At 64.5% G+C, this 110,998-nt stretch carries 118 protein-coding genes and 1 tRNA gene (1 of these 119 cut by a window edge); 69 read left to right on the top strand and 50 right to left on the bottom strand.

The features are described 5' to 3' along the window. Together rimM and trmD are read left to right on the top strand one after the other, a co-directional pair. Positions 1-241, top strand: partial view of a ribosome maturation factor RimM gene (rimM, locus tag CK228_RS19855; protein ID WP_095774791.1) — the end only. 359 nt of this gene lie to the left of the window's left edge; only the last 241 of its 600 coding nucleotides appear in the window; its start codon lies off the left edge, out of view; the stop codon is at positions 239-241. Next, positions 238-936 (top strand): tRNA (guanosine(37)-N1)-methyltransferase TrmD, encoded by a 699-nt coding sequence (gene trmD, locus CK228_RS19850; protein ID WP_095788925.1) that lies wholly within the window; start codon positions 238-240, stop codon positions 934-936. Before rimM ends, trmD begins: the two co-directional genes overlap by 4 nt. On the opposite strand, the gene CK228_RS19845 is transcribed toward trmD, so the two are convergent. Next, positions 918-1,670: a sulfite exporter TauE/SafE family protein gene (locus CK228_RS19845; protein ID WP_095788924.1), complete on the bottom strand. Its 753-nt coding sequence runs from the start codon at positions 1,668-1,670 to the stop codon at positions 918-920. The two genes, trmD and CK228_RS19845, sit on opposite strands and share 19 nt — an antisense overlap. 326 nt (positions 1,671-1,996) lie before the next feature. On the opposite strand from CK228_RS19845, the gene rplS reads away from it, so the two are divergent. From rplS to CK228_RS19825, 3 genes are all read left to right on the top strand, one after another. Beyond that, entirely contained in the window at positions 1,997-2,542 is a 546-nt protein-coding gene (rplS, locus tag CK228_RS19835; protein WP_095788923.1) for a 50S ribosomal protein L19, read from the top strand. 200 nt (positions 2,543-2,742) lie between these two features. Then, positions 2,743-3,156: an organic hydroperoxide resistance protein gene (locus CK228_RS19830; protein WP_095788922.1), complete on the top strand. Its 414-nt coding sequence runs from the start codon at positions 2,743-2,745 to the stop codon at positions 3,154-3,156. Beyond that, positions 3,153-3,689, top strand: a complete 537-nt coding sequence (locus CK228_RS19825; protein WP_095788921.1) for a MarR family transcriptional regulator — start codon at positions 3,153-3,155, stop codon at positions 3,687-3,689. The genes CK228_RS19830 and CK228_RS19825 overlap by 4 nt, the downstream gene beginning before the upstream one ends. Before the next feature lie 24 nt (positions 3,690-3,713). Here CK228_RS19825 and CK228_RS19820 read toward each other — a convergent pair whose 3' ends face one another. Then, positions 3,714-4,538, bottom strand: coding sequence for an isocitrate lyase/phosphoenolpyruvate mutase family protein (locus tag CK228_RS19820; RefSeq protein WP_210202898.1), 825 nt, complete (start codon positions 4,536-4,538; stop codon positions 3,714-3,716). Between the two features lie 290 nt (positions 4,539-4,828). Between CK228_RS19820 and CK228_RS19815 the strand changes: the two genes are divergently transcribed. The 6 genes from CK228_RS19815 to CK228_RS19780 all read left to right on the top strand — a co-directional run bounded on the left by CK228_RS19815 (position 4,829) and on the right by CK228_RS19780 (position 11,998). Continuing rightward, positions 4,829-5,626, top strand: coding sequence for a basic amino acid ABC transporter substrate-binding protein (locus CK228_RS19815; protein ID WP_095788919.1), 798 nt, complete (start codon positions 4,829-4,831; stop codon positions 5,624-5,626). Positions 5,627-5,895: 269 nt separating this feature from the next. Beyond that, on the top strand, positions 5,896-6,705 hold the full coding sequence (locus CK228_RS19805) for an amino acid ABC transporter permease (RefSeq protein ID WP_095788918.1): 810 nt from the start codon (positions 5,896-5,898) through the stop codon (positions 6,703-6,705). A gap of 50 nt (positions 6,706-6,755) precedes the next feature. Further along, the gene (locus CK228_RS19800) at positions 6,756-7,391 is read left to right on the top strand and encodes a class I SAM-dependent methyltransferase (protein ID WP_095788917.1); all 636 of its coding nucleotides are present in this window, start codon (positions 6,756-6,758) and stop codon (positions 7,389-7,391) included. Positions 7,392-7,942: 551 nt separating this feature from the next. Continuing rightward, a complete protein-coding gene (gene leuC / locus CK228_RS19790) occupies positions 7,943-9,352 on the top strand; it encodes a 3-isopropylmalate dehydratase large subunit (RefSeq protein ID WP_095774781.1) in 1,410 nt (469 codons plus the stop codon). Positions 9,353-9,515: 163 nt separating this feature from the next. Beyond that, positions 9,516-10,712, top strand: coding sequence for a GGDEF domain-containing protein (locus tag CK228_RS19785; RefSeq protein ID WP_095788916.1), 1,197 nt, complete (start codon positions 9,516-9,518; stop codon positions 10,710-10,712). Between the two features lie 74 nt (positions 10,713-10,786). Further along, positions 10,787-11,998: a GGDEF domain-containing protein gene (locus CK228_RS19780; protein WP_095788915.1), complete on the top strand. Its 1,212-nt coding sequence runs from the start codon at positions 10,787-10,789 to the stop codon at positions 11,996-11,998. 61 nt (positions 11,999-12,059) lie between these two features. On the opposite strand, the gene CK228_RS19775 is transcribed toward CK228_RS19780, so the two are convergent. Beyond that, positions 12,060-12,422, bottom strand: coding sequence for a hypothetical protein (locus CK228_RS19775; protein ID WP_095774778.1), 363 nt, complete (start codon positions 12,420-12,422; stop codon positions 12,060-12,062). A 349-nt stretch (positions 12,423-12,771) separates the two neighbouring features. Here CK228_RS19775 and CK228_RS19770 point away from each other — a divergent pair, with 349 nt between their 5' ends. The 8 genes from CK228_RS19770 to CK228_RS19735 all read left to right on the top strand — a co-directional run bounded on the left by CK228_RS19770 (position 12,772) and on the right by CK228_RS19735 (position 20,362). Then, entirely contained in the window at positions 12,772-13,212 is a 441-nt protein-coding gene (locus CK228_RS19770; RefSeq protein WP_095788914.1) for a hypothetical protein, read from the top strand. A gap of 345 nt (positions 13,213-13,557) precedes the next feature. Continuing rightward, on the top strand, positions 13,558-13,977 hold the full coding sequence (gene sdhC, locus CK228_RS19765) for a succinate dehydrogenase, cytochrome b556 subunit (protein ID WP_095774776.1): 420 nt from the start codon (positions 13,558-13,560) through the stop codon (positions 13,975-13,977). A 2-nt stretch (positions 13,978-13,979) separates the two neighbouring features. Continuing rightward, a complete protein-coding gene (gene sdhD / locus CK228_RS19760) occupies positions 13,980-14,378 on the top strand; it encodes a succinate dehydrogenase, hydrophobic membrane anchor protein (protein WP_095774775.1) in 399 nt (132 codons plus the stop codon). A 1-nt stretch (position 14,379) separates the two neighbouring features. After that, complete coding sequence (gene sdhA / locus CK228_RS19755) at positions 14,380-16,215, top strand: succinate dehydrogenase flavoprotein subunit (protein ID WP_095774774.1); 1,836 nt, start codon at positions 14,380-14,382, stop codon at positions 16,213-16,215. 2 nt (positions 16,216-16,217) lie between these two features. Beyond that, positions 16,218-16,655, top strand: coding sequence for a DUF3052 family protein (locus CK228_RS19750; RefSeq protein ID WP_095788913.1), 438 nt, complete (start codon positions 16,218-16,220; stop codon positions 16,653-16,655). After that, entirely contained in the window at positions 16,655-17,434 is a 780-nt protein-coding gene (locus CK228_RS19745) for a succinate dehydrogenase iron-sulfur subunit (protein ID WP_010912301.1), read from the top strand. Before CK228_RS19750 ends, CK228_RS19745 begins: the two co-directional genes overlap by 1 nt. A gap of 497 nt (positions 17,435-17,931) precedes the next feature. Next, the gene (locus CK228_RS19740; RefSeq protein WP_245438072.1) at positions 17,932-19,572 is read left to right on the top strand and encodes an LTA synthase family protein; all 1,641 of its coding nucleotides are present in this window, start codon (positions 17,932-17,934) and stop codon (positions 19,570-19,572) included. Between the two features lie 160 nt (positions 19,573-19,732). After that, positions 19,733-20,362 (top strand): YceH family protein, encoded by a 630-nt coding sequence (locus tag CK228_RS19735; protein ID WP_095789041.1) that lies wholly within the window; start codon positions 19,733-19,735, stop codon positions 20,360-20,362. A gap of 113 nt (positions 20,363-20,475) precedes the next feature. On the opposite strand, the gene CK228_RS19730 is transcribed toward CK228_RS19735, so the two are convergent. Further along, positions 20,476-20,901: an OsmC family protein gene (locus CK228_RS19730; RefSeq protein WP_010912297.1), complete on the bottom strand. Its 426-nt coding sequence runs from the start codon at positions 20,899-20,901 to the stop codon at positions 20,476-20,478. A gap of 256 nt (positions 20,902-21,157) precedes the next feature. Between CK228_RS19730 and CK228_RS19725 the strand changes: the two genes are divergently transcribed. The 4 genes from CK228_RS19725 (at position 21,158) to CK228_RS19710 (ending at position 22,960) form a co-directional block, all read left to right on the top strand. Beyond that, positions 21,158-21,367 (top strand): hypothetical protein, encoded by a 210-nt coding sequence (locus CK228_RS19725; protein WP_095788911.1) that lies wholly within the window; start codon positions 21,158-21,160, stop codon positions 21,365-21,367. An 11-nt stretch (positions 21,368-21,378) separates the two neighbouring features. Then, positions 21,379-21,735, top strand: coding sequence for a YciI family protein (locus CK228_RS19720; protein ID WP_095789040.1), 357 nt, complete (start codon positions 21,379-21,381; stop codon positions 21,733-21,735). Positions 21,736-21,859: 124 nt separating this feature from the next. Continuing rightward, a complete protein-coding gene (locus tag CK228_RS19715) occupies positions 21,860-22,387 on the top strand; it encodes a hypothetical protein (RefSeq protein ID WP_095774769.1) in 528 nt (175 codons plus the stop codon). A gap of 174 nt (positions 22,388-22,561) precedes the next feature. Then, positions 22,562-22,960 (top strand): GFA family protein, encoded by a 399-nt coding sequence (locus tag CK228_RS19710; RefSeq protein WP_095788910.1) that lies wholly within the window; start codon positions 22,562-22,564, stop codon positions 22,958-22,960. Here the strand turns inward: CK228_RS19710 and CK228_RS19705 are convergent. Beyond that, complete coding sequence (locus CK228_RS19705; RefSeq protein WP_095789039.1) at positions 22,957-24,216, bottom strand: ubiquinone biosynthesis hydroxylase; 1,260 nt, start codon at positions 24,214-24,216, stop codon at positions 22,957-22,959. The two genes, CK228_RS19710 and CK228_RS19705, sit on opposite strands and share 4 nt — an antisense overlap. A gap of 99 nt (positions 24,217-24,315) precedes the next feature. Between CK228_RS19705 and tesB the strand changes: the two genes are divergently transcribed. The 4 genes from tesB to CK228_RS19685 all read left to right on the top strand — a co-directional run bounded on the left by tesB (position 24,316) and on the right by CK228_RS19685 (position 27,828). Further along, the gene (gene tesB, locus CK228_RS19700; RefSeq protein ID WP_095774767.1) at positions 24,316-25,176 is read left to right on the top strand and encodes an acyl-CoA thioesterase II; all 861 of its coding nucleotides are present in this window, start codon (positions 24,316-24,318) and stop codon (positions 25,174-25,176) included. Between the two features lie 322 nt (positions 25,177-25,498). Then, a complete protein-coding gene (locus CK228_RS19695) occupies positions 25,499-25,837 on the top strand; it encodes a P-II family nitrogen regulator (protein WP_013528889.1) in 339 nt (112 codons plus the stop codon). A 31-nt stretch (positions 25,838-25,868) separates the two neighbouring features. Continuing rightward, positions 25,869-27,230 (top strand): ammonium transporter, encoded by a 1,362-nt coding sequence (locus CK228_RS19690; protein WP_095774766.1) that lies wholly within the window; start codon positions 25,869-25,871, stop codon positions 27,228-27,230. A 322-nt stretch (positions 27,231-27,552) separates the two neighbouring features. Then, the gene (locus tag CK228_RS19685) at positions 27,553-27,828 is read left to right on the top strand and encodes a hypothetical protein (protein WP_095774765.1); all 276 of its coding nucleotides are present in this window, start codon (positions 27,553-27,555) and stop codon (positions 27,826-27,828) included. A gap of 138 nt (positions 27,829-27,966) precedes the next feature. On the opposite strand, the gene CK228_RS19680 is transcribed toward CK228_RS19685, so the two are convergent. After that, the gene (locus CK228_RS19680; protein ID WP_095774764.1) at positions 27,967-28,338 is read right to left on the bottom strand and encodes a hypothetical protein; all 372 of its coding nucleotides are present in this window, start codon (positions 28,336-28,338) and stop codon (positions 27,967-27,969) included. A gap of 197 nt (positions 28,339-28,535) precedes the next feature. Between CK228_RS19680 and CK228_RS19675 the strand changes: the two genes are divergently transcribed. The 3 genes from CK228_RS19675 (at position 28,536) to CK228_RS19665 (ending at position 33,038) form a co-directional block, all read left to right on the top strand. Next, positions 28,536-31,193: a DNA translocase FtsK gene (locus CK228_RS19675; RefSeq protein WP_095774763.1), complete on the top strand. Its 2,658-nt coding sequence runs from the start codon at positions 28,536-28,538 to the stop codon at positions 31,191-31,193. A gap of 135 nt (positions 31,194-31,328) precedes the next feature. Beyond that, on the top strand, positions 31,329-32,009 hold the full coding sequence (locus tag CK228_RS19670; protein ID WP_095774762.1) for an outer membrane lipoprotein carrier protein LolA: 681 nt from the start codon (positions 31,329-31,331) through the stop codon (positions 32,007-32,009). 222 nt (positions 32,010-32,231) lie between these two features. Beyond that, positions 32,232-33,038 carry an exodeoxyribonuclease III gene (locus tag CK228_RS19665; protein ID WP_095774761.1) on the top strand — a complete coding sequence of 269 codons (807 nt, stop codon included), beginning with the start codon at positions 32,232-32,234 and terminating at the stop codon, positions 33,036-33,038. 53 nt (positions 33,039-33,091) lie between these two features. Here the strand turns inward: CK228_RS19665 and CK228_RS19660 are convergent, their stop codons facing one another. Together CK228_RS19660 and CK228_RS19655 are read right to left on the bottom strand one after the other, a co-directional pair. After that, on the bottom strand, positions 33,092-33,550 hold the full coding sequence (locus CK228_RS19660; RefSeq protein WP_095774760.1) for a cyclic nucleotide-binding domain-containing protein: 459 nt from the start codon (positions 33,548-33,550) through the stop codon (positions 33,092-33,094). A gap of 122 nt (positions 33,551-33,672) precedes the next feature. After that, positions 33,673-34,356, bottom strand: coding sequence for a response regulator transcription factor (locus CK228_RS19655; protein ID WP_010912284.1), 684 nt, complete (start codon positions 34,354-34,356; stop codon positions 33,673-33,675). 144 nt (positions 34,357-34,500) lie between these two features. On the opposite strand from CK228_RS19655, the gene CK228_RS19650 reads away from it, so the two are divergent. Further along, positions 34,501-35,037 (top strand): L,D-transpeptidase, encoded by a 537-nt coding sequence (locus CK228_RS19650; protein WP_179295986.1) that lies wholly within the window; start codon positions 34,501-34,503, stop codon positions 35,035-35,037. 63 nt (positions 35,038-35,100) lie between these two features. On the opposite strand, the gene CK228_RS19645 is transcribed toward CK228_RS19650, so the two are convergent. Next, the gene (locus CK228_RS19645) at positions 35,101-35,343 is read right to left on the bottom strand and encodes a hypothetical protein (RefSeq protein ID WP_095774758.1); all 243 of its coding nucleotides are present in this window, start codon (positions 35,341-35,343) and stop codon (positions 35,101-35,103) included. Between the two features lie 130 nt (positions 35,344-35,473). On the opposite strand from CK228_RS19645, the gene gcvA reads away from it, so the two are divergent. After that, positions 35,474-36,406: a transcriptional regulator GcvA gene (gene gcvA / locus CK228_RS19640; protein WP_095774757.1), complete on the top strand. Its 933-nt coding sequence runs from the start codon at positions 35,474-35,476 to the stop codon at positions 36,404-36,406. A gap of 24 nt (positions 36,407-36,430) precedes the next feature. Here gcvA and CK228_RS19635 read toward each other — a convergent pair whose 3' ends face one another. The 7 genes from CK228_RS19635 to tsaD all read right to left on the bottom strand — a co-directional run bounded on the left by CK228_RS19635 (position 36,431) and on the right by tsaD (position 41,243). Further along, the gene (locus CK228_RS19635; RefSeq protein ID WP_095774756.1) at positions 36,431-37,174 is read right to left on the bottom strand and encodes a glycosyltransferase family 25 protein; all 744 of its coding nucleotides are present in this window, start codon (positions 37,172-37,174) and stop codon (positions 36,431-36,433) included. A 15-nt stretch (positions 37,175-37,189) separates the two neighbouring features. After that, entirely contained in the window at positions 37,190-37,606 is a 417-nt protein-coding gene (locus CK228_RS19630) for a DUF1761 domain-containing protein (protein ID WP_095774755.1), read from the bottom strand. Positions 37,607-37,675: 69 nt separating this feature from the next. Beyond that, positions 37,676-38,374 (bottom strand): methyltransferase, encoded by a 699-nt coding sequence (locus CK228_RS19625; RefSeq protein ID WP_179295978.1) that lies wholly within the window; start codon positions 38,372-38,374, stop codon positions 37,676-37,678. Continuing rightward, positions 38,329-38,754, bottom strand: coding sequence for an EVE domain-containing protein (locus tag CK228_RS19620; RefSeq protein WP_019861976.1), 426 nt, complete (start codon positions 38,752-38,754; stop codon positions 38,329-38,331). Before CK228_RS19620 ends, CK228_RS19625 begins: the two co-directional genes overlap by 46 nt. A 38-nt stretch (positions 38,755-38,792) precedes the next feature. Next, positions 38,793-39,089, bottom strand: coding sequence for a YciI-like protein (locus CK228_RS19615; RefSeq protein ID WP_095788908.1), 297 nt, complete (start codon positions 39,087-39,089; stop codon positions 38,793-38,795). A 40-nt stretch (positions 39,090-39,129) separates the two neighbouring features. Further along, the gene (locus CK228_RS19610) at positions 39,130-40,161 is read right to left on the bottom strand and encodes an NAD(P)H-dependent glycerol-3-phosphate dehydrogenase (RefSeq protein ID WP_095788907.1); all 1,032 of its coding nucleotides are present in this window, start codon (positions 40,159-40,161) and stop codon (positions 39,130-39,132) included. Beyond that, positions 40,158-41,243: a tRNA (adenosine(37)-N6)-threonylcarbamoyltransferase complex transferase subunit TsaD gene (gene tsaD, locus CK228_RS19605; protein WP_179295985.1), complete on the bottom strand. Its 1,086-nt coding sequence runs from the start codon at positions 41,241-41,243 to the stop codon at positions 40,158-40,160. Before tsaD ends, CK228_RS19610 begins: the two co-directional genes overlap by 4 nt. A gap of 102 nt (positions 41,244-41,345) precedes the next feature. Here tsaD and hemC point away from each other — a divergent pair, with 102 nt between their 5' ends. The 6 genes from hemC (at position 41,346) to CK228_RS19575 (ending at position 47,447) form a co-directional block, all read left to right on the top strand. Then, positions 41,346-42,272 carry a hydroxymethylbilane synthase gene (hemC, locus tag CK228_RS19600; protein ID WP_095788905.1) on the top strand — a complete coding sequence of 309 codons (927 nt, stop codon included), beginning with the start codon at positions 41,346-41,348 and terminating at the stop codon, positions 42,270-42,272. 2 nt (positions 42,273-42,274) lie between these two features. After that, positions 42,275-42,991 (top strand): uroporphyrinogen-III synthase, encoded by a 717-nt coding sequence (locus tag CK228_RS19595; protein ID WP_095788904.1) that lies wholly within the window; start codon positions 42,275-42,277, stop codon positions 42,989-42,991. A gap of 110 nt (positions 42,992-43,101) precedes the next feature. After that, positions 43,102-44,568, top strand: a complete 1,467-nt coding sequence (locus tag CK228_RS19590) for a COG4223 family protein (RefSeq protein WP_095788903.1) — start codon at positions 43,102-43,104, stop codon at positions 44,566-44,568. Positions 44,569-44,578: 10 nt separating this feature from the next. Continuing rightward, positions 44,579-46,180, top strand: coding sequence for a heme biosynthesis protein HemY (locus CK228_RS19585; RefSeq protein ID WP_095774747.1), 1,602 nt, complete (start codon positions 44,579-44,581; stop codon positions 46,178-46,180). Positions 46,181-46,232: 52 nt separating this feature from the next. Then, positions 46,233-46,712, top strand: coding sequence for a TerB family tellurite resistance protein (locus CK228_RS19580; protein WP_095774746.1), 480 nt, complete (start codon positions 46,233-46,235; stop codon positions 46,710-46,712). Between the two features lie 18 nt (positions 46,713-46,730). Next, positions 46,731-47,447, top strand: a complete 717-nt coding sequence (locus CK228_RS19575) for a glutamine amidotransferase (protein ID WP_095774745.1) — start codon at positions 46,731-46,733, stop codon at positions 47,445-47,447. A gap of 36 nt (positions 47,448-47,483) precedes the next feature. Here CK228_RS19575 and CK228_RS19570 read toward each other — a convergent pair whose 3' ends face one another. The 8 genes from CK228_RS19570 to CK228_RS19535 form a co-directional block, all read right to left on the bottom strand. Further along, on the bottom strand, positions 47,484-47,792 hold the full coding sequence (locus CK228_RS19570) for an NIPSNAP family protein (RefSeq protein WP_095774744.1): 309 nt from the start codon (positions 47,790-47,792) through the stop codon (positions 47,484-47,486). Between the two features lie 48 nt (positions 47,793-47,840). Next, positions 47,841-49,079: an MFS transporter gene (locus CK228_RS19565; RefSeq protein WP_095788902.1), complete on the bottom strand. Its 1,239-nt coding sequence runs from the start codon at positions 49,077-49,079 to the stop codon at positions 47,841-47,843. A 260-nt stretch (positions 49,080-49,339) separates the two neighbouring features. Then, positions 49,340-50,440, bottom strand: coding sequence for an aminotransferase class I/II-fold pyridoxal phosphate-dependent enzyme (locus CK228_RS19560; protein ID WP_095788901.1), 1,101 nt, complete (start codon positions 50,438-50,440; stop codon positions 49,340-49,342). A 122-nt stretch (positions 50,441-50,562) separates the two neighbouring features. Beyond that, positions 50,563-51,018, bottom strand: a complete 456-nt coding sequence (locus tag CK228_RS19555; protein WP_095774741.1) for a MucR family transcriptional regulator — start codon at positions 51,016-51,018, stop codon at positions 50,563-50,565. Positions 51,019-51,230: 212 nt separating this feature from the next. Then, a complete protein-coding gene (locus tag CK228_RS19550; protein WP_095788900.1) occupies positions 51,231-51,935 on the bottom strand; it encodes an ROK family protein in 705 nt (234 codons plus the stop codon). 14 nt (positions 51,936-51,949) lie between these two features. Further along, positions 51,950-53,326 (bottom strand): glucose-6-phosphate dehydrogenase, encoded by a 1,377-nt coding sequence (zwf, locus tag CK228_RS19545; protein WP_095774739.1) that lies wholly within the window; start codon positions 53,324-53,326, stop codon positions 51,950-51,952. A gap of 22 nt (positions 53,327-53,348) precedes the next feature. Next, complete coding sequence (gene gnd, locus CK228_RS19540) at positions 53,349-54,365, bottom strand: phosphogluconate dehydrogenase (NAD(+)-dependent, decarboxylating) (protein WP_095788899.1); 1,017 nt, start codon at positions 54,363-54,365, stop codon at positions 53,349-53,351. Positions 54,366-54,413: 48 nt separating this feature from the next. Continuing rightward, positions 54,414-56,831: a glucan 1,4-alpha-glucosidase gene (locus CK228_RS19535; protein WP_095788898.1), complete on the bottom strand. Its 2,418-nt coding sequence runs from the start codon at positions 56,829-56,831 to the stop codon at positions 54,414-54,416. 209 nt (positions 56,832-57,040) lie between these two features. On the opposite strand from CK228_RS19535, the gene CK228_RS19530 reads away from it, so the two are divergent. From CK228_RS19530 to CK228_RS19510, 5 genes are all read left to right on the top strand, one after another. After that, entirely contained in the window at positions 57,041-58,054 is a 1,014-nt protein-coding gene (locus CK228_RS19530) for an ABC transporter substrate-binding protein (protein WP_095774873.1), read from the top strand. 49 nt (positions 58,055-58,103) lie between these two features. Continuing rightward, complete coding sequence (locus tag CK228_RS19525; protein ID WP_095788897.1) at positions 58,104-59,573, top strand: sugar ABC transporter ATP-binding protein; 1,470 nt, start codon at positions 58,104-58,106, stop codon at positions 59,571-59,573. Between the two features lies 1 nt (position 59,574). Then, on the top strand, positions 59,575-60,555 hold the full coding sequence (locus CK228_RS19520; protein WP_179295977.1) for an ABC transporter permease: 981 nt from the start codon (positions 59,575-59,577) through the stop codon (positions 60,553-60,555). A 3-nt stretch (positions 60,556-60,558) separates the two neighbouring features. Continuing rightward, positions 60,559-61,506: an ABC transporter permease gene (locus CK228_RS19515; protein ID WP_095788895.1), complete on the top strand. Its 948-nt coding sequence runs from the start codon at positions 60,559-60,561 to the stop codon at positions 61,504-61,506. Between the two features lie 154 nt (positions 61,507-61,660). After that, the gene (locus tag CK228_RS19510) at positions 61,661-63,727 is read left to right on the top strand and encodes a 3-hydroxyacyl-CoA dehydrogenase NAD-binding domain-containing protein (protein WP_095788894.1); all 2,067 of its coding nucleotides are present in this window, start codon (positions 61,661-61,663) and stop codon (positions 63,725-63,727) included. A gap of 37 nt (positions 63,728-63,764) precedes the next feature. Here the strand turns inward: CK228_RS19510 and CK228_RS19505 are convergent, their stop codons facing one another. The 9 genes from CK228_RS19505 to CK228_RS19465 form a co-directional block, all read right to left on the bottom strand. Next, positions 63,765-65,273 (bottom strand): aldehyde dehydrogenase family protein, encoded by a 1,509-nt coding sequence (locus CK228_RS19505; RefSeq protein ID WP_095789038.1) that lies wholly within the window; start codon positions 65,271-65,273, stop codon positions 63,765-63,767. Positions 65,274-65,434: 161 nt separating this feature from the next. Beyond that, positions 65,435-65,779, bottom strand: a complete 345-nt coding sequence (locus CK228_RS19500) for a cupin domain-containing protein (RefSeq protein WP_095788893.1) — start codon at positions 65,777-65,779, stop codon at positions 65,435-65,437. Positions 65,780-65,801: 22 nt separating this feature from the next. Next, on the bottom strand, positions 65,802-66,143 hold the full coding sequence (locus tag CK228_RS19495; RefSeq protein ID WP_095774731.1) for a cupin domain-containing protein: 342 nt from the start codon (positions 66,141-66,143) through the stop codon (positions 65,802-65,804). Between the two features lie 23 nt (positions 66,144-66,166). After that, complete coding sequence (locus CK228_RS19490; protein WP_095788892.1) at positions 66,167-66,517, bottom strand: cupin domain-containing protein; 351 nt, start codon at positions 66,515-66,517, stop codon at positions 66,167-66,169. After that, positions 66,514-67,788 (bottom strand): glycosyltransferase, encoded by a 1,275-nt coding sequence (locus CK228_RS19485; protein ID WP_095774729.1) that lies wholly within the window; start codon positions 67,786-67,788, stop codon positions 66,514-66,516. The genes CK228_RS19490 and CK228_RS19485 overlap by 4 nt, the downstream gene beginning before the upstream one ends. Positions 67,789-67,798: 10 nt before the next feature. After that, positions 67,799-68,872 (bottom strand): ABC transporter ATP-binding protein, encoded by a 1,074-nt coding sequence (locus CK228_RS19480; RefSeq protein ID WP_095788891.1) that lies wholly within the window; start codon positions 68,870-68,872, stop codon positions 67,799-67,801. Continuing rightward, positions 68,869-69,663 carry an ABC transporter permease gene (locus tag CK228_RS19475; RefSeq protein ID WP_095788890.1) on the bottom strand — a complete coding sequence of 265 codons (795 nt, stop codon included), beginning with the start codon at positions 69,661-69,663 and terminating at the stop codon, positions 68,869-68,871. Before CK228_RS19475 ends, CK228_RS19480 begins: the two co-directional genes overlap by 4 nt. Further along, the gene (locus CK228_RS19470; protein WP_095788889.1) at positions 69,656-70,498 is read right to left on the bottom strand and encodes an ABC transporter permease; all 843 of its coding nucleotides are present in this window, start codon (positions 70,496-70,498) and stop codon (positions 69,656-69,658) included. Before CK228_RS19470 ends, CK228_RS19475 begins: the two co-directional genes overlap by 8 nt. A 64-nt stretch (positions 70,499-70,562) precedes the next feature. Next, complete coding sequence (locus tag CK228_RS19465) at positions 70,563-71,627, bottom strand: spermidine/putrescine ABC transporter substrate-binding protein (protein WP_095788888.1); 1,065 nt, start codon at positions 71,625-71,627, stop codon at positions 70,563-70,565. 235 nt (positions 71,628-71,862) lie between these two features. Between CK228_RS19465 and CK228_RS19460 the strand changes: the two genes are divergently transcribed. From CK228_RS19460 to CK228_RS19445, 4 genes are read left to right on the top strand one after another with little or no spacing between them, the layout of a single operon-like run. Beyond that, on the top strand, positions 71,863-72,801 hold the full coding sequence (locus CK228_RS19460) for a GntR family transcriptional regulator (RefSeq protein WP_095774724.1): 939 nt from the start codon (positions 71,863-71,865) through the stop codon (positions 72,799-72,801). Positions 72,802-72,811: 10 nt separating this feature from the next. Next, the gene (locus CK228_RS19455) at positions 72,812-74,095 is read left to right on the top strand and encodes a glycosyltransferase (RefSeq protein ID WP_095788887.1); all 1,284 of its coding nucleotides are present in this window, start codon (positions 72,812-72,814) and stop codon (positions 74,093-74,095) included. A gap of 5 nt (positions 74,096-74,100) precedes the next feature. Further along, positions 74,101-75,471 carry a glutamine synthetase family protein gene (locus CK228_RS19450; protein WP_095788886.1) on the top strand — a complete coding sequence of 457 codons (1,371 nt, stop codon included), beginning with the start codon at positions 74,101-74,103 and terminating at the stop codon, positions 75,469-75,471. Positions 75,472-75,473: 2 nt separating this feature from the next. After that, positions 75,474-76,772, top strand: a complete 1,299-nt coding sequence (locus tag CK228_RS19445; protein WP_179295976.1) for an FAD-binding oxidoreductase — start codon at positions 75,474-75,476, stop codon at positions 76,770-76,772. A gap of 41 nt (positions 76,773-76,813) precedes the next feature. Here the strand turns inward: CK228_RS19445 and CK228_RS19440 are convergent, their stop codons facing one another. Then, on the bottom strand, positions 76,814-77,584 hold the full coding sequence (locus CK228_RS19440) for an IclR family transcriptional regulator (RefSeq protein ID WP_095788885.1): 771 nt from the start codon (positions 77,582-77,584) through the stop codon (positions 76,814-76,816). A 117-nt stretch (positions 77,585-77,701) separates the two neighbouring features. On the opposite strand from CK228_RS19440, the gene CK228_RS19435 reads away from it, so the two are divergent. The 7 genes from CK228_RS19435 to CK228_RS19405 all read left to right on the top strand — a co-directional run bounded on the left by CK228_RS19435 (position 77,702) and on the right by CK228_RS19405 (position 85,504). Then, complete coding sequence (locus CK228_RS19435) at positions 77,702-78,559, top strand: CoA transferase subunit A (protein ID WP_095774720.1); 858 nt, start codon at positions 77,702-77,704, stop codon at positions 78,557-78,559. After that, positions 78,556-79,353 carry a CoA-transferase subunit beta gene (locus CK228_RS19430; protein WP_095788884.1) on the top strand — a complete coding sequence of 266 codons (798 nt, stop codon included), beginning with the start codon at positions 78,556-78,558 and terminating at the stop codon, positions 79,351-79,353. Before CK228_RS19435 ends, CK228_RS19430 begins: the two co-directional genes overlap by 4 nt. Before the next feature lies 1 nt (position 79,354). Then, positions 79,355-80,560: a 3-oxoadipyl-CoA thiolase gene (gene pcaF, locus CK228_RS19425; protein ID WP_095789036.1), complete on the top strand. Its 1,206-nt coding sequence runs from the start codon at positions 79,355-79,357 to the stop codon at positions 80,558-80,560. A 154-nt stretch (positions 80,561-80,714) separates the two neighbouring features. Further along, positions 80,715-81,746 (top strand): BMP family protein, encoded by a 1,032-nt coding sequence (locus tag CK228_RS19420; protein ID WP_095774718.1) that lies wholly within the window; start codon positions 80,715-80,717, stop codon positions 81,744-81,746. Between the two features lie 271 nt (positions 81,747-82,017). Then, the gene (locus CK228_RS19415) at positions 82,018-83,508 is read left to right on the top strand and encodes an ABC transporter ATP-binding protein (RefSeq protein ID WP_095788883.1); all 1,491 of its coding nucleotides are present in this window, start codon (positions 82,018-82,020) and stop codon (positions 83,506-83,508) included. Beyond that, positions 83,508-84,563, top strand: coding sequence for an ABC transporter permease (locus tag CK228_RS19410; protein ID WP_095788882.1), 1,056 nt, complete (start codon positions 83,508-83,510; stop codon positions 84,561-84,563). Before CK228_RS19415 ends, CK228_RS19410 begins: the two co-directional genes overlap by 1 nt. Further along, positions 84,560-85,504: an ABC transporter permease gene (locus CK228_RS19405; protein WP_095788881.1), complete on the top strand. Its 945-nt coding sequence runs from the start codon at positions 84,560-84,562 to the stop codon at positions 85,502-85,504. Before CK228_RS19410 ends, CK228_RS19405 begins: the two co-directional genes overlap by 4 nt. Positions 85,505-85,526: 22 nt before the next feature. Here the strand turns inward: CK228_RS19405 and CK228_RS19400 are convergent, their stop codons facing one another. Then, entirely contained in the window at positions 85,527-86,294 is a 768-nt protein-coding gene (locus tag CK228_RS19400) for an SDR family oxidoreductase (protein WP_095774714.1), read from the bottom strand. Positions 86,295-86,585: 291 nt separating this feature from the next. On the opposite strand from CK228_RS19400, the gene CK228_RS19395 reads away from it, so the two are divergent. Both CK228_RS19395 and CK228_RS19390 read left to right on the top strand, forming a co-directional pair. After that, complete coding sequence (locus tag CK228_RS19395) at positions 86,586-86,741, top strand: hypothetical protein (RefSeq protein WP_010912229.1); 156 nt, start codon at positions 86,586-86,588, stop codon at positions 86,739-86,741. 137 nt (positions 86,742-86,878) lie between these two features. Beyond that, positions 86,879-87,820, top strand: coding sequence for an LLM class flavin-dependent oxidoreductase (locus CK228_RS19390; RefSeq protein ID WP_095789035.1), 942 nt, complete (start codon positions 86,879-86,881; stop codon positions 87,818-87,820). 6 nt (positions 87,821-87,826) lie between these two features. Here the strand turns inward: CK228_RS19390 and CK228_RS19385 are convergent, their stop codons facing one another. Continuing rightward, on the bottom strand, positions 87,827-88,510 hold the full coding sequence (locus tag CK228_RS19385; RefSeq protein ID WP_095788880.1) for an isochorismatase family cysteine hydrolase: 684 nt from the start codon (positions 88,508-88,510) through the stop codon (positions 87,827-87,829). Between the two features lie 14 nt (positions 88,511-88,524). On the opposite strand from CK228_RS19385, the gene CK228_RS35345 reads away from it, so the two are divergent. From CK228_RS35345 to CK228_RS19370, 4 genes are all read left to right on the top strand, one after another. Continuing rightward, positions 88,525-88,692, top strand: a complete 168-nt coding sequence (locus CK228_RS35345; protein ID WP_179295975.1) for a hypothetical protein — start codon at positions 88,525-88,527, stop codon at positions 88,690-88,692. Between the two features lie 90 nt (positions 88,693-88,782). Next, a complete protein-coding gene (exbB, locus tag CK228_RS19380; protein ID WP_095788879.1) occupies positions 88,783-89,751 on the top strand; it encodes a tonB-system energizer ExbB in 969 nt (322 codons plus the stop codon). 7 nt (positions 89,752-89,758) lie between these two features. After that, the gene (gene exbD, locus CK228_RS19375; RefSeq protein WP_095788878.1) at positions 89,759-90,226 is read left to right on the top strand and encodes a TonB system transport protein ExbD; all 468 of its coding nucleotides are present in this window, start codon (positions 89,759-89,761) and stop codon (positions 90,224-90,226) included. Then, positions 90,223-91,173, top strand: coding sequence for an energy transducer TonB (locus CK228_RS19370; protein WP_095788877.1), 951 nt, complete (start codon positions 90,223-90,225; stop codon positions 91,171-91,173). The genes exbD and CK228_RS19370 overlap by 4 nt, the downstream gene beginning before the upstream one ends. 52 nt (positions 91,174-91,225) lie before the next feature. Here CK228_RS19370 and CK228_RS19365 read toward each other — a convergent pair whose 3' ends face one another. The 5 genes from CK228_RS19365 to CK228_RS19340 all read right to left on the bottom strand — a co-directional run bounded on the left by CK228_RS19365 (position 91,226) and on the right by CK228_RS19340 (position 94,575). Then, complete coding sequence (locus tag CK228_RS19365) at positions 91,226-91,546, bottom strand: hypothetical protein (protein ID WP_095774710.1); 321 nt, start codon at positions 91,544-91,546, stop codon at positions 91,226-91,228. A 104-nt stretch (positions 91,547-91,650) separates the two neighbouring features. Beyond that, positions 91,651-91,896 carry a hypothetical protein gene (locus CK228_RS19360; protein ID WP_095774709.1) on the bottom strand — a complete coding sequence of 82 codons (246 nt, stop codon included), beginning with the start codon at positions 91,894-91,896 and terminating at the stop codon, positions 91,651-91,653. A gap of 66 nt (positions 91,897-91,962) precedes the next feature. Further along, positions 91,963-93,021 carry a SagB/ThcOx family dehydrogenase gene (locus CK228_RS19355; protein ID WP_245438070.1) on the bottom strand — a complete coding sequence of 353 codons (1,059 nt, stop codon included), beginning with the start codon at positions 93,019-93,021 and terminating at the stop codon, positions 91,963-91,965. A 413-nt stretch (positions 93,022-93,434) separates the two neighbouring features. Beyond that, positions 93,435-94,184 carry a helix-turn-helix transcriptional regulator gene (locus tag CK228_RS19345; protein WP_095774707.1) on the bottom strand — a complete coding sequence of 250 codons (750 nt, stop codon included), beginning with the start codon at positions 94,182-94,184 and terminating at the stop codon, positions 93,435-93,437. Positions 94,185-94,499: 315 nt separating this feature from the next. Next, positions 94,500-94,575: transfer RNA gene (locus CK228_RS19340), tRNA-Ala, on the bottom strand. A gap of 145 nt (positions 94,576-94,720) precedes the next feature. Between CK228_RS19340 and CK228_RS19335 the strand changes: the two genes are divergently transcribed. Together CK228_RS19335 and CK228_RS19330 are read left to right on the top strand one after the other, a co-directional pair. Next, the gene (locus tag CK228_RS19335) at positions 94,721-95,011 is read left to right on the top strand and encodes a YggT family protein (protein ID WP_027047523.1); all 291 of its coding nucleotides are present in this window, start codon (positions 94,721-94,723) and stop codon (positions 95,009-95,011) included. A 13-nt stretch (positions 95,012-95,024) separates the two neighbouring features. Continuing rightward, positions 95,025-95,345: a DUF167 family protein gene (locus CK228_RS19330; RefSeq protein ID WP_095788875.1), complete on the top strand. Its 321-nt coding sequence runs from the start codon at positions 95,025-95,027 to the stop codon at positions 95,343-95,345. A 3-nt stretch (positions 95,346-95,348) separates the two neighbouring features. Here the strand turns inward: CK228_RS19330 and CK228_RS19325 are convergent, their stop codons facing one another. Genes CK228_RS19325 through CK228_RS19315 form a run of 3 tightly spaced genes read right to left on the bottom strand, consistent with a single transcriptional unit; the run spans position 95,349 to position 98,113 of the window. Then, positions 95,349-96,230 (bottom strand): MurR/RpiR family transcriptional regulator, encoded by an 882-nt coding sequence (locus CK228_RS19325; RefSeq protein ID WP_095788874.1) that lies wholly within the window; start codon positions 96,228-96,230, stop codon positions 95,349-95,351. Positions 96,231-96,272: 42 nt separating this feature from the next. Continuing rightward, positions 96,273-97,340: a sn-glycerol-3-phosphate ABC transporter ATP-binding protein UgpC gene (gene ugpC, locus CK228_RS19320; protein ID WP_095774704.1), complete on the bottom strand. Its 1,068-nt coding sequence runs from the start codon at positions 97,338-97,340 to the stop codon at positions 96,273-96,275. Positions 97,341-97,342: 2 nt separating this feature from the next. Further along, complete coding sequence (locus tag CK228_RS19315) at positions 97,343-98,113, bottom strand: SDR family oxidoreductase (protein ID WP_095788873.1); 771 nt, start codon at positions 98,111-98,113, stop codon at positions 97,343-97,345. Between the two features lie 181 nt (positions 98,114-98,294). Between CK228_RS19315 and CK228_RS19310 the strand changes: the two genes are divergently transcribed. The 4 genes from CK228_RS19310 (at position 98,295) to CK228_RS19295 (ending at position 103,201) form a co-directional block, all read left to right on the top strand. Then, positions 98,295-99,527, top strand: a complete 1,233-nt coding sequence (locus tag CK228_RS19310) for a sugar ABC transporter substrate-binding protein (RefSeq protein ID WP_095788872.1) — start codon at positions 98,295-98,297, stop codon at positions 99,525-99,527. 484 nt (positions 99,528-100,011) lie between these two features. Continuing rightward, positions 100,012-100,881: a sugar ABC transporter permease gene (locus CK228_RS19305; protein ID WP_010912213.1), complete on the top strand. Its 870-nt coding sequence runs from the start codon at positions 100,012-100,014 to the stop codon at positions 100,879-100,881. After that, positions 100,878-101,702, top strand: coding sequence for a carbohydrate ABC transporter permease (locus CK228_RS19300; RefSeq protein WP_095788871.1), 825 nt, complete (start codon positions 100,878-100,880; stop codon positions 101,700-101,702). Before CK228_RS19305 ends, CK228_RS19300 begins: the two co-directional genes overlap by 4 nt. A gap of 23 nt (positions 101,703-101,725) precedes the next feature. Then, the gene (locus CK228_RS19295; protein WP_095788870.1) at positions 101,726-103,201 is read left to right on the top strand and encodes a M81 family metallopeptidase; all 1,476 of its coding nucleotides are present in this window, start codon (positions 101,726-101,728) and stop codon (positions 103,199-103,201) included. 159 nt (positions 103,202-103,360) lie between these two features. On the opposite strand, the gene CK228_RS19290 is transcribed toward CK228_RS19295, so the two are convergent. From CK228_RS19290 to CK228_RS19265, 6 genes are all read right to left on the bottom strand, one after another. Further along, positions 103,361-105,415 (bottom strand): M3 family metallopeptidase, encoded by a 2,055-nt coding sequence (locus tag CK228_RS19290; RefSeq protein WP_095788869.1) that lies wholly within the window; start codon positions 105,413-105,415, stop codon positions 103,361-103,363. 92 nt (positions 105,416-105,507) lie between these two features. Further along, a complete protein-coding gene (locus CK228_RS19285) occupies positions 105,508-105,942 on the bottom strand; it encodes a nuclear transport factor 2 family protein (RefSeq protein WP_095788868.1) in 435 nt (144 codons plus the stop codon). Then, entirely contained in the window at positions 105,939-106,583 is a 645-nt protein-coding gene (locus CK228_RS19280; protein WP_095774697.1) for a carbonic anhydrase, read from the bottom strand. The genes CK228_RS19285 and CK228_RS19280 overlap by 4 nt, the downstream gene beginning before the upstream one ends. Before the next feature lie 147 nt (positions 106,584-106,730). Then, positions 106,731-107,501, bottom strand: coding sequence for a DUF429 domain-containing protein (locus CK228_RS19275; protein WP_095788867.1), 771 nt, complete (start codon positions 107,499-107,501; stop codon positions 106,731-106,733). Then, positions 107,498-108,382 carry a pyridoxal kinase PdxY gene (gene pdxY / locus CK228_RS19270; RefSeq protein WP_095788866.1) on the bottom strand — a complete coding sequence of 295 codons (885 nt, stop codon included), beginning with the start codon at positions 108,380-108,382 and terminating at the stop codon, positions 107,498-107,500. Before pdxY ends, CK228_RS19275 begins: the two co-directional genes overlap by 4 nt. Positions 108,383-108,395: 13 nt before the next feature. Then, entirely contained in the window at positions 108,396-108,647 is a 252-nt protein-coding gene (locus tag CK228_RS19265; protein WP_095774867.1) for a hypothetical protein, read from the bottom strand. A 163-nt stretch (positions 108,648-108,810) separates the two neighbouring features. On the opposite strand from CK228_RS19265, the gene CK228_RS19260 reads away from it, so the two are divergent. From CK228_RS19260 to CK228_RS19245, 3 genes are all read left to right on the top strand, one after another. After that, the gene (locus tag CK228_RS19260; RefSeq protein WP_095774694.1) at positions 108,811-109,449 is read left to right on the top strand and encodes a LemA family protein; all 639 of its coding nucleotides are present in this window, start codon (positions 108,811-108,813) and stop codon (positions 109,447-109,449) included. Positions 109,450-109,701: 252 nt separating this feature from the next. Continuing rightward, the gene (locus tag CK228_RS19250) at positions 109,702-110,469 is read left to right on the top strand and encodes a YgcG family protein (RefSeq protein ID WP_095774866.1); all 768 of its coding nucleotides are present in this window, start codon (positions 109,702-109,704) and stop codon (positions 110,467-110,469) included. A gap of 4 nt (positions 110,470-110,473) precedes the next feature. Continuing rightward, the coding region (locus CK228_RS19245; protein ID WP_143750607.1) for a YgcG family protein at positions 110,474-110,998 on the top strand (525 nt) is incomplete at its 3' end.

Below are 110,998 nucleotides of genomic sequence, written 5' to 3'. Positions count from 1 at the left end.
CGCGGTGCATAATTTCGGCGGCGGCGACATTCTCGACGTGACGCTTGCCGGCCGCAAGGGCGTGCTGATCCCGTTCACCCAGGCCGCCGTGCCTGATGTGTCGATCGCCGAGGGCTTTGTCCGCGTCGACCCTGTGGCGGCCGGGCTGGTCGAGGACGAGGATGGCGAGGCGCCGCGCGAGGAAGACTTCGACCCGAAGGGCAGGCCGCGCGGACCGCGCGACGCCGGGGGCAACCGGTGACATTCCAGGCCTCGGTGCTGACGCTCTATCCCGAGATGTTTCCGGGCGCGCTCGGCCTGTCGCTGGCGGGCCGCGCGCTCGAAGCTGGGACCTGGTCGCTGGAGGCGATCCAGATCCGCGATTTCGCCACCGACAAGCACCGCACCGTCGACGACACGCCGGCCGGCGGCGGCGCCGGCATGGTGATGCGCGCCGATGTCCTGGCCAAAGCCATCGACCATGCCTCACCGCCGGGCGATGCGCGTCCGCGCCTTTTGATGAGTCCGCGTGGAAAACCGCTGACCCAGGCACGAGTACGCGAGCTTGCCGCCGGGCCGGGGGCCCTCATCCTGTGCGGCCGCTTCGAGGGCGTCGACCAGCGGCTGATCGAGGCTCGGGGATTGGAGGAAGTTTCGATCGGCGATTTCATCCTCTCCGGCGGCGAGCCGGCGGCGCTCGTGCTGCTCGACGCGGTGGTGCGGCTGCTACCCGGCGTGATGGGCAATGCGGTGTCGGGCGAGGAAGAAAGTTTTGAAAACGGCCTGCTCGAGCATCCGCACTACACGCGGCCGCAGGAGTTCGAGGGGGGGGAGATTCCGCAAGTGCTGATCTCCGGCAATCACAAGAAGATCGCCGCCTGGCGGCGGGCGGAGTCGGAGAAGCTGACGAGAGAGCGACGGCCGGACCTTCTCGGCGCTCACCCCTTGCCGAAATAATAAAACGCTAGAAACAGGCCGACGGCGACCACGAAGCTGCGTACGACGCTCTGCGGCACGCGCTTGGCGATCCACACGCCGGCATAGCCGCCGAGCGCGCCGCCCGGAATCATGACGATCGCCTGCGGCCAGGCGACGACGCCACCCGAGACGAAGACGATGATCGCCACCGCGGCGACGACCACGGCCAGCATGTTCTTCAGCGCGTTCAGCCTGTGGTAGTCGCCGGCCTGCGTCAGGCCAAGCGTCGCCAGCATCATCACGCCCATGCCGGCGCCGAAGAAGCCGCCATAGATGGCGGTGACGAACTGTGCCAGCAAACCGGCGAGCGAGCCGACCGCCGCCCCATGACCGGGCTTTGGCGCCGGCTTCAGCCACGGCCCGGCGGCAAACAGGGCGGTCGCGCCCAAAAGCAGCCACGGCACCAGGGCCCGGAAGGACGGGTTGGACAGTGCCAGAAGGATAAAGGCGCCGGCCAGCGCACCGGCCGCCGAGATCAGGCACAGCAGCAGGGCACCGCGCCAGAAATGCCTGATATCGGTCCAGTAGGCGAGCGTCGAGGTGATATAGCCTGGGAATTGCGTGACCGAGGAGGTGGCGTTGGCGACGATCGGCGGCACGCCGACCAGTGTCATGGCGCCGAAGGTGACGAAGGTGCCGCCGCCGGCAACCGCATTGGCGGCGCCGGACAGGAAGCCCGCCAGGAACAGCAGGATGGCGTCGAAGACAGACATGGAATGCCACCGCGGAAAACTCTGTTATGTCAGGCTTAGAAAGGCCCGAGGGCCGGCGCAACCCGGCACGAAGCGATTACGATGGTGCCATGCCGGCAAAAAAGACTCGTGCGCGGGCGTGACAAAGCGCTGAAATAGCTGTATGTGCGCGCCGAACCGGAAGAAAAATCTGCCGGACCCGTCAACAATGACGGTGTAGTCGCCCCTGTCCGATGTCTTGCAGACGAATGTCTCGGAGGCAAAGGACATAGCCGAGCGGTCAATGGAACTGCAAGGCGAGTGTCGGACGCTCTGACTGTCGGAAGAACAAGAAGTGGATTATTGAGATGGATCTCATCCGTCAGCTCGAGGCCGAGCAGGCCGCCAAGATCGAAGCCAAGCGCAAGCTCCCCGAATTCCAGCCCGGCGACACCGTGCGCGTCCAGGTCCGCGTGACCGAAGGCACCCGCACCCGCGTCCAGGCCTATGAGGGCGTCGTCATCGCCCGCGCCGGTTCCGGCTTCCAGGAAAATTTCACCGTCCGCAAGATCTCCTACGGCGAAGGCGTCGAGCGCGTGTTCCCGGTCTTCTCGCCGATGGTCGAGGGCGTCGAGATCGTGCGCCGCGGCAAGGTGCGTCGCGCCAAGCTCTATTACCTGCGCGACCGTCGCGGCAAGTCGGCCCGTATTTCGGAAAACACCGGCGTGCGCGCCCGCAAGCTCAACGATGAGGAGCGCGACGCGCTGAACGCCGAGAAGGCCCGCATCGAGGCCGAGAAGGTCGCCGCCGCCCAGGCGCTGGCCGCCGAGACGGCCGCCAAGGAAGCCGCAGAGAAGAAGGCCGCCGCCGAGGCTGAGGCAGCCAAGGCCGCCGAGGCGACCTCGGCCGAATAAGGCTTTCGGAAATCCCATTCAAAAAGGCGGCTTCGGCCGCCTTTTTTCGTTGGCGAACGGCCAAGGCAGTCGACCATGGTTCTTCATGGTTGCGGACACCTTGGCGATTGGCCGCGACATCGGTGCTTCGTCACGAGAGGCTTGACTGCCAATTATCTTGTGCACTAAATAATCGTGCACAGAATAATTGGAGATTTGAAATGGCACTTTACACCACACAGGCTCACGTCACCGGCGGCCGCGCCGGCCATGGCGAGACCAGCGACGGCCTGCTCAAGGTCGATCTGGCGATGGCCAAGGAACTCGGCGGGCCGGGTGGCGCTACCAATCCCGAGCAGCTTTTCGCCGTCGGCTACGCCGCCTGCTTCGAAAGCGCCATCCGCTTCGTCGCGCGCAAACAGAAGCTGCCGCTCACCGATGCCGGGGTAACCTCCACCGTCAGCCTGCTTCCCAATGGCGAGGGCTTCAAGCTCGGCGTCGCGCTCGCGGCGCAGACCAAAGGCCTTGATCAGGCGGCCGCGGAAGCGCTTGTATCGGAAGCACACGAGATCTGCCCCTATTCCAACGCCATCCGGGGCAATGTCGAGGTGGCGCTTTCGGTAAAGGCGGCATGACGGGAAAGACCACAAAGACCACCAGCGACGTCCCGGCGGAGACCGCCGGGACGATCATGGCGCCTCGGCTCGACCAACAGCTCTGCTTCGCGCTCTATTCGGCGAGCGGGCTGATGACCAAGCTCTATCGGCCGTTGCTGGATCCGCTCGGCCTGACCTATCCGCAATATCTGGTCATGCTGGCGCTATGGGAGCACGCACCGAGCACCGTGGGCGCCCTTGGCGAGGCGCTGGGCCTCGATTCCGCGACGCTGACGCCGCTGCTCAAGCGGATGGAGGCGGGCGGGCTCGTCACCCGCCGTCGCGATGCCGCCGATGAGCGCCGCGTGCTGGTCGAGCCGACGGCCAGGGGCCAGGCGCTGGGTGCGCACGCTAAGGATGTGTCCCTGGCACTCGCCTGCAGCGTGCCGCTGGAGCCAGGCGAGGCGAAAGCGCTGCACGCGACGCTCACCCATCTCGTCGCCGGCTTGCGCAACGCCACCGCCGATGACCGGCCGGCGGACGCGAGACCGCTGGTTCCGGGTTTGGGATAATTCATGCCATGCCGACCGGTGATGTCAGCGCTCGACATCTCTCACGGGATGGCGCAGCGTTTGCCATGAGGGCGCGGTGTCCAGCCTTGAGAACTTTCCTGTCGCGATCTCGGACAGGATCGAGAGCAACGCTCCGCCCGCCGCGCGCGCCAGCGAACCGCCCAGGCTGATGCGGCGAACCCCGGCATCGGCGATCTCAGCGAACGTCAAGCCGGAAGCGCCTTGGCCCAGAACATGGTTGACGGGCGAGCCGACCGACCGGCAGATCGTCCGCACGCCGTCGAGATCCTTCACGCCGGGCGCATAAAGCACGTCCGCGCCAAGCGCCTCGAAGTGCTTCAACCTGCGGATCGCCTCGTCCAGATCGTAAGTGCCCTTGCCAAGGCCATCGGCGCGAGCCGTCAGCACGATGTTGTGGCAGCGCGCGGCCTCGGCCGCGACGGCCACGCGCGCCACGGCATCGTCGAAATCGCGAATGGGATGCAAGGAATCGGGCATCCGGTCCTCGATCGAAACGCCGGCCAAACCGGCTTCCGCCGCAAGCCTGACTGTCTCGGCGACGCCGTCGGCAGTGGCAGCGTAACAATCCTCGAAGTCGGCGGTCACCGGAAGGTGGGTCGCGGCAGCTATCTGTGCCGCGTAGGTCAAGCTGTCGTCACGGCTGATATCGTTTGCGCCGTCCTTCCTGCCGCGCGAGAACGCGTAGCCGGAGGAGGTCGTCGCCAGCGCTTTGAAGCCTAGCCCCGCCATCATCCTCGCACCCGCGGCATCCCACGGATTGGGGATGATGAAGCAACCGGCGCGATGAAGCGCTCGAAAGGTCTCAACTTTCTCCGCACGGGATGCCACCAGGCCAACACTCCTCTTCCAAAGTCGAAGGATCCCGGAATGTGCCTCCGCTTGCACCATGCGGCAAGGGCCAGGCACTGCGCGGCCGCATGAAGGACGTGTCCTCGGCACTTGCCGTGCGGGGTACGGATTATCCCTGAATTCCGGGGTTGAAGGCATCGCAATCCACTTTAGCGTGAGCTTGAGCAGCGGACCGTCTTGCATGGCGCTTGCGGAAAGCTAAAGTCGGCGCCGTCTTTCCTTCAAGCCCGGCGCCTGTCCGGGCGCCTTCAATTTTCCGGGAGTGTGTCATGACCAAGTCGAAACTGCTGCTGGCCGGCCTGCTGGCCCTCGTGCTGGCGCCCGTTGCCGCCTTCGCGCAGGCGCTGCCCGATCTCGGCGGCAGACAAGTGGTGGTGGTGACCGAAAACGCCTATCCGCCGCTGCAGTTCATCGATCCCAAGACGGGCAAGCAGATCGGCTGGGAATATGACGCGATGAACGAGATCGCCAAGCGGCTCAATTTCAAGGTCGAGTACCGGAACACCTCCTGGGACGCGATGATCCAGGCGGTTTCCGACAATCAGTACAATATCGGCATGACCGGCATCACCATCAAGGACGACCGCAAGGAGAAGGTCGATTTCTCCGACCCCTATATGCGCTCGGAGCAGTTCATGCTGGTGCGCGGCGACGAAAGCCGCTTCACCGACGCCAAGACCTTCGGCGCCTTCAAGGACGGGCTGATCGGCGCGCAGCCCGGCACCACGCCCTTCTACACCGCCGTCTACAGCGTGCTCGACGGCAATGAGCAGAATCCGCGCATCAAACTGTTCGAGACTTTTGGTGCCACGGTGCAGGCCCTGAAGTCGGGCGACGTCGATGTCGTGCTGACCGACGGCACCGCCGGCAAGGGCTATGTCGATGCTTCCGAGGGCAAGCTCAAGCTGATCGGCGGCCCGCTCGGCACCGAGGACTTCGGCTTCATCTTCCCGAAGGGATCGGACCTGGTGAAGCCGGTCAACGCCGCGATCGCCGCGCTCAAGGCGGATGGCACGTTCGATGCGCTGAACAAGAAGTGGTTTCTCGACTACAAGATGGGGCAGTGAGCCTCCTTGCGACGTGCATTTCATGATGATCATGCCCGGCAATTCGCGCTGAGTTTGCGCTTGAACGCCCCCCTCTGCCCTGCCGAGCACCTCCCCCTCAAGGGGGGAGATCGGGTGTTCGGCTCACGGCGCCCTCCAGTCGACGTCGATGGTTGGCGAAAGCCGATCAAATATCCGATCTCCCCCCTTGAGGGGGAGATGGCTGGCAAGCCAGAGGGGGGTGCCTTGGCGCTACCCTTTCGGGACTTCCATCGCGGCGACATCGCCTGATGGCACCGCCTTCGTCATCCAAAGCCGAATTCCCCTGGTGGCTTGCCGCTGCCGCCGTGCTTGCACTGGCGGCGGCCTTGTTCATCGCGGCCAGCGATCTCTATGCCCAGGTCTTCGCCACGGTCGCCAAGGGCATCGGCATCACCGTCTTCGTCACCGTCGTCGCCTTCGCCATGGCGTCGATCATCGGTCTCGGTGTTGCGCTGATGGGCTTGTCGGGTTTGCCCTGGCTTCGCCAGGTCGCGCGCTTCTATGTCGAGATCATCCGCGGCGTGCCGATCCTGGTGCTGTTGTTCTGGATCGCCTTTGCCGGCGCGCCGGCCTTCGTCGCGGCCTGGAACGCGCTGACCGCGCCGCTGCAAGGCGCGGGCTATCTGGGCGAGCTCCTGGTGCGCGACGTGTCGCTGTTGTGGCGGGCCATCATGGCGCTGACAATCGGCTACTCCGCCTTCATCTCGGAGGTCTTCCGCGCCGGCATCCAGGCGGTCGAGAAGGGCCAGATCGAGGCGGCCAAGGCGCTTGGGCTGAGCCGTGCGCAACGCTTCCGGCTGGTCGTCTTTCCGCAGGCGATCCGCACCATATTGCCGCCGCTCGGCAATGATTTCGTCGCTTTGGTCAAGGATTCCTCGCTGGTCTCGGTGCTCGGCGTCGCCGACATCACCCAGATGGGCAAGATCTATGCCGCCGGCTCTTTCCGCTTCTTCGAGACCTATTCGATCGTTGCCTATATCTATCTCATCCTGACCGTCGGCCTGTCGCTGGCGCTCAGGGCGCTGGAGCGGCGCCTGCGCCGCCAGCACGAGGAATAGTTTTTGGGTGAGGACAGGGTTCCGATCCCGTCGACATCGAGGAAGGTCTCATGAGCGTCGACAAGGCTAATGCGGCGCTGGATTCCGTCTATGGCGCGGACACGCCGGAAACGCTGGCGCAGGCCTATGCCGCCTGGGCCGCGACCTATGACAGCGAGACCGCCTCGCTCGGCTATCTCCTGCCGTTCCTGATCACCGCCTGGGTGGCGCGCCATGTTCCGGCTGGCGAAGGGCCGCTGCTCGACGCCGGCTGCGGCACCGGCCTGTCGGGTCCGTCGCTGAAGGCGCTGGGCTATCACGACATTGCCGGGCTCGACCTCTCGGGCGACATGCTGAAGATCGCCGGCAGCCGCAATGCCTATGGCGATCTGAAACAGGCGATGCTCGGCGGTCCCCTGCCATGGCCGGATGGTCATTTCCGCGCTTTCTTCTCGACTGGCGTGTTCACCATCAGCCATGCGCCGGCCTCCGGCCTGCACGAACTTGTCCGCATCACGAAAAAGGGCGGCCACGCCATCTTCACCGTGCGCGACCAGGTGTTCGAGAGCGGCGGGTTTCAGGCCGTGTTCGACGAATTGGAGCAGGCGAGAAAATGGCGGCCGGTCGAGCAAAGTCCGTGGTTTCGCTGCTACGCGATCGCCGAGCCGGATGCGTTGGTGAAGACTTTTGTGTTCGAGGTGATGTGAGCTGCGAGTTCCCCGATCTTGGCTCCCTTCCTCTCCCTCCGGAGGGGGGAGAGGTGGCGCTGCGAAGCAGCGACGGAGTGGGGGAAGGCGGTCCTCGAATGCACCGCCGCTGACAACTTGCCACAGGGCCTCAATCTGGCGAGGCATCGCCCCGGCTTGAAACAACAACGGCCAAGCCTGGTCGACCCCCACTCCGTCTCGGCTTCGCCGAGCCACCTCTCCCCCGATCGACGGGGGAGAGGAAAGGCGCGAGTTCGTCGAGCTTGGTGCCCTTCCTGCCCCTGAAGATGTGTAAGTGAGGGCGGGGAGCCCGCCAGGCCACGCCGCAATTGCCGAAAAGCCAAAACATTGGTATGAGCCACGCCATGGAAGAGCTTTTTGGCGATCCGGCCTACAAGGGGTTCGTGCTGCAGGACAGAAAACGCCTGCCGTCGCGCTTCTCCGCGCGCGTCTGCGGCGCTTTGACCAGCCGACTTAGCTAGACCGCTTTCGCCGGGCCAAGGGCTTGCGGCGTACACTCTTCCCATTCTCATATCGACGGATTTACGCACATGAGCGCACCGCGCACCCTCTACGACAAGATTTTCGACGACCACGTCGTCGACCGCCAGGACGACGGCACCTGCCTGCTCTATATCGACCGCCACCTCGTTCATGAAGTGACCAGCCCGCAGGCCTTCGAAGGCCTGCGCCTGAGTGGCCGCAAGGTCCGCCATCCGGAAAAGACGCTGGCCGTCGTCGATCACAATGTCTCGACCTCGCCCGAGCGCAAGTTCGGCATCAAGAATGAGGAAAGCCGCATCCAGGTCGAGGCGCTGGCCAAGAACGCCAAGGACTTCGGCGTCGAATATTATTCCGAGAACGATATCCGCCAGGGCATTGTCCACATCATCGGCCCCGAGCAGGGCTTTACGCTGCCCGGCATGACCATCGTGTGCGGCGACAGCCACACCTCGACGCATGGCGCGTTCGGCGCGCTGGCGCACGGCATCGGCACGTCGGAAGTCGAGCATGTGCTGGCGACGCAGACGCTGATCCAGCGCAAGGCCAAGAACATGCTGGTGCGCGTCGACGGCCAGCTGCCGGAAGGCGTCACCGCCAAGGACATCATCCTTGCCATCATCGGCGAGATCGGCACCGCCGGCGGCACCGGCTATGTCATCGAATATGCCGGTGAGGCGATCCGCTCGCTGTCGATGGAAGGCCGCATGACGATCTGCAACATGTCGATCGAGGGCGGCGCGCGCGCCGGCCTGATCGCCGCCGACGAGACCACCTTCGCCTATGTCAAGGACAAGCCGCGCGCGCCGAAGGGCGCGGCCTGGGACGCCGCGCTCGCCTACTGGAAGACGCTGCAGTCGGACGAAGGCGCGCATTTCGACAAGGTGATCGTGCTCGACGCGGCCAAGCTGCCGCCGATCGTTTCCTGGGGCTCCTCGCCCGAGGATGTCGTCTCCGTGCAAGGCATCGTGCCGAACCCGGACGATATCGCCGACGAGAACAAGCGCACCTCCAAGCAGCGGGCGCTGGACTATATGGGCCTGACGCCGGGCACCAAGATCACCGACATCGCGCTCGACCGTGTCTTCATCGGTTCCTGCACCAATGGCCGCATCGAGGATCTGCGCGCCGCCGCCAAGGTGATCGAGGGCAAGACCGTCAATCCGCGCGTCAACGCCATGATCGTGCCGGGCTCCGGCCTGGTCAAGGAACAGGCGGAAGCCGAGGGTCTCGACAAGATCTTCCTCGCCGCCGGTTTCGACTGGCGCGAGCCGGGTTGCTCGATGTGCCTTGCCATGAACGACGACCGGCTGAAGCCGCATGAACGCTGCGCCTCGACCTCGAACCGCAATTTCGAGGGAAGGCAAGGCTTCAAGGGCCGCACCCATCTGGTGTCGCCGGCCATGGCGGCGGCGGCGGCGATCGCCGGCCACTTCGTCGACATCCGCGACTGGAAATAACCTCCGGTCCACACGTGCCGATGATTGCCGGACCCCGGACCGCATTGCGGTTCCGGGGTCTTTTTCATTCGCGCGGTCCGCATATGCGTTCGGGCTTAACCGCTTGTTTGGGCTTGCGCTCTAAGGTCTTCCCTGACGTCAAGAGAGGGGAAGTCACCGTCCTTTGGACACCGGCCTGTTCATAGCGCTGCTCAATCCGACGATCGCGCTGGCCCTCGGCGCGGCCTTCTTCGTGCTATGGGCCTATCAGCGTCACCGGCCCTATCTGGCCGTGCTGGCGCTCAGCTATTGTGTTTCGGCGCCCGGCTTTCTGTTCCAGTATTTCACCTTGCCCATCGGCATGGTGCTGACCAAGCTGGTGTCCAACATCTGCTTCGCCATCGCCGGCTGCTGCCTGTCGGGCGCCATCGTCGCCCGTTATGGCCGCAAGGTGCCCTATGTGGCGATCGGCGTGCTGGCCGGTGGTGGGCTGGCCTCGTTCTGCTGGTTCCTCTTCGTCGCGCCGGATCTCACCTGGCGTATCCTGGCGATGAATTTCGCCTTCGGCGGTCTCAGCCTTCTGGTCGCCGCCGAATTGCGGCCGGTGCGCGACAATGGCCCGACCGAGAAGATCCTGTTCGTGCTGTCGCTGCTGTCGGGCCTCAACTTCTTCGTGCGAACCCTCGTCGTCGTCATCGCGCACGGGCCGTTCACCAGCTATGATGGATTCTACGGCTCGTCCTACTGGACGACGGCGCTGCTGTCGCACGCGCTGCTGTCGCTGCTCATCGCGCTCTGCCTGTTCACTGCCGCGGCGCTCGACGTGATGAAGGCGCTGAAGACGGAAACCTATACCGATCCGCTTTCGGGCCTGCTCAACCGGCGCGGCTTCGAGGAGCGCGCGGCCCAGCTCCTGCGACACTGCGCGATGGCCAGGTTCCCGGTGGCGCTGGTGCTGGCCGACCTCGATCATTTCAAGGCGCTCAACGACGTGCACGGGCATGCCGCTGGCGATCGGGTGATCGCCGATTTCGCCGCCAAGCTCCGGTCGGCCACTGGCGCTCGCGGCGCTGCCGGACGCATCGGCGGCGAGGAGTTCGCCGTGCTCCTGCCGCTCAGCGATCTCGCCGCCGCGCGCCTGTTCGCCGAGGCTGTGCGCACGCTCTACTCGGCAGGCGGCGTCGACGGGCTTCCCGCCGGCACCAAGGTCACCGCCAGTTTCGGCGTGGCGGCCCGCAGCGGCGAGGAAGCGCTGGAGCCGTTGATGCGCCGTGCCGACGAGGCGCTTTACAAGGCCAAGAAAAACGGCCGCGACAGCGTGCGCCTGTCGTACGAACGGCCCGAGACGCTGTACGTGCCGGAGCCGTCCAAGGCCGGCTGAAGCCGTACATCCCGCCTCACGTTAACGTCTTTTTCGCCCGTCGGTGTTTAGGTGAGACACGGGGTGCGAAAGAGATGAGCGGCGCGAACTTCATCTTGTTGATCAATCTGTCGGTTGCCGGCCTGCTGGCGGCATCCTTCATGGCGGTCGCGTTTCATGATGTCGGCCGCGCCCCGGCGCGCTGGTTTGCTTCTGGCTATGTGCTGGGCATGGTCTATTCGGCGATCGAATTCAGCATTCCCGCCTTTAGCGATGCCCGGCTGCCGGTGGTCACCGCCTTCGCGGTTTTCCTGGGCGCAACAATAGCCTTCAACGTCGGACTGGCCCGCAAATACGGCGTGGCGCCGCCATGGTCGCCGATGCTGTTCTTCCTGGTCGCCGCCACCATCGTCGTCTATTTTGTGCAAGACCTGCCGCGCCAGTCGCTGGTGCGCATGATGGCCTACCAGCTCCCCTATGCCGTCATGCAATTCGTTGGATTGGCCATCGTCTGGTCGTCCAGGCAAAGGCGCGGCCGGCTCGATCGCCTCCTGATGGCGGTGCTCGCCGCCAGCGGCGTGCAGTTCGCCTCAAAGCCGTTCATCGCAAATGCGCTCGGCGGCTGGGGCGCCAATCCGCAGGCCTATCTGCAAAGCAGCTACGCGCTGGTGTCGCAATCGCTCGGCACCGTCTTTGCCCTGGCCATGGCGCTGCTGACGCTGGCCATCCTGGTCCGCGATGTGTTGGCCGAAGTGACGTCGAGATCGGAGACCGATACGCTGTCCAGACTGCTCAATCGCGGTGCCTTCACGCGCCAGGCCGAGCAGGCCGTGCTTGGCGCCATGCGGCAAGGCGTGCCGGTCGCGCTGGTCATCGCCGATCTCGATCATTTCAAGAGCATCAACGACAATTTCGGCCATGCCTCCGGCGACCGGGTGATCGAGACCTTTGCCGGTTTCCTGCGCGAAGCCGCCGCCGGGCACCATGTCGCGGGCCGCATCGGCGGCGAGGAATTCGCCATCATGCTGCCCGGAACCAATCTGGCCGCCGCCCGACTGTTCGCCGAGGGCACGCGCAGCGCATTCGGCGCGCTGCCCATCGACGGGCTGCCGGCGGACAATCGCTGCACGGCGAGTTTCGGGGTTGCCGAACTTCATCCCGGTGAAACCACCGCCGATCTCATGCGGCGCGCCGACGAGGCGCTCTACCTGGCAAAGAATGCCGGGCGTGACTGCGTCCGTGTCTCGGCCGGGCCGGGAGGCGAGTGGTCGTCCAGCGCAATCGTCATCAATTCCAGATCAGCATGACTTTGGTCGAAACGTCATCCTGATCCATCTCTTCGCCGTTTCCGTGAAACGGCGAATTGTACTAGCGGCAGGGGCTGAGTTCCGGCATCTCGCCGTCGGAAAGCCCGTACATATAGCTGCGGCCTTTGACGAAGACCGGCGGCCGGTAGCAATCGCCATAGCCTGAAATCTCGTCGGATTCGTTCTGGTAGATCACCTTGGGCTGGCCGGCGCTGGTGTAGTCGGCCAGCTTCTTGGCCAGCTTGCCTTGGCCGACGATGATGCGCTTGTAGCCGGCCGCGCTGTCGATGACGAGATTGCCGAAGGAATCGGCGTAGACGCGATCCTGGTGGCGTCCATTGGCCAGCGTGGGCGTCGCCAGGCCGGCGAGCGAGACGGCCACGATAAGCGCCGAGAGGCGTGATCTGCTTGAGTTCGAACGCATGGTCTTCCCGATGGTTAGAGGCCAAAGCGCGTCGAGACGCGCTTTTTGGTTACTTGTCTGGATGCATGTCGTTGCCCCAAAACCGCTGACGCACTTTTGGGCGACATGCATGGCTCCTCGAATCAGAAATTAACCTTTTCTTAACCTTTGTTAAGAGGCCGGCGCGTTGCGCGGCGATGTCTCGTCAAACATGGTTAATTCCCGACTGGAGTGAAAACCCGATAGCCATCATTCGGCCATGCTTGGCGGCACCATCGCGGCCGGCATCGAATGGATTTAAAGGCAGCCTCGGGGCAACCTTGATCTGGGCGCAACATCGTGGCTAGTCTGCCGCGCGGGAGGACAGCATATGGGATTACGCCGGACGGTTCGGGTGTCCGTTTTCCCGTTGCTTGCCGTCGTTGCGGCCTGTGTGCCGCAGGATGGCGCGCCGAAGGCGGCCAATGTCGTCCTGCCTGCGCCGGCTCGGCAGTCCATCGCAGCCGCGACGCCCCCGGCATCGGCGCCTCCTGCACCGGCAACCAAGATCACCACCGACCTCACCGCGCCGCGATCCACAGTGGGTACGGCAACCTATGGATGCGGCAATGGCAGCGCGATCACCATCCAAAACCTCGGCTCGTCGTTGCGTGTGATCGAGCCGAATGGCGCGACCGAAGAGTTTGCGGCGTCGCCCGCCAACCAGTCCAGCCGCTACCAGGAAGCCGCCACGCATAACGCAATCGTGATCGACGGGCGTGAGGCGCTGGTGATGAAGAGGGGCTCGACGCCGCAGACCTGCAAGCGCTAGGCCGCACGGCCAAGAAGTCGCTTATGCTGCACTGCAGCGATATAGAGCCGGCCTTGGGTCCTCCACCCCCAAATCGATTGAAGCCCGAGCCTGCCTTTTTGTCAGACTAAATGACGTTTCCAAAACGATTTTCTGGCTTTGACGCGGTGCAAAAAGAGCATTAGAAACCGCCTGTCCGAAGTCGCAACGGGAAGCGGCAATGCCGCGTTTCCATCTGAGGCTAAGCGCGTCGCGCCGAAACGGATTCATGCGACGCGCTTTGGATTGTTGTTCTGTGCATGGCGTCCTCGCAAAACCGAGGTCACTTTGGGCGACATGCACGAAGACGCCGAACCTGGGGGAGCCATGAGCAAATCACCAGCCACCCGCGAATTCGCCAGACGTGAACGGCCGCTTTCGCCGCACCTGACGATCTACCGGCCGCCGGTCACCATGACGATGTCGATCATCCATCGCATCACCGGCGGGGCGCTTTATTTCGGCACGCTGCTGGTCTCGGTCTGGCTGATGGCGGCGGCGAGCTCTCAAGGCGTCTTCGACTGGGTCAACTGGGCCTTCGGCACCTGGCTCGGCCGGCTCATCCTGTTCGGCTACACCTGGGCGCTGATGCATCACATGCTGGGCGGCGTGCGCCACCTGGTCTGGGATACGGGCGCCGGGCTGGAAAAGCATACGGCCTCGAAGATCGCCTGGGCGACGCTTGTCGGCTCGGTCCTGCTCACCCTGCTGATCTGGATCGCCGGCTACATGGCGCGAGGAGCTTGATCATGAGCGGCAAGAGCAATACCGACATGCGCACGCCGCTGGCGAAAGTCCGCGGCCTCGGCTCCGCTCGCGAAGGCACCGGCCATTTCTGGCGCCAGCGGCTGACGGCCATCGCCAACATCCCGCTGATGCTGTTCTTCGTCGGGTTCCTGATCGCGCTCAACGGCGCCGGCTATGCGGAAGTGCGCGCGGCGCTCGCCAATCCGTTCGTGGCGCTGGTACTGGCCCTGGTGCTCATTTCCGGGCTCATCCATATGCGCCTCGGCATGCAGGTGATCATCGAGGATTACATCACCAGCGAAGGCTTGAAGCTGGCGACGATCGCGCTCAATACATTTTTCACCGTAGCGGTCGGCGTCGCCTCGATCTTCGCCCTGCTCAAGCTGGCATTCGGAGGCTGAGTTGGCCAAGGACGCGAAATCAGCCAAAATGGCAGGCTATAATTTTGTCGACCACAAATTCGACGTGGTGGTGGTCGGCGCCGGGGGGGCGGGCCTGCGCGCCACGCTCGGCATGGCCGAACAGGGCCTGCGCACCGCCTGCATCACCAAGGTGTTCCCGACGCGCTCGCACACGGTGGCCGCGCAAGGCGGCATTGCCGCTTCGCTGTCCAATATGGGCCCCGACAATTGGCAATGGCATCTCTTCGACACCGTCAAGGGTTCGGATTGGCTGGGCGACATCGACGCGCAGGAGTACATGGTCCAGCAGGCGCCTGCCGCCGTCTACGAACTCGAACATTACGGCGTGCCGTTCTCGCGCACCGAAGAAGGCAAGATCTATCAGCGGCCGTTCGGTGGCATGATGATGAATTTCGGTGAAGGCCCGCCGGTGCAGCGCACCTGCGCCGCCGCCGACCGCACCGGCCACGCCATGCTGCACACGCTCTACGGCCAGTCGCTGAAGAACAACGCGCAGTTCTTCATCGAGTATTTCGCGCTCGACCTGATCATGGAGCCGGATGGCACCTGCACCGGTGTCGTCGCCTGGAACCTCGACGACGGCACCATCCACCGCTTCTCGGCCAAGATGGTGGTGCTGGCCACCGGCGGTTACGGCCGGGCCTATTTCTCCGCCACCTCGGCGCACACCTGCACCGGTGACGGCGGCGGCATGGCGGCTCGCGCCGGCTTTCCGCTGCAGGACATGGAGTTCGTGCAGTTCCACCCAACCGGCATCTATGGCGCCGGCTGCCTGATCACCGAAGGCGCGCGCGGCGAGGGCGGCTATCTCGTCAATTCCGAAGGCGAGCGCTTCATGGAGCGCTACGCGCCGTCGGCAAAGGACCTTGCCTCGCGCGACGTCGTCTCGCGCTGCATGACGCTGGAGATCCGCGAAGGCCGCGGCGTCGGCCCGAAGAAGGACCACATCTTCCTGCATCTCGACCATCTCGACCCAGCCGTGCTGCATGAGCGGCTGCCCGGCATTTCGGAATCGGCAAAAATCTTTGCCGGCGTCGACCTGACCAAGGAGCCGATCCCGGTGCTGCCGACGGTGCACTACAATATGGGCGGCGTGCCGACCAATTACTGGGGCGAGGTGCTCAACCCGACGGCGAGGAGCCCGGACAAGGTGTCGCCGGGCCTGATGGCGGTCGGCGAGGCCGGCTGTGCCTCTGTCCACGGCGCCAACCGGCTGGGCTCGAACTCGCTGATCGACCTGGTTGTGTTCGGCCGCGCGGCGGCGATCCGGGCCGGCCAGGTCATCGACCGCAAGTCGGCGATCCCCGCCCCCAACGAGGCCTCGGTCGAAAAGATCATGGATCGCTTCGACCGGCTGCGCCACGCCAATGGCTCGACGCCGACGGCAAGCTTGCGTGAAAAGATGCAGAAGGCGATGCAGGAAGACGCCGCCGTGTTCCGCACGCAGGAATCGCTCGAAAACGGCTGCAAGCGCATTTCGCAAATCTGGGGCGAGCTCAAGGACATCAAAGTGTTCGACCGCTCGATGATCTGGAATTCGGATCTGGTCGAGACGCTGGAACTGGAAAACCTGATGGCCAACGCCATCACCACCGTCTACGGCGCCGAGGCGCGCAAGGAGAGCCGCGGCGCGCATGCGCGTGAGGACTTTTCCGCGCGCGACGATGCCGCCTGGCGCAAGCACACGCTGGCCAGGGTGAGCGAAGACGGCAAGGTGACGCTCAGCTACCGGCCGGTGCACACCGAGCCGCTGCTGGCCGAAAAGGACGGCGGCATCAGCCTCGCCAAGATCGCGCCCAAGGCCAGGGTGTACTGACAATGGCGCTGGCGGCCACGGGATATTCTGGCAAGCCCCTTCCGGCCAAGCTCGGCCTGAAGGACGGTATGACCGCCGCCTTCATCGCGCTGCCGCCGGAGCTCGACGAACTGGCCGGCGCCGTCGATTTCGCAGAGGTCTATCGGCTGGCCGAATGGTCCGACATTTCGGGTAGCCATAAAAGATACGATGCCGTCCACGCCTTCACCAAACAACGCGCCGAGATCGAGGATCGCCTTGGCGACGTCGAGGCGGCGATCAAGCGTGACGGCATGGTCTGGGTGTCGTGGCCGAAGAAGGCATCGAAAGTGCCGACCGACGTCACCGAGGGTATCGTGCGCACTGAAGCGCTGAAGCGCGACCTTGTCGACGTCAAGGTCGCTGCCGTGAATGAAATCTGGTCCGGGCTGAAGCTCGTCATCCGAAAGGACCTGAGGTAATGGTCGAACTGACGCTCCCCAAGAATTCGAAGATCCAGCAGGGCAAGACCTGGCCGAAGCCGGAAGGCGCCACCAATCTGCGGGAATACCGCATCTACCGCTGGTCGCCGGACGATGACGAGAACCCGCGCATCGACACCTATTTCGTCGACATGGACGATTGCGGACCGATGGTGCTCGACGCTCTGCTGTGGATCAAGAACAAGATCGACCCGACGCTGACCTTGCGCCGCTCCTGCCGCGAAGGCATTTGCGGCTCCTGCGCCATGAACATCGACGGCTCCAACACACTGGCCTGCACCAAGGGCTGCGACGACATTTCCGGTGCGGTAAAGGTCTATCCGCTGCCACACATGCAGGTGGTGAAGGACCTGGTGCCCGACCTCACCAATTTCTACGCCCAGCACGCCTCGATCGAGCCGTGGCTGAAGACGGTGTCGCCGCAGCCGGCCAAGGAATGGCTGCAGAGCCATGAGGACCGCGAGAAGCTCGACGGGCTCTACGAGTGCATATTGTGCGCCTGCTGTTCGACCTCTTGCCCGAGCTACTGGTGGAACGGCGACCGCTATCTCGGCCCGGCAACCCTCTTGCAGGCCTATCGCTGGCTGATCGACAGCCGCGACGAAGCCAAGGGCGAGCGGCTCGACAATCTCGAGGACCCGTTCCGGCTCTATCGCTGCCATACCATCATGAACTGCGCGCAGACCTGCCCCAAGGGCCTCAACCCGGCCAAGGCGATCGCGGAGATCAAGAAGATGATGGTGGAGCGGCGGGTCTGAAGCTGACGTTACCCGCTGACTTCTCCCCGGATGCCGTCGCGGCCATCCGGGCGCGACTCGAACTGGTGCGAAGCCGGGCGTAAAAATCCTTTTCGCTATCGAAAGCGGCAGTCGCGCCTGGACTTTCTCCCCCATCGAGGCGCGGGTGCTCGGCTGCTTGACTGAAAGAAGGAACTGACGAACCGCCCAAGCTGCTTGAGCAGAAGGGGCCGGTGTAGCCTATGTCCAGCTCTTGTGCCGAACACGGTCCGCTCAGATGGCCCGGCGGGTCTTGCTGGCTGCGCTGCGGTCCAGCTAGCCAAGTGTGGCTGCCCGCGACCGATCACGTTTCAAACATGTCGCTTACTAGTCAGGGCGCCGAGGGAGTCTCGGCGACTAATATTAGCGTCAGCTTAAGTAATTGATTGCTGTATGCGCGCGATTACTGGTATTGTCTTAGTATAGTTTTAAGCAGTCGTCGATATTGCCTTTCGATACCATGGTTCGAGTGCAAAGCAGTGCGCGGCTTCATCGTGAATGGGTATTCAATATCTGGGCCATTGATCAGCGCCACAACAGTCGGATCGTTCACCTGGCTTGTGTCGCTGATCTATTTTCAGGAGAAGGGGCTGCTTGCGGTTCTCGGCCTGGGGGTTTTGATCGCGCTTCTCTGGCTTGACGGCTTCCGGGACAGGAAGCCGGATCGACAAGGAAGCAGGTGGTTCAGGCTCTATTTCTCGCTCCTCCCCTGCCTTCTGTTCCTTGTCTATGTCTATCTGGAAAGCGTCTTCGGCTATTTCGACTGGGGTGCGATGTTCATGCATGCCGGCGCCGGCATGCTTACGCCGGGTGTCGTCCTTGAGTATTTGTGGAATACCGGAAGCACGATGCTGGTTATTTTGGTCGTTCTTCTCGGTCTCGGCGCCCTGAAGGCGCGCGGCACGCTGACCAGAGGATTGGACGTTGCCTTGATGGCGTTCTTCCTGGCGGCAAACCCGATGCTGACGCGTCCGATCGCGGCGGCGATCCATCCCAACCCGCTGCATGATTTCCTGTCCAAGCAGTTCGTCGATGTCACCTCTTTGACAAAGCCGGCTGAAACAGCGTCGGCGACCGTCGCGCCAAAAAACCTCATTCATATTTTCATCGAGAGCGCCGAGCGCACCTACATGAACGAGGCGGAGTTCGGCGACGTCATGGGGCCGCTGCTGGAATTCGACAGGCGTGGCGTTTCGGCGAGCAACATGGTGCAGCTTGCCTACACCAACAACTCCATCTCAGGGATGGTCGCCGCGAACTGTGGAACGCCGCTGCTGATAACGTTCTTCACCTCGCGCCAGTATCTGGAGGAGCATTCGCAATTCCTGCCTGGCCTGACCTGCCTGGGCGATGTCCTGAAGGCGCGGGGCTATCAGCAGAACTTTGTTACTGGTTGGCCACTCAGCTTCACCGGTCAGGGGACATTCTATTCCACCCACGGCTACTCATCGCTTTTCGGGGGCCCCGAAGTGGTGGCCGCTGTCGCTGGGCGCGGCAACAGTTTCGGCGCCGACGACGCCGAAGTCCTCGATCTGAGCTTCGGCATTTTGCGGCGCGCGCAGCGCGATGGCAAACCGTTCTCCCTGACGATCGCCGTCAGTGGCGGGCATGCGATGGATGGCTACCTGACCGACAAATGTATCGGCAAGACGGGACTTTCCCCGCAAGTTCCCAATATTCTCCACGCCGTGAAATGCACCAACATGCTCATTGCCGACTTCATTCACAAAGCCGAGGCCGAAGGTCTGATGGCGAACACCGTTCTGGCGCTGCAAAGCGACCATCTCAGTGCGCCAAGCGCGGTGACGGACCGCCTGAACAAGTATGAAAGACGCAACTTTTTCTCCGTGTCGGGGGATGGCATCCCGTCCAAAACATATGCCGGACTTTCGGGCACGATTGACATATTTCCCACTATCCTCGACGCGCTGGGTGTGCCGCTCTCGAATGACCAGGCTGGCCTTGGCGTTTCGCTGCTTGGGGATCGACCGACGCTGGGTCAGGCACTTGGACAGGATCAGTTCGATGACGCCATCTATGCCGAGGATGTGCTCGTCAGGTCATTCTGGCAGTTGAAATCGACACGGACCGCCGTGGCGTCCGAGGCTGAGCCGCGTTAATGCGCGCCCGTGCATGTGTTCGATGCCAGATAGCGCCTGCCTGCCCAACGGCCTCAACCCGGTCAAGGCGATCGCCGAGATCAAGAGTTCTGCTCTGTCGCGCCGCTCGGATGTCTGTCAAAATCATGCTGTCGAAGAATCGGTAGAAAATTACCAATCCATGAGCGAAGACCTTCCCATCCTCTCCCCCATCGAAGCGCGCGTGCTCGGCTGCTTGATCGAGAAGAAGGAGCTGACGCCGGATGTCTATCCGCTGACGCTCAACGCGGCCCTTGCCGCCGCCAACCAGAAGACGGCGCGCGACCCGGTCATGGCGCTGGAACAGACGGAGGTGCACCGGGCGCTGAAGCTGCTCGAGCAGAAGGGGCTGGTGCGACAGATGTTCGGCTCGCGCGTCGAGCGCTACGAGCATCAGATGGCGCAGCGCTTCTCGCTGACCACGCCGCAGACCGCCTTGATCGGCCTGCTCCTGCTGCGCGGGGCGCAGACGGCGCATGAACTGTTGGCTCGAGCCGAGCGCATGGCGCGGTTTTCATCGATCGAAGATCTGCGCGGTGAACTCGACATGCTGATCGGCCGCCGGCCGCCGCTGGTGCAGGAAATCCCGCGCGGGCCAGGCCAGCGCGAGGACCGCTACGTGCATCTTCTCGCCGGCCCGGTGGACGTTGCGGCTTTATCGGCGCAACGCAGTACGCCGGCCATGCCTCACTCCGACCTGGAAGCGAGGCTGGAAGCACTGGAACAGGAAGTCGCCGCATTGCGCGCCCGGCTTGACGCGCTGGGCGCCTAGGCAACTGGCAATCATTATGGATGTTGGCGGAACAGCGCCCCCCTCTGTCCTGCCGCACATCTCCCCTCAAGGGGGGAGATTGGCAGCTCCGACCTCGGCGCTTGTCCGTTTTCTCAGCCAAGCCTGGCGTCGAGCGAGACCTTGATCGCGCCAAGCGCCTTGGAGACCGGGCATTCGGCCTTGGCCTTCTCGGCCAATTCCTTGAATTTCGCCGCATCGATGCCGGGCACCTTGCCGACCAGCGTGATCGCGCTGCCGGTGATGCCGGTGCCTGGAACCAGCGTCACCACCGCCTTGGCGTCGAGTTCGGCGGCGGGCGTGCCGTTCTCGGCCAGGAAGTGCGAAAGCTGCATGGCGTAGCAGCCGGCATGCGCGGCCGCGATCAGCTCTTCCGGGTTGGTGCCGGATTTGCCGCTTTCATCCTCGAAGCGCGCCTTGAACGAATAGGGTGTGCCCTTGAGCGTCCCGCTCTGGCTGTCGAGCGTGCCCTTGCCTTCTTTCAGATTGCCTTTCCAGACGGCGGTTGCGGTGCGGTCCATGAAGTCCTCCTTGGTTGTCGTGAACTCGGGGGTTGTCGTGAACTTGGCCCGGGTGAGCCCCGGCGTCCGCTCAACTATAGCGCGGGTGGGCGCGAACACCACCGCGCTGTTTGGACCACGCACGATGACGGCGCATTTGCCTTCGGAAAAAATATTGGGGCAGCCTGGAAAAAATATCCGCGCAAAAATGTCGACTTCCATGCGACCCGGCCGTCCTGTGGGCGGCCATGGGATTTGTGGCCTGATGGAGGTTCACATGGACAATCTGTTTTTCACACTGTGGAAGAGCCCAGGCCACGCGCCTGAGCGACAGGAAGACTTCTGGCTCGATCCGCCGGCGCCCGGCTTCGGCCGGCTGCTGGCGGCGGTCGCCATCATCGGAGTCGGGGTGTGCCTGCTCGATCATGCGGCGGGCAAAGACCCGGCTGACAGCCTGATCGCCTCATCCTATGATTCGTCGCGATAAGGGAGATGGACATGCAATATGTTTGCCTGGTTTATGGTGAGGAAAAGGATCTCCACGCCATGACGACAGAGCGGTTGGCCAAGCTCGACGCCGATTCGCTGGCCCATGACCGGTCATTGGGCCAACGCGGGATGCTGATCATCGCGCAAGCGCTGCAACCGGTGAAAACCTCGAAAACCGTTCGCAGGCGCCAGGGCAAGCGGCTGGTCACCGACGGCCCGTTCGCCGAAACCAAGGAGCAGTTGCTCGGTTTCGTCATGATCGAGGCGAAGGATCTCGACGAGGCGCTGGAAATCGCCGGCGAGATCCCGCTGGCCGAGATCGGCACCATCGAGGTGCGCGCGATCTACAACGTGCCGGGGTCATAGATGGCGTCCGGCGCCTAAGCTTCACCAGCCGCAAATTGAATTTTCTTCGCGGCAGGCAACCCGCGCGTGTTGAAGCAGCGCGTCAGTTCTCTTATCGTCCCTCGGATTTCCGGGGGATTTCGACATGCCTTTCCTGATTGCTGTCCTTGGCGTGCTGGGTGCGGCTGCTTTCTGGTGGTACCGGATGAAGGCCATGAACGACGCCGCGCGCGAGGTCGCCGATGTCGTCGGGCGCGTGCAAGGCAATATCAGGCGCAAGAAGCTGCGCAAGCAGGCGGCCCTGTCGCCGCTGACGGCGATCGACGATCCGGTGGTGGCCGCAGCGACGCTGATTGCATCGATCGTCTCCGAGAATGGACCTATCCTGCCGCAGCGCGAGGCCGTCATCCGGGCGGTGATCTCCGAGATCGCCGACAAGAAGAAGACCGACGAGGCGGTGATCTACGCCAAATGGGCGGCCTCACAGATCGACGACACCACCGTCGTCATCGACAAGCTGGCGCCGTTCCTGCGCGAGCGTCTCGACGTCGCCGAGCGCAACGATCTGCTGCAGATGGTCAACCGCGCCGCCCAGGGCGGCGAGAAGCGCCTCGAGATCGCCGACCAGCGCATGCTGCGGCTGCGGCAGAAGCTGGGTTTTGAAGTAAACTAGGCTGTGCAGCCAGGGCGTAGCGAATGCAGCCTGGAGGCAACGCCTCGCGCACGCGAACACGATCGCTTGCTTCGAATGTCGGAATTGGGTTCCAGCTCAGCGCATTTCATGGCGGCTCCCCCACTACGACCGGTATAAATTGTCGGTCAGTCGATTGGCTCAAGGAGAATTCGCATGCGCGGTCATTGCTTGTGTGGCGTCATTGCTTTCGAGGTCGATGGTCCGGCACAAGCATGCGTGAGCTGTCATTGTGAAAGTTGTCGGCGGCAATGTTCTGCGCCGATGACCACCTATATTGGCGTCTTGGACGACCAATGGCGATGGCTGGGCAAGCCACCGAAGGTCTTCAACTCTTCTCCCGGTGTGGAAAGAACATTTTGCGATCACTGTGGCTCGCCACTGTCTTTCCGCTCAAAAAACATGTCCGGCGTCATGCATTTCTTTGCCGCGGCGATGGAGGAGCCGGAAAAATTTGCACCAACGCAGCATGTCGCTTTTGAGGAGAAGCTCCCCTGGTTGAAACTCGCCGACGGCCTGCCGACGCGTTTTGGGCCTGACTATACGAAAGGCTAGATCGCCTCGCCTTTCAGCAGCCGCGGCGTGTCCGCGGACAATCCCGACGCCTGCCGGATGAAAAACTCCTTCAGGCGCGGCATGCGCTCGACGAGGCCGAGGCCGATGTCGCGGACGGTGCGCAGCGGGGTGATGTCGTTGGAAAACAGCCGGTTCAGCACATCCGTCGTGACGCCCATCTGCACCGTGTCGAAACGGCGCCATTGCTGGTAGCGTTCGAGCACGTCGAGTGCGCCGATGTCCTGGCCGAGCCGGTCGGCCTCGACGATTACCTCGGCAAGCGCTGCCACATCCTTGAAGCCGAGATTGAGGCCCTGGCCGGCGATCGGATGGATACCGTGGGCGGCGTCGCCGGCAAGGGCCACGCGCGGAGCGACGAAGGCGCGCGCGATGGTGAGACCGAGCGGCCAGGCGCGCGGCTTGTCGGCGACGCGGATCTCGCCGAGCTTCAGGCCGAAACGCTGTTCGAGCTCATGCTCGAAGACGAGATCGTCGCCCTCCACCAGCGCTTTGGCATCTTGCGCGCGTTCGACCCAGACGATCGACGAGCGGTTGGTGCCGTCTTCGTCGGGTTTCAGCGGCAGCGTGGCGAAGGGGCCGGCCGGCAAGAAGTGCTCTTCGGCACGGCCATTGTGCGGTCGTTCATGCGCCACGGTGCAGACGATGCCGGACTGGCCATAGTCCCACTTCACCGTCTTGATGCCGGCCATGTCGCGCAGCTTCGAATTGACGCCGTCGGCGGAGACCAGCAACCGTGCGGTCAGCGCGGCGCCGTCGGCCAGATGCACGGTGATGCCGGCGCCATTGGTCTCGAAACCCTGCACGGCGACACCTTCGATGATGTCGATGCCGAGCGTTTCGGCCCTGGCGCGCAAGGCGCCGTTCAGCGACTTGTTGGCGACCATATGCGCGAAGGGCTCGCCCGGCGCCACTTCGCCGCCAAAGGTCAGGAACACCGGGCGCACCGGATCGGCGCTGCGCGAATCGGTGATGATCATCTCGGTGATCGCCTGCGCCTGCGGCGCGATCTCGGCCCAGACGCCGAGCTGGTCGAGCATGCGGCAGGCGGCAGCGGCAATGGCCGAGGCGCGGCCGTCCCTTTGCCAGGCGCCGGCGGGCGCGGCATCGACCAGCGCCACGGCCAGATGCGGTCGCGCCTGCTTCAGCGAGACGGCGGTGGCCAGGCCGACATAGCCCGCGCCGGCGACGAGAACATCGAGCCCGGATCTGGTCTTGGCGTCAGCCTTGCGTTCCATTGCCTTGGCTCCTTGCGCGCCGGCCCTGGCCCGCGCCCTTGACGGCTCGTTCTTCCTGTCGGAAACCGCCATAGCAATTTTGCGGCGAGGTCACAAAACATGACGGCGGCGATCGACGAGCTTCTGAGCATTCTCGACCTCGAGAGGCTGGAACACAATCTGTATCGTGGTCGCAGCCCCCAGGTGGAGTGGCAGCGCGTGTTCGGCGGCCAGACCATCGCCCAGGCGCTGGTTGCGGCGCAGCGGACGGTGGAACCGGACCGCTTCGTGCATTCGCTGCACGGCTATTTCATGCGGCCGGGCGACATCAGGGTGCCGATCGTCTACGAGGTCGACCGCATCCGCGACGGCGGCTCCTTCACCACCCGACGCGTGCTGGCGATCCAGCACGGACAGGCGATCTTTTCGCTGGAAGCCTCGTTCCAGGTCGACGAGAAGGGGCTGGAGCACCAGTTCGCGCTGCCCGACGACGTGCCGCCGCCGGAAGGTCTGCTGACGCAGCGCCAGCTGCTCGAAAGAGCCGAACGCGTGCCGGAGGCGGTGCGCCGCTTCTGGGCGCGCGAGCGGCCGCTGGAGCTCAGGCCGGTCAATCTCCAGCACTATGAAAGCCGCGACAAGCTGCCGCCCCGGCAGAATGTCTGGATCCGCCTTGCCGGCCCGGTTCCCGACGACCGCGCGCTGCAATCGGTGCTGCTGGCCTATCTCTCCGACATGACGCTGCTGGACACCTCGACCTTCGCGCATGGGCGCGGCCTGTTCGATCCCGACATCCAGGCGGCGAGTCTCGACCATTCGATGTGGTTCCACCGGCCGCATCCGCTCGACGGCTGGCTGCTCTATGCCCAGGACAGCCCGTCGAGTTCGGGATCGCGCGGCTTCAGCCGCGGCACGCTCTATGCGCGCGACGGCACGCTGATCGCCTCGATGGCCCAGGAAGGGTTGATCCGGCTCAAGCGTTGAGCATTGCGAGTCTTGTTTGAGCAGGATCACCGGACAAACGAAAACCGTTTGTCCGAGAAAACCCGGCTCGGCTTTTCGGGATCATGCTCAAAGCCGGCAAATTAGGCAATTTCCAAAAATTGCATATTTTTTGAGCATGTGATGTGCCGCGGGCATTGGCACCTGCTGCCTCCAATCACCTCATTCCCTTTGTTTACAACAGGTTAACACCCTGCTTCGGCACTTGGCACGGAGCTTGAATCCTTGTGGGCACTCTCCGGCTCTTTGGGATCGGTGAAGTCGTGCAAACGCGGGGGACCGCAACAGCAAAGGGTGAAACCTTATGAAAATCGTGATGGCAATCATCAAGCCGTTCAAGCTGGACGAGGTACGCGAAGCGCTTACCGCCGTCGGCATCCAGGGCCTGACCGTCACCGAAGTCAAAGGCTACGGGCGTCAGAAGGGACATACGGAAATCTATCGCGGAGCGGAATACGCGGTCAGTTTCCTGCCGAAGATCAAGATCGAGGTCGCTGTCAGTGCCGACATGGTCGACAAGGCCGTCGAAGCCATCACTGCCGCGGCCAAGACCGGCCAGATCGGCGACGGCAAGATTTTCGTTTTCGGCATCGATCAGGCGGTGCGCATCCGCACCGGCGAAACAGACACCGACGCGCTCTGAGCGGCGAACACGTATTCCAATGGAGAGTTCAATGAATATTTCTTCCACCTTGAAGACGACGGGACGGGCGGCCCTTCTGGGCTCGCTTGCCCTGGCAGCATTGGGCAGCGTCGCCGCCTTTGCGCAGGAAGCCGCTCCGGCCGCTGCCGCCGCCGCGCCTGCTGCCGCGCCCACCCCGGTGCTCGACACCGGCAACACCGCCTGGATGCTGACCTCGACGGCCCTGGTGCTGATGATGACCATTCCGGGCCTGGCGCTGTTCTACGGCGGCATGGTGCGCAAGAAGAACGTGCTCGCCACCATCATGCAGAGCTTCGCCATCACCTGCCTGGTCACGGTGCTGTGGTTCATGTTCGGCTATTCGCTGGCCTTCACCACCAATGAATCCGCCAGCATGAACAGCTACATCGGCGGCTTCTCGCGATTCTTCCATCACGGCATCACCGTCTCGACGCTGTGGCTGCCGGGGGTCGCGAACATTCCTGAATTCGTCTTCTCGATGTTCCAGATGACCTTTGCCATCATCACGCCTGCCCTCATCGCCGGTGCCTTCGCCGAGCGCATGAAGTTCTCGGCGCTGCTGATCTTCATGGCGCTGTGGCTGCTGGTCGTCTATGCGCCGATCGCGCATTGGGTCTGGGGCGGCGGCTTCCTTGGCGCGGCCGGCGTGCTCGACTTCGCCGGCGGCACGGTCGTCCACATCAACGCCGGTGTCGCGGGCCTGGTCTGCGCGCTGGTCCTGGGTAAGCGCGAAGGCTACGGCACCACCAACATGGCGCCGCACAACCTGGTCTACTCGGTGATCGGCGCCTCGCTGCTGTGGGTCGGCTGGTTCGGCTTCAACGCCGGTTCGGAACTGGCGGCCGACGGCCTTGCCGGTGCCGCCATGCTCAACACCCAGGTGGCCACCGCCGCGGCGGCTCTCGCCTGGATGTTCGCCGAATGGATCGTCGCCAAGAAGCCCTCGGTGCTCGGCATCATCTCGGGTGCCGTCGCCGGTCTCGTCGCGGTGACGCCGGCTTCCGGCTTCGTCAACCCGACCGGCGCCTTCATCGTCGGCATCGTCGCCGGCGTGATCTGCTACATCTCGGCGGTCAAGGTGAAGCACATGTTCGGCTATGACGACTCGCTCGATGCCTTCGGCGTCCATGGCGTCGGCGGCGTGGTCGGTGCGTTGCTGACCGGCGTGCTCGCCGATCCGGCGATCAATGCGCTCGGCAAAGACGCTTCCATCGGCAAGCAGCTCTACGGCATCGTCTTCACCATCCTGTGGACGGCGATCGCCACCTTCGTGATCCTCTACATCGTCAAGGCGCTGGTCGGCCTGCGTCCGACGACCCAGGAAGAGGTCGAAGGCCTCGACATCTCCCAGCATGGCGAAGTGGTGCCGTAAGGCCAGCCTCGCCAATGGGGCCGGCGGATCCTCCTCCCGCCGGCCCCGTTGTCCCTCACGCAATTCCAGGGAAAACCGCAATCCGGCTTTCCCGGAGCTGCTCCAGAGATCCCGTCGTGACGCTCCCGCAAGGAGCTCACGCCTTGAGGCCCGGATTGTTTCCGGGCCTCTTTTTTTGGTAAAATGTTCTAGCTATACCCCGGTTCGCGCAATCACGTTCGCGTGATGGACCTTTGGGAAGAAACATCGACCGCATTGGTTCCGAACTGTGGGGGCGATCGTCGTTCTGACGCTCGTGCAAAAAACAGGGAGGAACTTTCTCATGAACCTCAAGAATATCTGCCTTGGAGCGCTCGCTCTTTCCATGGTCGGTGGCATGGCATTTGCCGGTGCTCTGGATGAACCGGACAACATGGCACCGTTCTTCACCGATTCCAGCATGAAGACCATGAAGCCCGAGGCGGATTTCAAAGCAGCCTGGGCCTCGACGGCCAAGGACAAGCAGGACCAGATGATGAAGGAGTGCCAGGACGCAGCGATGAGCAAGCCTCACGCCGAATTCTGTGCCAACCTGATGATGTATGCCGGTCACAAGTGATCGCGCGGGATCGGGCAGAGGCCGATCTTTTTGTTGCCGAGCGAAACGATGGCGGGTCTACGTGCCCGCCATCGCTTCGTTTGCAAGTGCACTTTGGCGGAGACCGCGGGCGTTCCCGGTGCCTTCCGGTGACGGCGTCTATCCGCCGATCCCATCGTCCATCATGGTGTTTGTCAGCGCCTCATAGGCGCTGCTGCAGGCTTGGGAATGGGGGCAATTGCGGACAATCAACGTCGGCGCCACCGTCAGCATGGCCGCCATCAGAATTTGCAGGCCGAGACCCAGCAGCCCAAATCCCTTGCCGAAGAGGCCCCTGCACAGAAAATACAGGCCCTGTATCAGGCAGGCGGAGGCGAGCACGTGCAGGAGTGGGCCCGTCGTTCTGGCAAAGGGCGTCACGTGACCATCCGGGAAGCCCACCATCCCGAGCTCGACAAACCAGAGCACAGCAAGCAGGAGACTAAGCCCTGCCCAGGCCAGAGCTGCCACGCGCAGGACGATGGATTGCATGCCTCTATCCATTTTGGTGGTCGCACGGCAACGTTGCACGCTCCGTCCGCTACCGCTTCAACCTGAAGTGACGGGGTTTGATGATCTCAAACTTCTTATAGTTAATGCGCCCTTAACCTTCCCACCGATAGTCTGGCATCCGAATCTGCCGGAGTGCGTCATGCGCTCTGGCCAGGCAATCACTGACGGGGAAGAGCATGCGTTCAGGGGCTTCAGCACCGCTCGCGATGACCGATACGGGGCACGGCATCCAGGCTTTCGCGCGGCGCCAGGTCGGCCGGCTGGTCGGCGCCGGCATGTTTGCGGCTGTAGCCTTCGGGGTTGCCAGCCTCGCCACCTGGAACGTTGCCGATCCAAGCTTCTCGCACGCCACCAACAACACCGTCACCAACGCCATGGGCTATGCCGGTGCGGTTTTCTCCGATCTCGCCATGCAGTTCTTCGGCCTTGCCGCGGTTGCCGCGCTGGTTCCGGCTGTCATCTGGGGGTATCTGCTGTTTTCGGCGCGCGGCGTCGACAGACTGCCCAAGCGCGGTTTGTTCTGGTTCGGCTTCGCGCTGCTTGCCGCCGCGATCGCCGGCTGCATCGTTCCGCCCAAGACCTGGCCGCTGCCCACCGGCCTCGGCGGCGTGTTCGGCGACATGGTGCTCAAGATTCCCGGCATGCTGATCGGCGGCTACCCGACCGGGCTGATCGCCAGCGTGCTCGCCGTGCTGCTGGCCGGGCCGGCGCTCTGGCTGTTCGCCTATGGCTCGGCGCTGATCGGGCGCAAGAACGGCTTCGCCGTGATGGAAGAGCCGGCGACCGCGGACGCGCGCGAGGACGATCTTCTGTTCGACAATGAAGAGGATGAGGGCGACGAGGGCATATTGGCGCTCGGCGCCATCACCCATTGGTGGCTGTCGCTGCGCGCGTGGATGCATCGCCGCGCGGTGCGCCGCAGGCAGGAACGCGACGAATACGAGCCGGAGATGGAGCCGCGCCCCAGCGCCTGGCGGCGCGCCGCCGAGCGTGTCGAATCGGCCGAATTCGCCGAGCAACGGATGAGCCCGGACGGCCGCGCCCGCGTCGAGCCGGAATTCTTCGCCGCCATGGTCAATGACCGCAGCGTATCCGTCGATCCGGACGATGACGACATCTTCGACCGCGACGACATGGATTTCGACGAGGAGCCCGTCACCCAGCGCCGGGCGGCGCCAACGGCCAAGGTGCAGCAGTTCCGTTCGGATGCCGCCACCCGCGTCGAGGCGCCGGCGCCGCGCCCGGCGCCGGGCGCGCGCGTCCAGCGCGAGGCGCAGACCTCACTGATCGGCTCGGACAGGTTCGAAATGCCGTCGCTGCATTTCCTGTCCGAACCGAAGAACGTCGCGCGCGACCCAAGCCTGTCGAAGGACGCGCTGGAACAGAATGCGCGGCTGCTTGAAGGCGTGCTGGAGGACTTCGGCGTCAAGGGCGAGATCATCGCCGTGCGCCCGGGTCCCGTCGTCACCCTCTATGAGCTGGAACCCGCGCCCGGCATCAAATCGTCGCGGGTCATCGGCCTTTCCGACGACATCGCCCGCTCGATGAGCGCGATCGCCTGCCGCGTCGCCGTGGTGCCCGGCCGCAACGCCATCGGCATCGAACTGCCGAACGCCAAGCGCGAGACGGTGTATCTGCGCGAGATCATGGCCAGCCGCGATTTCGAGACGACCAAGGCAAAGCTGGCGCTGGCGCTGGGCAAGACCATCAACGGCGAGGCCGTCATCGTCGACATCGCCAAGATGCCGCACGTGCTGGTCGCCGGCACCACCGGCTCGGGCAAGTCGGTCGCCATCAACACCATGATCCTGTCGCTGCTCTACCGGCTGACGCCGCAGGAATGCCGGCTGATCATGATCGATCCGAAGATGCTGGAACTCTCCGTCTATGACGGCATCCCGCATCTGCTGACGCCGGTCGTCACCGATCCGAAGAAGGCGGTAGTGGCGCTGAAATGGACCGTGCGCGAGATGGAGGACCGCTACCGCAAGATGTCCAAGGTCGGCGTGCGCAACATCGACGGTTTCAACGCACGCGTCCAGCTGGCGGAGAAAAAGGGCGAAAAAATCTCGCGCACCGTGCAGACCGGCTTCGACCGCCAGACCGGCGAGGCGATCTACGAGACCGAGGACCTCGATCTTGAGCCGATGCCCTATATCGTCGTCATCATCGACGAAATGGCCGACCTGATGATGGTCGCCGGCAAGGACATCGAGGGCGCGGTGCAGCGCCTGGCGCAGATGGCGCGTGCCGCCGGCATCCATGTCATCATGGCGACGCAGCGTCCCTCGGTCGACGTCATCACCGGCACCATCAAGGCCAACTTCCCGACCCGCATCTCCTTCCAGGTGACGTCGAAGATCGACAGCCGCACCATTCTTGGCGAGCAGGGCGCCGAGCAGCTGCTCGGCATGGGCGACATGCTCTACATGGCCGGCGGCGGCCGCATCCAGCGCGTGCACGGTCCCTTCGTCTCCGACGATGAGGTCGAAAAGATCGTCGGACACCTGAAGCTGCAGGGTGTGCCCGAATATCTCGACGCCATCACCGAGGATGACGACGAGGATGACGACGAACCGTCCGGCAAAGGCGGCGGCTCCGGCGGCGGTAGCGGCGGCAATTTCGAGGATTCCGACGATCCCTACGACCAGGCGGTGGCCGTGGTGCTGCGCGACGGCAAGGCGTCGACCAGCTACATCCAGCGCCGGCTCGGCATCGGCTACAACCGCGCCGCCTCGATCATCGAGAAGATGGAGAAGGAAGGCATTGTCGGCCCGGCCAACCATGCGGGAAAACGCGAAATCCTGGTGCCGACCGAGGACGACAAGTTCTGATGGCGGGGCGTTCACGGCAACCTTGAACGCTCTGGCGCGTTCAAGCGAACAAGCAGCGTTCGCCCCGCCAAACTTCAGCCCAACTGGGGGTTCAGGACAGCGACAGGTACAGGAATCACCACGAGAGTGACCGACATGAAAAACGATCTTTCCAAGCTCAGCGATTTTGCCCCGACCCGCCGCCAGCTCCTCGGCCTCGGCCTTGTCGCTGCCGGTGCAGCCGCCTTCAACGTGGTGCCCGGGTTCGAGCTTCTGGCCTCGGCGCAGGCGGCCGTGCCGGCCGCCGCGCAGAAGATCGCCGACCATTTCTCCTCGGTCAAATCGATGAGCGGCGAATTCGTGCAGTTCGGCCCCAAAGGCGAGCAGACCGGCGGCAAATTCTTCCTCGAGCGGCCGGGCAAAATCCGCTTCAACTATGACGGGGCGTCGAATTTCAAGGTGATTTCCGACGGCAAGTCGGTGGTCATCCTCAACAAGAAGATGAACACATCGGACCTTTATCCGTTGTCGAAGACGCCGCTGAAGCTGCTGCTCGATGACCGGATCGACCTCTCCGGCGACCGCGTCAAAAGCGTCAAGGAAGAAGACGACCTCACCACCATCCAGCTTTCCGACAAGTCGGTGTTCGGCAATGCGCGCATCACCATGATGTTCGATCCGAAAACCTATGATCTGCGCCAGTGGACGATCACCGACGCGCAAGGCAAGGACACGACGGTGATGATCTTCAACACCAAGGAAGGCGTCAGCTTCGCGCCCGACACCTTTGCCATCGACTATACGGCGAACCGCGAGCTGAATACGAAGACGCGCTGATCGCTGACTTGTTAGCCTCCCAGGGGCTCCGCGACGGCGCTGCGCGCCTGCTTCGCCCAGGGAAGGAAGTTGGGGGCTTTGACCGATCCCGAAGGGTTCGCAGCAAGCCCGGCTTGTCTTTGCGGCGCGCGGCTGGCAGTTTCCGGACCGACTCCCTCAAAAGGCGTCTTCCCCGTCAGGGCCGATCGATCCTGGCTGGCTGCACGCTGTCCGGATTGCCAAATGCCCTTTTCCATCGCCACCTGGAACATCAACTCCGTGCGCCTGCGCATGCCGATCGTGGAGCGCCTGCTCGATGAATACGCGCCCGATGTGCTGTGTCTGCAGGAGACCAAGGTTCCGGACGAGCTGTTCCCGGAAAAGGCATTCCGCAGGCTCGGCTACCAGCACATCGCCTTTCATGGCCAGAAGGGCTATCACGGCGTCGCCACGGTGGCGCGGCGGCCGATCGCGGTGGTCGAAAAGCGCCGCTTCTGCGAGATCGAGGACAGCCGGCATCTGTCGGTGTCGGTGCGCGCCGGCGGCAAGACGATCCTGCTGCACAATTTCTACGTTCCGGCGGGCGGCGACGAGCCCGATCCCGAAATCAACAGGAAATTCAAGCACAAGCTCGACTTTGTCGCCGAGATGAACGCCATTCGCGCCGAGCATACAGAGGTGTCCGCCTCGGTGCTGGTCGGCGACCTCAACATCGCGCCACTCGAGCACGACGTTTGGTCGCACAAGCAATTGCTCAATGTGGTCAGCCATACGCCGGTCGAGACCGAAAACTTCGAGGCGATGCGGCTCGCCGGCAATTGGGTCGACCTGATGCGGCACAACGTGCCATTCGACCAGAAGCTCTACACCTGGTGGAGCTATCGCGCGCAGGACTGGGAAGCATCGAACCGGGGCCGGCGGCTCGACCATGTCTGGTCGTCGCCCAACCTGGTGCCTGATTTCGCCGGCTACGAAATCCTGCGGGCGGCGCGCGGCTGGGAGCGGCCGTCGGACCATGTGCCGGTTATCGCGCGGTTCAACCTGGATTAGGTGTGCCGAAGCTCCCGCCTAATGTAGTTCCTGGCTGCAACCGACGATCGCTCTCACCTCCCCGAAAACCGTGGCGCCAGTTCCTCGATGCGGCGGATCATGTCCTGGAATTCCTCGGAGATGCGCTGGTGCAGCTTCACCGCCACTTCCGGATATTCCTCCAGGATGCGGCGGAACATCTTGCGGCTGAGCCGGATCACTTCCGAGTCGATTTCGGCCGACGCGCTGGTCAGCCGGTTGGTGTCGGCGATCAACGCCAGCTCGCTGAGCATGGTGCCGGGGCCGGCGGTGCCGATCGGGATGCGTTCGCCACTCTGCTCGCGATAGAGCACGATGCGTCCGCTGACCACGACATAGGCCGTATCGGCCTCGTCGTCCTCGCGGTAGAGCTTGTGGTTGGCCTGCAGCAGGGTGGTCTCGGCGCCGAAGGCGAGCAGGCGCAGCTGTTCCTGCGTGAAACCCTGGAAGAGCCTCACGGCGGACAGGATGCGGATGTCGTCATCCAACGCCATCTCTAGCTGCGTCCCCGAACGGTCAGTCCAATCCCTCCTTCACGAGTCGATCCTTAATCCCCTCCAACAGGATCGCACCCGAAAGCGGTCCCGCCCAGACCGCCTATTGGATAATGAAATGTTTAAGGAACCAGCTTGTAGCCACCGCTTTCTGTCACAAGAATTTCCGCATTGGAAGGATCGCGCTCGATCTTCTGGCGCAGCCGGTAGACATGGGTTTCCAGCGTGTGCGTGGTGACGCCGGAATTGTAGCCCCAGACTTCCTCCAGCAGCACGTCGCGCGTCACCACCTTTTGGTCGGCGCGGTAGAGATATTTGATGATCGAGGCTTCCTTCTCCGTCAGCCGCACCTTGCCGCCACGCGGGTCGATGAGCAGCTTCTGGCTGGGTTTGAAAGTGTAGGGGCCGACCGAGAAGGTCGCGTCCTCGCTCTGCTCGTGCTGGCGCAGCTGGGCACGGATGCGCGCCAGCAGCACCGCGAAGCGGAACGGCTTCGTCACATAGTCGTTGGCGCCGGCCTCGAGACCCAGAATCGTGTCCGAATCGGTGTCGTGGCCGGTCAGCATGATGATGGGCGCCTTGTAGCCGCCCTTGCGCAGGATTTTGACGGCCTCGCGGCCGTCCATGTCGGGCAGGCCGACATCCATGATGAGCAGGTCGATGAGGCCGCCGCGTGCCGCCGTGACGCCTTTTGCCGCAGTCGCTTCCTGCAACACGTCGAATTCCTCGTAGAGGGCGAGTTGCTCGACCAGTGTGCCGCGCAGGTCGTCGTCGTCGTCGACGATTAGGATGGTGCGTGAAGTCATGGATCAATCCGTTGTTTTGAAAATGAAATTCAGTTGACCGCTGCGTATTTATGCGGAAGCTGGCCGACACAACAGCCGATCACAGTGATTTGTTCCGTGGCACGATCATACAAGAAAAAACGCGATCGCAATGCAGCCGGCGCAATTTTGCCGAAACGGCTGCGTGTGCTGACCGTGCGGGCAAGGCCCGGCCACCCCAGCCAGGGCCTGCTGCAGGTCGGAAAAACAGTGTTTGCCTGCGCGCTGGGGCGTGGCGGCATCTCGGCCGACAAGCGCGAGGGCGATGGCGCCACGCCGCTCGGCTCGATGCGGATCCTGTCGGGTTATTTCCGGGGAGATGAGTTTGCCGGTGGCCGCCGGACGCGGCTGGCAATGACGCCGATCGGGCCCGATCTCGGCTGGTGCGAGGTATCTGACGACCGCAACTACAACAGGCCGGTCAAGATCCCCTATGGCGCCAGCCACGAGCGCATGCGGCGCGACGACCGGCTCTACGACGCCTGCCTGGTGCTCGACTGGAACATCGCGCCGCGCCGCCGCGGGCGCGGCAGCGCCATCTTCTTTCACCTGGCGCGGCCAGATTTCACGCCGACGCAAGGTTGCGTGGCGGTGACCGCGCGCACGATGGCCCGGCTGCTGCCGCTGCTGTCGGATAGGACGATGGTGAGGGTGGTGCGGTAGGGAATGGGCAGTAGGCATCTCTTTCTACGCCTATTCCCTACCGCCTACTGCCCAATCCCTTTTCTATCGCTTCTGCCAACCCGTGCCCAGCAGTCCGATTTCGCGAAGCTCACGGTCCATCGCCCTGGCAATGTCGCGGCGTTCGCCGCCGATATCGCGCAGTTCACGGTCGGAGAGGTCGTCGACCGATTCCAAGGGAAGCCTGGCGGCGACGTTGGCCTGGCGCAGCCAGTCGAACGTGGCGCGCAGCCACTGCGTGAGAGATGATTTCTGGGTGGTGTGGGACTTCAGAGCGATGTCGGTCATGGCTTTATCCGGTTTCTCCGGATATCAAATCCGGTTTGAAGGTATCTCGATGTCGAGATCATGCTGGATTGAAAAACAAACGGGAAACGAGTAGTTCTTTTCAGATTATCAAGTTTTATTTGGAGATCAGATGTCTCGCCTCCTGCCCGGAACGCGCGCGCTGAGGACCTTCGAGGCGGCGGCGCGTCACCTCAATTTCACCCGCGCCGCCGACGAGCTTGGGCTGACGCCGGCCGCGGTCAGCCACCAGGTCAAGGAAATCGAGGATCAACTCGACCTGGTGCTGTTCACGCGCACCAGCCGCACCATGCGGCTGACGGAAGCTGGAAACGTGCTTCACGAAGCGTCGATCGATGCGCTCGACCTGCTCAACCGGGCGGTGTCGCGCGCCCGCAAGATGACGCGCGGCACGTCGCTCTTGAAAGTGACGCTCGACGCCCAGTTTGCGACGAAATGGCTGATGCGGCGCATCGACGATTTCCGCCGCCAGCGGCCAGGCATCGAGTTGCGTTTCGACATCTCCTACGATGTCAGGGACTTCGAGCGCGACGACGTCGATATCGGCATCCGGTTCGGCACCGGCAGATATGCCGGGCTTTGCGCGCACCGGCTGTTCGACAACATCATCATCCCGGTGTGCAGCCCGGCGCTGCTGGCTTCCGGGCCGCCGCTCAACGAACCGCGCGATCTCTTCCAGCACACGCTCGCGCATATCGATTGGTCGCGGCAAGGTGTCACCTGGCCGAACTGGAGCATGTGGATGCAGGCGGCCGGCGTCGACGATTTCGACGACAGCCGCACCCTCGTCTTCGGCTCCTCGACCGATGCCACGCAGGCGGCCCTCGACGGCAATGCCGTGGCGCTGGCCGACTTCGCCATGGTCGCCAACGACCTGTCGCAAGGGCGTCTCGTGCGCCCCTTCGAGCTCGGCATCAAGGTCGCGCCGGACTTCGCCTATTTCCTGGTTTATCCGGAAGCCGTGAAGGACGACGCCCGCATCGCGGCGTTTCGTGAGTGGCTGCTGGAGGAAGCGGCAAAGACGCACGGCACGGAGAAGGTGTAGGCCGCTGCCGGGCCTGTCCTTCGGTCACGACCGGGCGCTATGGCCGAAGATCATGCGCGTGTACTTCTTCCAGTTCCATTTCACGCTTTTGTAAAGACGCGGGTATCTTTTCGCCGAAATGGACGTCTGAAACGCCCCGTTTTCGCTGCCCTGTTCGACAATGGGCCGTTCGAACCAAAGCATTTCAACCCCGAGCCTCTCGTCCATCTGCTCAATCTGGTGATCGATCGCCGTCGATATCTTGTTTTGCGCGATCCAGGCGCAACGGGCCTCGGCAACCGGGCGGGTAATAAGGTAGGAATCGGTGCATCTGGCATGCAGTGCCGGATAAAGCTTCTGGCCCTTCCGCAATTTCCAGCCCGGCGTGTAGTAGTTGCTGCCATTGCCGAGATAGATGACGGCCTTGCGGCTGGGGCTGCCGAGTTCGGAAAGCCCCTGCCGGAACTTGGCGACGAAGTCGCGGGCGAGGAAGACGTCGTCCTCGAACACGAGGCAATAGGGAAGGTCGGTCTCGAGGAAGTCGCGCCAGATGCCGACATGCTTCAGCGCCAGCGAGACGGTCGCCGGATGGGTAAGGGCTGGCGCGACCAGCTCGTTTCGGATTTCCGGCGTGATGTCTGCCTGGTCCCAGTCCGTGTAAAAATAGACCGGCACGCCGCGCCGCTCGAATTCGCGGACAATGTGCCGGCGCCGGTCGTCATAGCCCTGCTTGACGTGGCAGATCCGGCTGAACACCTGGTCGCGTGGAAAGCCGGACTCGTCCGCCATCGTCAACGCGCCGCCTTAGCTTGCCGCGGCGCCGAACCAGCCGATCACCGCGCCGACGATCAACAGGACGCCCAGCCAGTGACCACCGTCGATGAGGGTCAGGTCCCAGCCGAAATTTTCGTAGCGATGGTTGACCGACAGCGTCGTGGCGATGAACCCCAGCCAAAGCACGAAGCCGAAGACAAGTCCGGCGAGCAATGTCGGTTCACCGCCCGTCATCGCGGCGACGATCAGGGCCATGATGTAGGCCATGACCAGTTCGGCGACGAAGCTGATGACGAAAGGCAGGGGCGATTTCTTCATCGTCGCCGGATCGAGCTTGGCGGCCTTCAGCCACGGCTTGCTCAACGCCATGTACCAGGCGGCGCCGAACAGCCAGGCCAAGACGGCGGCGGCAATGACCGCCAGCCAGTTCACTGCTGAAAAATCCATGAGCTTCCCCCTCCAGATGCAGGCCATGCGACATGCACGCATTCTGTATCAGGCGCTTCGGCGATGGCGTCAAGCAAAGCGCCAGACGGTGGTGCGCTTGACCAGGGAATCCTCCAGCGCCCGCGTGACCTCCACCTCATAGACCGCAAGCGGCTCCAGCCCCGATTTCGGCAGATACGACCGGCCGGGATCGCCGACGAAGATCTCGGCTCCGCGCGCCTTGAGTGTCGCGAACCACGGCATCAGGCGGTCGGCGAAGGATTTGTCGTAGAAAACGTCGCCGGCCAGCACCACGTCCCAGCCCGCGTCGGTGCCGATGCAATCCGTGCCGAGGTAGCCGATCCCGACGCCATTGGCCTCGCTGTTGAGGCGGATCGCCGTGGCGCAAAACGGGTCGATGTCGGCTGCGATAACTGCGGCAGCGTCCGCCTTGGCGGCGGCGATGGCGACAAGGCCGGAGCCTGAGGCGAAGTCGAGCACGCGCTTGCCTCGCACCGTGTCGGGATTGTCCAGGACATAGCGGGCAAGGCCCTGTCCGCCGGCCCAGGCAAAGGCCCAGAAGGGCGGCGGCAGGCCGATCTCGACCAGTTCGTCCTCGGTGCGCTGCCACAGATCGTGCGCTTCATCGGCGAGACGCAGCAGAATCTCGGGCACATGCGGCGGCGCCATCAGCGCCGTGTTGTCGAGGATGAATTGCTTCGCGCTGTGCGGGGTGAGCGCCGTCACGGAGCGGGCGTCAGGCCGCCCATGCGGCAGACTTCCTTCCATTCGGCCGGAGTCACCGGCTGCACGGAAAGCCGGCCGAGCCGCACCAGCGCCATTTCGGCGAGCTTCGGATTGGCTTTCACCTGTTCCAGCGTCGGCGGGTTCGGCACATCGCGAACCGCGCGGATGTCCACGCATTCCCAGCGCGGATCATCCGAAGTGGTGTCGGGGTGGGCCAGCGCGCAGACTTCGGCGATGCCGACGATGTTGAGCCCCTCATTGGAATGGTAGAAGAAGCCGAGATCGCCGATCTGCATGGCCTTCATGTTGTTGCGGGCGGCGTAGTTGCGCACGCCGTCCCATTGCGTGCCGGCCTTGCCCTTGGCCTTCAACGCCTCGAAAGAGAAAACCGAGGGTTCGGATTTGAACAGCCAGTAGTTCATGTTTCTCCTCCGTGCGATCGAGGTGCGGGCAACCGGAATTAACTAGCCGCCGGCTTGTTGAACGTCCAGTTCCACTGGCGAATTTCGACGCTTTCGAACAGGCCCGCCTTGGCATAGGGGTCGGCGGCCGACAAGGCCTGCGCCGCGGCCAGATCCGGCGCCTCGACGACCACGAGACTGCCATTGGGCTTGCCGTCGGCATCGAGGAACGGACCGGCGAAGGCCAGTCTCTTGTCCGCATTCAGCCCTTCGAGAAAAGCGACATGCTCGGGCCGCGTGTCGAGGCGCACCTGCAGGCTCGCGGGCTTGTCCTTGCAAACCAAAGCGAACAGCATGGTCTTTCTCCTGGGTTCTTCTGGATCAGAGTCGTGGGGATCAATCGTTGGTTTCGGTCTTCAGCGGCCGGGTCATCAGGGCCGTCACCGCCTGGCCGATGGTGATGGTGCCGTCCAGTATGGCCGCCACGGCGGTTATGATCGGCGCGTCGATGCCGCGCTCGGTGGCGATGCGGGCGGCGATCGCCGCCGTCGGCACGCCCTCGGCCAGCGCCAGTCCGGCAAGCGCCTTGCCTTGCCCGAGCGCCAGCCCGTAGGCGAAGTTGCGCGATTGCGCCGACGAGCAGGTCAGCAGCAGGTCGCCAAGGCCGGAAAGCCCCATCAAGGTCTCGGGCCTGGCGCCGAAGGCGGCACCGATGCGGCGCAGTTCGACGAAGCCGCGCGTCACCATGGCGGCCTGGGCGCTGGCGCCAAGCCCGGCGCCGGTGATGGCGCCCGCGGCGATGGCAAAGACATTCTTCAAGGCGCCGCCGATCTCGACGCCGATCAGGTCGTCGCTCGAGTAGCAGCGCAGGTTTTCGGCGGAAAAGCGGGCGGCAAGGTCAGCCGCCAGCGCCTCGTCGCGGGCGGCGACCACGACCGCTGTCGGCAGGCCGCGGGCGACATCGGTGGCGAAGCTCGGGCCCGACAGCGCGGCGACCGGATTTCGCGGCAGGATTTCGTCGACAATTGCCGACAGCAAGGCGCCGGTGTCGCGCTCGATGCCCTTGGCGCAGAGCACAAGCGGGATGCCGCCCGGCATATGGTCCTTCGCGGCCGCCAGCGTCGCCCGCAGCGACTGCGCCGGCGTTACCGCCAGCACGCAATGGGCCCCCGAGAGCGCCGCCGCAATGTCTGTTGTCGCTTCGATGCCGGGCGCAATGGCGATGCCGGGCAGATAGCGTGGATTCTGGCCTTGGCCGATCGCGGCCACGGTTTGCGGATCGCGCGCGAACAGCCGCACCTTATGGCCGGCGCGCAGCATGGCCAGCGCCAGCGCCGTGCCCCAGGCGCCGCCGCCCAGCACGGCGACCCGCCAGCCGCCTTTACCGGGATTGCCGACGTCTTGGCCGCTCACCGCTTCACCCGTCATGCCTTGGCTCCGCGCCGGCCGGAACCGACCATCGGCGCCGAGATGCTGTCCAGCGGCCAGCGCGAGCGCGGCACGAAATCGAAGCCGTTCTCCTGCGCCATGCCTTCGCGCAGCCGTTCGATGCCGGCCCAGGCGATCATCGCGGCATTGTCGGTACACAGTTTCAGCGGCGGCGCGACGAAGGTGAACCCGGCCTCGGCGCACAGCCGTTCCAGCGTTGCCTTGATGGTGCGGTTGGCGGCGACGCCGCCGGCAACCACCAGCGCCGGGTTTTTCGTGCCGGGAAATGTCTGGCCGAATCGCGCCAGCGCGCGCGAAACGCGGTCAGCCAGCGCATCGGCGACCGCCGCCTGGAACGAGGCGCAGATGTCGGCGACGTCCTGGTCGCTCAGCGGCTCGATCGCGGTCGCCGCCTGGCGCACAGCGGTCTTCAGGCCCGAGAAGGAGAAGTCGGGCTGCGCCGAACCCTTCATCGGACGGGGGAAGGCAAAGCGCGAGGCGTCACCCGATAGAGCCGCCGTCTCGACATTCGGTCCGCCGGGATAGGGCAGGCCAAGCATCTTGGCGGTCTTGTCGAAGGCTTCGCCGAGCGCGTCGTCGATGGTGGTGGCCCAGCGCTGATAGTCGCCGACGCCGCGCACCGCCAGGATTTGCGTGTGGCCGCCGGAGACCAGCAGCAGCAGATAGGGGAATTCGAGCCCGTCGGTCAGTCGCGCCGTCAAGGCGTGGCCTTCGAGGTGGTTGACGGCGATCAACGGCTTGCCGGCGGCGGCGGCGATCGCCTTGGCCGTCATCAGCCCGACGATCAGGCCGCCGACCAGGCCGGGGCCGGCGGTGGCGGCGATGGCATCGATATCGGCTAGGGTCGTGCCCGAATCGGCCAGCGCGGCCTCGACGATGCCGTCCAGCGCCTCGACATGGGCGCGGGCGGCGATCTCGGGTACGACACCGCCGAAGGCGGCATGTTCCTCGATCTGGGAAAGCACGATATTGGACAGGATTTTCGGCGCGGCAGCGCCCTCCAGCGCCACCACGCTGGCGGCGGTTTCGTCGCAACTCGTCTCAATGCCCAGAACGCGGATCAATTCGTCGCTATCCCAAGAGATTGTGCAGCCAAGCGTTCCCCTTTAGGGAGAATGCCGGGAACGCAAAGCCAGCCGGGGGGTTATCACGGACCGCGCGCCATGCAAACAATCTTGAAAATCGGAACACGCGGCAGCCCGCTGGCGCTGGCCCAGGCGCATGAAACACAGGCGCGGCTGATGGCCGCGCATGGCCTGCCGGCGGAAGCCTTCGAGGTCGTCATCATCTCGACCAGCGGCGACCGCATCCAGGACAGGCCGCTGTCGGAAGCCGGCGGCAAGGGGCTGTTCACCAAGGAAATCGAGGAGGCGCTGCTCGCCGGTGCGATCGACATCGCCGTGCATTCGTCGAAAGACATGCCGACACGATTGCCGGACGGTCTGGAACTCAGCGCATTCCTGCCGCGTGAGGACGCGCGCGACGCCTTTGTCGGTAGGGCGGCAAAGACCATCGCCGAGCTGCCGCGCGGCGCCAAGGTCGGCTCGTCGTCGCTCAGGCGGCAGGCGCTGATCCGCCGCATGCGGCCGGATCTCGAGGTGGTGATGTTCCGCGGCAATGTGCAGACGCGACTGCGCAAGCTCGACGAAGGGATCGCCGCCGGCACCATCCTCGCCTATGCCGGGCTGAAGCGGCTGGGCCTGGAGCATGTCGCCACCGACTTGATGCCGCTCGACATTTTTCCGCCCGCACCCGGCCAGGGCGCGATCGGCATCGAGGCGCGCATCGGCGATCGCGCTGTCGAAAAAATGCTGGTCGCCATCCATGATGTGCCGACGGGGCAGGCTCTGGCTTGCGAACGCGCCTTCCTGGCGGCGCTCGACGGCTCCTGCCGCACGCCGATCGCCGGCCATGCGACGATCGAGGCCGGAAATCTTTCTTTCGCCGGCCTGATCATCTCACCCGACGGCACGCAGTCGCATACGGTCGAATTGCAGGGACCGGCGCAGGATGCCGCGCGCATCGGCGATGAGGCCGCGCGGACGGTGCGGGCCAGGGCCGGCGAAAAGTTCTTCGACGGCTGGCTCTGAAGATGCTTCGCGTCCTGGTGACCAGACCGGAACCGGGCGCATCGCGCACGGCGCGGCGGCTTCAGGACACGGGATTCCAGCCGGTCGTTCTGCCGCTGACCGAAACAGTGGCTCTGCCTGTCGATGCGGGGCTCGTCACCGGCGATGCCGTCGCGGTTGCCGTTACCAGCGCCAATGCCGTGCGCCATGCCCCGAACGAGGTCATCGCGGCGCTTGCCGCCCTGCCTTGCCATGCCGTGGGCGCCAGGACCGCCGAAGCGGCGCGCAAGATGGGGTTTTCTTCCATCATTGAAGGGTCAGGCGATGCCGAGGCGCTGGCCGACGCAATGGCGGCGGCTTTTCCCGGCAAGACAGTCACCTATCTCTGCGGACGCGTGCGGTTTCCCGTGTTTGAACAACGGCTGGAGGCGGCTGGAGTCCGGCTCCGCGCCGTGGAGACGTATGACACGCTCCCGGTGCCGTATTCCGACGAGACCATCCTTGCGCTGCTGTCGGGCCAGCCGGTCGATGCGGTGCTGCTCTATTCGGCCAAGGCGGCCGCCGCAATGCAGGCCTTGACCAAGCGGCCGGCTCTGCAAGAGGCCTTTCAAAAAACGCGGTTTATCGCGCTCTCCGCACGCATCGCCGACGCTTTCGACGATGGCGCCGGCAAAGCGATCCGCGTTGCCGCACAGCCCGATGAGGAGGCGCTGCTGGCGCTTTTGCGGGTGCTGCCCTGAGCCGCGTCATCACACCGCCCCTTTTCACCGCTTGGTGATGTGCTAGACCCTTTCTGAACCATCACGCGCCGGCAGGCGTTGAGAGGAAGCGAATTTTGCGGAGCCCAGGCATGGTCAAGACGCCGAAGATGCGACACTCGAAAAGCCGCCGCGAGCCGGTGACCATCGATCTCGAGCCCGGTGCCGTTTCCCGCATCGTCGAGGAGGGTGCCGCCAAGGCAGCGGCCGAGACAGACGAGGCGAAGGCTGAAGAAGCCGCCAATGCCTCGCAGCCGGAGGCTCCCGAAGAGCCGGTGCATGCCGACCAGACCGATCTCGAACCCTGGGAGCATGCCGACGGCGTGGGGCAGGCCGGAACCGAGCCGCCCGCGGAGGCCAAGGCTGTTGAGCCGGAGATGCCCTATCCCGGTTCGGATGCGCCAGCCGACCGCACTGCCGCCTCCGACTACAATTTCGAGGATGCGTCGGCGAAGCGCACCGACGACGGCAAGGCAAAAACCCAGACGCGGGACGAAAAGATGGCGCCGGCCGCGGCAAAGCGTGGCGGCCTGAACGGCATCGCTGCCGGGATTATCGGTGGCGTCATCGCGCTCGCCGGCGCCGGCGGCCTGCAATTTGCCGGCCTGCTTGGCGCGCCGGGTTCCGGCGCCGGCGTCTCGCTCGACGGCGTCAATGGCGAGATCGCTTCGCTGAAAACCGAGATTGCCGGGCTGAAGGACGGCGGCGGCAACAACGACGCAGCGGCCAAGGTGGTCGGACTTTCCTCGGGACTGGAGCAGGTAAAAGCCGATGTCGCGGCGCTGAAATCGGCGGTCGAACAAGGCGGCGCGGGCGACAATGCCGGGCTTGCAGCCCTTGGCGACAAGGTCAAGCAGATCGAAACCGCGGTCGCCGCCCTCGGCAAGGCCGGCAGCGCGGAGCCGGTCGATCTCGGCCCGCTCAACGAAAAACTCGCCGGTCTCGACGCGCTGGTGAAATCGACAGGCGAAGCGGCGAAGGCCCAGGACAGCCGGCTCGCCGCGCTGGAACAGTCGGTGTCGCAGCTTTCCGGCAAGGTCGAGGCGGCGGCAGGACAGCCGAAGATCGCGCTCGCCATTGCCGCGTCGGCCTTGAAGTCGGCGCTCGAACGCGGTGCGCCGTTCTCGGCTGAACTCGATACGCTCGCGGCGATTTCGCCCAACGCGCCTGAGCTCGCGACCTTGCGGCCCTATGCCGAAAAAGGCGTGCCCACCCGCACCGAGATCGCCGCGCAGATGGATGCCGCCGCCAATGCCATGGTCGCCGCCGCTACGCCGGTCGACCAGAATGCCGGCTTCCTGCAGAACCTGATGGCGAGCGCCGAATCGCTGGTCAAGGTGCGGCCGATCGGCGCCGTCGAGGGTCCCGGCGCGCCGGAAACCGTGGCGCGCATGGAAGTCGCCGTCACGCAGGGCGACTATGCCAAGGCGCTCGGCGAGTACAATTCGCTGCCTGAGGCCGTGAAGGCCGCCGGCGCCGACTTTGCCGGCAAACTGAAGGCGCGCATCGAGGTCGAAACCCAGGTCGACGCGCTGATCTCCGGCGCGATGAAGGCATGAGGGCAAAACGATGATCCGCCTGCTCGCCTTCCTCATCGTCGTCTTCGCGCTCGGGCTCGGCTTTGCCTGGCTGGCCGACCGGCCGGGCGACATGGTCGTCACCTTCAACGGCTATCAGTACCAGGTCAGCCTGATGGTGGCGGCGGTGGCCATCGTCGCCGTGGTCGCCGCCGTGATGATCCTGTGGTGGCTGGTCAGGTCGCTGTGGAACAGCCCCTATACCATCTCGCGCTATTTCCGCGTGCGCCGCCGCGACCGCGGTTATCAGGCGCTGTCGACCGGCATGATCGCGGCCGGCGCCGGCGACGGCGCGCTGGCCCGCAAGAAGACCAAGGAAGCGGCCAAGCTGATCCGTTCCGATCAGGAACCGCTGATCCATCTGCTCGAGGCGCAGGCCTCGCTGCTCGAAGGCGACCATGAAGGGGCGCGCCAGAAGTTCGAAAGCATGCTCGACGATCCCGAAATGCGGCTGCTCGGCCTGCGCGGGCTTTATCTCGAAGCCGAACGGCTGGGTGACCGCAATGCCGCCCGCCACTATGCCGGCCGCGCTGCCGCCGTTGCGCCGCAGCTGGCCTGGGCGGCCGAATCGACACTGGAGGAATTGACCGCGCGCGGCGATTGGGACGGCGCCTTGAAACTGGTCGACGCGCAGAAGGCGACGCGGCAGATCGAGCGCGACGCCGCCAACCGCCGTCGCGCCGTGCTGTTGACCGCCAAGGCGCAGTCGCTTGCGGACAGCGATCCCAATGCGGCAAGAAGCGCGGCGCTAGAGGCCAACAAGCTGCAGCCGGATTTCGCCCCTGCCGCGGTTGCCGCCGCCGCAGCGCTGTTCAGGCAGAACGATGTGCGCAAGGGTTCGAAAATCCTGGAGACCGCCTGGAGGGCCGAGCCGCATCCCGAGATTGCCGAGCTCTACACCCATGCCAGGCCGGGTGACGCCGTGCTCGACCGTCTCAACCGGGCGAAGAAGCTGCAGGAGATGAAGAAGAACCACGCCGAATCGTCGATGACCGTGGCGCGTGCCGCGCTCGACGCACAGGATTTCGCCACCGCTCGCAGCGAGGCCGAGGCGGCGATCCGGATGGACCGCCGCGAAGGCGCCTATCTGCTGCTGGCCGACATCGAGGAGGCCGAGACGGGCGACCAGGGCAAGGTGCGGCAGCTGCTCTCCAAGGCGGTACGAGCGCCACGCGATCCGGCCTGGGTCGCTGATGGCGTCGTTTCGGAACGCTGGGTGCCGGTATCGCCAGTTACCGGACGGCTCGACGCCTTCGAGTGGCGCGCGCCGATGGAGCGGCTTGGCCAGTTGATCGACGGCCGCGACGATGCGCCTGAGGCCACCGTGCCGGTGATCGAGGCGCTGGCGAAGCCGGCCAGTGAAAAGCCGGTCGAAGCGATCGAGCCTGCCACGGCGGGCAGCGAGACAACGGGCAAGGGAACCGATAGAAGCGAAGACCAGGTCACGCCGGTCACGGCGGCTGCGTTCGCGGCGGTGCCGGCCGATGCCGAGGCCGTCGAGCCGGCTGAAGAATTGGCGCGGCTGCCGGATGATCCGGGCGTCGATCCGGACGAGGAAGCGGAAAAATCGCCGCGCCGCTTCCGGCTGTTTTGATCTTGGCCTTCGGGTGTTTGACTTGGCCCTTGGGCCGTTTGGGAATGGATTGATGTTCGAACGCGTTCTATCGTTTCTCAGGGATTTGCCGGCCGGCGCCGGGGCGCATACCAGCACGGACGATCCGCGCGTCGCCGCCTCGGCGCTGCTCTACCATGTGATGAATGCCGACGGCGTGCGCCAGGATGTCGAATGGGAGCGGTTCAAGGCCGTGCTCTCCGAGAGCTACTCGATCAGCGGCGCCGAACTCGAAGCGCTCGCCGCTGCCGGCGAGCGGGCCGACAATGAGGCGATCGACCTCTATGCCTTCACCAGCGTGCTCAAGCGCCATCTCGACGCGGACGGGCGCAAGGCCTTCATCGGCCTGATGTGGGAGATCGTATATGCCGATGGCGAGTTGCACGAACTCGAGGACAATACGGTGTGGCGCGTCGCCGAACTGATTGGCGTCGAACGCCACGACCGGGTCGAGGCGCGCCGCAAGGCGGCGGCGCAGGCGCCGGGCGCGCGCGGAATTTCGAGCGACGAATAGACGGGAACTCGCCTGACGATGCCGCGCGCAACGAGCTCGAAGCCAAAAATCCTGATCCTGCTGCACCAGGAGAATTCGAGCCCCGGACGCGTCGGCCATATGCTCATCGAAGAGGGTTTCGAGCTCGATATCCGTCGGCCGCCGCTCGGCGACGCCTTGCCGGAGACGCTGGACGGCCATGCCGGCACGGTGGTGTTCGGCGGACCGATGAGCGCCAATGACGAGGATGAGTTCGTTCGCCGCGAGACCAACTGGCTGGAAATCCCGCTCAGGGAAAACCGGCCGTGCCTCGGCATCTGCCTTGGTGCGCAGATGCTGGTCAACCATCTCGGCGGCAAGGTCGAGGGCCACGGCGAAGGGCTGGTCGAGATCGGCTGGTATCCGATCAAGGCGACCGAGGCCGGCAGGAACCTCATGCACTGGCCGGAAATGGTCTACCAGTTCCACCGCGAGGGCTTTTCCCTGCCCAGCGACGCAACGCTGCTGGCGACGGCCGAGACCTACCCCAACCAGGCGTTTCGCTATGGCGACAATGCCTGGGGCATCCAGTTCCATGGCGAACTGACCCGGGTGATGATGCAGCGCTGGGTGGTGCGCGGCGCGCATCGCTTCGAATTGCCGGGCGCGCAGCCCGGCCGCGATCACCTCGGCGGCCGGCTGATCTGGGACATGCATCTGAAGCGCTGGCTGGACGAATTCCTGCGCATGGTGTTCGGCAGGCCGGCGGTGCGATAGCTCCGTCCGTTTCGCAATTCCGGGCGGACTGTTATTCTAGGGTTCGAGCACCGGCCGCATGAAGCTGCGCTCATAGCTCAAAATGCTGCGATTGCGTTTTTCCGCTTCAAACACATCCTGGCATTCCGGGTCGGCCGCCATCCGCATGCGATAGTCCTCGTAGTCGGCAAGGCTCGGAAAGCTGAACATGGCATAGGCGATATTGTTGGCTCCTTCGCTTGGGAGGAAATAGCCATGATGGTTTCCGCCGAGGCGATTGACCAGACCGATCCAGCGGCGGCCATATTCTTCAAACTCGGCAAGCTTGTAAGGGTCGATGACATATTTCAGGTAGCACGTGATCATGGGATTTCCTGTGACAGGGTGAGGTATCTTGCCGGCCATCGGCGAGCGTCAGTTGCGCCCGTCGAGGTGGCGAACCTTGCGCAATTGCGGGAACAGATAGGCCCACAGGCCGGCGACCGCGATGGCGCCGACGCCGCCGATCACCACCGCAGGGACGGTGCCGATCAGCGCCGCCATGGTGCCGGCACGGAATTCGCCGACCTCGTTGGAGGCGCCGACGAAGACCTGGTTGACGGCGTTGACGCGGCCGCGCACCTCGTCCGGCGTCCACAGCTGGATCAGCGTCTCCCTGATATAGACGCTGAACATGTCGGTGGCGCCGAGGAGGGCCAATGCGACGATCGACAGCCAGGTGAGGGTGGACAGTCCAAACAGCACGGTGGAGGCGCCGAATGCAGCGACGAAGCCGAGCATGATCACGCCGGCATGGTTGCGGATCGGATGCCCGGCGAGCCACACCGCCACGCAGATGGCGCCGATGCCCGGCGCCGAACGCAGCAGCCCGAGGCCCCACGGGCCGAGCTGCAGGATGTCGCGCGCATAGACCGGCAGCAATGCCGAGGCGCCGGAGAGAAGCACGGCGAACAGGTCGAGCGAGATGGCGCCAAGCACGATCTTCTCGCTCCAGATGTAGCGGAAGCCGGCAAACAGCGTCGCCATGGAGGGCTTGTCGGTGGCGGTCCGCTGGGCGGGCCTGGGAATGGTGAAAATCAAAAGGGCGGCAGCCAGCATCAGGATGGCGGCGCTGGCGTATGCGACCTCCGGAGAAACGCCGTAGAGCAGGCCGCCGGCAACCGGTCCAACGATGGTCGCCGTCTGCCAGGCGGACGAGTTCCAGGCAATCGCGTTGCCGAAATCCTCCGGCGGCACCAGATTGGCGAACAGCGAGGACGAGGCCGGGCCGTAAAAGGCCCGTGCCGTGCCGAACATCGCGAGCACGGCGAAGATCGGCAGCGGGCTGGCGAGACCGCGCAGCGTCAGGACCAGCAGAATGAGGGCGCATGTGCCCTCGATCACCGTCGACAGCGCCATGATCAGCCGGCGTCCGAAGCGGTCGGCGACGACGCCGGTGACCAGCACCAGAAGCAGGGACGGCAGGAACTGGACGATGCCGACAATGCCGAGGTCGAAAGGATCGCGGGTCAAATCATAGACCTGCCAGCCGACGGCGACGGAGACGATCATGGTCGCGAAAGTGGTGAGAAAGCGCGCCGTCCAGTAGCTGAGGAAGGCTTTGTGCCGGAAGGCAGCGTAACGCTGCTCAGGTGAAGTTTGCAGGGATGTCATGAATAAAGGCCCCGTTGCGATGGCATTGGAGCGACGTCCAATTGGACGCACAAAGTTCGCTCCAACACTGTTTGGTTTCGCATCGTGCTTTGCGAAAATCGGAAATGCACTTTCGGGCCGATGCGATGCCGGCGGGGCACTTCCCGGATGGGCGCTGGTCCGACCAATGGAACGTCTAGCAAAGTTCGATGCGCGATGTGTGCGAAAATCGGCACTGGATCAAGGGATTTTCAGCCCGTTGCGTCCATCGCACAAGGAAGTTACCGCCGAAGTGCCGCCGAAATGGCGTCGAGCCCGCCTCGCAACTCGACCTCCGTCGGCCAGCCGAAGCCGACGCGGAAGAAGCGCTTTTCCATTTCGAACCAGTGGCCAGGCCCGACATAGGTGCCATGGTTTTCCAGCAGGTTCACATAGAACCGGTCGAGATCGAAGCCGGGTTCGACATTGAGGCGCGGGAAGCCGACGACACCGCCTTCGGGCCGCACCCAGTCGACCAGCGGCTCGCGGTCGATCCAGGCCTGGACGATGTCTCGACGCTTCGCCATTTCGGGCAGCAGCACTCCCAGGAAGGCGTCCCGGCGTTCGAGCATGCCGCGCGCAATGCCTTCGTCGATGACGCTGCCGCAGATGCCGATCTGTTCCTTGGCGGCAAGGAACGTCTCCTGTAGCGCTGGATCCCTGGTGATCAGCCAGCCGATGCGGATGCCTGGAATGCCGAAGGCCTTCGACAGCGACGCGACGCTGATTGCCTTCGGGCTCAGCGAGGCTGCCGACGGCAGGCGCCGGCCATAGGAAAGATCGCGATAGGTCTCGTCGACCAGCAAATGGCAGTTGCGGCTTTCCGCGAGGGCTACCAGCGCGTCGAGATCGGCCCGGCCCATCATCGTGCCGGTCGGGTTGTGCGGGCAGGTAACGCTGATCAGCCTGGTGTTCGGCCGCATCGCCGCCTTGATGGCCTCGACGTCGATGGCAAAGCCGTTCTCGAAGGCGAGATCGACAAAGCTGATGGCGCAGCCGATCGCGCGTGGGGTTTCGATGTTGGTGGCGTAGTTGGGCCGGATGACGACCAGATGGTCGTTCGCCGACAGCAGCGACGTCGAGATGATGAACAGCGCGCCGGCGGCACCGGCGGTGACCAGCACATCGCCAGGCGAGATGCCGGCATCCTGCGCCGCGATCAGCGCACGCAAGTCCTTGTCGCCGCGATGCTCGCCATAGAACAGCGTGAGGTCAGGCAGCGACAGGCCGATGTCGGAGAGCTTCTGGTCGGCGATCGAGCTCTCGGACAGGTTGAAGCAGATGCGGTCGTAGCCGTACTCCTCCGGCGCCTCTTTCTCGATCACCATCCTGGTGTAGTTCATGGCTTCCCCCACATGACCTTTGTCCGGTCTATCCAAGCCACAAAAGCAGGAAGCCTGCCAAGGCGGTTTCGCCGGCAGGCTTCTGTTCCAGTCGTCCTAAATATTGGCTCAGGCCTGAATGCTCAGGCCGAAACCTTCGCCCTGCGGCCCTTGGCCTTGACAGGCGCCACCTCGACCTTGCGGCCGAGTCCGATGGACTTCGCCAGTTGCGAGCGCGAGGCCGCATAGTTGGGAGCAACCATCGGATAGTCCGAGGGCAGGCCCCATTTGGCGCGGTAGGCGTCCGGCGTCAGGCCAAAATGCACGCCGAGATGGCGCTTCAGCGATTTGAACTTCTTGCCGTCTTCGAGGCAGATGATGAAATCCGGCGTTACCGACTTCTTCGGGTTGACCGCGGGAACCAGGGGAGCCGCCACCGGCACCGCCGGCTTGCTGAGCCCGCCGATCGAGGTGGCGACGCTGGCGATGAGGTCGGCCAGGCCGGAGGCGGGCAGGCGGTTCTTCTCAACGTAGGCGGATACGATGTGGGCGGTCAGCTCGAGAAGGTCGATGCGAGCGTCGTTGCTATCGTCGGTCAATGTTTCCTCCGTCTATGGTGCACGGCCTCGAAAATGGGGATCGTTTTCGAAAGGACGAGGCACAAATCAAAAAATGCTGAAGGGTCTTCAAGCGTATCCAGTGGAGCGCGCGGGTTAGTGCGCGAAATTCCTAGTCGGCAAATCTGCGCAACGCAATGATTAAGCGCGGCGTCACACGTTATTTTGAACAACTATACTAAACAGTAATAATATCAGACAATCAGCGCCTTGTCTCGCCACAGACGAAATCCGCCTTCGAAGGCGCGTGTGTTGTCACCGCGCCTGGCCTCGGCCGGTAACGCGTCGAGCTTATCGACATTGCCGCCGCCAATGATGACATAATCTGGCTGCAGGGCGGCGCGCAGACGGGTGACGACGTCGACGACGTATTTGCGCCACTTCTTCTTGCCGTACTTTTCCAGGCCGCGCTCGCCGACATAGTCCTCGAAACTTCGGCCTTTCCTGTAGGGAAGATGGGCGAGCTCCATCGGCTGGCCGACATTGTCGAAGACCATCGCCGCACCGAGGCCGGTTCCCAGCCCGAGGAACAGCATGCGCCCGCCTTCATAGCTGCCGATAGCCTGCATCAACGCATCGTTGACCACCTTGACCGGCTTGCCGAACTGCGCGTCGAAATCGAAGCCGGCCCAACCCTTGCCGAGATTCTTGGGATCGAGCACCGGCTTGTTGTGACGCACCGGGCCGGGATAGCCCATCGAGATGACGTCGTAGGACAGGCCCTCGGCGAGCTTCTTCACCTTGTCGATCATCTGCTGCGGCGTCAGGTCCGGGCCGGAATCGTCCCGGCGCTCGGCGCCGCCGGCGCTGGTCAGGATCTTGACGTGCGAGCCGCCAATGTCGATCGAAAGCACGATCTGCCCGGCGTCCGATGCCGTCTGCTTCACCGCCTTGGCCATCGTCTCTCCTCCGCTCATGCCACCGGGTCGATCCAGCCGTTGGGAGGCCCGAAGCCGGCCATGGCGTCGGCCGGCCCCCATGTCTTCGGCTCATAGAGATGCGGCGGCGTGGTGTCGCCGAGCACCGGCCCGACAATGCGCCAGGCAAGCTCGGCCGCGTCCTGGCGGGTGAAGAGCTGGCCATTGCCGTTCATGGCGTCGCCGATCAGGCGCTCGTAAGGCGGCATGTCGGCCTTGCTGTCGTCGAGCGCCGTGAGTTCCACCTGTTCGCCGACCATGTCGTCGCCGGGTGCCTTGCGCTGCGCGCCGATGGCGATCACCACTTGCGGGTCGATGCGGAAACGCACGTAGTTCTGGTCGGCGGGCTTGATCGGGTCGAAGACGTCGAGCGGAGGGCGCTTCAGCCGCACCACCACTTCCGTGACATGCACGGGCATGTTCTTGCCGGCGCGGATGAAGAAAGGCACATCCTGCCAGCGCCAGGTGTCGACGAAGAAGCGCACCGCCGCGAAGGTCTCGACCGGCGAATTCGGCTTCACGCCGGGCTCGGCGAGATAGCCGGTGAACTGGCCGCGCACGACATCGTCTTTTGTCAGTGTCCGTATCGCCCTGAGAACCTGCACCTTCTCGTCGATCAGGTCGTCGGCCGAGCGGCCGACCGGCGGCTCCATGGCCAGCAGCAAGAGGATGTTGAGCAGATGGTTCTCGATGACATCCCTGATGCAGCCGACATCGTCATAGAAGCGGCCGCGGCCCTCGACGCCGAAGTCCTCGGCCATGGTGATCTGTACGCTCTCGACGAAATTGCGGTTCCAGATCGGCTCGAGAAAGGAATTGGCGAAGCGGAAATAAAGCAGGTTCTGGATCGCTTCCTTGCCGAGATAGTGGTCGATGCGGAAGATCGACTGCTCGTCGAACACCAGATGCAGCACGCGGTTCAGCCAGCGCGCCGACTGCAGATCATGGCCGAACGGCTTTTCCACCATCAGCCGCGCGCCACGCGCGGTGCCCGACTGCTCCAATCCTTGCACGACAGTCTCGAACATGGTCGGCGGCACCGCCATGTAGTGGAGCGGCCGCTGGGCGGTGCCAAGCGCGGTCTTCAGCTTCTCGAAGGTGGCCGGATCGCGGTAGTCGCCGCTGACATAGCGCAGCAGCGAGGCGAATTTGGCGAACACCTTCTCGTCGATCTTGCCGATGGCGTTGACGATGCCGTCGCGGGCGCGGGCCTGCAACTGCTTGATGTCCCAGGCGTCGAAGGCGACGCCGATCACCGGTTCGGTGAGCGTGCCCTTGGCGACCATCTGGTAAAGGGCCGGAAATATCTTCTTGTGGGCGAGGTCGCCGGTGGCGCCGAAGAGCACCAGCGTGTCGGACCGTTCCTGGCTCATGCGTGCGTCTCCCCAGGCCGCGTCACTTGCCGGCCTTCGGCTTTTCGACATGGCCGCCGAAGGCATAGCGCATGGCGGACAACAGCTTGTCGGCGAATTCGGATTCGCCTTGCGAGGAGAAGCGGTCGAACAGCGCCGAGGACAGCACCGGCGCCGGCACGCCGGTGTCGATCGCGGCCTTCAGCGTCCAGCGTCCTTCGCCCGAATCCGAAACCCGGCCGCCGAACTGCGCCAGGCCCGGGTCGCCCTTCAGCGCGCCGGCGGTGAGATCGAGCAGCCAGGAGCCGATGACGCTGCCATGCCGCCAGACCTCGGCCACCTGCGGAAGATCGATGTCGAACTGGTAGTATTGCGGGTTTTCCAGCGGGCTGGTCTCGGCGTCGGCCGTGCGTTGCCGCTTGCCGGCATTGGCCGACTTCAAGATGTTCATGCCTTCGGCATAGGCGGCCATGACGCCATACTCGATGCCGTTGTGCACCATCTTGACGAAGTGGCCGGCGCCGCTCGGCCCGCAATGCAGGTAACCGAAGGGCGCGGTGCCGGCGGCCTTGTCGGGAGCCGGCGCGCCGGCATCGGCGCCGGGCGCCAGCGTGGCGAAGATCGAATCGAGGTGCTGCACCGCAACGTCGGGACCGCCGATCATCAGGCAGTAGCCGCGCTCGAGGCCCCAGACACCGCCGCTGGTGCCGACATCGACAAGATGGATGCCCTTGGTGGCCAGTTTCGCCGCCTGGTCGACGGCGTCGTGATAGTAGGAATTGCCGCCGTCGATGACGATGTCGCCGGGCTCCATCAGGACCGAGACCTGATCGATGATTTTGCCGGTGATCGCCGCCGGCAGCATCAGCCAGACACAGCGCGGCTTGGCGAGCTTGCCGACGAATTCCGTCAGCGATGCCGCGCCCAGCGCACCGTCGCTCACCAGGGCGGCGACGCTTGCCGGGTTGATGTCGTAGACGACGCATTCATGGCCGTCGCGCATCAGGCGCCGCACCATGTTGGCGCCCATCCGGCCCAGTCCCATCATTCCGATCTGCATGGTTTCGTCCTGTTTCCTAGAGATTTTCTGGGTTTGTCGAGGAAGGATCTAGCCGCTATCCCGCTCGCCTGATGTGACGGAGAAGTCGACATTCTCCCAATCGCCGGTTCCGGGCCAGAAAAAAGTGAAGATCAGCGTGCTTCCGCCGCGGAGGCTGGCGGTGGGAAGATCGGCAAGATGGATGCCGAAGGCATTTTCCGCCGTCTGGCTGTCATGGGCGGTTGCCCAATTGTCGCTGCTCCAGTGTACCGTGGCCGTGGCCAGCAATTCGATGCGCAGCGTCTTGCCCTCGGGCAGCGTGCGGATCTTGTTGTTGAAGCGCCAGGTCCTGAACGGCGATGTGGTCTTGCCCTGGATGTAGCGCTTTACGCCTTGCGGCGGCATGTCGAAGACAACGCCGTCGCGCAGCGAGCGCAGCAGCTTGATATGCTCGGAATGCGCCCAGACCAGCGGCATGGCGCTGCCCGAGGGGCGGCCGTGCAGCAGTTCGCGCTCGGGCAGGTCGGCGCTGTCCCAGACCTGCTCCGGCAACAGGCCGCCGGGCTCGGCCGAACCTTCCAATGCCGCCAGAAGATTGGCTGCCTTGTCCTTGCGCCCCGCCGCCAGTTCATAATGGGCGCGTTCGCCGGCCAGAAGCGGCCATGGCCGGCCCTGGCCGGTGCCGTCGAAAGGGGCGCCGTCCTGGTGTTCGCCATAGCCGTCGCCATTGTAGCGATACCAGAGCGGGCCTTGCGGCAGCGCGCAGCGTAACTGCGCGTCGATGACCTTGACCGTATCGACGATGCGCGGGTCATCAGCCGACCTCAGGCCGAAGCGCACCAGGGCCAGCGCGTCCGGGCTGACGATTTCCTGCGCCGGGCGGTTTGTGTCACCGGGCGGCCGGTTCTTGATCGGTACATAGCCGTCCTTCGGCGAGGCGGCCTCGGCGCTGTCGGGCGGCGCGATGCGGACATAATAGCCTTTGACGCCGGCCGCCTTGCCGATGGCCGTGTCGGTGGCATAGGTCCAGCGTTCGACCTGGTCGTTCCAGCCATCCGATGTCTCGCGCAGATAGATTGCTTCGTCCTTCTTGCCGCAGGCATCGAGCAGGTCTGCAGCGGCAAGCAGCGCCGCGATCTCCACCGCCAGCGTGAACGGGCTGTAGCCGGCATCCTCTTCCCAGCGATCCTCGCCGGTGACCGGTCCATTGCGCACGACATAGGTCGCGGCGCGCTCGATCATCGGCAGGAAAGCGGCAAGCCTGGCGCGGGGCAGGTGTCCCGCGCGATGCAGGGCGTCGGCCAGAAGCAGCGGGAAGGCGCATTCGTCCATCTGGATGCCGGGCCAATAGGCCGACCCGTCGAGCCAGGCATTTTGCGGCCAATGTCCGTCCGGCTGCTGGATGGAGCGCAGATACTCGAGGATCTGCAGCGCCGAGCCGGCATCGCCGGCGGCGAGAAAGCCGCCCGCCGTCTCGACCAGATCGCGCGGCCAGACCAGATGGTAGCCGCCGAGATCGTCGTCGCCCTTGTTGAAGCCCCAGGGGATGGACAGGCTGGCGACCACCGCGCCCGGCATGGCGGTGGAGCGGTGCGTCGCCAGAACCGCGGTCGAGGCGCGATAGGTGTTGATGCCGGATGCCGCGTGCCGGTCCAGCGGCAGCAGTCCCGCCTGCCATTTGCGCCAATTCTGGACATAGGCCTTGGCCGTGGGCTCAAAGCCCCTCTTCAGGCTGGCGAAGGCATTTTCGGCGGCCTCGTCCGCTGTCGCGCCGAAACCCAGCGCCAGCACGGCTTTTGTCTTGGTCGGCGAAAAGCCGATCTCGCCGGTCAGTGCGACATTGCCGTTTTCGGCGCGCTGGCAAGCCGGATCGAGGATGCCGGTATGATTGAGTTGCTGCCAGCCGTCGGAGAAGCCGACATAGCCGGCTGAACAATCCCGCCAGGGCAGCGACGTGGCCAGCGCCAGGCAAGAGCCGCGGCCCGAGGCGAACAGCACTGGCTTTCCCTTGTGGTCGCCGACCCAGGCGGTGTTGCCCATGCCGGCATTGACCAGATGCGGCGCCAGAAGCGCGTAGACGCGGTAATCGTCGGGCGCACCTTTAAGCGCCGTGAAGGTGATTTCCTGCAGCAGCACGGGCCGCGCCGGGTCGCAGAGGATGCGCTTCTCGATGCGGTAGGCGCCGTCGCCGGCGGTGTTGACCAGCCGGTAGGCGGGCACGCCGGCCTCGAAGGGCTCGATTTCATGCGCGGCATCGCGCTTCTCTTCCGAGAAATAGCCGCCGGGACCGGTGACGATCAGGCCGAGATCGCGCGTGCAGGCGCTGTCGAGCCGTGGATAGTAGACTTCGTTGAGGATGCCGTGGCTGATGGTGAACCAGATGTGGCCGGCCGGCGAAAGCGACGTCCCGACGCCGCTCTTGGCGCTCGACGTCCAGCGCGCCGGAATGCCCGGCGCGCCCGGGGGAACGATCGGCGTCACTGCCATCTCTGTTAGCCTCCTGTGCGCATGGCTTACCCATCCACCGACGCCATTTCAATTGGCGCACCGCAAGTTGATCGGCAGGCTTTGCGGATTGCAGTTGACAGGCCGCTATGCCATCTTCATTTGTCTGACAATCGATAAAAAACAGGAACGCAGGCGCGACTTTCCACCTAAAATCCGCACGACCAGCAACTCTTGGGAGGAGTACGAACATGAAGAAACTGTTAGCTCTGAGCGCTCTTGCCGCGATGCTCGCATCGGGCACGGCACTTGCCGATACCAGCGGCAAGAAGATCGCATTCTCCAACAATTACGCCGGCAATTCGTGGCGGCAGGCGATGCTCGACAGCTACGGCATCGTCACCAAGAAGGCAGTCGCCGACAAGATCGTCGGCGCGGCCGACATCTTCACCACCGCCGACAAGGAAGTGCCGACGCAGGCGGCCCAGGTGCAGAACCTGATCCTGCAGGGCTATGACGCCATCGTCATCAACGCCGCCTCGCCGGACGCGCTCAACGGCGCCATCAAGCAGGCATGCGACGCCGGCATCACGGTGGTCTCCTTCGACGGCACCGTGACCGAGCCCTGCGCTTATCGCGTCGTCGTCGACTTCAAGGACATGGGCAAGCAGGAAGTCGAGCAGATGGCCAAGTTCCAGCCCAAGGGCGGGAACCTTCTGGAAATCCGTGGTCTGGCCGGCACCTCGATCGACGATGCCATCCATGCCGGCATCCTCGAAGGCGTCGCCGCGCATCCCGAGTTCAAGATCGTCGGCTCGGTGACCGGCGACTGGGATCAGACGACGGCGCAGAAAGCGGTCGCGACCATCCTGCCCTCATTGCCCGATATCGTGGGCATCGTCGACCAGGGTGGTGACGGCTATGGCGCCGCACAGGCTTTCGCCGCCGCCGGCAAGCCGCGCCCGACCATCATCATGGGCAACCGGCAGGACGAGCTGAAGTGGTGGAAGGAACAGAAGGACAAGGACGGCTACAAGACCTGGTCGGCTTCGATCGCGCCCGGCGTGTCGTCGCTCGCCTTCTGGGTGGCGCAGCAGGTGCTCGATGGCCGCAAGGACATTCCGCACGACCTGCTGGTGCCGTATCTGGCCTTCACCCAGGACGACTTCGAGGCAGCCCTGCCGAAGATCAAGGAAGGCGGCGTCGCCACCCACGAATACACGCAGGAAGACGCCCTCGCGGCGATCAAGGCCAATATCAAGTGAATGTCGCGCTTGCGTTGCCCTTCGTACCATCGCGCGGATATATCTAGGCATGCCCGGAGGGAACGCTGACATCATCAGACTGAACGGCGCCGAAAAACATTTCGGCGCCGTTCGCGCGCTGGGCGGGGTGGACTTCCACGTCCGGCCCGGCGAATGCGTCGGCCTGGTCGGCCACAATGGCGCCGGCAAATCGACGCTGATGCACATGGTCGCGGGCACGCTCACGCCCGACAGCGGCCAGATCGGCGTGCATGGGGGCATCGAGGACAACTACGCGGTGTCGCGGGCGCAAAAGCTCGGCATACGCTGCGTGTTCCAGGAACTGTCGCTGTGCCCCAATCTCAGCGTCGCCGAAAACACGCGCATCAACCATGCCTCGCTCTCGGGCCTCGGCTGGCGGCGCAAGGCGGCCGCGCTGATCACCGCCAAGCTTGACGAGATCTTTCCCGATCACGGCATCTCGGCCTGGGATATTGTCGGCGACCTGTCGATCGGCCGGCGCCAGATGGTCGAGGTGGCGCGCGCCTTCACGGTGACGCAGGACAGGCTCGACCTCGTCATCCTCGACGAGCCAACATCATCGCTGGACGCGCACACGGCTGGCCAATTGCTGGCCTTCGTGCGCCGCTTCATCGCCGGCGGCAAGAGCTGCATCCTGATCTCGCATGTTCTGGGCGAGGTGCTCAGGAATGCCGACCGCATCGTGGTGATGCGCGACGGCAAGGTGGTGGTCGCCGACGCGGCGAATGCCTTCGACCGCGACCGGCTGGTGACCGCGATGGGCGGGGCGGAAGCGCGCCAGAAGATCGCCGCAGAGATTGCCGCGGCCAAGCCGGCTGACGGTCCGTTGCGGGTGCGGGCGCGTCCCGCCGCGCAGAAGGACGGCGCCGACCTTGTCGCCCGCGCCGGCGAGATCATCGGCCTTGCCGGGCTGGCGGGACATGGCCAGACCGACCTGTTGCTGGCGATCTTCGCGGCCGCCTTCCGCGCCAGGACCGGCATCGAAGTAACCGCGCCGGTGGCGCTGGTCGCCGGCGACCGCCAGTCGGACGGGATCTTCCCGCAATGGTCGATCGCCGAGAACATAGGCATCCGCTCGCTGGCGCGCTTGCGCAACGGGCTGCTGATCTCGCCGCGGCGCGAGGCCGAGTTGGCCCAGTTCTGGCAGAAGAAGATCGGCATCCGCACGCCCGACATGAACAACAACATCTTCTCGCTTTCGGGCGGCAACCAGCAGAAGGCGCTGTTTGCCCGCGCGCTCGGCTCGGATGCCCAGATCGTGCTGATGGACGATCCGATGCGCGGCGTCGATATCGGCACCAAGCTGGAAGTCTACGACCTCGTGCGCGAGGAGGCTGGCCGCGGCCGCACCTTCCTCTGGTACACCACGGAAACCGAGGAACTCGACAATTGCGACCATGTCTATGTCTTCAAGAACGGCCGCATCGTCGCCAATCTGGGTCGCGACGAATTGACCGAGGAGAAGATCATCCAGTCCTCCTTCGGCGATGCGGCCTGAGATGACCGCCGCCAGCCTCGACGCCACTGCCAGGAGTTCCGCCGAGCGTGGCGCGCTGGCCCGTGCCCGCCTGCTGCGCGGGCTGCTGCCGGCGCTGTCGCTGGCATTGGTGCTGCTCGCCATCGCCTGGCTCAACCCACGCGCCATCAGCTATTTCGGCTTCAGCCTGATGCTGAACCTGGCGATCCCGATCGCGCTGGCGACGATCGCGCAGATGTTCGTCATTTCAGGCAATGAGCTCGACCTGTCGATCGGCACCTTCGTCGGTTTCGTCGGCTGCGTCACCGCGACCTGGCTGAAGGACGCGCCGCTCATCGGCGTCGCCATCCTGGTTGGCTCGATCGGCGTCTATGCGCTGCTCGGCGCGCTGATCCGCCTGCGCAATCTGCCGTCGATCGTGGTGACGCTCGGCATGAGTTTCGTCTGGCAGGGGCTCGCCATCCTCGTCCTGCCCAAGCCCGGCGGCAAGGCGCCGGACTGGCTGCTGGCGATCATGTCGTTCAAGCCGCCCTTCGTCCCGTTCCCGATCATCGCGGCGCTGCTGATAGGCCTCATCGTCCATTTCGGCCTGATGCGCACCTCCTATGGCGTAATCCTGCGCGGCTCCGGCGGCAATGCGGCCGCGCTCAAGCGCGCCGGCTGGTCGCTGCTCAAAACCAAGATCGTGCTGTTCGCGCTGGCAGGCGTGTTCGGTATGCTGTCGGGCATGGCGCTGATCGGCATCACTACCTCGGCCGATGCCAATATCGGCAATGGCTATACGCTGCTGTCGATCGCCGGCGTCATCCTCGGCGGCGGTGAATTCGTCGGCGGCCGGGTGTCGCCGATCGGCGCGGTGATCGGCGCGCTGACACTGGCGCTGGCCGCCTCGCCGCTGCTCACCTTCATGCACATTCCGCCGGACTGGCAGGTGGCCGCCAACGGCGCCATCCTGATCATCGTGCTGGCGGCGCGGGTGCTGATCAGCCGCAGGGAGAGGTAAGCGATGATCCTGGTTAGATCGCTGGCCGGCAAGCCCTGGGTATGGTCGTTCCTCGGCGCGCTTGTCGTGTGGCTGGCGACGATCGCCTTCACCGGCGGCTACGGCGCCGGCGGCATGGTCACGGCGGCGTTGTCGCTCGCGGTGTTCACGGTCATCGTCGGCGTCGGCCAGATGTTCGTCATCACGCTTGGGCCCGGCAATGTCGACCTGTCGCTGCCGGCCAATATCGGCCTCGCCAGCGCGGTCGCCATGAAAGTGATGGCCGGCAGCGATTCCATGATCGTTGTAGGCCTCCTGGCGGCGCTCGCCTGCGGCGCGGCGATCGGCGCGGTCAACTATCTGCTGATCTGGGCGCTGCGCATTCCGCCGATCATCGCCACCTTGTCGGCGAGCTTCATCATCCAGTCGATCGACATCAGCTATGGGCGTGGGCTGCAGATCAAGCCGCCGCCCGGCTTTGCCGATTTCACCAACTGGCAGATCCTGGGCATTCCGGTGCTGGCGGTGCTGACCGTGCTGTTCACCATCGGCGCGGCCATCGCCCTGCAGCGCATGATCTATGGCCGCTCGGTGCTGGCGATCGGCCAGAACATCCGCGCCGCATGGCTCGCCGGCGTCAATGTCGGCCGCATCCGCTTCCTCACCTACACGCTGTCGGGCGCGCTCGGCGGCATCGACGGCGCGCTGCTCGCCGGCTATTTCCGCGGCGCCAATGTCGATATCGGCAATGAATATCTGCTCGCCTCGATCGCCGTCGTCGTCATCGGCGGCACGTCGGTGGCCGGCGGCAAGGCCAATGTGCCCGGCGTGTGGGGCGCGGCGCTGTTTCTGGTGCTGCTCTTGACCATGCTCAACACATTCGGGGTCAGCGCGGGCGTTCGCCTGCTTTTGACGGGGCTGATCATCGTCGGGGTGATTACGGCGGCAGGCGGGGAAAAGGCGGTGCGGTGATCGCCGTTCCCGAGCGTCCGGCGAGCATCGCCGCGAGCTTCTGGGGCAGTCCGTCGCGCCGCCAAACGTTGGGCCAGCCCAACAGCGGGTTCCCATTCGCGGCGCGGCCTAGTAAACCCTTCCGCGATTTCAGTCGGTCCCGGGAGGGCTCTGCTTGTCCAATTCTGTCAGCGTCGTGAACGACAATGGCGTCGCCATCGTCACCATCGACAATCCGCCGGTCAATGCACTGAGTTTCCATGTCCGCGAGCCGCTGATGCAGGCGCTTGTCGACTTGCGCGATGACGCTTCGGTCACGGCCATCGTGATTGCCTGCGCCGGGCGGACCTTTGTCGCCGGCGCCGACATCACCGAATTCGGCAAGCCGGTGCAGCAGCCTGATCTGCGCGCCACCGTTGCGATGCTGGAAACCATCGCCAAACCGACGGTCGCCGCCATCCACGGCACCGCGCTCGGCGGCGGGCTGGAACTGGCGCTCGGCTGTCATTTCCGCGTTGCCGATGCCGGCGCCAAACTCGGCCTGCCCGAAGTGAAGCTCGGCCTCTTGCCGGGCGGCGGCGGCACGGTGCGGCTGCCGCGCCTGGTCGGCGCGGTGAAGGCGCTGAAGATGATTGTCTCGGGTTCGCCGGTGGGTGCCGACGAGGCGCATGAAGCCGGGCTCGTTGACGCTGTCTTCGAAGGCGACCTCACCACGCATGCCGTGAACTTCGCCCGGGAAATCGCCCGCAAGGGTGGTCCGTTCACGCCGGTGCGCGATCGCAATGACCGGCTTGGGGAAACCGATCTGGCGGCTTTCGACGCCGAGGCGGCGGACCTCGCCAGGAAAGCGCGCGGGCTGGAAGCGCCGGTCGCCTGCGCGCAAGCCGTGCGCAACGCCCTCACGCTGCCCTTCGACGAGGCGCTGGCGGCGGAGCGCGCGCTGTTCGCGAAACTGGTCGCCAGCGACCAGTCGCGGGCGCAACGGCACCTGTTCTTCGCCGAACGCGAGGCGGCGAAGCTTCCCGGCAAGGGCACGCCCAAGCGCAGGATTGCCCGCGTCGGCGTCATCGGCGCCGGCACCATGGGCGGCGGCATCGCCATGGCCTTCGCCAATGGCGGTTTTTCGGTCACCTTGCTGGAAACCGCCGTGGAAGCGCTGCAGCGCGGGCTGGGCATGATCGAGAAGAACTATGCCGTCTCCGTTTCGCGTGGTTCCCTGACCGAAGACGCCAAGCGTCAGCGGCTCGCCCAGTTCGAGGGCTCGACCGACTATGCCGATCTCGCCGATTGCGACCTGGTCATCGAGGCGGTGTTCGAGGACATGGCGGTGAAGAAGCAGGTTTTCGGCAAGCTGGATGCTATCGCCAAGCCGGGCGCCATCCTCGCTACAAACACCTCCTATCTCGACATCAATGAAATCGCCGGCTCGATCTCGCGGCCGCAGGATGTGCTCGGCCTGCATTTCTTCTCGCCGGCCAATGTCATGAAGCTCTTGGAGATCGTGCGGGCCGACAAGACCGCGCCGGATGCGCTGGCGACGGTGGTCGATCTCGCGCGGCGGATCGGCAAGGTGGCGGTCGTCGTCGGCGTCTGCCACGGCTTCGTCGGCAACCGCATGCTGGCCGCACGCGGTTCGGAATCGGAAGCGCTGCTGCTGGAGGGCGCGACACCCAGCCAGATCGACAAGGTCTTCACCGATTTCGGCTGGCCGATAGGCCCGTTCCAGATGGGCGATCTCGCCGGCCTCGACATTGGCTGGCGCAACCGCAAGGCGCGCGGCCTGACGGCCGTTATCGCCGACACGCTGTGCGAACTGGGACGTTTCGGCCAGAAGACTGGTCGGGGTTTCTATCTCTACGAAGCCGGCGCAAGGGCAGGCGTTCCAGATCCGGAGGTCGAGGCGCTGATCCGCGACAAGGCTGCTGAGAAGGGCATTGCGCCGCGCGCGATCAGCGCGGAAGAAATCATCGAGCGCACGCTCTATCCCCTGGTCAACGAGGGAGCGAAAATCCTCGAAGAGAAGATCGCGGCCCGTGCCTCCGACATCGATGTCGTCTGGGCCAATGGCTACGGTTTTCCCATCGGCAAGGGCGGCCCGATGTTCTGGGCCGGTCTCGAAGGGCCGGCAAAGATCGTCGAACGGCTCGACCAGTGGCACAAGCGGACCGGCAAGGACGTGTTCAAGCCGGCTCCGCTGCTGAAGCGGATGGCCGAGACCGGCTCCTGGGAGGCCGAGGCGTAAACCTCGTCGAGCCGCGCGGTGTTGCCGCGCCATTCCCTCACACGTGCTTGCGGCCGCCGGTCTCGCGGAACCAGTTGTCGGGGTAGGGATACCACCAGTCCTGGATCGCCGGTCTGTGGTCGATGATGACCATCTTCGAGCGACGGAAGGCATCGAGCCCCTGCCGTCCCAGTTCGCGGCCGAGGCCTGACGCCTTCCAGCCGCCGAAGGGCAGGGCGTCATTGTCGATCAGCGGGTTGTTGACCCAGACCATGCCGGCCTCGAGCCGTTCGGCCGCCTCATGCGCTTCGGCGAGGTCGGTGGTGAACACCGAGGCGCCGAGCCCGAACGGGCTGTCATTCGCAAGCCGTATCGACTCGTCGAAATCCTTCACGCGGCAGATGGCGGCGACCGGCCCAAAACACTCTTCGCGCACGATCGCCATGCCAGGGGTGACGCCGGTCAGGATCGTCGGCTCGTAGAACCAGCCGGTGTCGTGCGACGGCGGGATGCGCCCGCCGGTGACGGCCTCGGCGCCATGGGCAATGGCGTCATCGACAAGACGCATGACCTTGGCTCGAGCCGCTTCGCTGACCAGGGGGCCGATCTCGGCCTTGTCCATGCCGTTGCCGATGCGCAGCGCGCGTGTCCTTTCGGCAAACAACTCGACGAAGCGGTCATGCACGGCATCGACGACGAAGAAGCGCTCGGCCGAAGTGCAGACCTGGCCTGTGAGGTGGAAGGCGGCGGTGACGCTGCCGGCCGCGGCGACCTCCAGCGGCGCGTGTTCGCTGATGATCAGCGGGTCGCTGCCGCCGGCCTCGATGACGCAAGGCTTCATGCGTTCGGCGCAGGCGACGGCCACCGCCTTGCCGGCGGCGACCGAGCCGGTGAAGGCAACCGCATGGGTGCGGTCGGACGTGATCAGCGCCTGGGCCGTGCCCGCGCCGCCTGGCAGGCAGGAGACCAGGCCTGCCGGGAGCGAGCGGAACACGCTCATGTAGTCCAGCGTCGACAGCGTCGTCGCCTCGGCCGGCTTGACGATGCAGGCATTGCCCGCGGCAAGCGAAGCGGCCACCGTCCAGCACATCAACAGGATCGGAAAATTGTAGGGCATGATGTGGACGGAGACGCCATAAGGCTCGTAGCGCGCATATTGGAACGAGCCGGCCTGCGTCGTGCCGGCGATCTTGCCGGCGTCGTCGCGCGCCATCTCGGCATAGTAGCGGAAGATCGGCGCGCAATTGGCGATCTCGCCGATGGCTTCCGGATAGGGCTTGCCCATCTCGCGCACCATCAGCTCGGCGCAGCGGGTGAAATCGGCGGCCTCGATGGCGTTGGCTACGGCATGCAGGTGCTTCGCCCGGCTCTTGGCATCGAGCCTTTTCCAGGCGGCCTGCGCCCCGGTCGCGGCGGCGAGCGCGGCATCGATCTCGCCATCGCTGGCCGCGGCGATGGCGCCGACCGTTTCCAGCGTGGCCGGATCGATCACCGGTTTGTTTGCACCCGCCATCGGCAGGTAGTCCGGATTGACGAAGAAGGTCGGCCGGTCAGCGGAGAAATGCATCTTGTCCTCCTCCACGTATGGAGCCTTTTTGAGAATTCGCCCTGCCGAGGCAGATGGCGTGGCTTTCGAGAACCGGAGCGCAGCGGACATTTAGGTCCGTGAGCACCGGAAGCGCAGAAAGCCGCGTCAGGTGTCCGGCAGGGTAGAATTGTCGGAAAGGCTCAGCGGATCATGTAGACCTTCTTGATCGTCTCATGGACGGTGCAGACGCCCTTCCAGTCCTGTGGGAAGAAAGCCGCCGTGTCCGGCTCGATTTCGATCACCTCGCCCGATTCGTGCACATAGGTGCAGCGGCCTTCGAGGAAATGGCAGAACTCGTCGCGGGTGACGTGGCAGTGCCATTTGCCCGGCGTGCAGACCCACAACCCGCATTCGGAGCGGCCCTCCGGTCCCTTGTGGAGCAGCTTGCCCGAGGTGTGGGACTGGCCCTCGATCATTGTCGGGATGACGCCCCAGTCGACCAGGTCGGTGACGGCGAGCGGCGATTGCATGATGGGCGTGGTCATATGGATTTCCTTGAAATGATGCTCACCGGCACATGAAGGCCTTGGTCAGCGTTTGCGTGACGATGGAAATACCGGTCCAGCCGGCCGGAAAGAACACCAGTGTGCCGGCCTCGACCGGAATCTGTTCGCCGTGCTCGTGGACATAGCTGCCGTGACCAGACAGGAAGTGGCAGAACTCGTCGGTGGCGAAGGTGACCTTGCGGGTGCCCGGCGTGCACGACCACAGGCCGCATTCGCTCGACCCGTCCGGATTCTGCGACAGGATCTTGCCGGAGGCGCGCGGCGCGCCGGCAAGCGTGTTGCTGCCCGCACCCCAATCCTCCAGTTCCACGCTCGAGGCCTGTGGCCAGTGCGGTGTCGACATGTCTTGCTCCCTGTGTCGCGGCGTCAGGCCAGCATGTAGACGTTGCGCATGGTCTCGTGCACCGTGCATTCGCCCGTCCAGCCGGCGGGGAACATGACCACGGTCCCGGCCGAGACTTCTATCACTTCGCCGACATGCGAGCGGTAGGTCGCGCGGCCGACGACGAAATGGCACAATTCATCGCGCGGGATCGAGAGCCGCCAGCGGCCCGGCGTGCAGACCCAGATGCCGGATTCCGGCTGGTTGTTCGGGCCCTTGTGCAGCAGCCTGCCGGTGGAATGCGACGCGCCTTCCAATGCATCGGGCTGGGCGCCCCAGTCGACGAGATCGGTGCGGGTGGATGCCTGGTGAAGATGCGGAGCGGAGGAGGTCACAGCAACGCCTCCAGCAAACCGGCAGCCTTCTCAGGCCCGCTCTGCGCGTGCATCTGTGCCGATGTCCTCGCCAGCTCCGCCTTCATCTGGGGATCGGTGAGGCAGGCCTCGATCTTCGCGACCAGATCGGTATCGCTCCAGTCGTAGCGCGGCATGCCGAAGCCATGGCCGGTTTCCTCGACGCGGGTGGCGTTGTCGTGACCATCCCAGACATAGGGCATGATGATCGCCGGCTTGCCGAAATAGAGGCACTCGGTGAACGAGTTGTTGCCGCCATGGTGGATGACGGCATCGACCTGCGGGATCACCGAAGGCTGCGGGAACCAGCTCTCGACGATGACGTTGCCGGGCACGTCCGTATACTGATCCTTGTAGCCGCCGACATTGACCAGCGCGCGGTAGCGGGTCTTGCCCAGCGTGGCGATGATGCGCTTCAAGAGCTCGACATCGCCGGCGCCGAGGCTGCCGAAGGAGACATAGAGCAGCGGCCCGTCATTGTTCTTCGCGAAGGTGGGCACCGCATAGGGCTTCTCCTGCCGCACGCAGCCTTCGAGATACTGGAATTTCACCGGGTCGAGCGGATGGCGGCGCTTGAACTTCGCCGCCTCGGGATAGAGCAGCAAATTGAGATAGGGCGAGGCCTCGAAGAACTGGCCGATCGGGTAAGGCGCCTCGTTGTTGGCCTTCAGGAAGGCATTGAAGTCGTCATGGATCGGCTTGATCACCGCGTTGAAGTGGTCGCGGTAGCGCTGGTGGCCGGCATGGTCATTCTCGCCGCAGCCCGACAGATGCGGCGGGATGTCCTCGTCCTCGATCTCGTTTTCCGAGCAGGAGATGACGCGCACCCATGGCTTGCCGAACTGTTTTATGGCTGGGAACAGGATGACATTGTCGACGCAGATGACATCGGGCTTAATGGCGGCCAGCACGCCCGGCAGATCCTTCTGCGCCCATTTGGCGCTGTCGACGATCGCCGTCCAGCAATCCTTGACGTAATTGTCGACCTGGTCGTAGGGCGATTTGCGGAAATTCGGGATGTGGCCGTTGATGAAATCCTCCCAGAATTTCGCCATCTGCTCGGGCGGCATCGGCTCGGACAGGTTCACCGGATGCGCCTCGAAACCGTAGCCCCGATAGACCTCGACGAAGCCGGGATCGGACAGGAACACGGCCTTGTGGCCGCGCGCCTCGACGGCCTGGGCGATGCCGACGGAATTGAGCGCCGGGCCGTAGGCGGCTTCCGGGAAAAAGGCGATCGTCTTCTGCGCCATCAAGCTTCTCCTATTCTGCGAAAATTCTGACATCAGCGGCATCCCAGCCGAGTTCGACCTGGTCGCCCGACGACACCGGCCGGCGGTCGGCTGCGTCCGCGGTGACGCGCACGAGGAACGGCTTTGGCGACAGCGGTGTGCGGATATGCAGCTGCAGATCGAGGCCGTGATAGGCCAGCGCCTCGACCGTGCCGATGGTGCGGTTGGCGGTCTCGATCGATGGGAATAGCTGGATGCGTTCCGGCCGCACCGAAGCTACGGCCGAAGCACCGGGCGTGAGCGTTGCGGGAACCTTACCGCTAAAGCGCGCGCCGTTCTCGGCCACCACGCCATCGGCTGAGGTCCAGCCCGGGATGAAATTCATCACGCCGATGAAGTCGGCGACGAAACGGTCGGCCGGATGCTCGTAGACCGTGTGCGGGGTGTCGCATTGCAACAGTTTGCCATCCTTGAGCACCGCCATGCGATCGGCCATGACGAGCGATTCTTCCTGGTCGTGGGTGACGATGACGAAGGTGATGCCGACCTCGTGCTGCAGGCGTTTCAATTCCAGTTGCATGGCGCCGCGCAGTTTCTTGTCGAGCGCGCCGAGCGGCTCGTCGAGCAGCAGCAGCCTTGGCCGCTTCACCAGGGCGCGGGCCAGCGCGACGCGCTGCTTCTGGCCGCCTGACAATTGCTCCGGCCTGCGGTCGGCGAAGGGGACGAGCTCGGTGGTCCCCAGGATGGCGTCGACGCGGGAACGGATTTCGTTAGCCGGCAAGCGCTCCATCTCCAGCCCATAGGAGACATTGGCGCGCACGCTCATATGCGGGAACAGCGCGTAGGACTGGAACATCAGGTTGACCGGCCGCTTGTTGGGCGGGGTCCTGGCGATGTCCTTGCCGTCGAGCAGGATGCGCCCGTCGCTCGGGGTCTCGAAACCGGCCAGCATGCGCAAGAGCGTGGTCTTGCCGCAGCCGGAGGGCCCAAGCAGCGCGAAGAACTCGTTCTCCCGGATATCGAGCGAGATGCCGTCAACGGCGGTGACCCGGCCGAAATTCTTCGACACATGATCGATGGCCAACAGGGTGCGCGGTTCGCTCATTGGCCGATCATTCCCCTGTTAAGCCGCTGCGACAGGGTCAGCGCGGTGATGCTTACGGCCATGACGATGGTCGCCAGCGCGTTGATCTCAGGTGTGATGCCGAAGCGGATCATGGCGTAGATCTGCATCGGCAGCGTGGTCGAGGCACGGCCGGCGCCAGCGGTGAAGAAGGCGATGATGAACTCGTCGACCGACAGCGTGAAGGCGAGCAGCGCGCCGGCGATCACGGCAGGCGCGATGACCGGCAAGGTCACGCGCCGAAAGGTGGTGAGCGCGGAGGCGCCGAGATCGGCGGAGGCCTCGACGATCGACCAGTCGAAGCTCTTCAGCCTTGCGCGCACCACCGAGCAGACGAAGGCGAGGTTGAAGACGACATGAGCGAGGATGATTGTGTGCAGGCCCATGGTCAAATTGAGCATGGAGAAGAACGACAGCAGCGCGATCGCCAGCACGATGTCGGGAATGATCATCGGCGCGAAGATCAGGGCTTCCAGCCCCTTGCCATACTGCCGGCGCATCTCGACGCCGATCGCCAGCAGCGTGCCGAGCAAGGTGGCGATGGCGGTGGAGACCAGCGCCACGATCAGCGTGTTGAGGGCGGCCGACAGGATCGCGGAATTGTTGGCCAGCGAGGCGTACCATTTCAGCGAGAAGCCGGACCAGGCCGTCGGCAGCCCGCCTTCGTTGAAGGAGAGTGCCACCAGCACGGCGATCGGGATATAGAGGAAGGCGAAGACCAGGCTCAGCACGAGCCAGAGCGTGCGGCGCGTCGCAGGGGAGCGCTCAGCCATCCGCGCCTCCCCCGGCCTGCGCCGCCCGCCCCGAGGCACGATCGGCGGCGAGCGCCTGCGCCATCAGGACCAGCAGCATGATGGCGATCAGCGCCATCGCCAAGGCGGCGCCGAAGGGCCAGTCATTGGCGGTGAGGAACTGGTCGTAGACGAGATTGCCGATCATCTGGAAACGACCGCCGCCAAGCAGCGCCGGGGTGACGAAATTGCCGATCGACAACACGAAGACGAAGACGGCGCCGGCGGCGATGCCGGGCACGGTCAGCGGCAGGATGACACGGCGGAATGTGGTGGCGGCCGAGGCGCCGAGATCGCGCGAGGCTTCGGCGAGTTCGGGGTTGAGCCGCGACAGTGGCGCGTAGCAGGCGAGGATGACGAAGGGCAGATAGTTGTAGACGAGGCCGGCGATGACCGCGCCTTCGGTATAGAGCATTGATGGCGGTTCGCCGGTATAGCCGAGCCAGCGCAGGAGCTGCGTGATCAGGCCTTCGCGGTTGAGCAGCACGATCCAGGCATAGGTGCGGATCAAATAGTTCGACCAGAACGGCAGCACGGCAAAGAACAGGAACACAGGCTGCCAGCGGCGTGGGGCAGCGGAGATGGCGTAGGCGGCGGCATAGCCGATCACCACCGCGATCAGCGTGGCGGTGCTGGCGATGCGCGCTGATTTCAGGAAAATGCCGGCATAGAGCGGGTCGAAGACCAGCCCGAAATTCTCCAGCGTGAAGGTGTAGTCGATGCCGCCATAAATGCCGCGGCGGAAGAAGGCGAGCGCCAGCACCAGCGCGCACGGCACCACCATCAGCGCGGTCAACCAGACCAGCGCCGGGGCCATCAGCAGGGAGGAGCGAGAGGGGACGGAACGCAAGCTTGCTTCCAAGACGCTGCTGGAATGCCGCCTACTGCGCGGCCTTGATCTCGCTGACGATCTTGGAATAGTCGCGCTGGGCTTCGCCGACGTCACGCAGCTGCTCGAACTTGACGAGATCAGCCACCGGCATCGCCATGTTGGGGAATTTGGCCAGGAAATCGGCCGGCAGGCTTTCCATCGCCGGCTTGTTCGGCACCTTGTAGTCGATGTTCTGCGCCGCCCAGGCGTGGTTCTTGGCGTCGAGCATGAAGTTGATGAACTTGAAGGCGTCGTCCTTGTGCTCGGAAGCCTTCATCACCACCATCGTGTCGACCCAGAGGTCCGAACCTTCCTTCGGAATGACGTATTTGATCTCCGGCTTCTCGGCGATGCCGTAATTGCACCAGCCGTCCCAGGCCTGCACCATCAGCGCCTCGCCCGAAACCAGCTTGGAATAGAAGGTGGTGTCGTCATAGGCGAGCAAGGTCTTCTTTGCCGAGATCAAGAGGTCCTTGACCTCGGCCATCTTGGTCGGATCGGTCTCGTTGACTGAAAAGCCCTTGTCGAGCTGGCCGGCCGCCAGCAGCCAGCGATCGGTCGCCAGCATGGTGGTCTTGCCCTTCAGCGCGTCTGAAGGCGCGAGCAGATCGCTCCAGCTCGTCGGCGCCGTCTTGACCAGGTCCGAGCGGTAGCAGAGGCCGGTCGTGCCCCAGGTGTAGGGCACGGAGAAGGAGTTGCCGACATCGTGCGGCAGCTTGGTCGCTTCCGGGTAGAGGTTGGCGAGATTGGGGATCTTGGCGTGGTCCATCGGCTCGATCAGGCCGAGCTTGTTCAGCACCTCGGCAAAGGGCGAGGAGACGAAGACCACGTCATAGCCCTTGCCGCCGGCGGCGATCAGCTTGCCCATGATCTCTTCATTGGTGGCGTGCACCACCACTTCGCCGGAGACGCCGGTGGCGGTCTTGAAGGCGGCCATGGCATCGGGCGCCATGTAGCCGTCCCAGTTGGAGATGACGAGGTCGGCGGCGATTGCCGGCGCCGACAGCGCCATGGCAAGGCCGAGAGCGATTGAAGAGACCTTGAGCGCACGGCGTCGTGGGCTGGTAGCGGTCATGGCAGACTCCCATTCCGGTTGATCGTCGAATTCTGTGCTGGACCGGGCGCGACCCATGCCGCTGCTTTCGATCCTGTTCCCTCGGTCTTTTTATCGCCGATTATCCTGACAGTACTATTGCAGAAAAAAGTACGTCAATCCATAATTTGCCAAGCGACCGAGGAATCTGGCCGATTGCGCTTGTGCCCGCGATCGGCCAAACCAATACGGTCATATCCATCCGCCGAGACAAGTCATGCAAGCCGCAGCCCGACGACCTCGCACCAACCATCTCGACCTGGCGCAGCGCATCCTGGATGTGGCGCGCCAGCGCGGCTTCGAGCCTGGCGCGCGCCTGCCCGAACAGCAGATCGCCTCGCTGTGCAATGTCTCGCGTACGCCGGTGCGGGCGGCACTCAGCCTGCTCGCGGAACGGGGCGTCGTGCGCTGGGAGGCCGATACCGGCTATCATCTGGCGGTCGACCTCGCGGCGCAGCCGGCCATCGCCGCCGAGCTTCCGAGCGCGGAGGAGGATGATCTGGCCGAGGCGATCCTGCGCGACCGGTCGGCGCGGCGGCTGGACCAGACAGTGACCGCCGCGGCGCTGATGCGACGCTACAGTGCTGATCGCAAGACGGTACTAAAAGCGCTTAATAAACTGACAGAGGAGAATCTGCTGGACCGCGCGCCCGGCCAATCCTGGCTTTTCCGGCGCACGCCCGACGATCCCGAGGCGCAAGGCGAAAGCTATGAGTTCCGCTTGCTGCTCGAGCCGGCGGCGATCCTGACGCCGGGATTCCGGCTGGACGGCGCGCGGGCGGCGGCGTTGCGCCAGGGCATGGACGCTCTGTCGGCGTTGCCGGATGCCGCCTTCGACACGCGTGAGTTCCAGCGGCTGGACATGGATTTCCACGGCATGATCGCCGAGGGCTGTGCCAACCGGTTCATCGCCGACGCGCTGGCCGATCATCTGCGCCTGCGCCGGCTGCCGGGCATCTATGCCGGGGTCAACGTCTTCCGGCTGCGGCAGTCCTTGCTGGAACACCTGAACATACTCGACCATCTCGAAAGCCGGCAGTATGAGGTGGCTGCCGATCTGCTTCGCATCCACCTGCGGCTCTCCCGCAACCAGCGACCGCAAGCGGCCAGCCGCGGGGCGCCCGCCCTGTTCGGCATGATCAGCCGGCCGGAATGAAGAGGATTAATTGACGCGTAGAGCCAGCCCGACCATCGCGCTGTTTCCCGAAGCAAGCTTCGGCGCCGCGTTGAATTGCGTCGGCATCGCGCAGGCCTTGCGGGCGCGGGGCGCCCGGCCCGTCTTCATCTGCCATGCCGGTTTCTCCGGCGTCTTTGCCGACTATGGTTTCCAGGAATACCAGCTGCCGACCGATGAGCCGCTGAGCGACAGCGAGCGCCAGAGCTACTGGCAGGCTTTCGTGCGCCGGCACCTGCCGCATTTTAGGCTCAGTCCGATCGACCAACTCGAAACCTATGTCGCGCCGACCTGGCAAGCGATTGTCGACACGGCGGTCAATGCCGAGGCGCCGCTGCGGCAATTGCTGGCGCGGCTGAAGCCCGACGCGGTGGTGCTCGACAACGTCATCATGTTTCCGGCGATCGCCGCCGCCGGCTGCCGCTGGGTACGCGTCGTCTCCTGCGCCGAGACCGAGCTGCCGGACGCCGAAGTACCGCCCTACCTTTCCGGCATGGCTGCCGATGACCCGCAACGCGCGGCGTTCGAGGCGCGCTATCTCTCGGCCTCGGCGCCGGCGCATGACCGCTTCAACCGCTTTCGCGTGGATGCCGGCCTGGCGCCATTGCCCAAGGGCCTGTTCCTCGAGGCTTCGCCCGACCTCAACCTGCTGCTGACGCCGTCGATCGTGCGGCGCGAGCGGGCCAAACCGCTCGATCCCGCCCGATTCGTCTATCTCGAAGGCTGCGTGCGCTCGGAAGGGCCGTTCGAGGTGCCGGTGTTTCCGCGCAATGGCGGGCCGCTGGTCTATGTCAGCTTCGGCAGTTTAGGGGCCATGGATGTCGGGCTGATCGAACGCATGCTTGCCGTGTTCGACAGGCTGCCGGCGCGCTTCATTGTCAATGTCGGCGGCCTGCGCGACGCCTATCGCGCGGTGCCGGACAATGTCTATCTCGACGCCTGGTTTCCGCAGCCTTCGGTGGTGGCGAAGTCGGACCTGTTCATCCACCACGGCGGCAACAACAGCTTTTGCGAGGCGCTGCGCTTCGGCGTGCCGTCGCTGATCATGCCCTATTGCTGGGACGGACATGACAATGCGCGCCGAGCCGGCGAGACCGGCACCGGCGATCATATCGGCCGGGATGCCTGGACTGAAGGAGTATTGGAGAGAGCCATTCTCGGCCTGCTGGCCGACGACGCCATGCGCGCCCGCCTGAGGGACAATGCGGCCCAAATGGCGCTGCAACCCGGAACGGACGTGGCCGCGCAAGCCATACTCTCTCTGATACGGACTTGAACGACATGCTTGATAAGAACACGAATACCGCGACCAACGATCCCAGGGCCTGGTTGGCACAGCACGGCATCAACGAGGTCGAATGCCTGGTGCCGGACATGAACGGCGTGCTGCGCGGCAAGGCGCTGCCGACGGTCAAATTCCTCAAGGCGCTGGAAGACCGCGCGCTGTATCTGCCGAGCAGCGCCTTTCTCGTCAGCATCGACGGCCGCTATTCCGGCTCGATCGACGAGGGCTTTGCCTATTCGGATCCGGACATGCGCATGGTGCCTGACGTCTCGACGTTGTGCCTGGCGCGGGGCGCCGGGCCAGGGAAGGCGTATGTCTTCGCCGACGCCTTCCACATGGATGGCCGGCCATGGATGGCCTCGCCGCGGCATGTGCTGCGCGCCGTGCTCGATCTCTACCGCCGGCGCGGCTGGCGCGCGGTGGTGGCGCCGGAGGTCGAATTCTATCTGACCGCGCCCAACCCGGATCCGGACAGGCCGCTGATCGCGCCGGTCGGGGCGAATGGCCGTGCCGAGGGCGTGCAGCATCCCTATGACATGGCGGCGCTGGAAGAATTCGAGCCGGTGATCCGGCGCGTCTACGACTACGCCGCGGCGGCCGGCCTGCCGCTCGATACGCTGATCCATGAATCGGGCACGGCGCAGCTGGAGATCAACCTCCTGCATGGCGACGCGCTGCCATTGGCCGACCAGGTGCTTTTGTTCAAGCGGCTGACGCGCCAGGCCGCGCAGCCATGCGGCATGCATGCCACCTTCATGGCCAAGCCGATCGCGGCCCAGGCGGGCAGCTCGATGCATCTGCACATGTCGGTTGTCGATGAGGCGGGCAATGCGCTGTTTGCCAGCGACGATGATGCCGACACCGAGATGTTCGGCCATTTCATCGGCGGCCTGCAGACATATGTGCCGGAAATCATGCCGCTGTTCGCGCCCAATGTGAATTCGTTCCGCCGCATAAGGCCGAACCACAGCGCGCCGGCCAACATCGAATGGTCGCATGACAACCGCTCCTGCGGCTTGCGCGTGCCGGCCGGCGGCCGTTCGGCGCGGCGGGTGGAGAACCGTTTGCCGGGCGCCGATTCCAATCCCTATCTGGCGATCGCCGGCTCGCTGCTCGCCGGTTATCTCGGCGTCGAGCAGAAACTCGCGCGCTCGGCCGAAGCTTCGGGCAATGCCTACAAGATCAAGAGCACGCTGCCCAAGACCATGGAGGAGGCGCTCGATCGCTTCACCGCCTGTGAGCCGGTGCGCAAACTGCTCGGCGAGGATTTCTTCCAGACCTATCTGCGCGTCAAGAGCGTCGAGCTCGACCTGTTCCAGAGCGTGGTGACGAGCTGGGAACGCGATCACCTGCTGCTGAAGGTGTGATCATGGCATCTTCAACAGGTTTCAATTCCGGTCTCGATATCGGCAAATCCTACTATGTCGCCACCGCCAATCCGGCGCCGGACCATCCGGCGCTTGCCGGCGATGTCGAAGCCGATCTGGTTGTCGTCGGCGGCGGCTGCACCGGCTTGTCGGCTGCTCTTCACGCCGCCGAGCGCGGCCTGAAGGTGGTGCTGCTCGAAGGCGGCAGGATCGGCTGGGGCGCATCGGGGCGCAATGGCGGCCAGATGATCCCCGGCCTGCGCAAGGGCGCCAAAGGCCTGGTCAAGCTTTTCGGGCCGGAGCGGGCGAAGGTGCTGTTCGACCTTGCCTTCGAGGCACGCGGCCTGGTGATGGATATCATCGAGCGCCACGCCATCGACTGCGATCTCAGGCTCACCGGCCATCTGGTCGGCGCCGTCAACGGCTCCGATCTCAAGGATTTGGAGGAAGAGGCCAAGTGCCTCGACAGCGTGATGAAATTCCGCGACGTCGAGATCCTGTCGGCAGCCGACGCCCGGGCCAAGGTCGACACCGCATATGATGGCGCGATGTATGAGCCGCTTGGCGGCCACATGCATCCGCTGAACTACACGCTTGGCCTTGCCCGCGCGGCGGTGGCCGCCGGCGTCACCATTCACGAGAATTCGGTGGCGGTGAAGCTGGAGCGCGAGCCTTCGATCCGGGTCTCGACATCGAATGGCTCGGTGCGCGCAAAACATGTCGTGCTGGCGGGCGATGCGCTGCTCAATGGGCTGGAGCCGCGCGTCAACAGCCGCATCATGCCGGTCGGCAATTACATCGTCGCCACCGAGCCGCTGGAAGGCAAGCGCAACGTCATCCCGGCCAATGTCGCGGTCTCCGACACACGCTTCGTCGTCAATTACTATCGTATGTCGGCGGATGGACGGCTGCTGTTCGGCGGCGGCGAGCGCTACACGCCGTCGCCGCCGGCCGACATTGCCGGCTTCGTGCGGCCTCACATGGAAGCCACCTTCCCGCAGCTCAGGGGCTGCCGCATCGATCATGCCTGGGGCGGGCTGGTGTCGGTGACGACATCGCGGCTGCCGCATGTCGGGCACTATGGCGAGGTCTATTTCGCGCATGGCTATTCCGGCAAGGGCGTCATCCTGTCGACGCTGTCGGGCAAGCTTTTGGCCGAAGCCATCACCGGCGACGCCTCGCGGCTCGACCTGTTCTCGACGCTGACGCCGCTGCCGTTCCCCGGCGGCACGGCGCTGCGCGGGCCGCTCTATGTGCTGGGCATGCTGTGGTACGCGATGCGAGACAGGATCAAGCACTGAGGGTGCAAATATCGGAGGCTGGCCCGCCGGCGTTCGACCTCTTAGACCACAAAAAAATCCTCGATGCGCTGTCTGGCTCCAAGCAGCGCCGGCAGGATTTCCCGCTCCATCTCGGCGACGGTAAACCGCGCCGACTGGGTCGAGACGTTGATGGCCGCGACCGTGTTGCCAGCGCGGTCGCAGATCGGCACGGCGATGGAGCGCAGGCCGAGTTCCAGCTCCTCGTCGACGATGGCAAAGCCGTCGGCCTTCGCCTTGCCGATGGCCTCGGCCAGCAGCCCGATGTCGGTGATCGTCTTCGGCGTCCGTCTCTCGATGGTCGCCTGGTGCAGAAATTCGTCGAGTTCCTGCGGCGCTAGGCCGGCGAGCAGCATGCGCCCCATCGAGGTGCAATAGGCGGGCAGCCTGGTGCCGACATCGAGCGAGACGCTGAGGATGCGACGGCCAGGAATGCGGGCGACATAGACGACATCCTGGCCCGACAGGATCGCCGCAGAGCAGGCCTCGTTCAGCTGCGCGGCGACCGCGCGCATGATCGGCGCGGCGAAGCTCCACAGCGAGCCGCCACCGAGCCATGTGCGGGCAACGGCCAGCAGGCGCGGCGACAGCGAGAACACACGGCCGTCCTGGGTGGCATAGCCCGATGCGACAAGCGTCAGCAGGAAACGGCGGGCGCCGGCCCGGGTCAGGCCGGCTTGCTGGGCCATTTCGGTCAGCGTCATGCCGGAGGGGTGGCGGGCGAGGATCTCCATGACCGCAAGGCCGCGCTCGAGCGAGCCGACATGATCACGGGAAGCGGCTTCTTCGCCCATCTCACCTCCGCCAAAGGGTATCGACGCCCGGATTGACTCCATGACCTTACCCGGCGTAGAAAGTTTCGCATACAAAACATAAGTTCGCAATACGAACTTTTGGACCGGGAGTCGACGATGGTCAAGTTCCTGCCGCTCAAACAGGCCGTGGCCGAGAATTTGAACGATGGCGACTCCGTCGCCTTCGAGGGCTTCACCCACCTGATCCCGACAGCCGCTGCGCATGAGGCGATTCGCCAGGGGTTTCGCGACCTGACCCTGATCCGCATGACGCCGGACCTGATCTACGACCAGATGATCGGCATGGGCATGGCGAAGAAGATCGTCTTCTCCTATGTCGGCAATCCCGGTGTCGGCCTGCTGCGGCGCGCCCGCGATTCCATCGAGAACGGTTTTCCCCGGACGATCGAGGTCGAGGAGCACAGCCATGCCGGCATGGCCAACGCCTATGAGGCGGGCGCGGCCGGCCTGCCCTGCGCGGTGTTCCGCGGCTATCGCGGCGCAGGCCTTGCCGCGGTCAACCCGAACATCAAGTCGGTCACCTGTCCGTTCACCGGCGAGGTGCTGGCGGCCGTTCCCTCAATTCGGCCTGACGTCACCTTCATCCATGCGCAGAAGGCCGACAGGAAAGGCAATGTGCTGGTCGAGGGCATCATCGGCATCCAGAAGGAGGCTGTGCTGGCGGCCAGGCGCGCCGTGGTGACGGTGGAGGAGGTGGTCGACAATTTCGACGATCTGCACCCCAATCTGACCGTGCTGCCGCGCTGGACGATCGCGGCGATCTCGGTGGTGCCCGGCGGCTCGCATCCGTCCTATGCCCATGGCTATTACGCGCGCGACAACGCCGCCTATCTCGAATGGGACGCGATCGCCGCCGACCGCGAGAAGTTCCATGCCTGGATGCAGGCGAATGTCATCGAAAAGAGCGCCGACGATTTCGCTGGCCGCGTCGAGCATCTGAGGAAAGCTGCATGAGCGACAATCCGGGCTTCACCCCCAACGAGATGATGACGATCGCCGCCAGCCGCGCGCTGCGCAATGACGATGTCTGCTTCGTCGGCATCGGCGCGCCGTCCGCCGCCTGCAACGTGGCGCGGCTGACGCATGCGCCTGACATCACGCTGATCTACGAGAGCGGCACGATCGGCACCGCGCCTGACGTGCTGCCGCTGTCGATCGGCGATGGCGAATTGTGCGAGACCGCCGTCACCACCGTCGCGGTGCCGGAAATGTTCCGCTACTGGCTGCAAGGCGGCCGCATCTCGATCGGTTTCCTCGGTGCCGCGCAGCTCGACAAGTTCGGCAACATCAACACCACGGTCATCGGCGACTATGTCCATCCCAAGACAAGGCTCCCCGGCGGCGGCGGCGCGCCGGAGATCGCGACCTCGTCGAAGGAGATCTACATCACCATGGCGCAAACCAGGCGCGGCATGGTCGAGAAGATCGACTTCTTCACCTCCTTCGGCCATGGCGAGGGCGGCGATCACCGCAAGCGGCTGGGCATCGACACCGCCGGGCCGACACTGCTGATCACCGATCTCGCCATCTGGAAGCCGGACCCGGTGACCAAGGAATTCACGGTCGTGTCGCTGCATCCCGGCGTCACCCGCCAGCAGGTGCAGGACAGCTGTGGCTGGGTGGTTAAGTTCGCCGAGGCGCTTGACGAAACACCGGCGCCAAGCGAACTCGAACTCAATACATTGCGCGACCTGCAGGCCCGCACCAAGGCGGCGCATGGGGGAACCGGAAAAGCAAAGGCTGCATGACATGGCCGAGGCCTATATCTGCGACTACATCCGCACGCCGATCGGCCGCTTCGGCGGTTCGCTGTCCTCGGTGCGATCAGACGATCTCGGCGCCATACCGCTGAAGGCGCTGGTCGAGCGCAATGCCGGCATCGACTGGCAGGCGGTGGACGACGTCGTCTATGGCTGCGCCAACCAGGCCGGAGAGGACAACCGCAACGTAGCGCGCATGGCGCTGTTGCTGGCGGGCCTGCCAAAGGAAATCCCGGGTTCGACCGTCAATCGCCTGTGTGGTTCGGGCATGGATGCGCTGACCATTGCCGCGCGGGCCATCAAGGCCGGCGAAGCGGAATTGATGATCGCCGGCGGCGTCGAATCGATGAGCCGGGCGCCCTTCGTCATGCCCAAGGCCGACACGGCGTTCTCGCGCAATGCCGAGATCCACGACACCACCATCGGCTGGCGTTTCGTCAACCCGCTGATGAAGAAGCAATATGGCGTCGATTCGATGCCGGAGACGGGCGAGAACGTGGCAGAAGAATTCGCCGTTACCCGCGCAGCCCAGGACGCCTTTGCCGTGCGCAGCCAGGACAAGGCTGTCGCGGCGCAGGCCAATGGCCGCCTGGCCAAGGAGATCACCGCGGTGACCATCCCGCAGCGCAAGGGCGATGCGGTGGTGGTCTCGAAAGACGAACATCCACGCGCCGGCACGACGGTCGAGGCGCTGGCCAAGCTGCCGACGCCGTTCCGGCAGGGCGGCACGGTAACCGCCGGCAATGCCTCCGGCGTCAATGACGGGGCGGCGGCGCTGATCGTCGCCTCGGAGGCCGCGATAAAGAAATACGGCCTGGCGCCGATCGCCCGCATCCTCGGCGGCGCCGCCGCCGGCGTTGCGCCGCGCATCATGGGCATCGGCCCGGCGCCGGCGACGCAGAAACTTTGCGCGCGGCTTGGCCTGACGCCGCGACAGTTCGATGTCATCGAGCTCAACGAAGCCTTTGCCTCGCAAGGCATCGCCGTGCTGCGCCAGCTCGGCATTGCCGAGGATGCCGAACACGTCAACCCGAATGGCGGCGCCATCGCGCTCGGCCATCCGCTGGGCATGTCGGGCGCGCGCATCTCGGGCACGGCGGCGCTGGAGCTGCGCGAGCGCGGCGGCCGCTACGGCCTGGCGACGATGTGCATCGGCGTCGGCCAGGGCATCGCCATCGCGCTCGAACGGGCTTGACCGCCGCCTGCCGTTTGGCCAGCGAGAATCAGGGCTGGATTCGGCGTGTCGCCAAATTTGACCATGTGGACAAAAGTCCGGACCCGTTCCATAGTTCCCCGTCTGATTTTTAGAACGGCCGGCTCGACACGGCTGTCAAACAGAGGGGACTGCAATGGAAAACCGGAAGAACAAATCTTCGTCGACACGCGAAGGGATTTCGCGGCGCAATGTGCTGGAGCTCGGCGCGCTTGGCCTGGCAGCGGCCATGCTGCCGGGTGCGGCGTTCGCCAAGGACAAGAAGCTGAAGGTGGCGGCGATCTTCGCCACGCCGATCGAGGAGCCGTGGGACAACCAGATCCATGTTGCCTTGCAGAAAGCGGAGAAGGAACTCGGCATCGAATACAAATGGTCGGAAAAGGTGCAGACCGCCGACTTCAGCCGCGTCATGCGCGAATATGCGCAGGGCGGCTACCAGCTGGTGCTGGGCGACGCCTTCGCCGCCGAGCGTGAATCGCGCCGCACCGCAAAACAATTCCCGAAGACGGCCTGGCTGTTCGGTTCGGGCGCCGGTCCGGCCGAACCGAATTTCGGCGTCTTCGACAACTGGATCCATGAGCCCGCCTATCTCTCGGGTATGATCGCCGGCAAGATGTCGAAATCGGGCACGGTCGGCGCCGTCGCGGCGATGGGCATTCCGGAAGTGAACCGGCTGGTCAACGCCTTCTTTGCCGGCGCCAAGGAGGTCAATCCGAACGTCAAGAAGAAGGTCGCCTTCATCGGTTCCTTCTTCGATCCGCCCAAGGCCAAGGAAGCCGCGGTGGCGCAGATCGATGCCGGCGTCGACGTCATCTATGCCGAGCGCTTCGGCGTCATCGAGGCGGCGGTCGAGAAGAAAATCCTCGCCATCTCCAACATGTCGGACCAGTCGAGCCTCGGCCCCGACACGGTCATCACCGGCCCGGTCTGGGACATGTATCCGACGGTCGAACAGGCGATCAAACTGGTCAAGGCCGGCGTCTACACCGCGCAGGACTATGGCGATTTCTCGCGCATGGCCAAGGGCGGTTCGTATCTCGCCCCCTACCACAAGTTCGACAAGACGCTGCCGGCCGAGGTCAAGGATCTGGTCGAGAAGAAGAAGGCCGAGATCCTCGAAGGCAATTTCCGGGTGGATGTCGACGAGAACACACCGGTTTCGGATTGAGGCTTGCTTTGAGGGGTGGTGCTAAGCGCCCCCCTCTGTCCTGCCGGACATCTCCCCCTCAAGGGGGGAGATTGGCAGCTTCACCCGAGTCACTTTTCTTTCGACCTAGAAAAACTGGCGAAAGCCGAAAGTGACATCCAATCTCCCCCCTTGAGGGGGAGATGGCCGGCAGGCCAGAGAGGGGTGCAGCGCCACCCGATCAGTCAAAGCTGAATCGTAAAGCCAATTCCGATCAGGAGTATCCTTGCCGACGCCCGCCCCACTCATCGAAATGCGCGGCATCACCAAGAGCTTCGGCGCCGTCAAGGCGAACGAGGCTGTCGACCTCAGCGTCGCGCCCGGTGAAATCCTCGGACTGCTGGGCGAGAACGGCGCCGGCAAGACGACGCTGATGAATGTGCTGTTCGGCGCCTACGCGCCGGACGCCGGGGAAATCCTGATCCAGGGGCAGCCCGTGCGGATCACCAGTTCGGCCGATGCGCTGGCCGCCGGCATCGGCATGGTGCATCAGCATTTTCACCTGGCGCCACGGCTGACGGTGCTGGAGAACCTCTTGATCGGCATTCCCGGAAAATCGGGACGGATCGACCGCGCCGGCGGGCTGGCGCGGCTGGCCGAAATCGGCCGCCAGCATGGACTGACGCTCGATCCCGACCTGCCGGTCTCGGCGCTGTCGGTCGGCGAACAGCAGCGGCTCGAGATCGTCAAGGCGCTGTTTCGCGGCGCAAAGCTTTTGATCCTCGACGAGCCGACGGCGGTGCTGGCGCCGAGCGAGGTCGACGGGCTGTTTTCAGCGCTGCGCTCGATGGCGGCGCAAGGTCTCGGCATCATCTTCATCTCGCACAAGCTCAACGAGGTGCGGGCGCTCACCCATCGCTGCACGGTGCTGCGGCATGGCCGTGTCGCCGGCCGCGTCGACGATCCAGCCAACACCACGTCCGCCGCCATGGCGCAGCTGATGTGCGGCCACGAGATCGTGCCACCGGCCAGGGGGCCTTCGACGCCGGGCGAAGCGGTGCTGACGCTCGACGGCATTTCCACATCGAAGCACTCGGGCACGGCGCTGCGCGATGTGTCGCTTGCCGTCCGCGCCGGCGAAATCCTCGGCATTGCCGGCGTGTCGGGCAATGGCCAGCGGGCGCTCGCCGAAGTGATCTCCGGCGTGCGCGCGCCCGATGCCGGCTGGATGACGATCGCCGGCCAGACGGTCTCGCGGTTTTCGCCGCGCGAGGTGCAGGCGCTTGGGCTTGGCCGCATCCCGGAGGACCGCATGACCACGGGTCTGGTCACCAATTTGCCGCTTGCCGATTCCATGGTGCTGCCACGCATCGGTACCGCCGCCTTCAGCAGCAAAGGCCTGCTCAAGCCGGACGCGATCCGCACCTTCGCCGAAGAACAGATCAAGGCCTATGACATCAGGTGCCCTGGACCGATGACGCGTGCCGGGGCGCTGTCCGGCGGCAATCTGCAGAAGGCGCTGCTGGCCCGCGAGCTTGCCTTCGACCCGAAGGTTTTGATCGTCTCTCAGCCGACGCGCGGCCTCGACATCGGGGCTGCCCGCTTCATCCACGAGAAGTTCCTCGACATGCGCGCCAAGGGCTGTGGCATCATCGTCATCGGCGAGGATCTCGAAGAGCTGCTGGTGCTCTGCGACCGCATCGCGGTGATGTATGAGGGCCGCATCGCCGGCACGCTCGACAGTGCCGACGCGACGATCGCGCGGCTCGGCCTGCTGATGACCGGAGCGGAGGGCCACGGCTGATGTTTCGCCTGGAAGTGCGCAACTCAACGCCGACCTGGTTCAATCTTGCGCTTCCGTTGGTGGCGATCGCGGCGACGCTTGTCCTGTGCAGCGGCCTGATCGCGCTGGCTGGCGCTGGCGTGCTCGAATCTTACGGCGTGATGTTCACGGCCTCGCTCGGCGACAGCTACGCCATCACCGAAACGCTGGTGCGCGCCGCACCGATGATCTTCACCGGACTGGCGGTCGCCGTCGCCTTCCGCGCCAAATTCTGGAACATCGGCGCAGAGGGGCAATTGCTGGCCGGTGCCGTCGCCAGCTGCTTTGTCGGCGCCATTCCGATGCCGGGAGCGCTCGCCATGCTGTTGATGGCAATTGTCGGCGCCGCCGCCGGTGCCGCAGTCGCGTTGGTGCCGGCGACGCTGCGGGTCAAATTCAAGGTCGACGATGTCGTCAGCTCGCTGCTGCTCAACTCGGTCATCTACTACGCGCTGATGGCGCTGATCGAAGGGCCGTGGAAGGACAGCTTCAGTGGCTATCCGATCTCGCCGCCAATCGAGGATTCGGCCAATTTCCCGGTGCTGGTCGAAGGCACGCGGCTGCATCTGGGCGTCATCGTGGCGCTGATCGCAGCACCTCTGATCTGGTTCCTCATCGCGCGCACCACGCTTGGTTTCCGCATCAGGGTCACCGGCGAGAACCCGGAAGCCGCCCGCTACGGCGGCATCCCTGTCGAGCGTGTGCTGCTCTCGGCCGCGCTCATGTCCGGCGCGCTGGCGGGGCTCGCCGGCGTCGGCGAAGTCGGCGGCGTGCATTTCCAGGTGATGAGCGACATCTCGCCCGGCTACGGCTATTCCGGCATCGTCGTCGCCATGCTGGCGCGGCTCAATCCGCTGGGCGTGGTGCCGGCGGCGATCTTCCTCGCCGCCGTAATGACCGGCGCCGAGGCGATGTCGCGCGCGACCGGCGTGCCGGCGTTCCTCAGCGACGTCATCCAGGGCACCGCCTTGCTCGCCATGCTGGTGGCCCTGCTGTTTACAGCCTATCGCATTCGCCGTGTGGGGGCCGCCCGATGAGCGCGGTGCTGGAACAGATCTTCCAGGTCGGCTTTTTGGCCGCCATCATCCGCATCGCCACGCCGCTGGCCTTCGCCACGCTCGGCGAAATGTTCTCCGAGCGCGCCGGCGTGCTCAATCTCGGCATCGAAGGCATCATGCTGCTCTGCGCCATGACTGGCTTCACCGCCACCAGCCTCAGCGGCAGCCTGTGGCTCGGCGTCCTGGTGGCGGTGCTGACCGGGATGCTGATGGGCGCGCTGCATGCGCTGTTCACCGTGGCACTGGGCCTGAGCCAGCATGTCTGCGGCATCGGCGTGACTTTGTTCTCGTCGGGCCTTGCCTATTTCCTCTACCGGCTGATCTTCGGTCAGCAATCGGTGCCGCCTGCCATCAAGGGCTTTCAGACGCTGCCGATCCCGGTTCTATCGGACATTCCGGTGCTCGGGCCGGCGGTGTTCAACCAGTTCGCGCTGGTCTACATGGCGATCATCGCCATACCGCTCGCGGCCTTCGTGCTTTACCGCACGCCCTGGGGCCTGTCGGTGCGCATGGTCGGTGAGAACCCGCGCGCCGCCGATTCGGCCGGCGTCAGCGTCATTGCCACGCGCTTCCAGGCCGTCATCCTCGGCGGCGCCCTGATGGGGCTGGCCGGCGCCTTCCTGTCGATGGCGCAGTTCAACGCCTTCACCTTCGGTGTCGTCTCCGGACGCGGCTGGGTGGCGATCGCGCTGGTGGTGTTCGGCCGCTGGGACCCGTGGCGCTCGGCGGGCGCGGCACTGCTGTTCGCCTTTGTCGATGCGCTGCAGCTGCGCATGCAGGCGAGCGGACTCGGGCACATCCCCTACGAGGCGTTTCTGATGCTGCCGTTCATCTTCACCATCGTCGCGATGGCGGTGATGTCGCGCAACGCGGTGGCGCCGTCGGCGTTGTTGAAGCCGTTTCGCAGGGAAGAGCGGTAGCGAGGCCCTTCTCCTGGAAAGCTCACATCGCCGTAAAACCATTGTCGACGAACAGATGCGCGCCGTTGACGAAGCTCGATTCGTCGCTGGCCAAATACAGCGCGGCCTTGGCCACCTCTTCCGGCTCGCCGATGCGGCCCTGCTGCGCAGCCAGTGCCGCGTCGGAGACGTCGACGCCGAGCTTGCCGAGGTCGGCGACCTCGCGCAGGCCGTGCGGTGTCCTGATAAAGCCGGGGCAGACGGCGTTGCAGCGGATGTTGCGGTCGCGGAACTCGACGGCAATGGCGCGGGCGAACATGTGGCAGGCGCCCTTGGTGGTGTCGTAGAGCACTTCGTTCGGTGTCGCCGCCACCGCCGAGATCGACGAGGTGCAGACGATCGAGCCGCCGCCCGCCGCGATCATGCCGGGCAGCACGGCGCGCGTCATCAGGAACATCGAACGCACATTGACGGCATGCAGCCAGTCCCATTCCTGCACGGTCGTCTCCAGGAACGGCTTTATCACGATGGTGCCGGCGTGATTGAACAGCACCGTGACCGGGCCGAGTTTTTCGGTCGCGCCCTTCACTGCCGCCTGAACCTGCGCCTCGTCGGACACGTCGGCGACAAAATGCTCGGCGACATGGCCGCGTGCACGGATTGCCGTCGCGGTGGCGGCGGCTGCCTCGCCATTGCGGTCGATGATCGCCACCTTGGCGCCTTCAGCCGCGAACAGTTCCGAGGCCGCTCCGCCCATTCCCGTCGCGCCGCCCGAAATGATGGCAACCTTGCCGGCCAGTCTTTCGCCCATTTTTATTCCCCTGTTCGATCCAGTTCGCATTTGCTTGTCGGGGGATGCTACCGCGCCCGCACAAGGCGGCCAATGGACCAATTGGGTGCAGCGGGAACAAGGCCATAGGTCCATTCGGACGCGCCCGGAGGAAGGCTCATGCCCTGCCGATCAATTGCGCCAGCAAGCGATCCCAGCAATTCATGACCAACTTATCCCCTGGAGGGAGAAAATTATTCTGCCTACAGCGCAAAAATAGCAATCGACAAAGTCTACAAGTTTTATAGATTAAGCGGCGAGACGGAGGTCGATATGTCCTATATCCAGAACGCTCAGACTGACAGCAGCGGCCAGAGGCTGGCCAATGCCCAGACCTTTCGCCCGGCCTATGCCGGAGCTTTCGCCTATCTCGTCTTTGCCCTTGCGTTCGTGTTCACCGGGGCCGTCGTTCTGGGCCTTATTCCCTAGGGCACCGGATCGACAGGGGCCGGCCGCCGCGCTGTATCAGGCAATCGGAGTTGAATGAACCGGATCCCGGTGCGTTTGCGCGCGGCCGCGATTCGAATTTCAGCGCATCCATGATTCCAGCGATGGAGGAGATGACAATGCCGATCGAATTCACCCATGTCCCCGGCAAGACCGCCGACGCCGCCATTCCGTTTTTCTATGATTTTGCCGAGACGACGACCAAGCTAGGACTGATCGAGGATGGCGGGTTTCAGAAGATCGTCGTCGACGATTCGGCCGGGCTGCTGACCAACATGGATCTTGCCGCTCAGGTGCTCGACCGCACCGCCGCGCTCGAGGTCGTGCTGACCCACTGGGCAGGTGTCGTCGAGCCAACCGTGGCGGCCCGTCAGCTGGCATCGATAGATCGAAAAAGCGGCGGCCGGCTGGCGCTCCGGATGATCAGCGAGCCGTTGAACGATGACGATGCCGAGTCACGGCCGGTCGGGCACAGCGTCGTCTGGCAGCGCATCGACGAATATCTCGTGCTTTTGAAGCGGCTGTGGTCGAATGACCGACCCTTCGATCATGAAGGCGCCTTCTACAGTATCAGGGGCGGCTACGTGCCGCGCAAAGGCCCGCACGGCGCCGACCTGACCATCCGCATGGGCGGGCAATCAGGAACGGCGCTGAAAGTGGCCGGCCGGCATGCTGATGTCTTCGAACTGGCACCGGGCTCGATCGACGATGTCAGCCAGTTGATGGAGCGGGTGCGTGGCGCCGCGGCCGAACATGGCCGGGCCGGCAAACTGCGCTTCGCGCTTCCGGTGCGGATCCACCAGGGCGCTTCCGCCGCCGGCCACAAGGCGGTCGACCTGTCCGGGCCGCCTGCCCAGGTCGCGTTGTCGCTGCTTGCCTATGCCGGGCTCGGGATCGATGAGTTCATGATCATCGGCGTCGACACGCCGCGCGAGATCGCGACGGCCGGCCGGGAAACGATCGCGCTGCTGCGCAACTCGCTGGCGCGCCGCGAACATGATGTTTTCCAGCCGGGGGCCTACGCGCCTCGCACGGGGCTGGAGACGCGTGCAGCAGGGTGAAGCCGATCAATCGTCTGCGTGATGCCTGTCGCCAAGCCGCGACAGGCCATCGATGACGGCGGCCGAATCGGCCAGGACGCCGAAGACGCCGTCCTCGACCGTCACCATGTGCAGCGCCGCCTCGTGGGCTTGTCTGTCGCCGCTGGCGCAGGCGTCCGAGATCGTCAGGCACTGAAAGTTGCGGTCGCAGGCCTCGCGCAGCGTGGTGTGGACGCAGACGTCGGTCGTGCAGCCGGAAAACATGAGATGCGTGATGCCTTGCGCGCGCAGCACAAGCTCGAAATCCGTATAGGTGAAGGCGCTGTTGCAGGTCTTGTCGACGATGATGTCATCAGGCGCGACATCGATCTCCGGAACGATCTGGAACCCCGCGCCCGAGCGCAGCAGTATGTCTGTGCCGTCGAGACCGGAGCGCCTGCGGCGCCATTTCTCATAGGGCGTCATGTCGGCCATGTCGGCGCGATAGCCCTGCCTGGTGTGGATGACCGCGACGCCGGCTTTGCGCGCGGCTGATATCAGCCGGTTCACCGTGGGCAGGATCGCCCGCAGCGGCGAGGGGTCATATCCTTTTCTGGCGAAATAGCCCGTGGTCGACAGGAAATCCTGCTGCAGGTCGATGACGACAAGCGCCGTGTTTTCGGCCGCCAGCCTGCCGTCATACGGGAAGTCGAAGGGCGTTGCCTTGATCATCCGAGAGGGTCTCCTTGCCGATCGTGAGAGCCATCCTGACTGGCGAAGCTCAACTCGTCCACTCAGGCCGCGGCTCTGACGCCAAGAAGCAGGATGTTGCGGGCATCGTGCTGCCGCCGGCGAACGTCATCGGTCGTCCCGACGAATTGTTGACTGTTGCACTCATCTTCAATGTTGACTAGTAGAGTCATGTTTCATGCCCGGAGATCGGACCGCCGGGGTGGCGGAATAGGAAGCGGCCGGCCGTTGTGAGGACAAGGAAGAAGCTGTTGTTGTCTAGAACCAGTTTGCTTGCAGCGTTGGTCGCATCCGTCATCCTGTCGGTCTGCATTGTATCGGCCCAGCAACAGCCGGCCGGCGCTGCCCCTGCGGTAGACGCCGGCGCGGCCTCCGCCGCAGGGGCAGCGCCGGCGTCTACCGCACCGGCACCCGCCGCAACGGCCCCGGCCACATCAGGGCCCGCGACACCGCCGCCCGGCGCGCCAGCAGCTGTGGCGCCCGTCGCAGCAGCGCCGACGGGGGCGATGGAGCTGACCCTGCCGCACGATCTGTCGCCATGGGGCATGTTCATGGCGGCCGACATCATCGTGAAGGCGGTGATGATCGGACTGGCCTTCGCCTCGCTCGTCACCTGGACGATATGGCTGGCCAAATCGCTGGAGATTTTTGGCGGCAAGCTGCGCATCCGCCGTGCCGTTCGCGCGATCGGTGATGCCGTGACGCTGACGCAGGCGAGCCGCGCGCTCGATCGCAGCGGCGGCCCCGGCGCGCTTCTGGTCAAGGCGGCGGAAGAAGAGACCGCACTCTCGGCCGGCGCGCTCGACCATGTCGGCGGCGACGGGTTGAAGGAACGGGTCACCTCGCGCCTGTCGCGCATCGAGGCGGCGGCGTCGCGGCGCATGTCGCGCGGCACAGGCGTGCTGGCGACGATTGGCTCCACCGCACCTTTCGTCGGCCTGTTCGGCACGGTCTGGGGCATCATGAACGCCTTCGTCGGCATTTCGCAGGCGCAAACCACCAATCTGGCAGTGGTCGCGCCGGGCATTGCCGAGGCGCTGCTGGCCACGGCGATGGGCCTCGTCGCGGCAATTCCAGCAGTGGTGGTCTACAATGTCTTCGCCCGCTCGATAGCCGGCTACCGCCAGATCCTCGCCGATGCCTCGGCGGGCGTCGAGAGGCTGGTCAGCCGAGACCTGGATTTCCGCACGGTCGCGCCGGCGACGGCGCTGGCGGCGGAGTAGCGACGCCATGGGAAGCAGAATCCGCCAGACCCTGGACGACGATCTCGAGGAGAGCCACGAGATCAACGTCACGCCCTTCATCGACGTCATCCTGGTGCTGCTGATCATCTTCATGGTCGCCGCGCCGCTGGCGACGGTGGACGTCAATGTCGACCTGCCGGGCTCGACGGCGACGCCCGCGCCGCGACCCGAAACGCCGCTGTTCCTGACCTTGAAGGATGATCTTACGCTGGCTATCGGCAATGACAGCGTGCCGCGTCCGGCCTTCGCGGCCACGTTGGACAGCAGGACCAGGGGTGACAAGCAGACGCGTATCTTCATGCGCGCCGACAAGGCGGTCGCCTATGGCGACCTGATGGAGACCATGAACCTGCTGCGCGGCGCCGGCTATCTGAAGATCGCGCTGGTCGGCCTGGAGACGGCGCCCGCGAGCGATGCGCCGGCACACGCTCCCGCGGGAACGGCGGCGCCATGACGCAGGCGGCGGCCCTGCCGACGACTTACCCGACGCGCTTCGGCTGGCGCGACCTTGGCTTGTGGACGGGTGCGGCGGCGCTGGTGCTTGGCGCCCATGTCGCGGTCGCCTATGCGGTGCAGAGCTTCAGTCCGATCGAGGTGGATGGCGGACCGCCGCCGGCTCCGGTGATCGAAATGGTGCCGATGGCGGTGATGCCGGCCGTGCCCGAACAGGCCGCGATGCTGGAAGCGGCGATGCCCGACCAGGCCGAACCAGCCGAGGAGGCCGAGAGGGTCGCCGAAGCCGAACCCGAGAAAATGGCCGAACAGACCGAACCGACAGCCGAGCAACCGGAAACGGTGCCGCCCGACGGGACCGAGCCGACCACGACAGCTGACGCCGAACCGATCGACCAGCCGCCGCCGGATCAGGTCGTTCCCGAAATCGTCGAAGCCGTGACGCCAGAGGTCGTCATTGCGTTGCCGCAGCCGAAGCCGGTCGAGAAAACCAAGGAAAAGAAACCGGCCCAGGCCAAGGCGAAAAAACCGGCCGAAAAGCCGAAGCCGCGGCCAAGGAAGGAAAAGGCCGAGCCGGCAAGGACGGTTGCCACCGCAAGCGCACAGACAAGGCCGGCGGCCAGGGCGGCCGCGCCGAAATCGGCGGCAGGGGTCTCGGGCATAGATCCGGCCAAGTGGGAATCCCGGCTGGCGTCGTGGATCAATCGGCACAAGCGTTATCCAAGTGCCGCGAAATCCAGGGGAGCGCAGGGCAATGTGAACGTGGCCTTCGCGGTGGACGCATCGGGCAGGGTGGTGTCGGCGCGCGTGGCCCGTTCTTCCGGCGATCCCGACCTCGACCGCGCCGCGCTCGCCGTGCTGCAGGGCGCAACGGTGCCGGCACCGCCGCCGGGACTCGGCTCGCGCGTCAGCCGCACGGCGCCGTTCGTGTTCAATTTGCGGGATTAGAGCAGAGGCCCGGCCCGATACTGGTGCTGTCCGATCTTTGTGAGGACCGCGGTCAGTGGCTCATCGAATGGCACAGCGCTTCGACCTGCTCCAGATAGAAGCGGCATTTCACGCGCAGTGTCCTGAGGTTCGGATCGTCGGCGCCGTTGATCTCGATGGTCTGCATCATGAAGTCGAAATGGGCGTGGAAGGCGTCCGCCGCGCCCCATAGGCTGTCTGCCTGCCAGGTGTCGGCCATGGCCAGGGAAATCATTTGCCGGGCCTCGGCGCGTGCGGCATCCGGCGATGCCGGCCGACGGGCGATCAGGGTCTGGAGCCGGCCGAAGACGCTGTCCGTGGCGTCGGCGCTCCTGATGGGTGCGATCATGTTCATTGGCGGATCCCTCGAATCTCTATGCATGAAGTCCATTTGCGGGCCGCGGGCGATCAAGGCGGGGGTCGCGGTACCAGAGCGCGCAGGGCTGAGTGTTGCATCCGCTACGCTCTCCTCTGCTGAGCGTGGTTGTCCTTCGGCCTGGCATGCATCGGGTTGCCGCTGAGCTGCGCATGCCTTGCCGGCTGCGCGCCGCGCAGGACGTCGAAGGCTTCGGCATAGGCCATGCCGAGCAGGTAGGAGATCATGGGAAAACGGCTTGCTTCGGCCATCTGTACGAGCTCATTGCTCATCGTCGCGATATATTGAAGGCTATCGATCTCTGACTGACGTAGGGACTGATTGGCCACGTGCTTCTCCTGTCATCTGGTGAAACTCAGGGAACGCGTATTGGCTACACGGACATACTAAGACGGCTAATTAATGGCCTGGCCCGCCGAATGCGGGTTTGGTTCCGGGGTCGAAAGGGTCAACGCATAGATGGGTGCATCGGTGAGGCGGTCGAGGCCGAGAAGACGCTTGATCGCCGAATGGCTGAGCGCTGCCGTGGGGCAGGCCGACAGACCATGCCTGGTCGCCGCCAGCATCATGTTCTGGCCGATATGGCCGGCCTCGATCAGCACGACGCGGTAGGCGTTGGCATCCTCATATTTCCACATGGTGCGGTCGAGCTTGGCGCAAAGCAGGATCAGGCAAGGCATGGCATCAGCCCATTCCTGCCCGCCGACCAGTTCGGAAATCCTCGGCAGATGGTTGGCCGAGATCCTGCCGAGGTCGTGATCGGCGGCGGAATAGTGGTAGACGCCGGGCTCCAGGCTCTCGACGCCAAGCGCAACCACATAGGCCTCGTAAGGATTGCGTGCGCCGCCCGAGGGGGTCATGCCCAGCGGCAGGGCGCCGACGCAGTTGCTGGTCTCGCCGGTGATGCCCATGCCCGCGAACAGGCAGTCGGAAAGCTGCCGCGCGGTGATCGTGGGGGCGGCCGCGGTGCGGTTGGTGCGGCGCCGCGCCATCAGGGTCAGGAGTTCGTTGTCGTCGAGCGCGTTCGGCAGCCGAATGGCGTCGGCGGCATTCTTGAGCATGAGGTCGGGCTGCGCGACATGGCCGGCGCGTTCGATTTGGCGGGCCTCGGCTTGCTCAATGGTCATGAACTCCGAGTCCTGGACGCAGAAATGCATCAGCGCGGTCGGGATGCCCCAGTTCCACTGTCCGGAGAATCTTGTTTCCTGTTCGGCCAGCGGCGAACCGGCGGTGACCAGGGCGGAAAAATCGAGCAATTGCGGGACGACGGCGTTCAGGTCGGACCTCGACCATCCGTGAGCGCGCGCGATTTCCGCGGGGGAGGCCCATTCGTCCCAGGATGCGAGAAGACCGATCACCTCGGGGCTGCATTCGAAGACGCTTCGGGTCAGGAAATTGCAGGCCGTGACCTTGTTGGTCCCGGGATACAGGACGAGCGTTTTTGAAGAGCGCATTTTCATGATGCTGAATGCCGTTTTGCCAATGTGAGGCGCCGACAGGCGAACCGCCCATCGGCGCCGAACGACCTCAGCGCTTGTTGTAGTGCATGCCCTGCGAGAAGAAGACAGTCTGCGTGCCCGCCGCAACCGTCAGCTTCGGGGCATTGTTCACTTTCTTGGCCATTTTCGTCCCTTTTCCCGACCCCCAATGGGATCTGTTGAAAGATCCCCACAGCGGGATCCGCGTGAAGAAAGGTAAGGTCGAAAGAGTTAATGGTTTGTTAAAATTGTAGTAAAGCCGACGTGGTCTAAAATATCTTTCTTGGCGGTAAAGTCTAAAATATCGATTTTGCTCAGATACGGAGTAGGCAATCGCTAGCATACGCTTTTTTGGGATATTCTTATTCTTATTTAGCGTAACCGATCGACTAACCCAGCCCGTCTCGGGCGAGGCTGACGACGAGTTGATCGATGCCGGGATCGTCGAGCCCGACGACATGCGCCATGCGGATGGCATGCCGTGGCCGGATGCCGGACATATCCTGCCGCATGATGACCGATACGAATGCCGGCCCGGCCTCTGTCAGAAGCATGGCCTTGCCCGTCAGCACCGGTTCGGAGATCGGAGCCCATTGCACGGAGATCAGCGACGGTTCGCCGGTCTGGCGACGGTTGACGCCGCTGAAATAGATCCAGTTCAGGCGCGAGATCGCCACACCATAGTGGTTGCCGCGCGCCCGCGCCCATGTCGAGCCACGGCGCTCCGACCACCCGGTGACCCGGCGGAATGTGACCAGCTCGGCCTCGCGACGCACGAAGGTCACCGAACGCATCAAGAGGTCGGGACGGGTGGGGATCGAAAAGTAGGTGAAATAGGTACCGCCCGCGATCGACGGGGCGGGCGGGCGGATCATCTGGTTGAACAGACTTTCGGAAATCGGCGGCAGACCGGGAGCCCTGTGCTCGGGTGCGCCAGGGTCCTGGTAGAGTTCGGGCTCGTTGATGCGGAAGTAGTCGCAGATCAGCTTGGCGGTGGCCTTGTTCGGAACGGTCTGCCCTTGCAGGTACCGCTCGAACTGCGTGCGGTTGATACCCAACTCACGGCATACCGCACTAACGGAGGCATGGTTCTTGCAGAGCCGTCTGAGATTTGCAGCGAGGTTCTCGCGAATGGACACGTCTTTGCTTTCGCAGGCGAATTCTTCATTTCAACTCGGAATCCGTATAGCGCCTTCGGTCGCCCCCGCCGAAACGCCTTGTCACAACACACAGAAAAAACGATTTGAGAACGCCACTCTAATGGGGCGGCTTCCAAAAAAAATAGCGGCGATCCGGCAACGGCCATCGCCATAAGTCCAATTGACAATTGCCTGGCCCGGAGGTCGCGAAATTGCCTGCGGCCTGCTTTGGGGTGACATTGGCGCGCGGCGCCGCGTGGGACGACCATGCGTCCCGGCGGCGCGGCAGAAAAAGTGGAGAACCGACGACTTTGCTGGTGGAGCTGAGGGGGATCGAACCCCTGACCTCATCATTGCGAACGATGCGCTCTCCCAGCTGAGCTACAGCCCCGTTCCAGCAAGTGGCGCATTTATCGGGCGCGGCTGATTTCTGTCAAGGCTGCGTTGCCGAAATCCTCGTTGCCTGGCGCTTCGGTTGCCGGCCCTTGCCGGTTTGGCGTGCAATGGCTACATGTCGGCAACAATTGGAGACCGGCATGCTCGCCCTCATTCAGACCATCGTCATGGCGCTTGACCTCTACTGGTGGATCATCATCGCCTCGGCGATCTTTTCCTGGCTCTATGCCTTCAACGTCGTCAATTCGCGCAACCAGTTCGTCGGCAGCATCGGCAATATGCTCTACCGGCTGACCGAGCCGGCGCTGCGGCCGATCCGCCGCTTCATGCCGGACCTTGGCGGTATCGACATTTCGCCGATCATCCTGCTCTTGATCCTGTTCTTCGTCAGGCAGTTCATTCTCACCACGGTAGCACCGCTGGTGCTGTGAGTCTGCCGATCGCATGAGCGCGCCGTTCCGCATCCGTGAGAACGGCATCGACCTGTTCGTGCGGCTGACACCAAAATCTTCCGTGGACAGGTTGGAAGGTGTCGAAACGGCAGCGGACGGGCGAAGCCATTTCAAGGCGCGGGTCCGCGCCGTGCCGGAAAACGGCGCCGCCAATCACGCGCTGGAGAGGCTGGTGGCCAAGACGCTGGGTGTGCCGGCGTCGGCCGTTTCGGTGGTCGCCGGCGGCACGGCACGGCTCAAGACGCTGCGCATAGCCGGTGATCCGAAGGTGCTGGCACGGAGCGTCGAAGCACTCGGTCAATCCTCTGGCTGACGTTCAATCCCCCAATGGGAGCCTTGGATCGTCGACCTTCAGCGTGTTCACGCTCTGCTTGATGCGGCGCAAGTTCTCCAGCACCTTCGGACCGCGCGTCTCGGCAACCGATGTCACGATCATGTCGACGATCGCCAGCAGCGCGTAACGCGACGATGTCGGCTTGTAGATGTTGCCGTCCTCGAGCGGCTGCAAATGGATGACCGTGTCGGCGGCCTTGGCCAGCGCCGAATCGGGCGCGGTGATGGCGACCGTGGTGGCGCCATATTGCTGGGCCACCTGCACCGCCTCGATGACCGAGCGCGCATAGCCGGACACCGAAAAGGCGACCAGGGTGGTTTCCGATGTGGCTACGGCGGCATACATGCGCTGCAACTGGCCATCGATCTGCGCCAGCACCGGCAGGCCAAGGCGGAACAGCCGATTCTGCATCTCGGTCGCCATCATCGAGGAGATGCCGCCAGAGCCGATGCACAGCACATTGCCTGACGTCGCAAGCCGCTCGGCGACGGCGACCAGCGTCGTCATGTCGAGGTTCTCGCTGGCGCGCTGGATGGCCGAGATCGCCGCTTCGGTGATGGCCGAGGCGATGCGCTGTTCACGCGCGTCGCGGCTCAACGGTTCGGGCGACAGATACTGGCCGCCAATGGCGATGGCCTGGGCCAGGTAGAATTTGAAGTCGCGCAGGCCCTCGCAGCCGAGATTGCGGCAGAAGCGCGTCACCGTCGGTTCGCTGACGCCAACGCGCGCGGCAATCTCCGAGATTGCCGCCTTGGAAGCGAAATCGAGATCCGACAGCACAAGGCCGGCCAGCCGGCGATCCGACTTGGTGCCGTCCTGCGACACCAGCTGCAGCCGCGTGATGATGTCTGCCGGCGTCTTCATGTCTGTCGTTTCGTCTTCATGCCGTTGCCCTCGGGGCAGGCCTTATAGCGGCAGGCCGGTCGCCTTGTCGAACAGATGGATGTTGCCGGGATCGACCGAGACCGGCAGCAGGTCGCCCGGCTTGACCGGCACCCTGTCGCGGAACACGGCGCGCACCGTATCGGTGCCGATGGCGCCATAGACATGGGTCTCGGAGCCCGTCGGCTCGACGACATCCACCTTGAGCGCCATGGCGTCGGCGGCCTCGCCGATGATGAAGTGCTCAGGCCGGATGCCGGCCTCCACCGCATTGCCAGCCGGTGCCGCCTTGCCGGCAAGCGCAAGCCGTCCGCCGCCGGCCGATTCGAACCAGCTTTTCTCGGGCGTCGCCTTGAGGGCGCCGGAGACAAAGCTCATCGAGGGGGAGCCAAGAAAGCCGGCGACGAACTTGTTGGCCGGCCGGTCATAGAGCTCAAGCGGGGCGCCGACCTGCTGGATCCGGCCGCGGTCCATCACGACGATGCGGTCGGCCATGGTCATGGCTTCGATCTGGTCGTGGGTGACATAGACGATGGTCGATTTCAGCCGCTGGTGCAGCGCCTTGATCTCGGTGCGCATCTGGACGCGCAACTGCGCGTCGAGATTGCTGAGCGGCTCGTCGAACAGGAACACCGAGGGTTCGCGCACAATGGCGCGGCCCATGGCGACGCGCTGACGCTGGCCGCCCGAGAGCTGGCGGGGATAGCGGTCGAGATAGGAGAAGAGGTTGAGCACCCCGGAGGCCTTCTTGACCTTGTCGTCGATGGCGGCACGGTTCTCGCCACGGATCTTCGGGCCGAAGCCGATATTGTCGGAGGCCTTCAAATGCGGGAACAGCGCATAGGACTGGAACACCATGGCGATGTTGCGCTGCTGTGGCGGCAGATCGTTGGCGCGCGTGCCGCCGATCATGAGGTCTCCGGAACTGATCGTCTCCAGGCCGGCCAGCATGCGCAGCAAGGTCGACTTGCCGCAGCCGGACGGGCCGACCAGCACCACGAACTCGCCGCTCCTTATGTCGAGGTTGATGTCCTCGAGGATCTTATGCTGGCCAAAGGATTTCGACAGGTTGCGAAACAGGACGTCGGTCATGGTCACGCTCCCAATATGTCGTCGATGAACGGCAGGCAGCCGGCGGTCAGTCCGGCATCCACGGGCATCACCACGCCTGTTACGCCCGATGCGCGGTCCGAGGCAAGGAAAGCCACGGCTTCAGCCACTTCCGCCGCGTCGACGATGCGGCCGAGCGGATAGAGGCGCTTGAGCTTGCCCAGGATTTCCGGGTCCTTGGCCAGGCGATGGTCCCAGGCGGCGGTGCGGATCGATCCGGGACAGACGACATTGGCGCGCACGCCGCTGCGGCCGAGTTCGACGGCGATCGATTTGGCATAGGCGTTGATGCCGGCCTTGGCCGCGGCGTAGGCCGGATTGCCGAAATGCGCGATGGCGTTGACGGAGGAGATGAAGACGACGCTGCCTGACCCGCGCGCCGCCATCGCCTTGACGATGGGGTCGGCGAAAGTCATCACCCCGGTCAGATTGAGGTCGAGCTCGTGCTCGATCCTGTCGGCATCGAGCGCGGAAATCGTCTCGGCGCGCGTCCAGCCGGCATTGTTGATCAGGATATCGGGCACGCCGTCTCTGTCCAGCACAGCGGCGATCCCCGCCTCGATCGAAGCCCGGTCGAGAAGGTTGAAGACATGGCGCGAGGCAAGGTGCGGGCTTGCCAGCGCCTCCTGCGACTGGTCGCAGCCGACCACCCGCGCCCCCCTTCCGGCCAGCAATGCGACGATCGCCGAGCCAAGGCCGCCGCCGGCACCGGTGACGACGACAGAGCGGCCTTCGAATTCGGCTTTCGAAACCACGGCGCTTGCTCCTCCCGCATGTCAGGCAGATGCCGGCAGGTTACTGAAATGAATGTAATTAAGCAACATGATAATCCACTTGCATGCGCTGAATTCCTCGATAATGTAGGAAAGTCACATAAATCTTGTGCCCGTCGTCGGCACAAGGAGCGCAAATGCGCGGAACAATGGGAGAGATCAGATGAGCCTTGCCAAATGGACTGTCGGCCTGATGGCCGGAATGAGCATGCTGGCCTTCGCGGCGCAGGCGAATGCGGGTGAAGTGCGCGTCACCGTCGCCGAATACAGCGCCAAGACCGGTCCGTATTTCGAAGCGGTCAAGAAGGAATTCGAGGCCAAGAACCCCGGCATCACCATCAAGTTCGAGGTCGTGCCGTGGGATGTGCTGTTGCAGAAGCTGACCACCGACATCACCGCCGGCACCAATGCGGACCTGTCGATCATCGGCACGCGCTGGCTGATCGACTTCGTCCAGCAGGACGTCGCCGAACCGCTCGACAGCTACATCACGCCCGACTTCAAGGGCCGCTTCATCGACACCTTCCTGTCGCCCTCGATCATGGACGGCAAGACCTACGGCCTGCCGATCGCCGCTTCGGCGCGCGCGCTCTATTACAACAAGGAGCTGTTCGAGAAGGCCGGCATCGCCAAGCCGCCGGCGACCTGGACCGAACTGCAGGACGATGCGCGCAAGATCAAGGCGCTGGGGTCCGGCACCTTCGGCTTCGGCCTGCAGGGCAAGGAGATCGAGACCGACGTCTACTACTACTACGCCATGTGGTCGCAAGGCACCGAGATCCTCAACAAGGACGGCACGTCGGGCCTCGGCACGCCGGGCGCGCTCGAAGCCGCCAAGCTCTACAAGTCGATGATCGACGAGGGGCTGACCGAGCCAGGCGTGACCTCCAACAACCGCGAGGACGTGCAGAACCTGTTCAAGCAGGGCAAGGTCGGCATGATGATCACCGCACCCTTCCTGTCCAACCAGATCAAGGACGAGGCGCCGAAGCTGAAATACGGCGTGGCGGCCATTCCGGCCGGCCCGACCGGGGCGCGCGGGACCTATGGCGTCACCGATTCCATCATCATGTTCAAGAACTCCAAGAACAAGGATGAGGCCTGGAAGCTGCTCGACTTCCTGTTCACCACGGAACAGCGCGCCAAGTTCACGCAAGGCGAAGGCTTCCTGCCGGTGAACAAGGAAGAGGCCAAGATGGATTATTACGTCAACAATGCCGATCTCGCCGCCTTCACCGCGCTGCTGCCCGACGCTCGTTTCGCGCCGGTCATTCCGGGCTGGGAAGAGATCGCCCAGATCACGTCCGACGCCATGCAGAAGATCTATCTCGGCGGCGACCCCGAGGCAGGCCTGAAGGACGCGGCGGCGAAGGCCAACGCCGTGCTGAAGAAATAGGGGCCGTGCTGAAGAAATAGGGCGTATCTCCCTGCGCCCCGTGGCGCGCCCCAGACTCAGGCGGGGCGCGCCACACCCTTGCCGACTTGAGAAGAAGGATAGTTCGTCGGTGTCAGCGCCGCCCTGCCAGGCTCCTTCCTCTCCCTCCGGAGGGGGGAGAGGTGGCTCGGCGAAGCCGAGACGGAGTGGGGGAACCACCTGGCAACCGCCGCGAACGGGCACGGGAAGGGCACTAGGCGCAAATGTCGCCTTGCCCAAGGGTCGACCCCCACTCCGTCGAGCTTCGCTCGACACCTCTCCCCCGATCGACGGGGGAGAGGAAAGGCCCCTTCCGCAACGGCTGCGGAGGACGGGCAGACAGGTGATGGGCAGCGCCGATGCTTGCAAGGAATCCTGAAGGCCCTGAGAAGAACGAGGCGGGATAAAGTAATCTGTTAAGCCAGCGCAATCCAATCTCCACCCGCAACGCGGTACGAACCAGCCGATGCAAAATCGTTTCCTGCCCTATCTCCTGACCTTGCCCAGCCTGTTCCTGGCGGCGGTCGTCATCTTCTGGCCGGTCTGGGACCTGATCCAGATCTCGACGCATGACGTCAACCGCTTCGGCCAGCTGCGCGAGTTCAGCGGCCTTGCCAATTTCGCCTCGCTTGCCGCCGATCCCGACTTCGTCGCGGCACTCTGGCGCACCGGTGTGTGGACTGTGCTGGTGGTCGGCGGCGCGCTGCTGCTGTCGGTGCCGGTGGCGATGATCCTCAACACCGATTTCTACGGCCGTGGCCTTGCCCGCGTCATCATCATGCTGCCCTGGGCGGTGTCGTTGACCATGACGGCGGTGGTCTGGCGCTGGGCGCTCAGCGGCGAAAGCGGCATGCTGAATTCGGCGCTGCTTGGCCTTGGCCTGATCGACCACAACATCCAGTGGCTGGCCAGCGCCGAGACGGCGTTCCCGATGCAGGTGCTGATCGGCATATTGGTGACGGTGCCGTTCACCACGACGATCTTCCTCGGCGGCCTGTCGTCGATCCCGGACGATCTCTACGAGGCGGCGGCGCTCGAGGGCGCCACGCCGCTGCAGCAGTTCCGCGAGATCACCTTTCCGCTGCTGAAGCCGTTCATAAACATCGCCATCGTGCTCAACACCATCTACGTCTTCAACTCCTTCCCGATCATCTGGGTGATGACGCAGGGCGGGCCGGCCAACTCGACCGACATCCTGGTCACCCACCTCTACAAGCTTGCCTTCCGCATCGGCAAACTGGGCGAGGCCTCGGCGGTGTCGCTGGTGATGTTCGCCATATTGCTGGTCTTCACCATGATCTATGTGCGGTTGGCGATGCGGGAGCAGCGCGCATGACCAGCAAACTCAAACGCACCATCGTCGCCTGGCTGCTTTTGGCGCCGCTGATCGTGGTGACGCTGTTTCCCTTCGCGGTGATGTTGCTCACCGCGGTCAAGCCGCGACAGGAGGTGCTGTCGCCGACATGGTGGCCAAGCGAGTTCCGCTGGTCGAATTTTGCCGACATGTGGGTGGCGACCGGCTTTGGCCAGGCACTGGCCAATTCGCTCTATGTCTCGGTCATCGCCACGGTCGGCGCCATCCTCATCTCCGTTCCCGCTGCCTACGCCATGTCGCGTTTTCGCTTTGCCGGCTACGGCGCCTTCCGCCAGTTCCTGCTGATCTCGCAGATGATTTCGCCGATCGTGCTGGTGCTCGGCTTGTTCCGGCTGATGGCCGCCTGGGGGCTGGTCGAATCGACGACGGCGCTCGGCTTCATCTACATGGCCTTCAACGTCGCCTTCACCGTCTGGATGCTGCAGAGCTATTTCGACACCATTTCGCGCGACCTCGAGGAGGCCGCCTGGATGGAAGGCGCAGGCCGCTGGCTGACCCTGCGCAAAGTGTTCCTGCCGCTCTGCCTGCCGGCCATCGCGGTCACCGCCATCTTCACCTTCATCAACGCCTGGAACGAGTTCGTCGTGGCGCTGACCATGCTGCGCAGCCAGGAAAGCTATACGCTGCCGATCCAGGTCTTTTCTCTCGTCGCCGGCCGCTACACGATCGAGTGGCATCACGTCATGGCGGCGACACTGCTGGCGACATTGCCGGTGGCGATCCTGTTCATCTGGCTGCAGCGCTACCTCGTGCGCGGGCTGGCGCTCGGGGCCGTCAAATAGAATTTGCATTCCACGGAGCCTACATGCGCATCTTCACCGCCTCGCTGGCGACGGAAACCAACACCTTTTCGCCGGTGCCGACGGACCGGGCATCGTTCGAGATGGCCTTCTATGCCGGACCGGGCAAGCATCCGGAGACGCCGACGCTGTGCTCGTCGCCGATCGTCGCCTTGCGCCGGCGCGCGGCCAAGGAAGGGCTGACCGTGATCGAAGGCACCGCGACCTGGGCCGAGCCCGGCGGCCTGGTGCAGCGGCAGACCTTCGAGGCGCTGCGCGACGAGATCCTCGATCAGTTGAAGGCGGCACTGCCGGTCGACGCGGTCATTCTCGGACTGCACGGCGCCATGGTGGCGCAAGGCTATGACGATTGCGAAGGCGACCTGCTGGAACGTGTGCGCGGGATTGTCGGGCCCGACGTGGTGATCGCCTGCGAGTTCGATCCGCACAGCCATCTGACGCCCAAGCGCGTGGCGGCATCCGACATCATGGCCTATTTCCTCGAATTCCCGCACACCGATTTCTACGAACGCGGCGAGCATGTCGTCGAGCTGGGGCTGGCCGCCGCGCGCGGCGAGATCAAGCCCGTCATCTCGACCTTCGACTGCCGGATGATCCAGGTGCTGCCGACCAGCCGCGAGCCGATGCGCTCCTTCGTCGACCGCATCAAGGCGCTGCACGGCAAGGACGGCGTGCTGTCGGTTTCAGTGATCCACGGCTTCATGGCCGCCGACGTGCCGGAAATGGGCACGCGCATCCTCGTCGTCACCGACAATGACAAGGCCGGGGGCGACGCGCTGGCGGAGCGGCTGGGACGGGAACTCTATGCCATGCGCGAAAAGACGGCGATGACGATGCTCGATACCGCCGACGGCATCGACCGTGCGCTGGCGGTGCGCGCCGAGAACCCCGGCAAGCCGGTGGTCATCGCCGACATATGGGACAATCCCGGCGGCGGCGTTCCCGGCGACGGCACCTTCGTGCTGCGTCAGATGCTGGTGCGTGGCCTCGACAGATTCGGCGTGGCGACGATCTGGGATCCGATCGCCGTCACCTTCTGCCTGGCGGCCGGCGAGGGCGCGGTCATCGACCTGCGTTTCGGCGGCAAGGCAGGGCCGCAGGCGGGTGAACCGATCGACGCCCGCGTCAAGGTGCTGAAGGCCGTTGCCGAGGGCTGGCAGAGTTTCGGGCCGAGCCGGGTGACGCTCGGTCCAACCGCGCTGGTGCGCATCGAAGGCACCGAGGTCGACATCATCCTCAACACCAACCGAACCCAGACTTTCGAGCCGGACATTTTCTCCAATATTGGCGTCGATCCGCTGGGCAAGGATATGCTGCTGATCAAGTCGACCAACCATTTCTACGCCGGCTTCGAGCCGATCGCGGCGGAGATCATCTACGTCACGGCGCCAAGTTCGTATCCCAGCAATCCTGCGGTGACCGATTACAGGAAGCTGACGCGCAAGATATGGCCAAGGGTTGCGGATCCTTGGAAGGCGTAAGGTTCTCCCTTCTCCTCTTGTGGGAGAAGGTGTCGCCGAAGGCGACGGATGAGGGGTGCTCCAGCGGAGTGAGGCGTTGGTGTTCCCTGGAATACCCCTCATCCGTCTCGGCGCTGCGCGCCGATCCACCTTCTCCCACAAGGGGAGAAGGAAGAGGTGCTACACCAATCCGCGCTTCACCATCATCGCTTCCGGCGAAGGCATCTTGCCGCGAAACGCCGTGTAAAGCTCCTCGGGGTCCTTCGAGCCGCCAGCGGCGTAGATGTTCTTGCGCAGCCTTTCGGCCAGTGCCGGGTTGAAGGGATCGCCAGTCTCCTCGAAGGCGGCGAAGGCGTCGGCGTCCAGCACTTCCGACCACATGTAGGAATAGTAGCCGGCCGAATAGCCGTCGCCCGAGAAGACATGGCCGAAATGCGGGGTGCGGTGGCGCATCGCAATGGTGTTGGGCATGTCGAGTTCTTCCAACGTTTCGGCTTCGAAACGAAGCGGTTCCGCCGGCGCCTCGGGCCGGGCGTGATAGGCCATGTCCATCAAGGCGGAAGACGTGAATTCCACCGTGGCGAAGCCGGCGCCGAAAGTACGCGTGGCCAGCATCTTGTCGAGCAGCGCCTTCGGCATCGGCTCGCCGGTCTTGACGTGCAGCGCGTGCTTTTCAAGCACGGCCGGCACCGTCAGCCAGTGCTCGTAGAGCTGGGAGGGCAGTTCGACGAAATCGCGGCTGACCGAAGTGCCTGCAACTGACGGCCAGGTGACGTCGGTCAGCATGCCGTGCAGTGCATGGCCGAATTCGTGGAACAGTGTCTTCGCCTCGTCGACCGAGAGCAGGGCCGGCTCGCCGGCCGGCGGCTTGGCGAAGTTCATGATGTTGTAGATAACCGGCTTCGAGCCGTGGCCGAGTCTATAGCCGGACTTCAGCGCGCTCATCCAGGCGCCGGAACGCTTCGAGGGCCGCGCGAAATAATCGGCGAGGAACAAGGCACGCTCTGTGCCATCGGCATTTTTCACCACGAAGACGCGCGCGTCGGGGTGCCAGGCGGTGATGCCCTTCTTCTCCTCGAAGGTGATGCCGAACAGTTTGGTCGCGACGTCGAAGCAGGCGTCGATCACCCGGTCGAGCTGCAGATAGGGTTTCAGCTCCGCCTCGTCGAAAGCGAATTTTTCCGCGCGCAGCTTCTCCTGGTAGAAGCGCCAGTCCCAGGCGGCGAATTTCTCGTTGCTGCCGGCTTGCGCCGCCAGCCGCTCCAATTCCTTCTGGTCGGCGGCGGCCTTTTCCAGCGCCTTTTCCCAGACGGGATCGAGCAGGTCGTGCACCGCCTTCGGCGTCTTGGCCATGGTGTCGTCGAGCTTCAGCGCGGCGAAGGAGGCGTAGCCGAGCAGCCCGGCCTTTTCGGCGCGCAGTTTCAGCATGTCGCGCACCACTTCGGTGTTGTCGCTGGCGCCGCCATTCTGGCCGCGCATGGTGAAGGCTTTGAAGGCGATCTCGCGCAGGTCGCGGCGTTCCGAGAAGGTCGTGAACGGCTCATAGATCGAGCGCGACAAAGTGACGGCGTAGCGCCCCTTTTGGCCGCGCATCTCGGCGGCCTCGGCCATCGAGCTCTTTAGGAAATCCGGCAGGCCGGCAAGGTCGGCCTCGTCGAGGAACAGCGCCCAGTCGCGCTCGTCGGCCAGCACGTTCTGGCCGAAAGCGGTGCCGAGCGACGACAGCTCCTCATTGATCTTGGCAAGCCGCTTCTTGCCTTCGGCGTCGAGCTTGGCGCCGGAGCGGACAAAACCCTTCCAGGTCTTCTCCAGCACCCGCAGCGTCTCGGCGTCGAGGCCAAGGCTTTCGCGGCGCTGGTAGAGGTCGTCGATGCGGGCAAACAGCTTCTCGTTCATCGAGATCGCCGAAAAGTGCCTGGACATCTTCGGCGAGATGTAACGCTCCAGCGCCTGGATGGTCTCGTTGGTGTAGGCGCCGGCGCGGCACCAGAAGATCGACGAGACATGATCGAGCGCCTCGCCGCCGAGCTCCAGCGCGGCAAGCGTGTTGTCGATGGTCGGCGCATCCTTGTTGCCGGCGATCGCGTCGATCTCCGCCTCATGCGCCTTCAGCGCCGCGTCGAAGACCGCGGAAAAATCACCGTCGCCGATATGGGCGAAATCGGGCAGGCCGAGCGGTCCCTGCCACGCGGTCAGCGGATGGGCGGCGAGGTCGACGGCTTTCGTGGAGGGCATGGAGGGTCTTTCGCTGGCGTCAAGAAGGAGGGAGTGTCACCGATGTAGGGCGCGGCCAGCGAGGCCGCAATATGGCAGCTGGCCGATCCGCCTCAATAGGCTTCGCAGTTTTCGGCGATTGCCGCCTGCGAGCTGGCGGTGATGCGATTGCCGGCCACCGCGAAGGTTTCCTGCATCAGCATGTCATTGTCCGGGAAGTCGTAGCAGGCGATCACCGTGGTGATGCCGCCCTCGCTCTTCTCGATGCGGTGGCGGATCTCAGCGCCCGCAACCGCGCCTTTCCATTCGTCGAGCGCGGCGATGAATTCCTGCTTGCTCTGGACGACGCCAAGGTCTCCGAGCTTGATGCGGACGTCGTCGGCAAGCAGGTCGGCGAGTTCGGTGCGGTCGGCGACCAGCAGCGCCGAATACCAGCGGCTGATGATGGCGCCGTCATCGGCCCGCGCGGCAATGATCGCTATCAGGAGTGCGGCGGCGGTGAAGACGGCCGACCGGACGTTCCTCACCGGGCGCGCCTTACCGCTCATTCCGGCACCGGCCGCTCGAAATCGCCGGTTTCCTTGTTCATCACCCAGAGCTCACCGGTCGAAATGTCGAACCAGGCCCCGTGCAGCGACAGCCGCCCCTTGCCCTCGAGGATCGAGACACAAGGAAAGGTCCGGAGGTTGGCGATGGAATAGCGGATCGAGATGCGTTCAAGCGCTGTCTGGCGCTCCACCGCCGTCATGAAGGTGCTGGAGGAGACCGTTTCGGCGGCAGGCGCGATCAGGCTCATCCATTTGCCGATGAAGTCGCCGGGCGACAGCGGCGCGGCATTAGGGTCGAGCGCGGCGCGGATGCCGCCGCAGCGGCCATGGCCCATGACGACGATGTTCTTGACCTTGAGGCTCTGCACCGCGAATTCGAGCGCCGCCGAGGTCGAATGGAACTCGCCGTCCGGCTCGTAGGGCGGCACCAGATTGCCGACATTGCGCAGCACGAAGAGTTCGCCCGGCCCGGCGTCGAAGATCGCTTCGGGGGCCGAGCGGGAGTCGCAACAGGCGACGATCATCGTCTCGGGGGCCTGCCCCTCGCGCGCGAGCTCGCGGTAGCGGCCGCTCTCGGTGAGGTAGCGGCCATTCATGAAATTGCGATAGCCGGCGAGGAGGTGATCGGGGAGATGAGGCATGGGCGGCTAAGGCCTTTCCGGGGTTGGAGGCGGCAGCTCGTTGCGGTCGAGAAAGCCTCTAGCGGCAAAAGCCCGTTGCGAGCAATGCAGAATTGTTGGGGCTGGTCATAAACGCCATGCACATAAGCGGGACGTCCGCCGACATTGTCATGCCCAGATGGCGACCGGTATGCCAAAACCGTCAGCGAGTGGCGGGTTGGGAAATGGCTTCGCGCTGCCGCTGGCAATGCGCCCGGCGGTCAGCATCATGACCGCCGCATCGAGGAAATCGTCGGCGGCCGCGCCACGCGGCGGTGGCTGGTCGAGAAAGTCGATGGCATAGCCGTGCCGGCACAGCAGCGCCTTGCGCTCCGCCATGCCGGCCGGATTGACGCTGCCCTTGATCTTCTTCGGCAGCAGCATGGCCCGGTCGTCATTCAGGCGGCAGAAGGCGACTTCCGGATGCGATTCGAAGACGCGGCCGCGCAGATCGGGCCGCGCGATCAGCAGGGCGTCGATCTCGCGGATCTTCGAGAAGATGCCGAAGGCCTGGATGGAAACGCCGCGCGGCGGGTCGGATGTGGCCCTTGCCACCTCGCTTGCCCTGCGATGCGCGGCATACCAGGCTTCGATAGTGGTGAAGTCGCTGGTGTCGGCATAGAGCGCTGCACGGGACGGGATCGAAAAGACGCTGGACTGGCGCGCGCCAAGCTGCGGCCTGACCAGCGCCTCCGGTCCGCGGCCGCCCTTGCTGGAGAATTCGGGCAGGCCGATCGGCATGTCGACGGCGACAATCGCATCGTCGGGAGTTGCCGCGAGCAGCGCCGCGAAACTGGGGAAGATTTCAACCGAGGGCGCTGAACCGGGCCCGCGCCGCACGGCGATCCAACCGGCCTTGCAGTCGTCGGCGCCGACTAGCACCGCCCCGGCCGAATTCACGCCCGGCGGTGCCGCCCCGGATGCGTGAGATGGCGCAGCTGCACCATGGCCATCGGGTGCGACAGGCTCTGGGCGTCGGTTTCGAGCTGCAGCTCGTCGCCGCCGCGCTTTGCCGTGCGCGCCAGGATCTCGTAGACCGCCGCGGTGGTCGATTGCAGCGCCTTGATCGGCGGCTGGCCGGAAAGGATGCGGGCGAGGTAGACGGCCGCCGTCAGATCACCCAGGCCGTTCGGCGGCTTGTCGATCAGGCGATGTTCGGCCAGCAGCACCTGGGTGCCGTCGAGCAGCAGATTGCCGGTGCCGCCAATCATCATCGATTGTGCCGAAGTGACCAGCATCGTCGACGGGCCGGCATGGAGTGCTGCCGCGATCACCGATTTCAGATCGGGCAGCGGCGCGCCGGCCATCCATTCCAGCTCGTAGCGGTTGGGGGTGGCGATGTCGGCGATCGGCAACAGCCGGTCGCGCATGGCGGCGGCGGTGGGCTCGGGCACATAGAGGCCGCCGGAATCGCCCATCACCGGATCGCAGATATAGACGGCATCGGACGTCCTGGCCTTGACGGCGGCGACCAGCGAGGCGACGGCTTCGGCCTGGCCGGCCTCGCCGAGATAGCCCGACAGCACCGCGCCGACCTCGCCCAGCCATGGCGCGCGCTCCAGATCGGCCATCAGCGCCTTGAACTGGTCGAGCGGCGGCACGATACGCGTCGCCCGCCCATGGCCGGGATGCCAGGGCAGGATGACCGTCGGCACCGCCCAGACCGGAAAGCCCAGGGTCTCCAGCGCAAAGACGGCGGCACGATTGCCGACCGAGCCACGGGCGACATGGCTGGAAATAACGATGACCGCACGCGGCGCGTCGGGTTTTTCGGCGCTCATTGTTTTTTGATTCCTAGCTGCCCCGGATGAGGAAAAGCACGAGCCAGACCATCAGGCCCAGCGCCAGAAGCAGGCCGAGTATCCTGCCAATGCGTGTGCCCCAGACCTCGATCGGATCGGTGCGGTCGGCATCGGCGGCGGAGACATGGTCGCGCACGCCTTTCGTCGTCCGCGCCACCAAGGAGGTACCGGCTGGATCGGTCTCCCGCGCGACGCGCTCGAGGATGCGGCGCGATTCCCTGTCGCTGTCCTGGCGTTGCGCCATGATGATATCCCGTTTTGACCGGACCTTATCGCGTTCGCGCGGCCAATCACAGGGCCTTGCGGCAAGGCGATGGATGCCGTCGCTGGCCCGGAGGCCGAGGCCGTTTTCTTGCGCGCCGATTGTGGTAATGCTTCGCATGCAACTTCTATCGAGGGACCCCATCATGCTCGCCCAGCGCCTTGCTCGACCATCGCCATTCCGCACGCTGCCCGCCTTCCTGATGATGGCAATCGTGCTGCCGCTGCTTGCCGGCTGCGGCTACAACACGATCCCGACAGCGGAGGAAAACGCCAGGGCGGCCTGGAGCGAGGTGCTGAACCAGTATCAGCGCCGCGCCGACCTTATCCCCAATCTGGTCGAGACGGTCAAAGGCTATGCCTCGCATGAAAAGGACACGCTGGATGCGGTGGTCGAGGCGCGCGCCAAGGCCACGCAGATCACGGTGACGCCGGAAACGCTGAAGGATCCCGAGGCCCTCAAGAAGTTCCAGGATGCCCAGGCCGGGCTGACCAGCGCGCTGTCGCGGCTGATCGCGGTGTCGGAGGCCTATCCCGACCTCAAGGCCAACCAGAATTTTCTGGCGCTGCAGGCCCAACTCGAGGGCACCGAGAACCGCATCGCGGTGGCACGGCGCGACTACATCCAGGCGGTCAGGGACTACAATCTGACGCTGAAGACCTTCCCGTCGGTGCTGTGGGCGACCTTCTGGTTCCGCGGCAACGAGCCCTTCGCCAACTTCACCGTCGACGAAGACAAGATGCAGCCGCCGAAGGTCGATTTTGGCACGAAGCAGGGCGGATAATTCGCGAAATCGGCTGAGCGTCTCTTTGCCACAAGACGGACCGCTGGCGTGCAAACACCCCCCTCTGTCCTGCCGGACATCTCTCCCCCAAAGGGGGAGATCAGTCGTGGTCCAGGCTTTCGCCAATGTTCAGCCTCTCAAAGTGAGACCCGGCAACGAAGCTGCCAATCTCCCGCCTCGAGGGGGAGATGTCCGGTAGGACAGAGAGGGGGGCCTCGCGCTTACCTCGCCCTTCTTGGCCTTCTTGCCAGCCTGCTTTTTCTCCCCCTGGCCGCCCGCGCCGCGGACCTGCCGGCGCTTACCGGCCGCGTCGTCGACAATGCCGGCATCATCGATGCCGGCACAAAAGCGGCCCTGACACAGAAGCTCGCCGATTTCGAGACAAAGGGCTCCGACCAGATCGTCGTCGCCACCATCCCCAGCCTCGACGGCGAGGAGATCGAGCCCTACGCCAACCGGCTGTTCCGCTTCTGGAAGCTTGGCCAGGCCAAGGAGAACAATGGCGTGCTTCTGCTGGTCGCCAAGAACGACCGCAAGATGCGCATCGAGGTCGGCTACGGGCTGGAAGGCACGCTGACCGACCTGCACACCAAGCTGATCATCGAAAACGACATGGTGCCGGCGTTCCGCGCCGGCGATTTCTCCGGCGGCATCTCCAAGGCCGTCGACGACATGGTCATGGTGCTGGAAGGCAATCCGGAGGAGCTGGAAGCGCGCGGCAAGCGCAACCAGCAGGCGCCGTTCAATTCCGACGACCTGTTCTTCGCCATTTTCATCAGCATCTGGGCGATCATCTTCTTCGGCAGCATCGCCGCCTCCATCCTGCCGCCGATCTTCGGCAAGAAGCTTGGACCCGGCCGCTATCGCTGGCTCGGCATGACGTTCGAGCCCGGCCGGCGCTCCTCCTCGGGTGGCGGCTGGTCCTCCGGCAGTTCCGGCGGCGGCTGGTCTTCGGGCGGCGGTGGCTTTTCCGGCGGCGGCGGTTCGTCCGGCGGCGGCGGCTCCTCGGGAAGTTGGTGAAGGCATGACGACGCGCCGCTTGCCGAGGCCCGGCCGTTTCAACACGACGATCCACGTTGTCCTGGCCGTTCTGGCGCTGCTGTTGTCCTGCTTCGCGGTTTTTGCCGCCGAATTGCCAGCGCTGACCGGCCGCGTCGTCGACAATGCCGGCATCATCGATGCCGGCACCAAGGCGGCGCTGACACAGAAGCTCGCCGATTTCGAGACAAAGGGGTCCGACCAGATCGTCGTCGCCACCATCCCCAGCCTCGGCGGCGAGGAGATCGAGCCCTACGCCAACCGGCTGTTCCGCTTCTGGAAGCTTGGCCAGGCCGGCGAGAACAACGGCGTGCTTCTGCTGGTCGCCAAGAACGACCACAAGATGCGCATCGAGGTCGGCTACGGGCTGGAAGGCACGCTGACCGACCTGCACACCAAGCTGATCATCGAAAACGACATGGTGCCGGCGTTCCGCGCCGGCGATTTCTCCGGCGGCATCTCCAAGGCCGTCGACGACATGGTCATGGTGCTGGAAGGCAATCCGGAGGAG

Origin of the sequence: Mesorhizobium sp. WSM4312 (genome assembly GCF_002294875.1) — a bacterium.
GTDB lineage: Bacteria > Pseudomonadota > Alphaproteobacteria > Rhizobiales > Rhizobiaceae > Mesorhizobium.
Note: the sequence above shows the minus strand (reverse complement) of the source record. Positions and strands in the feature narration are given on the sequence as shown.

Excerpts from the sequence above, each read along its gene's own strand:
- CK228_RS19705 (WP_095789039.1), bottom strand. The coding sequence starts at position 24,216 with ATGGAACGCAAGGCTGACGCCAAGACCAGATCCGGGCTCGATGTTCTC.
- CK228_RS19290 (WP_095788869.1), bottom strand. The coding sequence starts at position 105,415 with ATGCCCTCCACGAAAGCCGTCGACCTCGCCGCCCATCCGCTGACCGCG.
- CK228_RS19530 (WP_095774873.1), top strand. The coding sequence starts at position 57,041 with ATGAAGAAACTGTTAGCTCTGAGCGCTCTTGCCGCGATGCTCGCATCG.
- CK228_RS19580 (WP_095774746.1), top strand. The coding sequence starts at position 46,233 with ATGTTCGAACGCGTTCTATCGTTTCTCAGGGATTTGCCGGCCGGCGCC.
- CK228_RS19745 (WP_010912301.1), top strand. The coding sequence starts at position 16,655 with ATGGTCGAACTGACGCTCCCCAAGAATTCGAAGATCCAGCAGGGCAAG.
- CK228_RS19445 (WP_179295976.1), top strand. The coding sequence starts at position 75,474 with ATGGCATCTTCAACAGGTTTCAATTCCGGTCTCGATATCGGCAAATCC.
- CK228_RS19280 (WP_095774697.1), bottom strand. The coding sequence starts at position 106,583 with ATGCCTCATCTCCCCGATCACCTCCTCGCCGGCTATCGCAATTTCATG.
- CK228_RS19390 (WP_095789035.1), top strand. The coding sequence starts at position 86,879 with ATGCCGATCGAATTCACCCATGTCCCCGGCAAGACCGCCGACGCCGCC.
- sdhD (WP_095774775.1), top strand. The coding sequence starts at position 13,980 with ATGAGCGGCAAGAGCAATACCGACATGCGCACGCCGCTGGCGAAAGTC.
- CK228_RS19405 (WP_095788881.1), top strand. The coding sequence starts at position 84,560 with ATGAGCGCGGTGCTGGAACAGATCTTCCAGGTCGGCTTTTTGGCCGCC.
- CK228_RS19370 (WP_095788877.1), top strand. The coding sequence starts at position 90,223 with ATGACGCAGGCGGCGGCCCTGCCGACGACTTACCCGACGCGCTTCGGC.
- CK228_RS19460 (WP_095774724.1), top strand. The coding sequence starts at position 71,863 with ATGCAAGCCGCAGCCCGACGACCTCGCACCAACCATCTCGACCTGGCG.
- CK228_RS19660 (WP_095774760.1), bottom strand. The coding sequence starts at position 33,550 with ATGGCGTTGGATGACGACATCCGCATCCTGTCCGCCGTGAGGCTCTTC.
- CK228_RS19725 (WP_095788911.1), top strand. The coding sequence starts at position 21,158 with ATGGACAATCTGTTTTTCACACTGTGGAAGAGCCCAGGCCACGCGCCT.
- CK228_RS19655 (WP_010912284.1), bottom strand. The coding sequence starts at position 34,356 with ATGACTTCACGCACCATCCTAATCGTCGACGACGACGACGACCTGCGC.
- CK228_RS19550 (WP_095788900.1), bottom strand. The coding sequence starts at position 51,935 with ATGGCCAAGGCGGTGAAGCAGACGGCATCGGACGCCGGGCAGATCGTG.
- ugpC (WP_095774704.1), bottom strand. The coding sequence starts at position 97,340 with ATGACCGACGTCCTGTTTCGCAACCTGTCGAAATCCTTTGGCCAGCAT.
- CK228_RS19825 (WP_095788921.1), top strand. The coding sequence starts at position 3,153 with ATGACGGGAAAGACCACAAAGACCACCAGCGACGTCCCGGCGGAGACC.
- pdxY (WP_095788866.1), bottom strand. The coding sequence starts at position 108,382 with ATGAGCGCCGAAAAACCCGACGCGCCGCGTGCGGTCATCGTTATTTCC.
- CK228_RS19585 (WP_095774747.1), top strand. The coding sequence starts at position 44,579 with ATGATCCGCCTGCTCGCCTTCCTCATCGTCGTCTTCGCGCTCGGGCTC.
- CK228_RS19500 (WP_095788893.1), bottom strand. The coding sequence starts at position 65,779 with ATGACCACGCCCATCATGCAATCGCCGCTCGCCGTCACCGACCTGGTC.
- CK228_RS19575 (WP_095774745.1), top strand. The coding sequence starts at position 46,731 with ATGCCGCGCGCAACGAGCTCGAAGCCAAAAATCCTGATCCTGCTGCAC.
- CK228_RS19265 (WP_095774867.1), bottom strand. The coding sequence starts at position 108,647 with ATGGCGCAACGCCAGGACAGCGACAGGGAATCGCGCCGCATCCTCGAG.
- CK228_RS19325 (WP_095788874.1), bottom strand. The coding sequence starts at position 96,230 with ATGAAGACGCCGGCAGACATCATCACGCGGCTGCAGCTGGTGTCGCAG.
- CK228_RS19620 (WP_019861976.1), bottom strand. The coding sequence starts at position 38,754 with ATGAACTACTGGCTGTTCAAATCCGAACCCTCGGTTTTCTCTTTCGAG.
- CK228_RS19720 (WP_095789040.1), top strand. The coding sequence starts at position 21,379 with ATGCAATATGTTTGCCTGGTTTATGGTGAGGAAAAGGATCTCCACGCC.
- CK228_RS19750 (WP_095788913.1), top strand. The coding sequence starts at position 16,218 with ATGGCGCTGGCGGCCACGGGATATTCTGGCAAGCCCCTTCCGGCCAAG.
- zwf (WP_095774739.1), bottom strand. The coding sequence starts at position 53,326 with ATGAGCCAGGAACGGTCCGACACGCTGGTGCTCTTCGGCGCCACCGGC.
- CK228_RS19565 (WP_095788902.1), bottom strand. The coding sequence starts at position 49,079 with ATGACATCCCTGCAAACTTCACCTGAGCAGCGTTACGCTGCCTTCCGG.
- CK228_RS19365 (WP_095774710.1), bottom strand. The coding sequence starts at position 91,546 with ATGAACATGATCGCACCCATCAGGAGCGCCGACGCCACGGACAGCGTC.
- CK228_RS19630 (WP_095774755.1), bottom strand. The coding sequence starts at position 37,606 with ATGGATTTTTCAGCAGTGAACTGGCTGGCGGTCATTGCCGCCGCCGTC.
- CK228_RS19675 (WP_095774763.1), top strand. The coding sequence starts at position 28,536 with ATGCGTTCAGGGGCTTCAGCACCGCTCGCGATGACCGATACGGGGCAC.
- CK228_RS19780 (WP_095788915.1), top strand. The coding sequence starts at position 10,787 with ATGAGCGGCGCGAACTTCATCTTGTTGATCAATCTGTCGGTTGCCGGC.
- leuC (WP_095774781.1), top strand. The coding sequence starts at position 7,943 with ATGAGCGCACCGCGCACCCTCTACGACAAGATTTTCGACGACCACGTC.
- CK228_RS19475 (WP_095788890.1), bottom strand. The coding sequence starts at position 69,663 with ATGGCTGAGCGCTCCCCTGCGACGCGCCGCACGCTCTGGCTCGTGCTG.
- CK228_RS19715 (WP_095774769.1), top strand. The coding sequence starts at position 21,860 with ATGCCTTTCCTGATTGCTGTCCTTGGCGTGCTGGGTGCGGCTGCTTTC.
- CK228_RS19690 (WP_095774766.1), top strand. The coding sequence starts at position 25,869 with ATGAATATTTCTTCCACCTTGAAGACGACGGGACGGGCGGCCCTTCTG.
- rplS (WP_095788923.1), top strand. The coding sequence starts at position 1,997 with ATGGATCTCATCCGTCAGCTCGAGGCCGAGCAGGCCGCCAAGATCGAA.
- CK228_RS19410 (WP_095788882.1), top strand. The coding sequence starts at position 83,508 with ATGTTTCGCCTGGAAGTGCGCAACTCAACGCCGACCTGGTTCAATCTT.
- CK228_RS19635 (WP_095774756.1), bottom strand. The coding sequence starts at position 37,174 with ATGGCGGACGAGTCCGGCTTTCCACGCGACCAGGTGTTCAGCCGGATC.
- CK228_RS19595 (WP_095788904.1), top strand. The coding sequence starts at position 42,275 with ATGCTTCGCGTCCTGGTGACCAGACCGGAACCGGGCGCATCGCGCACG.
- CK228_RS19735 (WP_095789041.1), top strand. The coding sequence starts at position 19,733 with ATGAGCGAAGACCTTCCCATCCTCTCCCCCATCGAAGCGCGCGTGCTC.
- CK228_RS19305 (WP_010912213.1), top strand. The coding sequence starts at position 100,012 with ATGCAAAATCGTTTCCTGCCCTATCTCCTGACCTTGCCCAGCCTGTTC.
- CK228_RS19330 (WP_095788875.1), top strand. The coding sequence starts at position 95,025 with ATGAGCGCGCCGTTCCGCATCCGTGAGAACGGCATCGACCTGTTCGTG.
- CK228_RS19775 (WP_095774778.1), bottom strand. The coding sequence starts at position 12,422 with ATGCGTTCGAACTCAAGCAGATCACGCCTCTCGGCGCTTATCGTGGCC.
- CK228_RS19310 (WP_095788872.1), top strand. The coding sequence starts at position 98,295 with ATGAGCCTTGCCAAATGGACTGTCGGCCTGATGGCCGGAATGAGCATG.
- CK228_RS19385 (WP_095788880.1), bottom strand. The coding sequence starts at position 88,510 with ATGATCAAGGCAACGCCCTTCGACTTCCCGTATGACGGCAGGCTGGCG.
- CK228_RS19465 (WP_095788888.1), bottom strand. The coding sequence starts at position 71,627 with ATGACCGCTACCAGCCCACGACGCCGTGCGCTCAAGGTCTCTTCAATC.
- CK228_RS19710 (WP_095788910.1), top strand. The coding sequence starts at position 22,562 with ATGCGCGGTCATTGCTTGTGTGGCGTCATTGCTTTCGAGGTCGATGGT.
- CK228_RS19770 (WP_095788914.1), top strand. The coding sequence starts at position 12,772 with ATGGGATTACGCCGGACGGTTCGGGTGTCCGTTTTCCCGTTGCTTGCC.
- exbD (WP_095788878.1), top strand. The coding sequence starts at position 89,759 with ATGGGAAGCAGAATCCGCCAGACCCTGGACGACGATCTCGAGGAGAGC.
- CK228_RS19560 (WP_095788901.1), bottom strand. The coding sequence starts at position 50,440 with ATGAACTACACCAGGATGGTGATCGAGAAAGAGGCGCCGGAGGAGTAC.
- CK228_RS19300 (WP_095788871.1), top strand. The coding sequence starts at position 100,878 with ATGACCAGCAAACTCAAACGCACCATCGTCGCCTGGCTGCTTTTGGCG.
- CK228_RS19830 (WP_095788922.1), top strand. The coding sequence starts at position 2,743 with ATGGCACTTTACACCACACAGGCTCACGTCACCGGCGGCCGCGCCGGC.
- CK228_RS19470 (WP_095788889.1), bottom strand. The coding sequence starts at position 70,498 with ATGGCCCCGGCGCTGGTCTGGTTGACCGCGCTGATGGTGGTGCCGTGC.
- CK228_RS19430 (WP_095788884.1), top strand. The coding sequence starts at position 78,556 with ATGAGCGACAATCCGGGCTTCACCCCCAACGAGATGATGACGATCGCC.
- CK228_RS19730 (WP_010912297.1), bottom strand. The coding sequence starts at position 20,901 with ATGGACCGCACCGCAACCGCCGTCTGGAAAGGCAATCTGAAAGAAGGC.
- CK228_RS19645 (WP_095774758.1), bottom strand. The coding sequence starts at position 35,343 with ATGACCGACATCGCTCTGAAGTCCCACACCACCCAGAAATCATCTCTC.
- CK228_RS19505 (WP_095789038.1), bottom strand. The coding sequence starts at position 65,273 with ATGCATTTCTCCGCTGACCGGCCGACCTTCTTCGTCAATCCGGACTAC.
- CK228_RS19800 (WP_095788917.1), top strand. The coding sequence starts at position 6,756 with ATGAGCGTCGACAAGGCTAATGCGGCGCTGGATTCCGTCTATGGCGCG.
- gnd (WP_095788899.1), bottom strand. The coding sequence starts at position 54,365 with ATGCAGATCGGAATGATGGGACTGGGCCGGATGGGCGCCAACATGGTG.
- CK228_RS19665 (WP_095774761.1), top strand. The coding sequence starts at position 32,232 with ATGCCCTTTTCCATCGCCACCTGGAACATCAACTCCGTGCGCCTGCGC.
- CK228_RS19625 (WP_179295978.1), bottom strand. The coding sequence starts at position 38,374 with ATGGAAGGAAGTCTGCCGCATGGGCGGCCTGACGCCCGCTCCGTGACG.
- CK228_RS19485 (WP_095774729.1), bottom strand. The coding sequence starts at position 67,788 with ATGGCGCAGAAGACGATCGCCTTTTTCCCGGAAGCCGCCTACGGCCCG.
- hemC (WP_095788905.1), top strand. The coding sequence starts at position 41,346 with ATGCAAACAATCTTGAAAATCGGAACACGCGGCAGCCCGCTGGCGCTG.
- CK228_RS19480 (WP_095788891.1), bottom strand. The coding sequence starts at position 68,872 with ATGAGCGAACCGCGCACCCTGTTGGCCATCGATCATGTGTCGAAGAAT.
- CK228_RS19355 (WP_245438070.1), bottom strand. The coding sequence starts at position 93,021 with ATGCGCTCTTCAAAAACGCTCGTCCTGTATCCCGGGACCAACAAGGTC.
- tesB (WP_095774767.1), top strand. The coding sequence starts at position 24,316 with ATGACGGCGGCGATCGACGAGCTTCTGAGCATTCTCGACCTCGAGAGG.
- CK228_RS19535 (WP_095788898.1), bottom strand. The coding sequence starts at position 56,831 with ATGGCAGTGACGCCGATCGTTCCCCCGGGCGCGCCGGGCATTCCGGCG.
- CK228_RS19525 (WP_095788897.1), top strand. The coding sequence starts at position 58,104 with ATGCCCGGAGGGAACGCTGACATCATCAGACTGAACGGCGCCGAAAAA.
- CK228_RS19610 (WP_095788907.1), bottom strand. The coding sequence starts at position 40,161 with ATGACGGGTGAAGCGGTGAGCGGCCAAGACGTCGGCAATCCCGGTAAA.
- CK228_RS19520 (WP_179295977.1), top strand. The coding sequence starts at position 59,575 with ATGACCGCCGCCAGCCTCGACGCCACTGCCAGGAGTTCCGCCGAGCGT.
- CK228_RS19845 (WP_095788924.1), bottom strand. The coding sequence starts at position 1,670 with ATGTCTGTCTTCGACGCCATCCTGCTGTTCCTGGCGGGCTTCCTGTCC.
- CK228_RS19400 (WP_095774714.1), bottom strand. The coding sequence starts at position 86,294 with ATGGGCGAAAGACTGGCCGGCAAGGTTGCCATCATTTCGGGCGGCGCG.
- CK228_RS19420 (WP_095774718.1), top strand. The coding sequence starts at position 80,715 with ATGGAAAACCGGAAGAACAAATCTTCGTCGACACGCGAAGGGATTTCG.
- CK228_RS19570 (WP_095774744.1), bottom strand. The coding sequence starts at position 47,792 with ATGATCACGTGCTACCTGAAATATGTCATCGACCCTTACAAGCTTGCC.
- CK228_RS19590 (WP_095788903.1), top strand. The coding sequence starts at position 43,102 with ATGGTCAAGACGCCGAAGATGCGACACTCGAAAAGCCGCCGCGAGCCG.
- CK228_RS19615 (WP_095788908.1), bottom strand. The coding sequence starts at position 39,089 with ATGCTGTTCGCTTTGGTTTGCAAGGACAAGCCCGCGAGCCTGCAGGTG.
- CK228_RS19515 (WP_095788895.1), top strand. The coding sequence starts at position 60,559 with ATGATCCTGGTTAGATCGCTGGCCGGCAAGCCCTGGGTATGGTCGTTC.
- CK228_RS19670 (WP_095774762.1), top strand. The coding sequence starts at position 31,329 with ATGAAAAACGATCTTTCCAAGCTCAGCGATTTTGCCCCGACCCGCCGC.
- gcvA (WP_095774757.1), top strand. The coding sequence starts at position 35,474 with ATGTCTCGCCTCCTGCCCGGAACGCGCGCGCTGAGGACCTTCGAGGCG.
- CK228_RS19680 (WP_095774764.1), bottom strand. The coding sequence starts at position 28,338 with ATGCAATCCATCGTCCTGCGCGTGGCAGCTCTGGCCTGGGCAGGGCTT.
- pcaF (WP_095789036.1), top strand. The coding sequence starts at position 79,355 with ATGGCCGAGGCCTATATCTGCGACTACATCCGCACGCCGATCGGCCGC.
- CK228_RS19695 (WP_013528889.1), top strand. The coding sequence starts at position 25,499 with ATGAAAATCGTGATGGCAATCATCAAGCCGTTCAAGCTGGACGAGGTA.
- CK228_RS19435 (WP_095774720.1), top strand. The coding sequence starts at position 77,702 with ATGGTCAAGTTCCTGCCGCTCAAACAGGCCGTGGCCGAGAATTTGAAC.
- CK228_RS19335 (WP_027047523.1), top strand. The coding sequence starts at position 94,721 with ATGCTCGCCCTCATTCAGACCATCGTCATGGCGCTTGACCTCTACTGG.
- CK228_RS19450 (WP_095788886.1), top strand. The coding sequence starts at position 74,101 with ATGCTTGATAAGAACACGAATACCGCGACCAACGATCCCAGGGCCTGG.
- CK228_RS19285 (WP_095788868.1), bottom strand. The coding sequence starts at position 105,942 with ATGAGCGGTAAGGCGCGCCCGGTGAGGAACGTCCGGTCGGCCGTCTTC.
- CK228_RS19495 (WP_095774731.1), bottom strand. The coding sequence starts at position 66,143 with ATGTCGACACCGCACTGGCCACAGGCCTCGAGCGTGGAACTGGAGGAT.
- CK228_RS19295 (WP_095788870.1), top strand. The coding sequence starts at position 101,726 with ATGCGCATCTTCACCGCCTCGCTGGCGACGGAAACCAACACCTTTTCG.
- CK228_RS19805 (WP_095788918.1), top strand. The coding sequence starts at position 5,896 with ATGGCACCGCCTTCGTCATCCAAAGCCGAATTCCCCTGGTGGCTTGCC.
- CK228_RS19685 (WP_095774765.1), top strand. The coding sequence starts at position 27,553 with ATGAACCTCAAGAATATCTGCCTTGGAGCGCTCGCTCTTTCCATGGTC.
- CK228_RS19260 (WP_095774694.1), top strand. The coding sequence starts at position 108,811 with ATGCTCGCCCAGCGCCTTGCTCGACCATCGCCATTCCGCACGCTGCCC.
- CK228_RS19815 (WP_095788919.1), top strand. The coding sequence starts at position 4,829 with ATGACCAAGTCGAAACTGCTGCTGGCCGGCCTGCTGGCCCTCGTGCTG.
- CK228_RS19415 (WP_095788883.1), top strand. The coding sequence starts at position 82,018 with ATGCGCGGCATCACCAAGAGCTTCGGCGCCGTCAAGGCGAACGAGGCT.
- sdhC (WP_095774776.1), top strand. The coding sequence starts at position 13,558 with ATGAGCAAATCACCAGCCACCCGCGAATTCGCCAGACGTGAACGGCCG.
- CK228_RS19395 (WP_010912229.1), top strand. The coding sequence starts at position 86,586 with ATGTCCTATATCCAGAACGCTCAGACTGACAGCAGCGGCCAGAGGCTG.
- CK228_RS19440 (WP_095788885.1), bottom strand. The coding sequence starts at position 77,584 with ATGGGCGAAGAAGCCGCTTCCCGTGATCATGTCGGCTCGCTCGAGCGC.